This window comes from Pedobacter immunditicola (genome assembly GCF_037482985.1).
Lineage (GTDB): Bacteria > Bacteroidota > Bacteroidia > Sphingobacteriales > Sphingobacteriaceae > Pedobacter > Pedobacter immunditicola.
Map to the genome: position 1 here is coordinate 346,029 of NZ_JBBHKC010000004.1, position 115,102 is coordinate 461,130.

Annotated in this window: 103 protein-coding genes, 3 tRNA genes and 1 pseudogene; 77 read left to right on the forward strand and 30 right to left on the reverse strand. The window is 41.6% G+C overall.

The window, feature by feature from the left end; genetic code table 11:
- Positions 1-104: 104 nt before the first annotated feature.
- On the forward strand, positions 105-665 hold the full coding sequence (locus tag WG905_RS08915; RefSeq protein ID WP_339591367.1) for a DUF2911 domain-containing protein: 561 nt from the start codon (positions 105-107) through the stop codon (positions 663-665).
- Between the two features lie 52 nt (positions 666-717).
- Here the strand turns inward: WG905_RS08915 and WG905_RS08920 are convergent, their stop codons facing one another.
- From WG905_RS08920 to WG905_RS08945, 6 genes are all read right to left on the reverse strand, one after another.
- Entirely contained in the window at positions 718-1,206 is a 489-nt protein-coding gene (locus WG905_RS08920; protein ID WP_339591368.1) for an anti-sigma factor, read from the reverse strand.
- The gene (locus WG905_RS08925) at positions 1,203-1,781 is read right to left on the reverse strand and encodes an RNA polymerase sigma factor (RefSeq protein ID WP_339591369.1); all 579 of its coding nucleotides are present in this window, start codon (positions 1,779-1,781) and stop codon (positions 1,203-1,205) included. The genes WG905_RS08920 and WG905_RS08925 overlap by 4 nt, the downstream gene beginning before the upstream one ends.
- Before the next feature lie 284 nt (positions 1,782-2,065).
- Entirely contained in the window at positions 2,066-2,422 is a 357-nt protein-coding gene (locus WG905_RS08930; RefSeq protein WP_339591370.1) for a DUF6249 domain-containing protein, read from the reverse strand.
- 116 nt (positions 2,423-2,538) lie between these two features.
- A complete protein-coding gene (locus WG905_RS08935; protein WP_339591371.1) occupies positions 2,539-2,964 on the reverse strand; it encodes a hotdog fold thioesterase in 426 nt (141 codons plus the stop codon).
- Positions 2,961-3,467 (reverse strand): DinB family protein, encoded by a 507-nt coding sequence (locus WG905_RS08940; protein WP_339591372.1) that lies wholly within the window; start codon positions 3,465-3,467, stop codon positions 2,961-2,963. Before WG905_RS08940 ends, WG905_RS08935 begins: the two co-directional genes overlap by 4 nt.
- Positions 3,448-4,659, reverse strand: coding sequence for a sensor histidine kinase (locus WG905_RS08945; protein WP_339591373.1), 1,212 nt, complete (start codon positions 4,657-4,659; stop codon positions 3,448-3,450). Before WG905_RS08945 ends, WG905_RS08940 begins: the two co-directional genes overlap by 20 nt.
- 89 nt (positions 4,660-4,748) lie before the next feature.
- Here WG905_RS08945 and gltX point away from each other — a divergent pair, with 89 nt between their 5' ends.
- The 8 genes from gltX to WG905_RS08985 are packed head-to-tail and all read left to right on the forward strand — an operon-like array spanning position 4,749 to position 14,018.
- A complete protein-coding gene (gltX, locus tag WG905_RS08950) occupies positions 4,749-6,257 on the forward strand; it encodes a glutamate--tRNA ligase (RefSeq protein ID WP_339591374.1) in 1,509 nt (502 codons plus the stop codon).
- Between the two features lie 8 nt (positions 6,258-6,265).
- Positions 6,266-7,099, forward strand: a complete 834-nt coding sequence (gene ypfJ / locus WG905_RS08955) for a KPN_02809 family neutral zinc metallopeptidase (RefSeq protein ID WP_339591375.1) — start codon at positions 6,266-6,268, stop codon at positions 7,097-7,099.
- Positions 7,100-7,130: 31 nt separating this feature from the next.
- Positions 7,131-8,258 carry a hybrid sensor histidine kinase/response regulator gene (locus tag WG905_RS08960; protein ID WP_339591376.1) on the forward strand — a complete coding sequence of 376 codons (1,128 nt, stop codon included), beginning with the start codon at positions 7,131-7,133 and terminating at the stop codon, positions 8,256-8,258.
- A 5-nt stretch (positions 8,259-8,263) separates the two neighbouring features.
- Positions 8,264-11,851, forward strand: a complete 3,588-nt coding sequence (locus WG905_RS08965; RefSeq protein ID WP_339591377.1) for a response regulator — start codon at positions 8,264-8,266, stop codon at positions 11,849-11,851.
- A 21-nt stretch (positions 11,852-11,872) separates the two neighbouring features.
- The gene (locus tag WG905_RS08970) at positions 11,873-12,244 is read left to right on the forward strand and encodes a response regulator (RefSeq protein ID WP_339591378.1); all 372 of its coding nucleotides are present in this window, start codon (positions 11,873-11,875) and stop codon (positions 12,242-12,244) included.
- Positions 12,245-12,250: 6 nt separating this feature from the next.
- Positions 12,251-13,072 carry a CheR family methyltransferase gene (locus WG905_RS08975; RefSeq protein ID WP_339591379.1) on the forward strand — a complete coding sequence of 274 codons (822 nt, stop codon included), beginning with the start codon at positions 12,251-12,253 and terminating at the stop codon, positions 13,070-13,072.
- Positions 13,073-13,081: 9 nt separating this feature from the next.
- Positions 13,082-13,651 (forward strand): chemotaxis protein CheB, encoded by a 570-nt coding sequence (locus WG905_RS08980; protein ID WP_339591380.1) that lies wholly within the window; start codon positions 13,082-13,084, stop codon positions 13,649-13,651.
- A gap of 10 nt (positions 13,652-13,661) precedes the next feature.
- Positions 13,662-14,018, forward strand: coding sequence for a response regulator (locus WG905_RS08985; RefSeq protein ID WP_339591381.1), 357 nt, complete (start codon positions 13,662-13,664; stop codon positions 14,016-14,018).
- Between the two features lie 25 nt (positions 14,019-14,043).
- Here WG905_RS08985 and WG905_RS08990 read toward each other — a convergent pair whose 3' ends face one another.
- Complete coding sequence (locus WG905_RS08990; protein ID WP_339591382.1) at positions 14,044-15,726, reverse strand: dipeptidyl-peptidase 3 family protein; 1,683 nt, start codon at positions 15,724-15,726, stop codon at positions 14,044-14,046.
- Between the two features lie 120 nt (positions 15,727-15,846).
- On the opposite strand from WG905_RS08990, the gene WG905_RS08995 reads away from it, so the two are divergent.
- The gene (locus WG905_RS08995) at positions 15,847-16,683 is read left to right on the forward strand and encodes an N-acetylmuramoyl-L-alanine amidase (protein ID WP_339591383.1); all 837 of its coding nucleotides are present in this window, start codon (positions 15,847-15,849) and stop codon (positions 16,681-16,683) included.
- Positions 16,684-16,777: 94 nt separating this feature from the next.
- Here the strand turns inward: WG905_RS08995 and WG905_RS09000 are convergent, their stop codons facing one another.
- The gene (locus tag WG905_RS09000) at positions 16,778-18,439 is read right to left on the reverse strand and encodes a glutamine--tRNA ligase/YqeY domain fusion protein (protein WP_339591384.1); all 1,662 of its coding nucleotides are present in this window, start codon (positions 18,437-18,439) and stop codon (positions 16,778-16,780) included.
- Between the two features lie 78 nt (positions 18,440-18,517).
- Between WG905_RS09000 and WG905_RS09005 the strand changes: the two genes are divergently transcribed.
- Genes WG905_RS09005 through WG905_RS09035 form a run of 7 tightly spaced genes read left to right on the forward strand, consistent with a single transcriptional unit; the run spans position 18,518 to position 23,380 of the window.
- On the forward strand, positions 18,518-18,937 hold the full coding sequence (locus WG905_RS09005; RefSeq protein ID WP_339591385.1) for a cobalamin B12-binding domain-containing protein: 420 nt from the start codon (positions 18,518-18,520) through the stop codon (positions 18,935-18,937).
- Between the two features lie 2 nt (positions 18,938-18,939).
- On the forward strand, positions 18,940-19,722 hold the full coding sequence (locus WG905_RS09010; protein ID WP_339591472.1) for an enoyl-CoA hydratase/isomerase family protein: 783 nt from the start codon (positions 18,940-18,942) through the stop codon (positions 19,720-19,722).
- 60 nt (positions 19,723-19,782) lie between these two features.
- Positions 19,783-21,174, forward strand: a complete 1,392-nt coding sequence (locus WG905_RS09015; RefSeq protein WP_339591386.1) for a sigma-54-dependent transcriptional regulator — start codon at positions 19,783-19,785, stop codon at positions 21,172-21,174.
- 10 nt (positions 21,175-21,184) lie between these two features.
- A complete protein-coding gene (locus tag WG905_RS09020; protein WP_339591387.1) occupies positions 21,185-22,237 on the forward strand; it encodes an AI-2E family transporter in 1,053 nt (350 codons plus the stop codon).
- A 53-nt stretch (positions 22,238-22,290) separates the two neighbouring features.
- The gene (locus tag WG905_RS09025) at positions 22,291-22,554 is read left to right on the forward strand and encodes a YtxH domain-containing protein (RefSeq protein ID WP_339591388.1); all 264 of its coding nucleotides are present in this window, start codon (positions 22,291-22,293) and stop codon (positions 22,552-22,554) included.
- Positions 22,555-22,578: 24 nt separating this feature from the next.
- Complete coding sequence (locus tag WG905_RS09030) at positions 22,579-22,956, forward strand: phage holin family protein (protein WP_339591389.1); 378 nt, start codon at positions 22,579-22,581, stop codon at positions 22,954-22,956.
- Positions 22,940-23,380 (forward strand): hypothetical protein, encoded by a 441-nt coding sequence (locus WG905_RS09035; protein ID WP_339591390.1) that lies wholly within the window; start codon positions 22,940-22,942, stop codon positions 23,378-23,380. The genes WG905_RS09030 and WG905_RS09035 overlap by 17 nt, the downstream gene beginning before the upstream one ends.
- A 77-nt stretch (positions 23,381-23,457) precedes the next feature.
- Here WG905_RS09035 and aspS read toward each other — a convergent pair whose 3' ends face one another.
- The gene (gene aspS / locus WG905_RS09040) at positions 23,458-25,203 is read right to left on the reverse strand and encodes an aspartate--tRNA ligase (protein WP_339591391.1); all 1,746 of its coding nucleotides are present in this window, start codon (positions 25,201-25,203) and stop codon (positions 23,458-23,460) included.
- Positions 25,204-25,312: 109 nt separating this feature from the next.
- Between aspS and WG905_RS09045 the strand changes: the two genes are divergently transcribed.
- The 4 genes from WG905_RS09045 (at position 25,313) to WG905_RS09060 (ending at position 29,108) form a co-directional block, all read left to right on the forward strand.
- On the forward strand, positions 25,313-26,098 hold the full coding sequence (locus tag WG905_RS09045) for a TerC family protein (protein WP_339591392.1): 786 nt from the start codon (positions 25,313-25,315) through the stop codon (positions 26,096-26,098).
- Positions 26,099-26,160: 62 nt separating this feature from the next.
- Entirely contained in the window at positions 26,161-27,216 is a 1,056-nt protein-coding gene (locus tag WG905_RS09050) for a nucleoid-associated protein (RefSeq protein ID WP_339591393.1), read from the forward strand.
- 53 nt (positions 27,217-27,269) lie between these two features.
- Positions 27,270-28,850, forward strand: a complete 1,581-nt coding sequence (locus tag WG905_RS09055; RefSeq protein WP_339591394.1) for an MFS transporter — start codon at positions 27,270-27,272, stop codon at positions 28,848-28,850.
- A gap of 6 nt (positions 28,851-28,856) precedes the next feature.
- Positions 28,857-29,108, forward strand: coding sequence for a DUF6814 family protein (locus WG905_RS09060; protein WP_339591395.1), 252 nt, complete (start codon positions 28,857-28,859; stop codon positions 29,106-29,108).
- An 11-nt stretch (positions 29,109-29,119) separates the two neighbouring features.
- On the opposite strand, the gene WG905_RS09065 is transcribed toward WG905_RS09060, so the two are convergent.
- Positions 29,120-30,307, reverse strand: coding sequence for a class I SAM-dependent rRNA methyltransferase (locus WG905_RS09065; RefSeq protein ID WP_339591396.1), 1,188 nt, complete (start codon positions 30,305-30,307; stop codon positions 29,120-29,122).
- A gap of 37 nt (positions 30,308-30,344) precedes the next feature.
- Here WG905_RS09065 and WG905_RS09070 point away from each other — a divergent pair, with 37 nt between their 5' ends.
- From WG905_RS09070 to WG905_RS09120, 11 genes and pseudogenes are all read left to right on the forward strand, one after another.
- Positions 30,345-30,680, forward strand: coding sequence for a tRNA-binding protein (locus WG905_RS09070; protein ID WP_339591397.1), 336 nt, complete (start codon positions 30,345-30,347; stop codon positions 30,678-30,680).
- Positions 30,681-31,151 carry a nucleoside deaminase gene (locus WG905_RS09075; protein ID WP_339591398.1) on the forward strand — a complete coding sequence of 157 codons (471 nt, stop codon included), beginning with the start codon at positions 30,681-30,683 and terminating at the stop codon, positions 31,149-31,151.
- A gap of 80 nt (positions 31,152-31,231) precedes the next feature.
- Positions 31,232-31,843 (forward strand): superoxide dismutase, encoded by a 612-nt coding sequence (locus WG905_RS09080; protein ID WP_339591399.1) that lies wholly within the window; start codon positions 31,232-31,234, stop codon positions 31,841-31,843.
- 207 nt (positions 31,844-32,050) lie between these two features.
- Positions 32,051-32,923 (forward strand): helix-turn-helix domain-containing protein, encoded by an 873-nt coding sequence (locus WG905_RS09085; protein WP_339591400.1) that lies wholly within the window; start codon positions 32,051-32,053, stop codon positions 32,921-32,923.
- Between the two features lie 144 nt (positions 32,924-33,067).
- Positions 33,068-33,607, forward strand: coding sequence for a YceI family protein (locus WG905_RS09090; RefSeq protein WP_339591401.1), 540 nt, complete (start codon positions 33,068-33,070; stop codon positions 33,605-33,607).
- A gap of 86 nt (positions 33,608-33,693) precedes the next feature.
- Positions 33,694-34,653, forward strand: a complete 960-nt coding sequence (locus WG905_RS09095) for a ring-cleaving dioxygenase (RefSeq protein WP_339591402.1) — start codon at positions 33,694-33,696, stop codon at positions 34,651-34,653.
- Between the two features lie 45 nt (positions 34,654-34,698).
- Complete coding sequence (locus tag WG905_RS09100; RefSeq protein ID WP_339591403.1) at positions 34,699-35,334, forward strand: alpha/beta hydrolase; 636 nt, start codon at positions 34,699-34,701, stop codon at positions 35,332-35,334.
- A 10-nt stretch (positions 35,335-35,344) separates the two neighbouring features.
- Positions 35,345-35,698, forward strand: a complete 354-nt coding sequence (locus WG905_RS09105) for a cupin domain-containing protein (protein WP_339591404.1) — start codon at positions 35,345-35,347, stop codon at positions 35,696-35,698.
- Positions 35,699-35,711: 13 nt separating this feature from the next.
- Complete coding sequence (locus WG905_RS09110) at positions 35,712-36,425, forward strand: pirin family protein (RefSeq protein WP_339591405.1); 714 nt, start codon at positions 35,712-35,714, stop codon at positions 36,423-36,425.
- A gap of 110 nt (positions 36,426-36,535) precedes the next feature.
- Positions 36,536-37,318 (forward strand): glycoside hydrolase family 3 protein, encoded by a 783-nt coding sequence (locus tag WG905_RS09115; RefSeq protein WP_339591406.1) that lies wholly within the window; start codon positions 36,536-36,538, stop codon positions 37,316-37,318.
- A 15-nt stretch (positions 37,319-37,333) separates the two neighbouring features.
- Positions 37,334-38,566, forward strand: a pseudogene (locus tag WG905_RS09120) (glycoside hydrolase family 3 N-terminal domain-containing protein); the annotation flags it as partial.
- Here WG905_RS09120 and WG905_RS09125 read toward each other — a convergent pair.
- The 3 genes from WG905_RS09125 to fcl all read right to left on the reverse strand — a co-directional run bounded on the left by WG905_RS09125 (position 38,563) and on the right by fcl (position 41,855).
- Positions 38,563-39,879 carry a DUF5690 family protein gene (locus WG905_RS09125; protein ID WP_339591407.1) on the reverse strand — a complete coding sequence of 439 codons (1,317 nt, stop codon included), beginning with the start codon at positions 39,877-39,879 and terminating at the stop codon, positions 38,563-38,565. The pseudogene WG905_RS09120 and the gene WG905_RS09125 overlap by 4 nt on opposite strands.
- A gap of 108 nt (positions 39,880-39,987) precedes the next feature.
- Positions 39,988-40,920 (reverse strand): hydrogen peroxide-inducible genes activator, encoded by a 933-nt coding sequence (locus tag WG905_RS09130; RefSeq protein WP_339591408.1) that lies wholly within the window; start codon positions 40,918-40,920, stop codon positions 39,988-39,990.
- Positions 40,921-40,928: 8 nt separating this feature from the next.
- Positions 40,929-41,855: a GDP-L-fucose synthase gene (fcl, locus tag WG905_RS09135; RefSeq protein WP_339591409.1), complete on the reverse strand. Its 927-nt coding sequence runs from the start codon at positions 41,853-41,855 to the stop codon at positions 40,929-40,931.
- 93 nt (positions 41,856-41,948) lie between these two features.
- On the opposite strand from fcl, the gene trmB reads away from it, so the two are divergent.
- The 4 genes from trmB (at position 41,949) to WG905_RS09155 (ending at position 43,749) form a co-directional block, all read left to right on the forward strand.
- The gene (gene trmB / locus WG905_RS09140; RefSeq protein ID WP_339591410.1) at positions 41,949-42,599 is read left to right on the forward strand and encodes a tRNA (guanosine(46)-N7)-methyltransferase TrmB; all 651 of its coding nucleotides are present in this window, start codon (positions 41,949-41,951) and stop codon (positions 42,597-42,599) included.
- Between the two features lie 73 nt (positions 42,600-42,672).
- On the forward strand, positions 42,673-42,999 hold the full coding sequence (locus WG905_RS09145; RefSeq protein WP_339591411.1) for an MGMT family protein: 327 nt from the start codon (positions 42,673-42,675) through the stop codon (positions 42,997-42,999).
- Positions 43,000-43,048: 49 nt separating this feature from the next.
- Positions 43,049-43,186, forward strand: a complete 138-nt coding sequence (locus WG905_RS09150; RefSeq protein WP_339591412.1) for a hypothetical protein — start codon at positions 43,049-43,051, stop codon at positions 43,184-43,186.
- On the forward strand, positions 43,186-43,749 hold the full coding sequence (locus tag WG905_RS09155) for a DNA-3-methyladenine glycosylase I (RefSeq protein WP_339591413.1): 564 nt from the start codon (positions 43,186-43,188) through the stop codon (positions 43,747-43,749). Before WG905_RS09150 ends, WG905_RS09155 begins: the two co-directional genes overlap by 1 nt.
- 25 nt (positions 43,750-43,774) lie before the next feature.
- Here the strand turns inward: WG905_RS09155 and WG905_RS09160 are convergent, their stop codons facing one another.
- A complete protein-coding gene (locus WG905_RS09160) occupies positions 43,775-44,461 on the reverse strand; it encodes a hypothetical protein (RefSeq protein ID WP_339591414.1) in 687 nt (228 codons plus the stop codon).
- 141 nt (positions 44,462-44,602) lie between these two features.
- Here WG905_RS09160 and polA point away from each other — a divergent pair, with 141 nt between their 5' ends.
- The gene (gene polA, locus WG905_RS09165) at positions 44,603-47,416 is read left to right on the forward strand and encodes a DNA polymerase I (RefSeq protein ID WP_339591415.1); all 2,814 of its coding nucleotides are present in this window, start codon (positions 44,603-44,605) and stop codon (positions 47,414-47,416) included.
- 46 nt (positions 47,417-47,462) lie between these two features.
- Here polA and WG905_RS09170 read toward each other — a convergent pair whose 3' ends face one another.
- Together WG905_RS09170 and WG905_RS09175 are read right to left on the reverse strand one after the other, a co-directional pair.
- Positions 47,463-48,140: a metal-dependent hydrolase gene (locus WG905_RS09170; protein ID WP_339591416.1), complete on the reverse strand. Its 678-nt coding sequence runs from the start codon at positions 48,138-48,140 to the stop codon at positions 47,463-47,465.
- 9 nt (positions 48,141-48,149) lie between these two features.
- Positions 48,150-48,455 (reverse strand): YbaB/EbfC family nucleoid-associated protein, encoded by a 306-nt coding sequence (locus WG905_RS09175; RefSeq protein ID WP_339591417.1) that lies wholly within the window; start codon positions 48,453-48,455, stop codon positions 48,150-48,152.
- 202 nt (positions 48,456-48,657) lie between these two features.
- Here WG905_RS09175 and WG905_RS09180 point away from each other — a divergent pair, with 202 nt between their 5' ends.
- Positions 48,658-49,173, forward strand: coding sequence for an RNA polymerase sigma factor (locus tag WG905_RS09180; protein ID WP_339591418.1), 516 nt, complete (start codon positions 48,658-48,660; stop codon positions 49,171-49,173).
- On the forward strand, positions 49,151-49,768 hold the full coding sequence (locus WG905_RS09185) for a hypothetical protein (RefSeq protein ID WP_339591419.1): 618 nt from the start codon (positions 49,151-49,153) through the stop codon (positions 49,766-49,768). The genes WG905_RS09180 and WG905_RS09185 overlap by 23 nt, the downstream gene beginning before the upstream one ends.
- Positions 49,769-50,008: 240 nt before the next feature.
- Here the strand turns inward: WG905_RS09185 and namA are convergent, their stop codons facing one another.
- On the reverse strand, positions 50,009-51,085 hold the full coding sequence (gene namA, locus WG905_RS09190) for an NADPH dehydrogenase NamA (protein ID WP_339591420.1): 1,077 nt from the start codon (positions 51,083-51,085) through the stop codon (positions 50,009-50,011).
- Positions 51,086-51,437: 352 nt separating this feature from the next.
- Here namA and WG905_RS09195 point away from each other — a divergent pair, with 352 nt between their 5' ends.
- The 11 genes from WG905_RS09195 (at position 51,438) to WG905_RS09245 (ending at position 62,411) form a co-directional block, all read left to right on the forward strand.
- Positions 51,438-51,572: a hypothetical protein gene (locus WG905_RS09195; RefSeq protein ID WP_339591421.1), complete on the forward strand. Its 135-nt coding sequence runs from the start codon at positions 51,438-51,440 to the stop codon at positions 51,570-51,572.
- Positions 51,573-51,659: 87 nt separating this feature from the next.
- The gene (locus tag WG905_RS09200; protein WP_339591422.1) at positions 51,660-52,310 is read left to right on the forward strand and encodes a GNAT family N-acetyltransferase; all 651 of its coding nucleotides are present in this window, start codon (positions 51,660-51,662) and stop codon (positions 52,308-52,310) included.
- 183 nt (positions 52,311-52,493) lie between these two features.
- The gene (gene argG / locus WG905_RS09205) at positions 52,494-53,687 is read left to right on the forward strand and encodes an argininosuccinate synthase (protein ID WP_339591423.1); all 1,194 of its coding nucleotides are present in this window, start codon (positions 52,494-52,496) and stop codon (positions 53,685-53,687) included.
- Entirely contained in the window at positions 53,677-54,648 is a 972-nt protein-coding gene (gene argC / locus WG905_RS09210; protein ID WP_339591424.1) for an N-acetyl-gamma-glutamyl-phosphate reductase, read from the forward strand. Before argG ends, argC begins: the two co-directional genes overlap by 11 nt.
- 30 nt (positions 54,649-54,678) lie before the next feature.
- Complete coding sequence (locus tag WG905_RS09215; RefSeq protein ID WP_339591425.1) at positions 54,679-55,812, forward strand: aspartate aminotransferase family protein; 1,134 nt, start codon at positions 54,679-54,681, stop codon at positions 55,810-55,812.
- A complete protein-coding gene (locus WG905_RS09220) occupies positions 55,809-56,783 on the forward strand; it encodes a Rossmann-fold NAD(P)-binding domain-containing protein (RefSeq protein ID WP_339591426.1) in 975 nt (324 codons plus the stop codon). Before WG905_RS09215 ends, WG905_RS09220 begins: the two co-directional genes overlap by 4 nt.
- Before the next feature lie 18 nt (positions 56,784-56,801).
- Positions 56,802-57,590, forward strand: a complete 789-nt coding sequence (gene argB, locus WG905_RS09225; protein ID WP_339591427.1) for an acetylglutamate kinase — start codon at positions 56,802-56,804, stop codon at positions 57,588-57,590.
- 2 nt (positions 57,591-57,592) lie between these two features.
- On the forward strand, positions 57,593-58,411 hold the full coding sequence (gene proC / locus WG905_RS09230) for a pyrroline-5-carboxylate reductase (RefSeq protein WP_339591473.1): 819 nt from the start codon (positions 57,593-57,595) through the stop codon (positions 58,409-58,411).
- 1 nt (position 58,412) lies between these two features.
- On the forward strand, positions 58,413-59,480 hold the full coding sequence (locus tag WG905_RS09235; RefSeq protein WP_339591428.1) for a M20 family metallo-hydrolase: 1,068 nt from the start codon (positions 58,413-58,415) through the stop codon (positions 59,478-59,480).
- A gap of 321 nt (positions 59,481-59,801) precedes the next feature.
- Positions 59,802-61,133 (forward strand): argininosuccinate lyase, encoded by a 1,332-nt coding sequence (gene argH, locus WG905_RS09240; RefSeq protein ID WP_339591429.1) that lies wholly within the window; start codon positions 59,802-59,804, stop codon positions 61,131-61,133.
- Positions 61,134-61,157: 24 nt separating this feature from the next.
- Positions 61,158-62,411: a pyridoxal phosphate-dependent aminotransferase gene (locus WG905_RS09245; RefSeq protein WP_339591430.1), complete on the forward strand. Its 1,254-nt coding sequence runs from the start codon at positions 61,158-61,160 to the stop codon at positions 62,409-62,411.
- Positions 62,412-62,568: 157 nt separating this feature from the next.
- On the opposite strand, the gene WG905_RS09250 is transcribed toward WG905_RS09245, so the two are convergent.
- On the reverse strand, positions 62,569-64,149 hold the full coding sequence (locus tag WG905_RS09250) for a peptide chain release factor 3 (RefSeq protein WP_339591474.1): 1,581 nt from the start codon (positions 64,147-64,149) through the stop codon (positions 62,569-62,571).
- 124 nt (positions 64,150-64,273) lie between these two features.
- Positions 64,274-65,668 carry a DUF6600 domain-containing protein gene (locus WG905_RS09255; RefSeq protein WP_339591431.1) on the reverse strand — a complete coding sequence of 465 codons (1,395 nt, stop codon included), beginning with the start codon at positions 65,666-65,668 and terminating at the stop codon, positions 64,274-64,276.
- Positions 65,669-66,045: 377 nt separating this feature from the next.
- Here WG905_RS09255 and WG905_RS09260 point away from each other — a divergent pair, with 377 nt between their 5' ends.
- Entirely contained in the window at positions 66,046-66,759 is a 714-nt protein-coding gene (locus WG905_RS09260; protein WP_339591432.1) for an SAM-dependent methyltransferase, read from the forward strand.
- 26 nt (positions 66,760-66,785) lie between these two features.
- Here WG905_RS09260 and nadD read toward each other — a convergent pair whose 3' ends face one another.
- The 3 genes from nadD to WG905_RS09275 are packed head-to-tail and all read right to left on the reverse strand — an operon-like array spanning position 66,786 to position 68,814.
- The gene (nadD, locus tag WG905_RS09265; RefSeq protein WP_339591433.1) at positions 66,786-67,358 is read right to left on the reverse strand and encodes a nicotinate (nicotinamide) nucleotide adenylyltransferase; all 573 of its coding nucleotides are present in this window, start codon (positions 67,356-67,358) and stop codon (positions 66,786-66,788) included.
- 5 nt (positions 67,359-67,363) lie between these two features.
- Positions 67,364-67,933, reverse strand: coding sequence for a guanylate kinase (gene gmk, locus WG905_RS09270; protein WP_339591475.1), 570 nt, complete (start codon positions 67,931-67,933; stop codon positions 67,364-67,366).
- A 17-nt stretch (positions 67,934-67,950) separates the two neighbouring features.
- Entirely contained in the window at positions 67,951-68,814 is an 864-nt protein-coding gene (locus tag WG905_RS09275; protein WP_339591476.1) for a YicC/YloC family endoribonuclease, read from the reverse strand.
- A 195-nt stretch (positions 68,815-69,009) separates the two neighbouring features.
- Between WG905_RS09275 and WG905_RS09280 the strand changes: the two genes are divergently transcribed.
- A complete protein-coding gene (locus WG905_RS09280; RefSeq protein ID WP_339591434.1) occupies positions 69,010-69,729 on the forward strand; it encodes a hypothetical protein in 720 nt (239 codons plus the stop codon).
- Between the two features lie 3 nt (positions 69,730-69,732).
- On the opposite strand, the gene rnc is transcribed toward WG905_RS09280, so the two are convergent.
- Genes rnc through WG905_RS09295 form a run of 3 tightly spaced genes read right to left on the reverse strand, consistent with a single transcriptional unit; the run spans position 69,733 to position 72,006 of the window.
- The gene (gene rnc / locus WG905_RS09285; RefSeq protein ID WP_339591435.1) at positions 69,733-70,461 is read right to left on the reverse strand and encodes a ribonuclease III; all 729 of its coding nucleotides are present in this window, start codon (positions 70,459-70,461) and stop codon (positions 69,733-69,735) included.
- Positions 70,462-70,487: 26 nt separating this feature from the next.
- The gene (fabF, locus tag WG905_RS09290) at positions 70,488-71,741 is read right to left on the reverse strand and encodes a beta-ketoacyl-ACP synthase II (RefSeq protein WP_339591436.1); all 1,254 of its coding nucleotides are present in this window, start codon (positions 71,739-71,741) and stop codon (positions 70,488-70,490) included.
- Between the two features lie 28 nt (positions 71,742-71,769).
- The gene (locus WG905_RS09295; protein WP_031266521.1) at positions 71,770-72,006 is read right to left on the reverse strand and encodes an acyl carrier protein; all 237 of its coding nucleotides are present in this window, start codon (positions 72,004-72,006) and stop codon (positions 71,770-71,772) included.
- A 157-nt stretch (positions 72,007-72,163) separates the two neighbouring features.
- Here WG905_RS09295 and WG905_RS09300 point away from each other — a divergent pair, with 157 nt between their 5' ends.
- The 4 genes from WG905_RS09300 to WG905_RS09315 all read left to right on the forward strand — a co-directional run bounded on the left by WG905_RS09300 (position 72,164) and on the right by WG905_RS09315 (position 75,191).
- Positions 72,164-72,583 (forward strand): IPExxxVDY family protein, encoded by a 420-nt coding sequence (locus tag WG905_RS09300; RefSeq protein ID WP_339591437.1) that lies wholly within the window; start codon positions 72,164-72,166, stop codon positions 72,581-72,583.
- Positions 72,584-72,711: 128 nt separating this feature from the next.
- Complete coding sequence (gene pyk, locus WG905_RS09305; RefSeq protein WP_339591438.1) at positions 72,712-74,142, forward strand: pyruvate kinase; 1,431 nt, start codon at positions 72,712-72,714, stop codon at positions 74,140-74,142.
- A 46-nt stretch (positions 74,143-74,188) separates the two neighbouring features.
- Positions 74,189-74,275: transfer RNA gene (locus tag WG905_RS09310), tRNA-Ser, on the forward strand.
- Between the two features lie 442 nt (positions 74,276-74,717).
- On the forward strand, positions 74,718-75,191 hold the full coding sequence (locus WG905_RS09315; protein ID WP_339591439.1) for a GNAT family N-acetyltransferase: 474 nt from the start codon (positions 74,718-74,720) through the stop codon (positions 75,189-75,191).
- A 169-nt stretch (positions 75,192-75,360) separates the two neighbouring features.
- Here the strand turns inward: WG905_RS09315 and WG905_RS09320 are convergent, their stop codons facing one another.
- Positions 75,361-75,867, reverse strand: coding sequence for a nuclear transport factor 2 family protein (locus tag WG905_RS09320; RefSeq protein ID WP_339591440.1), 507 nt, complete (start codon positions 75,865-75,867; stop codon positions 75,361-75,363).
- A gap of 412 nt (positions 75,868-76,279) precedes the next feature.
- Here WG905_RS09320 and WG905_RS09325 point away from each other — a divergent pair, with 412 nt between their 5' ends.
- From WG905_RS09325 to WG905_RS09380, 12 genes are all read left to right on the forward strand, one after another.
- Positions 76,280-79,120: a hypothetical protein gene (locus tag WG905_RS09325; protein WP_339591441.1), complete on the forward strand. Its 2,841-nt coding sequence runs from the start codon at positions 76,280-76,282 to the stop codon at positions 79,118-79,120.
- Positions 79,121-79,267: 147 nt separating this feature from the next.
- A complete protein-coding gene (locus WG905_RS09330) occupies positions 79,268-80,299 on the forward strand; it encodes a GntR family transcriptional regulator (protein WP_339591442.1) in 1,032 nt (343 codons plus the stop codon).
- Positions 80,300-80,404: 105 nt separating this feature from the next.
- Positions 80,405-81,478 (forward strand): L-rhamnose/proton symporter RhaT, encoded by a 1,074-nt coding sequence (rhaT, locus tag WG905_RS09335; protein ID WP_339591443.1) that lies wholly within the window; start codon positions 80,405-80,407, stop codon positions 81,476-81,478.
- A gap of 36 nt (positions 81,479-81,514) precedes the next feature.
- Positions 81,515-83,623, forward strand: a complete 2,109-nt coding sequence (locus WG905_RS09340; protein WP_339591444.1) for a bifunctional aldolase/short-chain dehydrogenase — start codon at positions 81,515-81,517, stop codon at positions 83,621-83,623.
- A 34-nt stretch (positions 83,624-83,657) separates the two neighbouring features.
- The gene (locus tag WG905_RS09345; protein ID WP_339591445.1) at positions 83,658-84,935 is read left to right on the forward strand and encodes a sugar isomerase; all 1,278 of its coding nucleotides are present in this window, start codon (positions 83,658-83,660) and stop codon (positions 84,933-84,935) included.
- Between the two features lie 58 nt (positions 84,936-84,993).
- Positions 84,994-86,352: an FGGY-family carbohydrate kinase gene (locus WG905_RS09350; RefSeq protein WP_339591446.1), complete on the forward strand. Its 1,359-nt coding sequence runs from the start codon at positions 84,994-84,996 to the stop codon at positions 86,350-86,352.
- Between the two features lie 22 nt (positions 86,353-86,374).
- A complete protein-coding gene (locus WG905_RS09355) occupies positions 86,375-88,747 on the forward strand; it encodes a family 78 glycoside hydrolase catalytic domain (RefSeq protein ID WP_339591447.1) in 2,373 nt (790 codons plus the stop codon).
- Positions 88,748-88,778: 31 nt separating this feature from the next.
- Entirely contained in the window at positions 88,779-91,442 is a 2,664-nt protein-coding gene (locus WG905_RS09360; RefSeq protein ID WP_339591448.1) for an alpha-L-rhamnosidase, read from the forward strand.
- A 10-nt stretch (positions 91,443-91,452) separates the two neighbouring features.
- Complete coding sequence (locus tag WG905_RS09365; protein ID WP_339591449.1) at positions 91,453-93,321, forward strand: glycoside hydrolase family 127 protein; 1,869 nt, start codon at positions 91,453-91,455, stop codon at positions 93,319-93,321.
- A 13-nt stretch (positions 93,322-93,334) separates the two neighbouring features.
- Positions 93,335-95,068, forward strand: coding sequence for an alpha-L-rhamnosidase-related protein (locus WG905_RS09370; protein WP_339591450.1), 1,734 nt, complete (start codon positions 93,335-93,337; stop codon positions 95,066-95,068).
- Positions 95,069-95,072: 4 nt separating this feature from the next.
- On the forward strand, positions 95,073-97,934 hold the full coding sequence (locus WG905_RS09375) for a family 78 glycoside hydrolase catalytic domain (RefSeq protein ID WP_339591451.1): 2,862 nt from the start codon (positions 95,073-95,075) through the stop codon (positions 97,932-97,934).
- A gap of 133 nt (positions 97,935-98,067) precedes the next feature.
- Positions 98,068-98,691, forward strand: coding sequence for a response regulator transcription factor (locus WG905_RS09380; protein WP_339591452.1), 624 nt, complete (start codon positions 98,068-98,070; stop codon positions 98,689-98,691).
- A 61-nt stretch (positions 98,692-98,752) separates the two neighbouring features.
- Here WG905_RS09380 and WG905_RS09385 read toward each other — a convergent pair whose 3' ends face one another.
- On the reverse strand, positions 98,753-99,520 hold the full coding sequence (locus WG905_RS09385) for a hypothetical protein (protein WP_339591453.1): 768 nt from the start codon (positions 99,518-99,520) through the stop codon (positions 98,753-98,755).
- 174 nt (positions 99,521-99,694) lie between these two features.
- On the opposite strand from WG905_RS09385, the gene WG905_RS09390 reads away from it, so the two are divergent.
- A complete protein-coding gene (locus WG905_RS09390) occupies positions 99,695-100,156 on the forward strand; it encodes a YciI family protein (RefSeq protein ID WP_339591454.1) in 462 nt (153 codons plus the stop codon).
- A gap of 26 nt (positions 100,157-100,182) precedes the next feature.
- Positions 100,183-100,566, forward strand: coding sequence for a VOC family protein (locus WG905_RS09395; protein WP_339591455.1), 384 nt, complete (start codon positions 100,183-100,185; stop codon positions 100,564-100,566).
- Positions 100,567-100,726: 160 nt separating this feature from the next.
- On the opposite strand, the gene WG905_RS09400 is transcribed toward WG905_RS09395, so the two are convergent.
- Together WG905_RS09400 and WG905_RS09405 are read right to left on the reverse strand one after the other, a co-directional pair.
- On the reverse strand, positions 100,727-100,906 hold the full coding sequence (locus tag WG905_RS09400) for a hypothetical protein (protein ID WP_339591456.1): 180 nt from the start codon (positions 100,904-100,906) through the stop codon (positions 100,727-100,729).
- 52 nt (positions 100,907-100,958) lie between these two features.
- Positions 100,959-101,570 (reverse strand): porin family protein, encoded by a 612-nt coding sequence (locus WG905_RS09405; RefSeq protein ID WP_339591457.1) that lies wholly within the window; start codon positions 101,568-101,570, stop codon positions 100,959-100,961.
- A 297-nt stretch (positions 101,571-101,867) separates the two neighbouring features.
- On the opposite strand from WG905_RS09405, the gene WG905_RS09410 reads away from it, so the two are divergent.
- From WG905_RS09410 to WG905_RS09430, 5 genes are all read left to right on the forward strand, one after another.
- Positions 101,868-103,610 carry a glycoside hydrolase family 3 protein gene (locus tag WG905_RS09410; RefSeq protein ID WP_339591458.1) on the forward strand — a complete coding sequence of 581 codons (1,743 nt, stop codon included), beginning with the start codon at positions 101,868-101,870 and terminating at the stop codon, positions 103,608-103,610.
- A 28-nt stretch (positions 103,611-103,638) separates the two neighbouring features.
- Positions 103,639-106,851, forward strand: a complete 3,213-nt coding sequence (locus WG905_RS09415; protein ID WP_339591459.1) for a UvrD-helicase domain-containing protein — start codon at positions 103,639-103,641, stop codon at positions 106,849-106,851.
- A 26-nt stretch (positions 106,852-106,877) separates the two neighbouring features.
- Positions 106,878-109,781, forward strand: a complete 2,904-nt coding sequence (locus WG905_RS09420; protein ID WP_339591460.1) for a PD-(D/E)XK nuclease family protein — start codon at positions 106,878-106,880, stop codon at positions 109,779-109,781.
- 183 nt (positions 109,782-109,964) lie between these two features.
- Positions 109,965-110,951, forward strand: coding sequence for a pyruvate dehydrogenase complex E1 component subunit beta (locus WG905_RS09425; protein ID WP_339591461.1), 987 nt, complete (start codon positions 109,965-109,967; stop codon positions 110,949-110,951).
- Positions 110,952-111,113: 162 nt separating this feature from the next.
- Complete coding sequence (locus WG905_RS09430) at positions 111,114-113,453, forward strand: Tex family protein (protein WP_339591462.1); 2,340 nt, start codon at positions 111,114-111,116, stop codon at positions 113,451-113,453.
- A 27-nt stretch (positions 113,454-113,480) separates the two neighbouring features.
- On the opposite strand, the gene WG905_RS09435 is transcribed toward WG905_RS09430, so the two are convergent.
- A complete protein-coding gene (locus WG905_RS09435) occupies positions 113,481-113,954 on the reverse strand; it encodes an Lrp/AsnC ligand binding domain-containing protein (RefSeq protein ID WP_339591463.1) in 474 nt (157 codons plus the stop codon).
- A gap of 151 nt (positions 113,955-114,105) precedes the next feature.
- On the opposite strand from WG905_RS09435, the gene WG905_RS09440 reads away from it, so the two are divergent.
- Together WG905_RS09440 and WG905_RS09445 are read left to right on the forward strand one after the other, a co-directional pair.
- A tRNA-Asp gene (locus tag WG905_RS09440) sits at positions 114,106-114,213 on the forward strand.
- A gap of 23 nt (positions 114,214-114,236) precedes the next feature.
- Positions 114,237-114,380: transfer RNA gene (locus tag WG905_RS09445), tRNA-Asp, on the forward strand.
- Positions 114,381-115,102: the final 722 nt, after the last annotated feature.

Here is a 115,102-nt window from a genome sequence, read left to right on the forward strand (position 1 = left end):
GCCGCTCGTCTGCATGCCAGTTGCATGATTTAAAAATGATGAAAGCATAGCCTTAATAAAACCTTTGATCGCTTCAAAAACCATTTAAAAACAAATGTAAGCCCATGAAAAAATTAAGTTTGTTTGTTCTGTTCGCTTTTTTCGGCCTGGCCGTAAACGCTCAGGAAGTTAAATTTGCTAACGTAGATAAGAGCCCTTTAGATGTGGCTTATTTCCCTTTAAGAGCAACGCAGGTTAAGGCTGGCGATAACACCATGCCGGTAATGAAAGTCACCTATTCGAGGCCTTCCAAAAACGGGCGTGAAATTTATGGTGCTTTAATTCCTTATGGCAAAGTTGACCGCCTGGGAGCGAATGAAAGTACAGAAATTAAGTTTTTCAAACCAGTAACTATTGGCAAGAAAACCATTAAACCTGGAAGCTACAGTTTATTTGCTATTCCTAATAAAGATAGCTGGACCCTGATTCTTAACACACAAACCGACAGATGGGGTGCTTATACTTATGACCAGGCTAAAGATGTTGTGCGTGTTGATGTGCCTGTAAAGCCATTGCCAAATGTGGTAGAAGCTTTATCAATGACTTTTGTTCCGCAAAGCAATGGTGCCAACCTTGTGATTGGCTGGGATAAAACAGCTGTAGAATTACCTGTACAATTTAAATAGATAAAACATGATAGTAGAAGCCCGGTGATGTAATCGCCGGGCTTTTACGTTTTTAGGCTTTTTTGCTCCTGTATAAGCGATCCAAATAGAGCAGGGCTAATAAGATATCAACAAAGAAGAATATTTGCAGTGTGAGCGGGCTAACAAACTGTTTCACATCGATGCTGAAATTAAAGGTTGGCAAGGATAAGGATGGCAAGGATAGGGCTGGAAAATTAGTGTGGGCGATGGCAAACCAGCTTACAGAGACAATGGCCACCAGGAATATTGCCGTTAAGCTATAGATGATGCGTTTATCAACCTTAGTTTTTAAAGCCGAGGGGGGCATCTCCAGGTTTACTTTATCCATGGTGTTCCTGGTAAAAGACATGGAAGGCTCCTCCAGTTCAACTGTAGCCATTAAGTGGTGCAATTCCAGCATTTCTACATATACGGTTGCATAGGCATTGTCATCGGCTATTTTTTTGGCTATAGCCTCCCGATCTTTGCCGCTGAGTTCACCGTCAATATATTCCCAGATTTGTTCTTCTATAGTCTTCATAACAACTCCTTTACTTCTTCTTTTAACAAATATTCCAATTTTTCTTTTAACCTGAGCCTCGCCCGGTGTAACTTCACCTTTACTGTATTACTTTCCATGTTCAGTACCTGTGCAATTTCATCAAGGCTTTGTTCTGACTGGTAGAAAAGCGTGATGATGGTGGCATCATCAGGAAGCAACTGTGAAATGGCCAGGTTGAGGTAGGCATATTTAGATTTTTTCTCTACATCATTGGCCTGGTAGCTTGAAATGTGGTTTTCCAATTGCAGCTGGTTCTCCTCCTCATCAATGGAATAGGTGGCTATCCTTTTTCTTCTTAAAAAAGACATGGCCGTGGTATAGGTGATGGTATATAGCCAGGTGCTGAATTTAGAGGTGTTTTTAAAGGTGCCTAATGAGCGGTAGGCCTTCACAAAACAGTCCTGCGCGATTTCCTCTGCATCTTCCCGGTTCTTCGCAAACTTCATGGCCATCGTAAACACAAAGCGTTTATGGCGGTTGACCAGCTCGGCATAAGCGGCGCTGTTCCCGTTAAGGACTGCTGTGATTAAAGCCTGGTCTGTTTGCTGCTGCATTGCTTTAAGACTCCTGTTTCCCAACTTCGGTTACAGTAATTTAGTAATATTTTTAGAGATTTTTAATAACCTAAGCCTGCGAAAAATTATGGGGAAAATAAGTGCGGGCCTTACTGCGCGGCATTTCCAGGAAGCTTAATTCGTTACAAACAAAAAAGCCGGGGCTTCATTTTAAATTAGCCTAATTATTGGAGCGCTTTAAGTATTGGTATACCCAAATCTAAAAGCCCTGCAATAATCAGCGTTTCGCGGTTCTTGTTTTTGTTGACCTATTGAAGCGAGCCTTAAATTTGCGGCTGCTTGTCGAGCCATTTTTTCTCAATTGCATAAGAGATGATCAGGCCAAGGCCACCGAAAATGCTTAAACAGCCAAAATATACGGCTACACTTTGCTCTTCCCTTAAATGCGTGTTAACTGTGGTAAATAAGGCAATAAGGAGGCCTATACCTAATCCGACTAATAAAAGGCCGAACTTTAAGCTTAAAAACGGCTTAGGTGCTGCTACCCTCATTTTTGGAATACCTGGATCGATGCCACGTTCTATCATGGCCATTTTTTCTTTGTTCACCATGTAGCGGATGCCAAATACCATCGCTGTAGCACAGATAATTAAAAAGATAAATACTATTTCCGGTCCCATTTTCTTGTGTTTTAATTGTTAATTAAGCGGTTAATTATTTTTATAACCGGTATGACGACGCTTTTTTAAAACAGGTTACAGGGGATTCAAAAATATTTCTGTCAAAAAATAGGATCTTATAAGGGTTTAGGCAGAACCGCCACCGTTAAACGACTTATGCAGCTCAACTTTCCTTTATCTGTATAAATTTTAATTTCCCATACATGCGTCTTCGATCCGATATGGATGGCTTTGCAAACGCCTGTCACTAAACCATTTTTAACAGGGCGCAAATGATTGGCATTCACTTCTTGTCCCACGGCGATATACTTTTCAGGATCTACACAAAGGTAGGAAGCGATGCTGCCCAGGGTTTCTGCCAGCACCACTGAGGCACCACCATGTAAAATGCCTGCTGGCTGATGGGTCCTTTCGTCGACAGGCATAGTTCCCTCGATGAAATCATCCCCAAAGGCTGTAAATTTGATGTCCAGCAATGCGCCGATATGGTTTTTAGGGCGATTGTTAATTTGATCTAACGTAAATTCCTTGAACCAGATCATGTGTAACGTTCTTTAATAATACGGGTATGGTGTATAATATGCCCGGCAATGATAAACAGCAGTGCACGCACGGTCACGTACCTTGAAGAGGCTAATCCACCGCGGTTGAGGTCGGCTTCGTCCAAAGACTTGAAAAGGTATAAATTTGCTTTGCGCAACAGGGTAAACTCATCCTCAAAACTCAAGAGGCTTCGCTCAGCGAAATGTGCTGTTTTCACATAATCATCCTCTTCAAAACCCGGAAGACCGCTGCTTTCGCCCCTGGCAAAAGAAAGCAGGCGGAAACATAAAATCCGCTCGGTGTCAATGATATGCCCTACCAGTTCTTTGATGGTCCATTTTCCCGGTGCATAGGCATAATCAGCCTTTTCAATAAAATTCTCCAGAAATTGAGGGAACTCCAGTGCTTGTCGTTCCAATACCGCAATAACATCCTCTTCTTCCACGAGATCGATGTATTGCCCGCCCCAGTTAGGGTACTCGTTAGGTTGTGGTCGGTTCATAAGTGATACTGCTTTTTAAAATAATACGGAAGGTTGTACCCCTCCCTAATTCTGAATCCTTAACAAATATCTCGCCGCTATGGTAATTTTCAACAATACGGCGGGTAAGGGATAAACCCAGGCCCCAGCCTCTTTTCCTGGTCGTATAACCCGGCTGGAACACCGCATCAAACTTCGACCGCTGTATTCCTTTTCCGGTATCTGTGACATCTATAAAGACTTCTTCCTTCGCCAGGTTCTCAATGATATTTACGGTGATGCTCCCCTCATTGGAGATGGCATTGGCCGCATTTTTCAAGAGATTCTCAATTACCCAGTCAAACAAGGGCACATTGAGCATGGCTCTTACCTGTTCATCCCCAGTAATATTAAAGATAATTTTATCTGAGGTCCTTACTTTAAAGTAATTTATGAAATTATTGATCACTAAAAAAACCACATGATCTTCCAGTACTGGTTTAGATCCTATTTTTGAAAAGCGATCGGTGATGACCTCCAGTCTTTTGATGTCGTTCTCCATTTCTGCAATCAAGGGATCATCTTCGGCATTAAACCGTGATTTCATGAGTTCTACCCAGGCCATTAAAGAAGAAATAGGGGTGCCGAGCTGGTGGGCCGTTTCTTTGGCCATACCTACCCATACCTGGTCCTGTTCAGATTTACGCGCCGAGCTGAAAGCAACATAGGCAGTAATCAGGAACAGGGCAATCACACCCAGCTGGATATAAGGGAAGTAACGGAGTTGGGTGAGGGTGGATGAATCTTTATAGTAAACCAGCATTTGTGTGCCCATATAGTTAATAGGCAAGGGGTCATGCTGCTTTTTCATCCGCCTGAGTTCCCGTTGAAAGTATGCAGGATCGTAGGTTGCTTTGGAAGTCGCGTTCTCGTAATTGGTTTTTGTGCTGTCCAGACGCAGGTAAGTTTGAATAACAGTACCGGTGGTATCCGTTAAAATTACCGGTACAGTACTACTTACTGTAATCATATTCAGGACATCCTGATACAACGCATCATCAAAGATCTGTGAAGACTTTTCGGTTCCTTTTACCCAAAGTTCAAACTGAATGCGTTCTTCCTTTTCCATCTTTTTAACAAAGAAGTCGGTGTAAAATACAGATGCGGTACCAATGACCATTGCGAAAACAAGTAAGAATAATTTCCAGCGACGTTTTTTTTCGTAAGGGTTCATATATATGTTCCGCCAAATTACTAAATACCATTCAATAACGCATCAATAGAACGGTAACCCTGTAAAAAATATATATTTGTAACAAGATTATGGAAAAGAAAGTAAGAGTAAGGTTTGCTCCAAGTCCCACTGGTGGGCTACATTTAGGGGGTGTGCGCACTGCGCTGTTCAACTATTTATTTGCCAAACAACACAACGGCACTTTTATTTTAAGGGTAGAAGATACAGATCAGACCCGGTTTGTACCGGGTGCTGAAGAATATATTGTCTCCTGTTTGGAATGGTGCGGCCTTTCGCCCGATGAAAGTCCGCAGAAAGGGGGGGATTTCGGTCCTTACCGTCAAAGTGAGCGCAAGGCGACTTACAGGCAATATGCAGATCAGCTTATAGCGGACGGGTATGCTTACTACGCCTTTGATACGCCTGAAGAGCTGGATGCTAAGCGTAAAGAACAACCTAATTTTTTATACGGGCAAGCGAGCAGACTGCAAATGCGCAATTCACTTACTTTGCCTGCTGCAGAAGTTGCATCACTATTAGAAAATAACACTCCTTATGTTGTCCGCATAAAAATTCCTGAAAATGAGCAGGTTTCTTTCATCGACATGATCAGGGGCCATGTTGCTTTTGATACCAACCTGGTGGATGATAAAGTCTTGTTAAAAGCAGATGGAATGCCTACTTATCATTTAGCAGTAGTTGCTGATGACCATGCCATGGAAATCAGTCACATTTTCAGGGGCGAAGAGTGGCTGCCTTCGGCACCGATTCACATCCTGTTGTGGCGTTATTTAGGCTGGGAAGATGAAATGCCGCATTGGGTGCATTTGCCATTGATATTAAAACCGGATGGCAATGGCAAACTGAGTAAACGTGATGGCGACCGTTTGGGTTTCCCAGTTTATGCACAAAACTGGACTGACCCTAAAACCGGCGATTTGACCCATGGTTTCAAGGAGCTGGGTTTCATCCCTGAAGCTTTTGTGAATTTATTGGCTATGCTGGGCTGGAATGATGGTACAGATAAGGAAATTTTTACCATGGAAGAATTGATCAGCAGTTTCTCTGTGGAAAGAATCAGTAAGGCCGGTGCTAAGTTTGATTTCGAGAAAGCAAAATGGTATAACCATGAATGGATCAAGAATTCTACAGCCGCCGCTTTAACGCCCTACGTGAAAGAACTATTCGCAGATAAAGGCATAGAATTTGATCAACATACCAATTTAGAAAAAGTAATAGATTTAGTAAAAGATCGTTGCAATTTAATAACAGATTTTATCACACAAAGTGCTTACTTTTTTGTTTCTCCAAAGGAGTATGACCTGGCAGCAGTAAAGCCAAAGTGGAATGAACAAAAGGCTGCGTTTTTTAAGGCTTTTATTCCGGTTTTGAATGACGGTTTGTCGGCAGCAGAACTGGAAGAGCAATTTAAAGCTTTGGCACAATCTCATCAGCTTAAACCTGGTGAATTGATGTTACCTTTCAGGATCATGCTTGTCGGTGGAAAATTTGGCCCGGGTGTTTTTGATATCACACAATTATTGGGTGCTGAAGAAACTACCAAAAGAATAAATGAAGCGATTTTAACATTTAATTAATAATCATTATGCAATGGTTCGGTAAAGGAAGTGGTAATATAGAAGACAGAAGAGGCATGAGTGGCGGTAAAGCCCTTGGTGGCGGTGTGGGTATTATTGTCGTGATTCTGGGTCTCCTTTTTGGGAAAGACCTCACCGGACTTGTCGGACAAATGCCTGCGGCTAATCAACAGGAAGTGCAGACGGGTAGTCCGACGGATGAAGCTGGCAGATTTGTGGATGGCGTACTGGAATCTTCTAACCAGGTTTGGGAGAAGCAATTTCAGGCCATGAACAGTACCTACGAAAAACCTGTGCTGGTGTTATTCGAAGGTAATGTGCAGTCTGCCTGCGGCAGTGCCAGCGCTGCTGTAGGACCTTTTTACTGCCCCGGTGACAACAAGGTCTACATCGACCTTAGTTTTTATCAGGAGCTAAAGAACAGGTTTGGTGCAGCCGGCGATTTTGCACAGGCTTATGTCATAGCGCATGAGGTGGGGCACCATGTACAGAACCTTTTGGGTATTACTGAAAAAATGGACCGTTACCGAAGTCAGCTGAGCGAGAAAGAATACAATAAACTTTCCGTAAAGCTGGAGCTTCAGGCAGATTTCTTTGCCGGTGTATGGGCACATGATGCACAAAACCTGAAAGATTTCAAATTGGAAGAAGGTGATATTGAGGAAGCCCTGAATGCTGCCAATGCCATAGGCGATGATAAGCTGCAGCAACAAACACAGGGAGAGGTTGTGCCCGATGCATTTACGCACGGTACCTCTGCTCAACGCATGCACTGGTTCAAGAAAGGCTTTGAAACCGGTGATATGAAACAAGGAGATACCTTTAATTCCAGCGAACTATAAGACAATTAATTTTTACCTGCTTAAAAGAATAATGATCCTAATTGTAGATGACACTCCCGAAAACCTGATTTCACTAAAGAAAGTTCTTGAAGCACATAATTTTGAAGTTGATACCGCCTCCTCTGGAGAAGAGGCGCTTAAAAAGGTTCTTAAAAATGAATATGTATTAATCATCCTTGACGTTCAAATGCCTGGCATGGATGGCTTTGAGGTGGCGGAGGCCATCTCTGGTTATAGTAAAGCCAGGGAAACGGCCATCATATTTCTGTCTGCGGTAAATACTGAATTAAGTTTCATCACCAAGGGGTATTCTTCCGGTGGTCTTGATTATATCACCAAGCCCGTGGATATGGGGATTTTACTACTTAAAGTGAAAACTTTTTACCGGATCTATGAGCAAAGCCGTAAACTGATCGATGTACAGAAGGCCCTTTTGCATGAAATAGAAATCCGGAAAAAGGCGGAAAACAAAAAAGATGAGTTTATCAGTATTGCCAGTCATGAGTTAAAAACCCCTTTAACCAGTGTAAAGGGCTATGTGCAATTACTGGAACGAAGTATAGATAAAGGCGATCTGCCTACAGTGAAGCGGCATTTGCAAAAAGCCCAGGTACAACTTGAGAAGTTAAACGACCTGATTGCCGACCTCCTTGATATTTCTAAAGTGGAGAGTGGAAAGCTAGAGTTTAACCAGAAAAACTTTTTCATAGATGAGCTGCTGGACAATGTGATGGAAATCATACAGCAGTCTAATCCTGATTTTAAAATCATTAAAAACGGTTCAATACTCCTTCCTGTTTATGGGGATGAAACGCGCATTGAGCAGGTAATCATCAACTTTTTAACCAACGCCATTAAATATTCTCCAGGCACTCAAGAAATCACGATCAACTTACGCAGGGAAGAGGAGCGGATTTATGTGGGCGTGAGGGATTATGGAATTGGCATAGATGAATGCCAGCAGAAAAATGTGTTCGAGAAGTTCTTTAGGGTAGAAGAAACCGCTATACAATTCCAGGGATTAGGGATAGGGCTATATATTTCAGCGGAGATTATTCAAAGGCATGGTGGTGAAATTGGTGTCAAAAGTAAAATCGGTGAGGGATCTGAGTTCTATTTTTACCTGCCTCTATTGGCCGGTCCCGAAAACAATAATTAAGTCATATGCAGAAAAGTAGAAGCATGAAGAACAACCTTAGAATGGGTTTAGGGCTATCCTTGTTGGTCCTTTTCACGAGTTCTCTGGCGTCATGGGTTAGCATCAACAACCTGATTAAAAGTTCTGATCTCGTTGCCAGGAGCAATGAAATTATTTCCAAATTAGATGATATAATTGCTGCGGTGAAAGATGCAGAAACAGGTCAAAGGGGCTTTTTGCTCACTGGTGAGGATGTTTTTTTGGAACCCTATTCCGGTGCAAGGCAAAGGGCCATTACCAGACTGAATGAAGTTGCTGCCAGAACGCAGGGCAACAGCATCTACCAGACGAATATTAAGCAACTTGACGAAATCATCAAGGGTAGGTTAAATACGCTTGATAATAATTTAATGATCAAGCGTCGGGGTGGTAATGTTACTGTCAATCAGCTTTTGCTCGGTAAAGAATCAATGGACCAGTCCAGGGCATTGATAGAAACCATGAAGAATGAGGAAAAGCGGTTGTTGACTCAACAAACTGATGACTTAAACCGAATGGCAGGTTATACACCTAACCTCATTCTGCTGGCGGCTTTTCTTGCCGTCATGATCACCTTGTTCTTTTACCGCAAAGTATCTTCAGATTTCACAGAACGTATGAAGCTTCAGCTGGAGCTGCAGGAAAAAAATGAGGAGATGGATTCGCGGATCCAGGTGATCCAGGAGCTTGCAAGCCAAATTTCGAAAGGAAATTACCAGATCAGGTTGGATCAGCAGGAAAAGGATAACCTGGGGAGCCTTGCGGCTCATTTAAATGCCATGGCCGAGTCGCTTCAATATTCTTTTTCGTTATTGGCGGATAAAGAATGGCTGCAGGCCAGTATTGCAGGTTTAAACGACAAGATGGTTGGGGAGAAGAGTGTTGATGAACTGGCAACAGAAATACTTGCTTTCAATATTGAACGCACCGGAAGCCATGTTGGAGCCATCTATTTACTGGAGAACAAGGATCTTGTGCTAAGAGCAGGTTATGCGCTCGACAAAGAGCACATTAAAGAAGTGCTGCAAATTGGCGAAGGCATTGTGGGGCAGGCTGCTTTATCGGGTAAACAAATCTTGCTGAATGATATTCCCGATGCTGAACTTACCGTTAGCTATGTATCAGGCCAAACGAGGCCAAAAAATATCGTTGTGGTTCCTATCATCAGGGATACCATGTTGGTTGGTGTGATGGAGTTGGGCATGCTGAACATTTACACGCCCTTACATCTGGAGTATTTCAAGAATATAGGGCAAAATATTGGCATAGCTATTCATGTTGCTCAAAACAGGAAAAGATTACAGGACTTTTTAGAAGAAACGCAGGCACAGACCGAAGAGCTGCAAGCACAGCAAAGCGAACTGGAAGGGCTGAATGCTGAACTCGAAGTTCAGGCGCAAAAAATACAAACTTCTGAAGAGGAATTGCGGGTGCAGCAGGAAGAATTGCTGCAAAGTAACCAGGAACTGGAAGAAAGAACGAGCTTGCTGGAAGAAAGAAATCAGCTGATCCAGGAACGTAATATACAAATACAGGAAAAAGCCCACCAGCTGGAACAAAGTACCAGGTACAAATCCGAATTCCTGGCCAATATGTCGCATGAATTGCGTACCCCTTTGAATTCCATCTTGTTGCTGTCTAAACTCATGTCTGAAAATAAAGACCTTGACCATGAATATATTGAATATGCAGAGGTGATACAAAGCTCCGGACAAGGGTTATTGGGCTTAATTGACGAGATTCTTGATCTTTCGAAAATTGAGGCCGGCAAGATGAAACTGGAGTTCGAAGATGTCAGCCTTCCGGAAATTGCTACGGATCTGCGATCATTATTTATGCCTTTGGCAAAGAATAAAAACCTGGAATTGGTGGTCGATATGGAGCCGGGCATAAATAAAGTGCATACAGATAAAATGAGGTTGGAACAGATTCTTAAAAACCTGCTTTCCAACGCGATAAAATTTACATCCCAGGGTAAGGTGGCACTGACCATTACCAAAGACGACGAAAAGGAAGTCGTGTTTTTTAAAGTTACCGATACGGGGATCGGGATTCCTAAAGACAAGCAAAGCCTTGTTTTTGAGGCCTTTCAACAGGCAGATGGCTCCACTAAACGTCGTTTTGGAGGCACCGGACTGGGGCTTTCCATCAGCAGGGAACTCGCTAAGCTTCTTGGGGGGGAAATTGCATTGACCAGTAAAGAGGATGTGGGCAGTGAGTTTACTTTTGCCTTATCGTTATCAGGCAATAACCATGAAACAAATAAGGCGGTAGTTCCCTATATCACCAAACCTTCCTATATAGAAACCATTCCGGAAATTCTTCCTGAGCGGTTTACAGTAGATAAAATCCCTCAGGAACTGGAAGACGACAGGCACGAGATCTTGCCTAGTGACAGGGTGATTTTGATTATTGAAGACGATACCGCTTTTGCTAAAACGCTGCTCAATTTCACCCGTAAACGTAACTATAAGGGGATTGTGGCTGTAAGGGGTGATGTAGGTATTGAAATGGCTAATTATTTCCGGCCACTGGCTATTTTACTGGATATTCAGCTTCCGGTTAAAGATGGCTGGCAGGTGATGGAAGAACTTAAGGCAAACCCTTTAACAAGGTCTATTCCTGTGCATATCATGTCATCACTGGAAGTCAAAAGAGAAAGCCTGCTCAAAGGGGCCGTAGATTTTATTAATAAGCCGGTGGCCCTGGAGCACATGAAGCAGATCTTCCAGAAATTGGAACATGCCTTAAGCAAACATCCCAAAAAGGTGCTGATTGTGGAAGAGAACAGGCAGCATGCCGAGGCTTTAAGTTATTTCCTGAGTAATTATAACATACAGACCCAGGTGGTCAATAATGTGCTGCAAAGTATTGACGCCTTGAAGCAGCGCGAGGTGGACTGTGTGATCCTTGATATGGGTATCCCGGATAAAAACGCATATGAGACGCTGGAAACCATTAAAAAAAGCGAGGGACTGGAGAACATTCCGATCATTATATTTACCGGCAAGAACCTCTCTAAAGGGGAAGAAACAAGGATCAAACAATACGCTGATTCCATTGTTGTAAAAACCGCGCATTCCTACCAGCGGATATTAGATGAAGCGGGACTTTTTCTGCACCTGGTGGAAGCAAAGGAAGATGTCAACACCCGGAAGCCTTTAACTGAAAAGCTTGGGGGCTTATATGAGGTGCTGAACAATAAAACGGTTTTGATTGCTGATGATGATGTTCGTAACATCTTCTCACTAACCAAAGCTTTGGAGATGCACCAAATGAAGGTGCTGGCTGCCACTGATGGGAAGGAGGCTTTACAGATCCTGAAAGAAAATCCATTGGTGGATATTGTTTTAATGGATATGATGATGCCGGAGATGGACGGCTATGAAAGCACAAAAGAGATCAGAAGAATTCCTGCCTATAAGAATTTACCGGTGCTGGCTGTTACAGCCAAGGCCATGATGGGCGACAGAGAAAAATGCATCGCTGCGGGAGCTTCGGACTATATCTCCAAACCTGTAGATATTGACCAGCTCATTTCGTTGCTGCGTGTATGGTTATATGATAAAGTATAAAAATAAGACCTTGTTTAATTTATGGGTGATACGAAGAAGATATTAATTGTAGATGATGATAACCGTAATATCTTTGCTTTAAGGGCAGTGCTAAAGGCTAAGGGGTATCAGTGTTTATCGGCTCCTTTCGCCGAAGAAGGTTTTCAGCTATTGAAACAGCACCCCGAAATTGCGGTGGTGTTGATGGATATGATGATGCCGGGTATGGATGGTTATGAGGCTATTGCTAAAATGAAAGAAACCCCGGCTTTTAAGGATATACCCGTGATTGCTGTAACTGCACAGGCTATGGTTGGTGACCGCGAACGCTGTCTTGAGGCAGGGGCTCAGGGCTATGTTTCTAAGCCTATAAATGTAGATAAGCTCATGGAATTACTAACGCAATACATTTAATCAAGGTTGGAGACGCAGGTAATCAGCAATGAACAGATTGAGGTCTTATTAGCAGACCTGCTGGAGAATTATGGCTATGATTTTACCGGTTATTCAAGGGCATCTCTTAAAAGAAGGGTCACCCGCTTGTACGGCCTGGACAAAATTCCAGGATTTACGGAGTTCAGGTATAAAATTCTGAACGATGGTTTTTATTTTAAACGGTTTGTGGAACAAATTACCGTTAATGTGACAGAGATGTTCAGAGATCCTGGCTTCTTTAAAACACTAAGGGAGGAAGTTCTACCGCGGCTGGGGACTTATCCTTTTATCAGGATATGGATAGCTGGCTGCTCTACCGGTGAAGAGGCTTATTCTATTAGCATTTTATTGAAAGAGCTTAATTTGCTGGGCAAGTCTTTGATATATGCTACTGATTTAAATCCTGCGGTTTTAGAGAAGGCAAGTTTGGGTATGTTTCCCTTAAGTTATATGAAACAATACTCTGAAAACTACATCGCCTCAGGAGGGACCCAGGATTTTTCCACGTATTATACAGCGAAGTACTCCCTTGCCAAGTTTGACGATGAACTGAGAAGTAAAATGATCTTTTCTACACATAACCTGGTTTCAGATAATTCTTTCAATGAGTTTCAACTTATTTTATGCAGAAATGTGTTAATTTATTTTGACCGGGATTTACAGTATAAGGTGTTGGAATTGTTTGATGACAGCCTGGAAGAACTTGGATATATGGCATTGGGTACAAAGGAAACCATAGATTTTTCGCAGATAGTAAAAAAATATAAAAGATTGCCGGGAGATAAAATCTGGCGCAAAATTGTTTAATATGTTAATATGTCGAAATGTGAAGCTTTAATAATTGGTGGTTCTGCCGGTAGTTTAGATGTACTGCTAAAGATGCTGCCTGCTATTGATACGCAGCTCAGCTTCCCCATCATTATTGTCATTCACCGTAAAACGGGCTCAGATTCGCTGCTGCCGGAGTTATTATCGGGGCGTACACGCTTGAGGGTGAAGGAAGCTGAAGAAAAGGAAAAAGTTGTGCCGGGAACTATTTATATTGCGCCCTCTGATTATCACCTGCTAGTGGAACTTGATCATACCATATCATTGGATTACTCGGAGAAAATTAACTTTTCCCGGCCGGCGATAGATGCTACCTTTCAAACTGGTGCAGAAGTTTACAAAGATCGGCTCGCTTGCCTGTTGCTTTCAGGCTCCAATGCAGATGGCGTGAATGGCTTAAAAACCGTAAAACGATATGGAGGCAAGGTGCTTATTCAAAACCCGGAGAATGCCCAGGTCGCCTTTATGCCAGCGCAGGCTATATTGCATGTTGAACCTGATTTTATTTTAAATGCTGAAGATATGGCAGAATTTATAAATTTGTTGTCAAAACCCTAATTAATACCCTATGAAGAAAGTGTTTATTTTCGATGATAATACCGATATACTTGAATTATGCACCATAATTTTAGAGGATGCGGGGTATGAAATTAAAACGTCTTCAACTTCCAATGATATCATAAGCCAGGTTAATGCTTATACACCTGATATTATTTTCATGGATAACTGGCTTCCGGATGTAGGTGGTATCGATGCGACCAAAGCACTTAAAAATAACGAAGATTTAAAACATATCCCTGTGATCTATTTCTCTGCCAATAATGACGTGAAGTCCCTGGCTGAACAGGCAGGAGCAGATGGTTACCTCTCCAAGCCATTTGATATCCTTGAACTGGAGGCTATGGTAAGTAAACACCTGCTTTAATACTATTGTTAAACGCTATTTAACCTTATTTGACGCCTAAAACGTCAGCACCCTGTTCAAAAACAATATCAACAGGGATGCCTTTGCTGCTTAACCTGTCGAGGTCTTTTTGAAGCGCTGCAGGAATAACAGCGTTCTCTTGTTGTACTTTCACCACCGCGTTATAATCTCCATTACCCTGTAAGGTGATAATGAGGTTGCTTAGTTCGTTCATGGCTACAGCAAACTTATCATAATCTACTTTGTAGGTTCCCGCATCCGTTCTAATGAAAGCGCCTTTTTCTTTAAAGAAGTTAAAACATTGCATATTGGCCTTACCGTGTGCACTGGCTGCCCCAAAGCGAACCGAGCGTAGGATACCTGCCATGAAGGTGGTGTAATATTCCTTGATATCGCCGGTTAACTCCCCTTTCTTCAGGAGGTCGGTAACCATATAAAGGCCTAATACATCTGCTTTTCCTTCTTCAAGCCAGGAATATTGTTCTTTAAGTGCTTCTTTAACAAAGCCTTTCCCGGTGATGGTTTTCTTGATCCCTAATCCATGGGCCACTTCATGAAACATGACATTGGCGAAAAAGGCATCAAATTTAATGTATTGTTGTTGCTCCTTTTCAATAAGCTCTTGTGAAATAGGTACAAGTATTTTATCAAACTTGGCTTTCATGGCATTTTTAAGCTGCGAGCGACGGGTGCCCTTCTTTTGCTGGATCACCTCATCATTCGGCAGGTTAACTGCGATGGTTTTAGAACCGGCATTACAGTCGCCGGCATAGTAGACCACATCATAAGCATTGAGCTCGCTGTCTGTGCCCGGCATTTCGCTTTTATATTTAGCAGGTACAGGAAGTCCTTTTTGCAGCGAAGGAAGCATACTTACATACTTTTCCAGGCGTTTACTCCAGGCTTTGTCCTTAACTAGTACATAACCTTCATATGAAGTCCTTGCATTAAACAGCTTGTCCTCATAATTCTCAATCGGACCGATAATAATATCAAGAACATTGTTCTTCATGTCCAGCCATGCGTTATCACTGGCCGTGTATTTATCGGTAACCAATGCATCAGACCTTAAGTTTAAATACTTTTTAAAGGCAGGGTCCTCGGCAAGCAAGGCTGCTTGTTTCAGTAAGCTGGAAGCCTTTTGTAGTTCTGTAGCATAAAGAACATGGTAAGGAATAAGGATTAAATTGCCTGTAGAGTCCCTCCTTACAATAGAATAAGGATTGAATTTGTCTTTTAAATTTGATTTTTCAAACTCTTCTTTGGACATATCTTCCGGATAAAAAGCAGCGCCGGCAGGTTTTGGACCAATCCCTGTGATAAAGGGCTTATCCCCGTTTAGCCTGTCCCAAGGGCCATAATTTATTCTTACAAATGCCCGGGCATTTTCATCCTTCAGTCCACCTAAAAGACTGTCCCGCTGCGGATAAGCCTGTTTCCAGAACAAATCATCCATTATTTTTGCCGCCTGGATCAACAAAGGGAGAATTTTACGTTCATTGACGGTAAGTTCATTTAAATTAGTGGTGAGCTTAACAGTTTCGTAAATATTGATCCTGCTGTCCACATAATCTTTTAAGCTGTCCCTTTGCATGCTTGTGCTTGCTGTTTCTGCTGTGTCTTCTCCATTGTTACTGCCGCAGGAAGCTAGGCCTGCAATTAATGCACAACCAAAAAACAGGCGTGTTACGGTATATGTGTATTTCATTAGTATATATTGTTTTTAGCGACTATGAAGCCATCGTAAGTACAAACTTATGACCTTCAAACCGGAAGAATGCTACAAAATAGTAAAAAATAGCTAATTTCACGGTTTGATTAAAAGTTTATGATACGAGTTAAAAAATTACCCTTAAAGGCTTTTCTGTTTGGAATTGCTGCAATAGCTTTCAGCGCATGCTCCACCGGAAAATATGCTGCGAGTAATAAAGTCTATAAAGAGAAAGTCAAAACTTTTGCCACTACGATCCGGACAATGCCTCCAGAAAACCAAAAGATAGATTCTCTTGTGGAGGACCAGCAATCTTTTATTGGGACGGTTAACTTCGGTATCCGCAAGCCGAATTACGTGATCATACACCATACTGCACAGAACTCCCTGGACCAAACGGTTAAGACTTTCATCTTGACAAGGACACAGGTTAGTGCGCATTATGTGGTGAGTCGTGATGGAAGGGTAGTACAAATGCTGAATGATTATTTAAGAGCTAACCATGCTGGTATAGGTCGTTGGGGCAACGATACGGATTTGAATTCGTCATCGATTGGTATTGAAATGGATAACAACGGGAGTGAGCCTTATTCTGATGCACAGATCAACAGCTTATGTGCCTTGCTTGGCACACTAAAGAAAAGATACAACATCCCGACGCATAATTTCATCGGTCATGCAGATATAGCGCCTACCCGTAAGCCCGATCCAAGCAATTTCCCATGGAAAGTGCTTGCCAAAAAAGGCTATGGACTATGGTATGATGATATATTGAAAATGCCGCCGGTTGATTTCAATGCAGAGTTGGCCCTACGCGTAATTGGTTATGACATCCGGAATGTGGGTGCAGCAATTACCGCTTTTAAAAGGCATTTTGTGCAAACAGATATCACACCTAAACTTACCCCGGCTGATAAGTTGATCTTGTATAATTTATACTTTAAATATTTATAAGGTTGTATCATACCTTATGTTGAAAAATGTCGTCCTTTAGCTTTGCATAAGCAAACTAAAGGACGACATTTTTACATATCATACTATCCCGTTGCTATTTCTTGGCTTTTGCCCAAGCGTCTTTAAGTCCCACTGTACGGTTGAAGATCAATTGTTCTGGTGTTGAATCTTTGTCCAGGCAATAATAACCTTTACGGATAAACTGGTATCTTTCTGCTGCCGTTGCATTGGCAAGATAAGGCTCTATATAGGCAGTTTTGATCACTTCCATGCTGTTGGGATTCAGGTAATCCTTAAAATCACCTTCTTCGCTGTCAGGAGCTTCGACGCTGAACAAGCGATCGTAGACCCTTATTTCCGCGGTTTTAGCCTGTGCTTTACTCACCCAGTGAATCGTACCTTTTACGTTGACCCCACTGGTATCCTCGCCACTTTTTGACTCCGGCAGGTAGGTACAATGAATTTCTGTCACGTTACCATTTTCATCTTTCACAAAATCTTCACATTTAACTATGTAAGCGAATTTTAAGCGAACCATGGCACCAGGCGCCAGTCTAAACCATTTCTTTGCAGGCTCTTCCATGAAATCTTCACGTTCAATCCAAAGCTCGTTGCTGAAAGGGATTTCCCTGTGGCCGCCTTTATCTTCCGCCTCAGGGTTGTTTTCGCCGATCAGGATCTCGGTCTGGTCTGCGGGATAATTGGTGATCACCATTTTTATAGGGTCCATCACGGCCATCACCCGGTTGGCTGTTTTATTCAGGTGTTCCCTGATGCAAAATTCCAAAAGGCTCAGCTCAATAAGGTTTTCTCTTTTTGCTATGCCAATCCTATCGCAAAATTCACGGATGCTTTCAGGCGTATAACCCCTTCTTTTTAATCCACTGATCGTTGGCATGCGGGGGTCATCCCATGACTGCACAATTCCTTCATTAACCAATTGCAGTAACTTACGTTTGCTCATTACCGTATAGGTGATATTTAAACGAGCAAACTCATATTGTTTGGATGGATATATCTCTAGTTTTTCAATAAGCCAATCATACAGTTCACGGTGGGAAACATATTCAAGGGTACATATGGAATGGGTAATTTCTTCAATGCTGTCACTCTGACCATGAGCAAAATCATACATCGGGTAGATGCACCATTTATTTCCGGTACGGTGGTGTTCGGCATGTTTGATTCTGTAAATAATAGGGTCACGCATCAGCATATTAGGGCTGTTCATGTCTATCTTTGCACGAAGCGTGCATGCACCATCTTCAAACTCGCCATTTTTCATGCGGCTAAAAAGGTCAAGGTTTTCTTCAATGCTGCGGGAACGGAAAGCGCTGTCTTTGCCTGGTTCTGTTGGTGTACCTTTTAATTGTGCGATTTCTTCTGCCGTGCTGTGGTCCACGTAAGCCAATCCCTTGTTGATCAGCTTTACAGCAAAATCATAAAGCGTGTCGAAATAATCAGAGGTATACAACTCATTTTTCCATTGAAAGCCAAGCCATTTAATGTCTTCCTGCTGACTGTCAACATATTCTGTTTTTTCCGTAACCGGATTGGTATCGTCAAATCTCAGGTTGGTGTAGCCACCATACTTTTGAGTCAGCCCAAAGTTCAGGCATATCGCCTTGGCATGACCAATGTGCAGGTATCCGTTTGGCTCAGGGGGAAAACGCGTCACTAAAGTTGTATATTTTCCGCTTTTTAAATCGTTTTCAATGATCTCTTCAATAAAGTTCAATGATCTTTCCTCACTCATAAAAACTGTAAATTAGTCGTCAAAGTTAACATAAAACCGCTAATTTACTTACTTTTACTCATTACAATTACCATATATATGAGCAACACATTTAACAGACCAATACGTGTTTTAGTGGCCAAGGTTGGGCTGGACGGGCATGACCGGGGGGCTAAGGTTATTGCTACGTCTCTGAGGGATGCAGGCATGGAAGTGATCTACACCGGCTTAAGGCAAACGCCCGAAATGGTGGTGAACACGGCCCTGCAGGAGGATGTTGATGCCATTGGGATCTCCATCCTCTCGGGGGCCCATATGACGGTGTTTCCTAAGATCATTGATATGATGAAACAAAAGGGCCTTGATAATGTCTTGTTGACAGGCGGTGGCATCATTCCTGATGGAGATATGGTAAAATTAAAGGAGATGGGTGTTGGTGAATTGTTTGCGCCTGGTACCACTATGGCGTCCGTTGTGGAATACATTAGAAACTGGACAGTTAACAATAGAAAATTTTAATGATGACATATAAAAATATTTTAGCAGAAGTTAAAGACCAGATTTTGTTCCTGACCATTAACCGTGAGCATAAATTAAATGCCCTGAATAAGGAAACCCTTGCTGAATTGGCTGAAGCTATTGCTGATGCAGGCACAAATGATCATGTCAGGGGTGTTTTGCTTACCGGTGCGGGAGAAAAGGCCTTTGTAGCGGGGGCAGACATTTCCGAGTTTTCGAGCTTTAATTCCATTCAGGGTGAAGAGCTAGCCCTAAACGGGCAGTCAACGGTTTTTGATGCTATTGAAAATTGCCCTAAACCTGTTGTTGCCGCCATTAACGGCTTTGCCCTTGGCGGAGGGTTGGAACTTGCCATGGCCTGTCATATCAGGATAGCCGCCGTACAGGCCAGGTTAGGCTTACCGGAAGTATCCTTGGGTCTTATTCCGGGCTATGGAGGTACCCAAAGACTGACACGTCTGGTAGGGAAGGGACATGCAATTGAAATGATTGCGACTGCCGACATGATTACTGCAGAAAGAGCGAAGGAAATTGGCCTGGTCAACCACGTCGTAGAAGCATCAGCATTAACGGCTAAGGCAATTGAAATTCTGGAAAAAATTAAATTAAGGGCACCCTTGGCTGTTGCCAGTGCGATTAACGCTGTCAATGCAGCCGTAAACTCGGAAGTAGATGGATTCCAACTGGAGATCGTGGAATTCGGTAAGTGTTTTAATACGGAAGATTTCAAAGAAGGTGTTGCTGCATTTCTGGAAAAGAGAAAGCCTTTGTTTATCGGGAAATAAATTGAAATTTTTATTCTATATTTAACTCGTTGTAAAAAAAGATTCTGTTTGAGTGCTAGTATGAGAAATATACTTATTGTTGATGATGAGCTGAATATAGGCATTATGCTGTCCAGGTTCTTAACTAAGAACGGTTTTTTGGTCAAAACGGCAACTACCGGAATGAAAGCAATGGAAGCTTTGTCGCAGGAATTCTTTGACCTTGTATTATGTGATTACCGTTTAGATGATACAGACGGCAGGGAGATCCTGATCAAGATCAAAGAAAACTATCCCAAAACGGGGGTGATCATTATCACGGGATATTCGGATATCAAGCTTGCGGTAGAGCTGATCAAATTAGGTGCTTTTGATTATATCACCAAGCCACTTTATCCAGATGAAATTTTAAACACCATCAGAAAGGCCATTGAGATTCAAGCCGCCCTGTATGAAGCTGATATGGATGGACTTGAGGCCAAAGATAAGGCCAGTCGGCAGATTTATCTTTCTGCCGATAACTTTATCATCGGACAAAGCGCAGCATCGAAAGATTTGCTGAAGCAGATTAAACTGGTTTCTCCTACCAATTACAGTGTGATACTAACGGGTGAAAGTGGTACAGGAAAGGAATCTGTAGCAAAAGCCATCCACCTGAACAGCTTGAGGAAGGACAAGCCTTTCGTGGCCATGGACTGTGGGTCGCTGACCAAGGAACTTGCCGGCTCTGAATTTTTTGGTCATGAGAAAGGAGCCTTTACGGGTGCTTTAAGCACTAAAATTGGTCACTTTGAGATGGCCAATGGTGGCACCTTATTCCTAGACGAAGTAGGTAACCTCTCTTATGAAATCCAGGCGACACTTTTGCGGACCGTACAAGAGCGGAAAGTGAAAAGACTTGGTAGCACGAAAGAGATTGACCTTGATGTAAGAATTATTGTCGCAACTAACGAAAACCTGATCAATGCCATGCAGAACGGCCGTTTCAGGGAAGATCTGTACCATCGTTTCAACGAGTTCTCCATCAGTTTACCTTCCTTAAAGCACCGTGGAAATGATATCCTCGTATTTGCGACGACTTTTCTGGAACTAGCAAACAAGGAGCTGAATAAAAATGTCTTAGGTTTTTCTAAAGAAGTAGAAAATTGTTTCTTTACTTATAGCTGGCCGGGAAACGTCCGGGAATTAAAAAATGTGGTCAGACGGGCAACTTTGCTCACTGAACATCAGGTGATCCAGCTAAATTCGCTGCCTCTCGAGATTTCAGCCTACGCAAAAATCCCCGGCATGGAGTTTTCCAATATTCTGCAAAGGCCCAAGGATTTAAAGAATGCTGCTTTAGAGGCTGAATACAAGGCGATTATCAAGGTTTTGCAGGAAGTGCATTTTAATAAAACCAAAGCAGCTAAAATATTAAACATTGACAGAAAAACGCTTTATAACAAAATGAAAGCAGTTAATCTGGACAATTAAAACTACAACAATGTCTCTATTTTCTTATAAGCAACGAAATAACATCAACCTGGTGATTATTATCGCCATGGGTTGTTTAATCGCCTACTCTATACAAGGTGTATTTGGATCGATATTAAGTACGCTTGTCCTTTATACGCTTCTTCGGCCCAGCTATCTTTATTTGTCAGAAGTGAAGCAATGGAACCGCCCTTTTGCTGCAATTTTTTTGTTATTCACCTCTGTGCTCGTGCTGGTGATACCTTTTTATTTCCTTAGCAGTATGGTCATCGCCAAGATCAATGAATTACAAAGTGACGAGGGTTATTACACAGACTTAATATACAAAATAAAACACCTGCTCCCGGTAAGTGGTGACGTGCAAAAACTCATTGAAGAAGGTTTGGATAAAATGGGGACATGGGCAACAGAATTATTCCCTTCATTAATATCAGGAGCCTTTAATGTTGTTTTCGGGCTGCTTTTAATGTATTTTTTATTATACTTCATGTTGGTGGAGAATAAGGCTTTTGAACAGGCGCTTGTCAAATATGCCCCTTTCAGGGAACAAAATGCAAATCGATTTGCAGAAGAAATGCGCAACACCACTTATGCAAATGTGGTTGGACAAGGTTTTATTGCCTTAGTTCAAGGTTCATTGCTGGGCTTGTCGTTTTATTTTTTAGGTTACAACGACCCTCTTTTTTGGGGCGTAATCACCGCTTTTATTAGTTTCGTGCCTGTTTTAGGGCCTCCTATTATATTTGTGCCCGCTGCACTGCTGCAAATTGCCAATGGAAATAGTTTTGCAGGCTGGGCAATGTTGCTCATCGGTTTCGTTGTGCTTATTAACATTGACAACGTTCTTCGCCTCATCATTGCCAAAAAAGTTGGAAACATTCATCCAATTATTACTGTAATTGGCGTAGTTATTGGTATACCCTTGTTCGGGATCTTAGGGCTGGTTTTTGGGCCATTACTGTTGTCTTATTTCATTTTATTGATCAGAATATATGAAACAAGCTCAATGGCTTCAGAAAGATTAGAAAGAATTAAAACAATTTCCAGCGAGGAAGAGTTTTAAGTAGGCAAACGGATTCAATTTTATTTATCTAATATTTTATAAATTTTAAAGTTATGAATGATAATTCAAAAGTGTTAATTGGGCTTTTAGCCGGTTTAGCTGCAGGCGCAGCATTGGGGTTGTTGTTTGCACCAGAAAAAGGAACCGATACACGTGACAGGTTAAGTCAGTCTATCAAAGATTTAAGTGATTCCATTAAAGACAGAGCAGCAGATGAGATTAACAACCTTGCTAATCTTAAAGATAAAGTAGTGAGTTCGGTTAAAAATAAAGTAAACCAGGAACCTGAATTTATTGACGATACCGAGCATGCTTAATCAACTTGCCTAATTTAAATTACAATGCAGGAAAATAAAGAAAAGAACATTGAAGATATCCTAACGGACACTAAGGAGTATTTAGAAACCCGGGTAGAGTATTTGCGCCTATCCATGGTAGAGAAGATGTCGAAAGCTTTCGCAGATATAGTGACCATGGCCACTGTGACCGTCTGTTTTGTGTTGGCTTTTTTATTCGGATCAGTGACCCTTGCATTGTTTTTATCTGATATTTTCGGCAGTTTCACCGCGGGGTTTGGTTGTGTTGCTTTAATTTATCTGTTAATTGCCCTCGTCGTCTTTTTTACTAAAGAAAAATATATCGAGAAGGCTATTATCAATATCGCCATAAGGAAATATTTTACTAAACTAGCCGACAAGGAAGATGAAGAAAAGGTATAATATCAACACCCTGGAAGAACTTCAGGCGCAAATCTTCACCTTGAAAACCGGATACACGGTACAAGGGGAACTCTTGAAAGAGAACACGAAGATGTATTTTAAGCAATATGCGCCTTCGGCGCTGATCAGAAAATACATCACGCCGAATAATATATTAAAGGCGGATGAAAAAACGAATTTCAGCAGTAAACTGATGGCGTTTGTTTTACCTGTTATCATGAATACCACCCTTTTTAGAGGCTCTGGTTTTATGACTAAGGCTTTGGTCGGTTTAGCAACCAGCAAGATTGGTAAAAGTCTTGATGCAGAGCATATCGCTACTTTCGTTAGTTCTGTTAAAAATTGGATTAACAAACCGAAAAAAACCACCAAGTCAGGAATGCAGGTTGATTATGGCATTCCGCCTGATAGTGAAACTTATTAAGTTCAGGAATTAACAACCAAAAGCGGCCGGTCATTGAATATGACCGGCCGCTTTTGGTTCTGCCCTATAACAAATTGTTATAGGATGGTTTTTATTTTCAGTTCGTTTAATTGCTTTTGATCAATGGTTGATGGACTGTCAATCATGACATCTCTTCCAGAATTATTCTTAGGGAAGGCAATCACATCCCTGATGCTGTCCAGTCCTGCAAAAATAGAGCACAGGCGGTCAAAACCAAAGGCAATACCACCATGTGGAGGGGCACCAAATTCGAAGGCATCCATCAAGAAGCCAAATTGTTTCTGTGCTTCTTCCGGCGAAAATCCTAAATGCTTAAACATGAGTGCCTGTAAAGTCCGCTCGTGGATACGGATAGAACCACCGCCAATTTCAGTCCCGTTTATCACCATATCATAAGCATTTGCCCTTACTTCACCCGGATTGGTGTCCAGTAAAGCGATATCCTCCGGTTTAGGAGATGTAAATGGATGGTGCATGGCGTGGTAACGCGCTGATTCTTCATCCCACTCTAGAAGAGGAAAATCAAGTACCCACAGTGCACTGAAAGTGTTTTTGTCACGTAAGCCCAACCTGTTGCCCATTTCAAGGCGAAGTTCGCTTAGTTGCTTGCGCACTTTGTCAGTATTACCTGCCATGATCAGCATTAAATCTCCAGGTTGAGAATTTAAGGCCATGGACCATTTCTTTAGTACCTCTTCAGTATAAAACTTATCAACGGATGATTTCAATGAGCCATCCTCGTTATGTCTGCAATAAATAAGTCCTGTTGCACCTATCTGCGGTCTTTTGATGAAATCAGTTAGTTCATCTACCTGTTTACGCGTGTAGCTGGCACAAGCTTTAGCATTGATGCCGATCACCAGTTCCGCATTTTCAAACACCGGGAAATTATAACCCTTAACAAGGTCGTTCATTTCCACAAACTGCATGTCGAAACGTGTATCAGGCTTGTCCGAGCCATATAAACGCATGGCGTCCGCATATTGCATCCTTGGTACTTCCGGTAAATCAAAGCCTTTAATCTCCTTGAATAAGGTGCGTATCAGGCCCTCAAAAGTATTCAGGATATCTTCCTGTTCAATAAAAGACATTTCGCAGTCTATTTGCGTAAATTCCGGCTGTCGGTCGGCACGTAAATCCTCATCCCTGAAACATTTAACGATTTGAAAGTAACGGTCAAAACCAGAAACCATCAATAACTGCTTAAAAGTCTGTGGAGATTGAGGCAGCGCGTAGAATTCACCGGCATTCATTCTGCTTGGAACCACGAAATCCCTGGCGCCTTCTGGTGTAGATTTTATTAATACCGGCGTTTCCACTTCAATAAAGTCTAACCCATCAAGGTAACGGCGTACTGCCTGAGCCATGCGGTGGCGCAGGATCATGTTATTTCTAACAGGGGTACGACGCAGGTCAAGGTAACGATATTTCATGCGCAGGTCATCACCACCATCAGTTTCATCCTCAATTAAAAAGGGAGGAAGCTTGGCAGGGTTCAGCACTTCCAGCGCGGTAATTTTTATTTCTACATCACCGGTAAGCATTTTTGGATTCTTATTGGTACGCTCTACTACAATTCCTGAGGCCTTAATGACAAATTCACGGCCCAGTTTCCTTGCAGCTTCACACAACTCCCGGTTATCATCCATATTAAAAACCAATTGAGTAATTCCATAACGGTCACGGATGTCGATAAAAGTCATTCCGCCCAGGTCCCTGGATTTTTGCACCCAGCCACAGAGTATTACATTTTCTCCAAGATTTTTAATCGTTAAAGCGCCGCAAGTAGTTGTTCTTAGCATTTTTGTATTAATTAAGTGGCAAAAATATTGATTTTATTCCCATATCCATGCAAGGCATTAAAAGTTTGGTTCGCTTTTTTATATCTTTAACGCCAAGAAAAAATTACATATGGAAATATTCACCACCCCTGAAGCCTGGATCTCCCTGCTTACCTTAACGCTACTGGAAATCGTATTAGGGATAGATAACATTATCTTTATTTCAATACTTTCTTCCAAACTGCCACAAGATCAACAAAAGAAAGCCCGTAAACTTGGTTTGGCGCTTGCCATGATCACCAGAGTATTGCTATTACTTTCATTAAGCTGGGTAATGCAATTAACCTCAGAACTGTTTAATATCGGCAGCTGGTTTAATATCAGTGACTCGGATTGGTTAAGCAAGTTAGGAATTTCCGGAAGAGATTTGATTCTTCTCCTTGGAGGTTTATTCCTGATTTATAAAGCGACCCATGAAATTCACCTTAAGTTAGAAGGTGAAGAAGATGCATCAGGAAACCCTAAAGTGCATACTTTTGGTGGTGTCATTTTTCAAATCTTGTTGTTAGACATTGTCTTCTCGTTAGACTCTGTAATCACAGCTGTAGGAATGGCCGACCATGTTGAAATCATGATTGCAGCCGTAATTATTTCCGTAGTGATTATGATGTTGTCTGCGAATGCCATTAGTAATTTTGTAAACCAGCACCCAACTGTTAAAATGCTGGCCTTGTCATTCTTACTATTAATCGGTGTTTCTTTATTAGCAGAAGGCTTTGATCAGCATATTCCAAAAGGATATATCTATTTCGCAATGGCATTCTCTATTTTAGTAGAAATGCTGAACCTGAAAATGAAAAAGAATACCCGGAAGCCGGTTGAATTGAGAGATACGCCGAGAGAAAATATCGATTAATAAATTGGTGCTATTCAATTAGTAAAAGTACTTTTGCCTTCAATTTAAGGCAAAAGTACTTTATGATTTCATTTTTTGAAGCCTCACTGGCTGAACTCTCCATACACAGAATCGGTAATAAAGCTGAAGATGAGCTTTATGTCTTATCCGATGAATCTCTTGTTATCCAGGACGAACAACTGAAAGAACTCCTGTTGCAGTATTTCCTCGGACCTTATGCAAAAGTTAACGAGATTTACCGTTTCTTTCATCCTAACGACGACCTGAACCTCAATGTAGTTTATCATTTCGCAGAAGCGATCTTTGAAAAAGGAGAAAGCTTTCATGAAAATTCCCAGCAGCTGGCTAAATACCTATACGAAGTATCAAATCACCCGAAAATAAAATCAGGGGAGTTATATGTTGCCTATTTCGAAAACATTCAGATCGAGGGAGAAGTACATGATGCAATCGGCATCTTTAAATCTGAAACTAAGGAAACCTACCTGAAAGTATATCCTGAAAACAGCGGGTTTAACCTGAGCTACGAGCAGCAGGCCATCAATATCAGTAAATTGGACAAAGGTTGTCTGATTATCAACACCGACAAAGAAGAAGGGTACAAAGTGGCTGTGATCGACCAAACGAACCGCAGTACCGAGGCGGTTTACTGGAAGGATGAGTTCCTGAAACTTAAGATCAGGAATGACAATTATAACCAAACCAATAACGTTCTGGGCGTTTACAAAAGTTTCGTCACGGAGAAACTGGAGGAAGACTTTGAGATTTCAAAAGCAGATAAAATAGACCTGCTGAATAAGTCGATGAAGTATTTCAAGGAAAAAGACAGCTTTGATATAGATGAATTCGCTAACGAAGTGATTGCTAATGCCGAAGGGATCGAATCATTCAAGAGCTACAAGAAAAGCTATGAAGAAGAATTTGATACCAGCATTGCAGATAGCTTTGATATTTCAGATGCTGCGGTTAAGAAACAAGCAAAAGCATTTAAAAGCATTATTAAGCTGGACAAAAACTTCCATATTTATATCCATGGAAATAAAGAACTGATAGAAAAGGGCTACGATGACGACCGTGTGATGAATTTTTACAAAGTTTATTTCAAAGAAGAGTTGTAAAGTCGTAATTAATTGTAAATTTATTTTTGTAACCAAATATCTATTTACAATACATGAGTACTGAACCTAAACCGAACAGCATCTTTAAAGTTATTGGCGCGTCCTCCCTGGGGACATTAATTGAATGGTATGATTTCTATATCTTCGGCAGTCTGGCAACCATCATTGGATCACAATTGTTTCCGGCAGATGCAGGAGCCTCCGCATTGATCAATACCCTGGCCATTTTTGCAGCCGGCTTTATCGTGCGGCCTTTTGGAGCCTTGGTTTTTGGCCGCCTGGGTGATTTAATCGGCCGGAAGCATACTTTTTTACTGACGCTGATGTTAATGGGCGGTTCTACCTTTTTAATTGGCTTAATTCCATCATATTCAAGTATCGGCTATGCAGCGCCCATTTTGGTGTTAATCCTGCGTTTAGTACAGGGATTAGCCCTTGGAGGCGAATATGGCGGGGCTGCTACTTATGTTGCAGAGCATGCGCCGGTCAACAAACGTGGGTTCTTTACCAGTTGGATCCAGACCACGGCAACCGGTGGACTATTTCTTTCATTAGGGGTTATAGTGGTGACTAAAAACCTGCTGGGTGCAGAGGATTTCGCATCATGGGGCTGGAGAATCCCTTTTCTGCTTTCTATTCTGTTGGTAGGTGTTTCTATCTACATCAGGTTAAAGATGCACGAATCGCCAATGTTCACTAAACTTAAAGCTGAAGGGAATGTCTCTAAAAACCCGTTGAAAGAAAGTTTCAGCAAAAAAGGGAACTTCAAAATGGTGCTCCTTGCTTTATTTGGCGCCACCATGGGGCAGGGCGTCATCTGGTATACAGGGCAATTCTACGCACAGTCGTTTCTCGAGAACACCTGCAAGGTCGATTTCAATGATTCACGTTATATCCTTTTATGGGGCATTGCTTTTGCCACTCCTTTCTTTGTGATATTTGGTTCCTGGAGCGACCGCATTGGCCGAAAATGGATCATGCTCACCGGGATGCTGCTTGGCGTGATCTTTTACAGGCCCATTTACCAGGTTTTTTTAGACGATACGAATGTTACTACGGTGACCCAGCAAGATATTAGTGAGGAGAGCAGCCCAGTTATTGTTCGCAGTGCCATCAGCAACAGTGCCGACAGTCTGGTGACCACCACCTCGAGGGTAACTTTGTTAAGCGGGATGTCGTTTACCAAAGTAGCCTCTTACACTAAATTCGCTGACCCCGCAAAGGCGATTGTTGAAGCGCCTGAGGTCTATAAAGATAAAATACTAAGCGCAGGTGTCTTTTGGAAATTTGTGGCGCTGATCTTCTTCCAGATCCTCCTGGTAACAATGGTTTATGGACCCATTGCAGCGTTTTTGGTAGAATTATTTCCAACAAAAATCAGGTATACCTCCATGTCACTGCCTTACCATGTGGGTAACGGGGTGTTTGGCGGATTGGTGCCCTTTATTGCGACGCTCATTGCCAGTTTCGCTGGTGCTGATCCCTTGTCGGGTTTATGGTATCCAATTGGCATCGCAGCCGTAGGATTCGTTATCGGAGCAGTTTACTTATCCAACAAAAAGCCTGACCATGGCGAGGATCAAGAGGATCATCATCAGGGAGCAGGACAAATAAAATATCAGGAACAAAACTAAAGCATCATGAACAAATTAAAAAAGGCATTGGGCCTATTTTGGATCCTGCTCGGCCCGGCATCAGTCATCTTCCTGTTTATGCAGGCTTACGAAAAAACCGGCCTTGCTGCGGCAGGCGCAGATAAGACAAATACAGCCCTGCAATGGGGCATTATCCTGTTTATCTTTATTCCGATTAGCGCAGGACTGGTTATTTTCGGGTATTATGCATTGAAAGGAGAGTATGATCAGCTCCCTTCAGAGGACAGTAACCTTTAGGGGCGCTCTCGCTAAAGGACCCGCAGTAATAAGCCCTTTAAATATTCACCTTCAGTAAAGGAAACACGGATAGGGTGGTCTTCAGGCTGGTTGAACTGCTTAATGATCTGCACCTCCCTACCGGCGTCTAAAGCAGCCCAGGCAATGATTTGCTTAAAAGTATCTATGTCTACCGCTCCAGAGCAGGAAAACGTTGCCAGTAAGCCTCCACTTTCCAGCAGGTACATGGCGTGGCGGTTCAGGTCTTTGTAAGCACGTGCAGCACGGTCTAACGCAGATCTTGAAGGTGCATATTTAGGGGGATCCAAAACAATGACGTCGAACTTTTTACCCTCTTCTTTAAACTGACGCAGTTGTTTGTTGACGTCAGACTGTATGCTGGTCTGCTGACTTTCATCATAACCGTTTAAAACTACGTTATGTTGCAGTGTTTGCAGGGCAAGGGCCGAGCTGTCTACACTCGTTACATGACTGGCACCTTTACTTAAGCTGTTAAGCGAAAAACCTCCGCTATAGCTAAAGCAGTCCAATACATGTTTATCCTTCACATATTCTGCTAAAATTCGGCGGTTATCCCGCTGGTCGCAATAGAATCCCGACTTTTGACCTTCAGCGATATTGATATGGTAAAGGATACCATTCTCTTTAACTTCAATAAACTCCGGCGGCATCTCTCCCCAAAGCAGGCCCTGGGCTATTTCCAGGTTCTCATGCGTACGGGCATTGGCGTCACTTTTATCAAAAATACCTGCAGGCTTTAATTCTTCTTTTAAAATATCAATGATATCCTGCTTAACGGTTTCCATGCCTGCACTTAAAATTTGCAGGGATAAGAAATTAGCATATTGGTCTACAATGAGTCCCGGCAAGAAATCAGCCTCACTGAACACCAATCGGCAGGTATTCGTCTGCTGGTCCTGTAAAACAGGCTGGCGGGCGGCGATGGCATGCTGCAGTTTTTGCTGATACCAGGCTTTATCAATAGTGATGCTTTCATCCCATTCCAATAACCTTACAGCCACCCTAGATTGAGCATTGTAATAGCCATAAGCCAGAAATTCTTTGTCGGCTGCCCTGACCACTACCACTTCCCCGTTTAAAGGACTTCCCTTAACCTTGTCTATTGCGCCTGAAAAGATCCAGGGGTGGCGTTGCAAGGCCGCTTTTTCCTTACCTTTTTTGAGGATTACTTCAATCATGGGGCAAAGTTAAAAAAAGAGCAGTATTTTTACCAAGATGGAAGAAATTAACTGGAACGACTTTGAGAAGGTAGAGCTTCGTGCAGGGACCGTTCTGGAAGTATTGGATTTTCCAGAAGCCAGAAAACCAGCTTATCAACTGAAAGTTGATTTTGGAGAGTTTGGAATAAAGTGGAGTTCTGCACAAATCACGAAGCATTACTGTGCCGAAACGCTGGTGGGAAAACAAATAGTAGGCGTGTTGAACTTTCCGAAGAAGCAAATCGGTAAATTTATGTCGGAGTTTCTGGTGACTGGATTCGCGGATGAGAATGGTGATATTGTATTAACAACGCTGGAACGGCAGGTGCCCAACGGCAGTAAATTAGCTTAAATGTATTTTAATTTTACGGGGGAGAAAGATCCACAGCAAGAGGATGAGCATTATATGCGCCTGGCTTTGCAGGAAGCGCAGAAAGCTTTTGATGCAGATGAAATACCAATTGGGGCCATTGTGGTCTGTAAAGGCAAGATCGTTGGCAGGGGTTACAATTTGACCGAACAGTTAAATGATGTAACTGCCCACGCGGAGATGCAGGCATTTACAGCTGCCAGTCAGACGCTCGGTGGTAAATACCTTAAAGATTGTACCTTATATGTAACCATTGAGCCATGTGTGATGTGTGCTGGTGCCAGCTACTGGATGCAGATTAGCAGGATCGTTTTCGGCGCAAGGGAAGAAAAAAGGGGGTTTATCAGTAAGGGAGTACATTTGCTGCATCCGAAAACTATTTTAAAGCAAGGTGTTCTGGCACAGGAATGTGGGGCCTTGATGACGCGGTTTTTCGCCGCCAAACGCCGGTAAACTTACATAGATTTGAACAAAAGTTAACTTGTGAATGTTATATTTGTCTAATAATTATTTAAAACTTAAATCATAACATTATGGCTTTTGAATTACCTGCGTTACCTTACGCAACAGATGCACTTGAACCGCATATTGATAAACAAACCATGGAAATCCACCACGGTAAACATCACCAGGCCTATGTAACCAACCTCAACAAAGCCTTAGAAGGCAAGCCAGAGGCTACACAAGGTTTGGAAGAGATTATCAAAAATATAGATCAATTTCCTGCTGCGGTTAGAAATAATGGTGGCGGTCATTTCAACCACTCTCTATTCTGGGAAGTAATTGGTCCAAACAAAGGTGGTGAGCCTACAGGTGAATTAGCAGAAGCAATCAATGCTGCTTTCGGTTCTTTCGCAGATTTCAAAACTAAGTTTGCTGAAGCTGGTGCAACCCGCTTTGGTTCAGGCTGGGCTTGGTTAAGTGTTGGTGCTGACAACAAGTTAGTCGTTTCATCTACGCCAAATCAGGATAACCCTTTAATGAACGTTGCAGAAGTGCAAGGAACACCGGTTTTAGGAATGGATGTTTGGGAACATGCTTACTATTTAAAATATCAAAACAGACGCCCTGATTATATTGCTGCATTCTGGAATGTAGTTAATTGGGATGCTGTTGCTGAACGTTTCAAAAAAGCGACTGCTTAGTATATCGCTTTTTAATTAGTTCAATTCTTGAACTTTCTAGTGTAGTCCCAACCCAAAAGTTGGGACTACTTAGTTGATACCCTTCTATACACCGTTCTTAAGCGCTCACACCTAAGATTAGCGGTAGCGAAAATTTAAACATCTTGTACCGTTATGGTATGATTTGTATATTTAAAAAAAAGGGTTTTATGAATATCATCATATCATATGTCTATTAGCTACCCAGTTCTAAATATTAATCAGTCTGAAATAGATGTTCCATTTGAGATTCATACGATGAAATGGATCGATCAAAACAGACATCAGCAAAATTCAACTCCGCACAAGCATAATTATTTTGTGATCGTTTGGGTTCAGAATGGCTCAGGGCTTCATTACATTGATTTCGACAAATATGAAATAACGAACCATACCGCTTACTGCATATCTCCGGGGCAAGTACATCTTCTAAAAGCAAATGAACAGACGGAAGGATATGTGATATCCTTTACCGCTGATTTTTTATGCCTTAATGAAGCGAATTTTGATCTGATTTTTAACACCGGTCTTTTTTATAATTTCACACACTCACCAATCATTTCAGTAACACCAGAAATGGCAGAAGAAATGGAAGCTGTAGTTCAGAAGATAGAGAAGGAGTTTAAAAACTATTACCTATTGCGGTCAGAGATCATCCGCGAATACTTAAAAATATTCATGATTTACCTTACGCGGCAGTTTAAAAAGACAGATGATAATGAACACCATAGCCGGAACGTGGAATTGGTAAAGAATTTTATCACCTCATTAGAAAACAATTTTGTGTCTAAAAAGATGGTGTCAGATTATGCTGCCGAACTTTCAGTAACCCCAAACTACCTGAATGAGATCGTAAAAAAGGTATCTGGATTTTCTGTCAGTGATCATATCAAAAGACGGGTCATCTTAGAAGCTAAACGTCATATTTTATACCTGGACCTCAGCATGAAGGAAATTGCCTATAGCCTCGGCTTTGATGACTTAGCCCATTTTAGTAAATACTTCAAAAGCGCAACAGGAATGAGCTTTTCTGATTTTAAGAAAACCGCCGCGCTATTGTAATCCAAATTACTGAACCCTTTCCCTTTTTGCTTCTTATACATTATCTTCCTGTTTCTCAACCGATGATATGTACAATAATTGAATGGATCTGTCCATCGGTTGCCTTTCCTGTAACACCTACTTTTGTATTGTTAATTAAAGGTTATGGTAAAACAACAAAAAGAAACAATTTGGTACATCGATCCAGTGCACACCAAGATCGGTTTTAGAACAAAATACCTTATGCTTACCTCAATTTCAGGATGGTTCCAGGAATTTGAAGGTATAGTGATGACGGATGATCAATTCAACCCCACTCGGATACAATTAACGATATATACAAATTCCCTTATTACAGGTAACGAAGAAAGAGACAGTCATTTACGCTCTGCCGATTTTTTCGATGCAAAGAAATTCCCGATCATATCTTTTAATTCAAGCGCTATCCATAAAAAGGATGCTACAGTGGAGGTGACCGGGCAACTGGGCATTAAAGCAATCAGGACAACAATCAGCTTCAATGCGGCTTATTTAGGTTTCACCAATGATCCCATGGGTAATGTTAAAGCGGGTTTTGAAATGGATATAGGGTTAAACCGGAAAGACTTTGACCTATCCTGGAATCAATATTTTGACAAATCCGGGGTGTTATTGTCTGATGAGGTCACTGTTCTTTGTGATGTCCAGCTCCTTAAAATAGCATAAAATTTAGCCATTTCGCTAACGACAACAACTCGCTAAAATCTAACAATTAGCGACAAATTTTTATCAAACAAGTACAATCATATATTATGGAAAATAAAATATTAGGCCTGCATCACATTACGGCCATTGCAAATAATGCGAAGCGCAATTATGAGTTTTACACAAAGGTTCTAGGCTTAAGGATGGTCAAAAAAACCGTCAACTTTGATGATCCGGGCACCTATCACTTTTATTTTGGTGATGAAATTGGCACTCCCGGAACCATTCTTACTTTTTTTCCCTGGGAGGGAATTGGGCAGGGCCGTACGGGTGTAGGCATGGCAACGGATATAGGTTATTCAGTACCAACGGGCAGTCTTCAATTCTGGGCAGACAGGCTGAAGCAATACAAGGTGAGACATGATGAAATTAAAGAGAAATTTGGCGAACAATACCTTTCTTTCCAGGATCCTGATGGGTTGAACATTGACCTGATTGTTTCAAATACGGCAGATCATAGAAATGCTTGGGAAACCGATGAAGTAAAAGCAGATGTTGCTACAAAAGGTTTTCATAACATTACCCTTACCTTAAGGAATAGTGAAGCGACCGCCGAGATATTAACTGATGTTTTGGGTTATCAACTGCTGAAACAAGATGGTAACAGCTATCGTTTCAAAACCGACGCGATAGAAACCAGTGCTATCGTAGATATTCTGGAAAAACCTACTGCAGCACCAGGTTACAATGCCGCGGGGACTAATCATCACGTAGCATTCAGGGTTAAAGATGATAAGATATTAATGGAATACCGGGAGAAGATTTTGAGCAGAGGTTTAAACATTACGCCAAAAATTGACCGTGATTACTTTTATTCCTTATACTTCCGTGAACCAGGTGGTGTATTGTTTGAACTTGCGACTGATAATCCGGGATTTACCAAAGACGAGGCGGTAAGTGAATTGGGCACACGCCTTCAATTGCCGAAACAATATGAATCGGATCGTGTTGAAATTGAAAGAATTTTGCCTTCAATCGATAACATAGTCATCGGTGAAAAGCCGTAACTAAGCATGAAAGGACATGCCCACAAATAATTTTAAAAGATGAACATGGAAAATAAACACAGTAAGAAAATAGTAACAGCAGGAAAGAATTTAAAACAGGCGAACAAGGTTTTAATCATGATCCATGGCCGTGGTGGCAGTGCGGAAGACATACTTTCTATTTCACCGCATTTCGAGGTAAAAGACTTTGCCTTGCTGGCCCCACAGGCTACAAACAGCTCCTGGTATCCCTATTCTTTTATGGCGCCCCCTACAGAAAATGAGCCATGGCTTTCTTCTGCATTGGCCGTAATAAAAGAAATTGTAGATGATGTGACTGCCGAAGGTATTGCTAAAGAAAACATTTACTTTCTGGGTTTTTCACAAGGTGCTTGTTTAACCTTGGAATTTGTTACCAGGAACGCAGCAAGATATGGCGGCGTTACAGCTTTTACCGGCGGTTTAATTGGAGATCAAATTTATACGGAGAATTATACCGGGGACTTCGCCGGAACACCAGTCTTTATAGGTACAAGTAACCCGGATATGCATGTGCCAGTTGAAAGGGTGTATGCTTCCACGAAATTCCTTAAAGGGATGAATGCTGACGTCACTGAAAAAGTTTATGACAATATGGGCCATACCATTAGTCAGGATGAAATTGACATCGCTAATCAATTGATATTTAACCCACAACTTTAATCATTAAATTATGTTCCCACTTACAAGAATTTATACCGACAGTAATGGCGATTCAAGGTTTGAAGATCTTTCCATTCCCATGAACGATGCAGGGGAGATTGGTAAATTATCAGAAGGTCTGCCGGTTGCGTCCCTTATTTTTCGTGAAAACAGTCCGTCGTATGACTATGATTTCCATAATGCACCGCAAAATCAATACCTTGTACTTATTGACGGTGGCATAGAAATTGAAACTTCCCTGGGTGAGAAAAGACAATTCCAGACAGGCGAAGTTCTTTTGTTAGAGGATACCACCGGAAAAGGGCACAAGACACGAAATCTTGAGCCGGAAAAGAGAAAATCTATTTTTATAACGATACCCTAGTTACCCTAATATTATGCAAGTACAGCATTTCCCGGCATCAGAAAGAGGACTAAAAGATATAGGCTGGCTCAAAAGCAATTTTGTTTTCAGTTTTGGCGATTACTATCAACCCAACCTGAGTAGTTTCGGAACATTGGTTGCTTTTAATGACGATTATGTGGAGCCTGGGAAAGGCTTTGGCATACACCCTCATGCCAATATGGAAATAATCTCCATCATGCTGCAGGGTAAAATGAATCATATAGACACCTTGGGTTACAGCACAACCGTTCAAGAAGGTGGGGTACAAATCATGAGTGCCGGTTCGGGATTGCGCCATGAAGAATATAATATCGGGGAGGGGGAGGTCAACTTTTTGCAAGTTTGGATACAACCCAAATTACAAAATATAACGCCCCGTTACCAGCAACGAAGTTTTCCCCGTGCATCCAGAAAGAATAAGCTCCAAACGATAGTTTCTGGTGAAGAAGGCCCGGCGCATTGCTGGATCAATCAAAACACGAAACTAACGCTAGGTTACTTTGATGCAAGAGCAGAGGTTCCCTACGAACTTAATTCCATTAATAAATGCCTTTTTATTTTTGTCATCGATGGTGCCATTGAAATTAATGATGCCCTGTTACAAAAAAGGGATGCGATCGGCATCTGGGAAGCAGACCGGATTTCCATTACGTGTATGAAGGAAACCGAGTTTTTAATCATAGAAACACCCATCAATCAAAAGTAATACGAGCACTGTTCTTCTGGTTTATGGATACTTGCATAAAATACGTGAAATAGCCAAAGGCTAAACAATTCCTGGTATAAACCGGTATACTTTATTAAGTACCATAACCCATGAACAAACTTTACTTCCTTGGCATCAGCTGTGTTGCCTTAATTTCCTGCAACATGGAAAAAAAGCCAGAAAATTCCCAACCCGATTTAGGTAGCCGTTCTGTCAAAATTATCGAGGCAGAAGGCCTTAAATTCAAAGACCTTAACAAAAATGGTAACCTGGATCGTTATGAGGACTGGCGTTTAACGCCTACGGAAAGAAGTAAGGATTTGCTGGGTAAAATGTCTTTGGAAGAGAAGGTGGGTATGATGCTTATTGCAGATATGCGGATGTTCAACGAAGCGTTTATGCTGGAAGCATCCGGACAAACTGAACCGATTAACAGTGCATTCAATGAGAAAGATGTTTTGGCAGATAAAAACCAGTTTACCGGCGAAAAGCTTCCTTACCCCGTTTTGAGCGCCGTAGGAACGACCAAAGGGGTATTGAAAAATAAATTGCGTCATTTTATCTGGCGTACGACTACAGCACCTGCCGATACCATGGCTGCCTGGGCAAACAAGGTTCAGGCCCTTGCAGAGAGCGATAGCCTTGGTATCCCGGTCATATTTGCTTCTAATCCTCGTAATCATCTCTCTGGCGGTGGCATGGGTGCAACAGCTTCTGCTTCTGTAGGCTTTGCGAAATGGCCTTCTGAGATCGGTTTAGCAGCCATGCGTGATTCTGCCATGGTTCATAAGTTTGCTGATATGGCCCGACAAGAATGGCTGGCTACAGGAATCAGAAAAGGCTATATGTGTATGGCCGATCTGCTTACCGAACCGCGGTGGCAGCGGGGTTAAGGTACTTTTGGAGAAGATCCTGCTTTAGCTGCGCAGACTATAGCGGCCATTACATGGGGTTTCCAGGGTGATACCTTGAACAACCGGTCTGTTGCGCTGACAACCAAACATTTCCCCGGTGGAGGTGCTACCTATAAAGGTTTTGATCCTCACTATACTTATGGACGTAATGCGGTGTTCCCTGGGGGCCAATTTGAAGCTAATTTATTGCCATTTAAAGCAGCCATTAAAGCCGGAACTTCTTCCATCATGCCTTACTATTCCTTACCTAAGGATACCAAGTATGAAGAAGTAGCCTATGCTTACAACAAGGGCATCTTAAGGGATTTGTTACGTAAGGAACTAGGCTTTAAAGGGATCATCAACTCTGATACCGGGCCGATCGAATCCATGCCGTGGGGTGTAGATCAGCTTACTATTGAACAGCGTTATGTGAAGGCTTTAGAAGCAGGCTCAAACATGTTTGCAGGTAATGCAGATCCAACCCAGCTGATCGCCGCGATAAAGGCGCATCCTAAAGTGATGACTTATGTAGATGAATCGGTGCTGTTGCTGTTGCAGGAGCTTTTTAGACTTGGCCTATTTGAGAATCCCTATGTTGATGAAGCAAAAGCAATAGAAACCGTGGGCAAAGCGGAGTTTGTAGATGCCGGTAAGGAGGCGCAGCGGAAGTCAATCGTTCTCTTGCGCAACGAACAGAAGAGATTGCCTTTAGCTGCTAAAACCAAGGTATATTTCGAAGATTATCAAAAACCCTATAAAAACGCTAAACCAGGAGCAGGAAGCGTATATTCCAAAACTTACGAGAACCTGACCTTTGTTGCTACACCTGAGGAAGCAGATGTCATCCTGTTATGGTTAAAACCTGCCATGCGTCCTTTATTCCCTGCAGATGATTCTCCATTGCGGGTAGACCTTTCTCATTGTGCGGTGGATGTTAACTATGTCAACTCACTCACGGCTAAAAAACCTACTGTCCTGGTGGTTAATTACTCCAACCCTTTCGTTATTGATGAAATCTACAATGATCAAACAAAGGGGCGTTTCCTTGGGGTGTTGGCTACTTTTGGTGTTGACCCGGAGGCCTTGCTGGATGTAGTGACAGGCAAGTTCAAGCCTGGTGGTAAAATGCCTATTACAACGCCTGTGAATGCGAAAGTGGTTGAAACCAATAAAGAAGACCTTCCAGGACATATGGAACCGGAGGGTTATGCCTTATTCCGTTTCGGCGAAGGCCTGACTTATTAATTTCTATGTGTAACCACAGCATCAAAAGGTGTTGCCAGCTTGACATCTTGCTGTTTGTGTTTCAGTCTGAAATAGAGTGCAGAAAACACCGTTAACAGCAGGCCAATAACCGACAGCGCGATTACACTATTGGAGAAGAAAGTCACCCAGTTCAGTTGTACCTTAAATATTTCTTTAGAAAGCAGTACACCCACGCTGCCGATGTAACCGAAAGAATCTGCAAGGTAGATCAGGAAGCCCACGTTACCTGCATATTTGAAGGTCGCAATTAGCCTTTCGAAAAATACGGCGTTGAAAGGGATATAAACCATGTATAAGCCCAGGCCAACGGTAGTCATCCACCATAAAGGTGATAAATTGCCGGTTACATAACCCAAAGTAGAAAATCCTGCCAGTAAGAACCCAAGGCCAATGAAAACATGTGCGAGCATCAATGCCTTAAAGCTATTGCGGATCATCACCATGCTGCCGATCAGTACAAGGATGATGAGCGTAATAGGTGTTTCTGTTTTTGTGAATATCGCAGGCTGATCAAAGTAGCCCATTTCCTTCCACATCTCTGCGCCGAAATTATCCCGGATGTCCCGGAAAATTGTGGCAAAAACATAAATCAAGATACAGGCGGCAAGGCCAGGCAGGAACCTTTTAATGAAAGCGTTGCGCTGTTCAGCATTCATTGGCGTACGTTCCATCCGTTCAGCAATATCCTGTGCAGAAGGCATCGGTATTTTCTCCATCAGGTATACAAACAGCAGCAGTGGAACAGCGAATAGAAGTCCGGTATAAAAGGGCACCCAAAACTCCGATAGCTGGAACTCCAGCATCAACCATCCGCCTGCAGAACGAACGAAGCCTGAGGCAAAAATAAAGCTTACAGCCAGGGCAGCGCCAATAAAATCAGTGCCCCGGCGGCCTTCAATATAAGAGAACACCACGCCCCATAACATCCCAAGAGGGAAGCCATTGACAAAAAGGAAGATAATATTGTAGGGAGCAGGAACCAGCGCAAAAAACAGCCAGCTTAGCCAGGAAATACCCGTTAAAACGAGGATGATAGCACCTCTGCCTGTTCGTTTGAGTTCAGAAATATACTTTACGCCGTAGAATTTCGCCAGCATATAACCCAACACCTGAGCTATTACCAGGATGGTCTTATAGCTGTAACCGGCGACCATTATCCCGTCGAACGTCGCCACCGTGAAAGATTTACGAAAGCCGAAGATCATGGTATAAGCAAGAAATACCACGATAGCAGCGTAAATGTTAATTTTTAAGCTGCTTCCGGTAATGGGCTTGGTGTTAAAAATGCGCATGATCTAAATAAATTTAGAAGCAAGATAATAATTTAACTCAAAGCCTAAAGTAAAAAATCAGGTATTAATGCAGTAAATCTATATCCCTATGCAGCAAACCCGGTTACCTTAGATTCCGATAACGTCTTTTTTCTTTTTGTGTTTCATGGTTTTGGGAACGACCTCCATTATTTCTTCCTTAAAAGCGTTCAGCATTCTTTTCTTGATGAAATTCTTATGTGTCACCAGGCTGATTTCACGAACGGGTTCGGGGGTTTTAAATGGCCTGATTTTGCTGAGCTGCTTGTTGCTCAGCTCTGCCAGTGCCAGTTCCGGAATAATGGTAGCCCCATTGTTGATGTCAACCATTTTAATCAGCGTCTCTACGCTTCCGGTATTATAAGTAAGTCCCTGAAGCCTGTTTTCTTGTGTAGTCCTGCAAATATTGAGCACCTGCGAACGCATACAATGCCGCTCGTTTAACAGCCAGATGTTTTCTGATTCCAGGTCTTCTGGATCTATGGCTTTCTTTTTGTAAAGTTTGCTGTTTTTGCTGATATAGGTTACAAAGTTCTCATAAAACAGCGGGTCCTCGATAATCGATTCCTCCACGAGGGGTGTGGCCAGTAAGCCGCAATCCAACACGCCGGTTTTAAGGTGGTGAATGATATCCTCAGTGGTATATTCCCAGATCAGGAGCTTCAATCCGGGGTACTTTTCCATCATCGTGGCAATGACTTGCGGTAAAAGGTAGGGGGCCAGGGTAGGGATAATTCCGACCTTAAGTTCGCCGGAAATATCCTGCTGCTGACTATTGATAATTTCTTTTACTTTATGACTTTCCTGGAGTACAATTCTGGCCTGCTCAATAATTTGCGAACCAATTTCTGTAGGGGTTACAGGTTGCCTGCTGCGGTCAAAAATCTTAACATTCAGCATTTCTTCGAGTTTTTGCACCTGCATACTCAAAGTAGGTTGGGTAACGAAACATTTTTCTGCCGCCCCAACAAAGCTCCGGTAAGTGTCTACAGCTACAATGTATTCCAGTTGAACCAGCGTCATAATTGTATTTAATTTTTAGCTAAAAAATCCTGATAAGCAAGGTTGATTCCAGTTTCCAGGTCTACCTTGTGCTTCCAGCCAAGGCTGTGCAGTTTTGAAACGTCCATTAACTTACGGGGCGTTCCATCCGGCTTACTGCTGTCGAACGTTAATTCCCCTTCAAATCCAATCACCTTTTTGATCAGTAAGGCCAGGTCTTTGATGGTTAAATCTTCACCGGTACCAATATTGATCAGGTTATCTTCATCGTAATTCTCCATCAGGTAATAACAGGCATCCGCCAGGTCATCTGCAAATAAAAACTCGCGCATGGGTGACCCTGATCCCCAGATGGTCACTTCCTTATCGCCATTAACTTTCGCCTCATGAAATTTACGGATCAGTGCAGGCAGTACATGGGAGTTTTGAGGGTGGTAGTTATCATTGTAACCGTATAAATTGGTCGGCATCACCGAAACAAAATTACAGTTATATTGTGCACGGTAAGCATCGCACATTTTGATGCCGGCAATTTTGGCGATGGCGTAAGGCTCATTTGTTTCTTCCAGTAGGCCAGTCAACAGGTATTCTTCTTTCAAAGGCTGCGGCGCTAACTTCGGATAAATGCAGCTGGAGCCCAGAAACATCAGTTTTTTAACACCATGGACATAAGCCTGGTGGATCACATTATTTTGTATACAAAGGTTTTCATACAAGAAATCGGCACGGTAAGTATTGTTTGCAATGATGCCCCCAACTTTAGCTGCTGCCAGAAATACATATTCCGGTTTTTCGGCTTCAAAAAAGGAAGTAACTGCATATTGATCACGTAAATCCAGTTCCGAAGATGTTTTGGTAACCAGGTTGGTATAACCTTGCTGTTGTAACTTGCGATAGATTGCCGAGCCCACCATACCCCGGTGACCAGCCACGTAAATTTTTGAATGTTTTTCCAATGTATATATTTTTTGTAAACAAAAGTACGAATTAGAAACGAACCTATCTATCAACATATTTAATTGTATTTTTGCCAAAAAAAATAACAAATAGTGGGTAAGGACAAATTAAGAAAGTTTGCGGAAATAGATACTTTTTCTAACGTCTATCAATTGGAAGAAGGAAAGCCACTCCGCGGAAAATGGGCACAGCAGCATTTTAAGAATGATCATCCGGTAGTATTGGAGCTTGCTTGTGGTAAAGGAGAGTATTCTGTTGGCTTAGCCAGGATGTTTCCGGAAAAAAACTTTATCGGCATCGACCTTAAGGGAAACCGTATCTGGCGTGGGGCGCGCACAGGGGTTGATGAGGGCATTACTAACCTTGCTTTTTTAAGGATACAGATTGAAGATATAGTAGACTACTTTGGCGAAAACGAAGTGGATGAAATCTGGATTACTTTTCCCGACCCGCAGCCACAAGACAGCAGGGAAAAGAAACGCTTAACCTTCCCCGGATTTTTGGATAGATACAAAGGCTTTTTAAAACCTGGCGCCAGGATCAATTTAAAAACCGATAATGATGGCCTTTATAATTATACGGTTGAAATAGTAGAAGAATTAGGCTTAACTTGTCATAAGAAAACAGCTCATCTTTACCTTTCTGAATATTATGATGAGGTGCTGAAGATCAAAACCCATTATGAAAGGATTTACCTGAAGCATGATAAAAACATCAATTATATCCAGTTTTCATTGGTATAATAATTGTTTTTCATCAGTATATAATTTGTTTTTAGAGGTGATAAAGCTATCTTAAGTTCAAGCAAGCCAAATTATGGAACAGACCTTTTACGAGCAAGTGTATGAAGTGGTTAAACTGATCCCAAAGGGTAGGGTTACTTCGTATGGCGCTATTGCAAAAAGCCTGGGTGCGGGAGGTTCCTCCCGGATGGTCGGTTATGCTATGCGTTATGCGGGTACGGTTCATCCGCCTTTGCCGGCACACCGGGTGGTGAACAGCAGTGGGTTGCTGACAGGCAAATTTCATTTCAATCCGCCTGAACTCATGGTGGAGCTTTTGGAAAAAGAGGGAATAAAGGTGAAAAATGATAAAGTACAGAACTTTAAAACTCATTTCTGGGATCCTTTAACCGAACTTTAGCAAACGGATGTTTCCATACTCGTAAATTATAAATATATCAACTTATAAAATGGGAAAACTAGTAGAAGAATTTAATGACTATCGCACGAAGATGAACGATAGGATCATGGAGACTGTAGGTGGTTCTATCTTGATCCCTCACTATCGCCGCGCTGTTGAATATTGGGATGAATTAAACCTGGCCTAATGGATACAGAAATTAAACGTTGTTCCTGGTGTGGAACCGATCCTTTATACGTTAAATACCATGATGAAGAATGGGGTAAGCCGGTTTATGATGATAAGGTATTGTTTGAGTTTTTAATTCTTGAAGGTGCCCAGGCGGGCTTAAGCTGGATCACTATCCTGCGGCGGCGCGAAGGTTACCGCAAAGCTTTTGCTGATTTTGATGTGCAAAAGGTTGCCGCTTTCACAGCAGCGGATGAAGAGCGTTTAATGAATGACCCGGGGATCATCAGGAACAAGTTAAAAGTGAAGGCTGCCATCAGCAACGCCAAACTTTTTATTGACCTGCAACAGGAGTTTGGATCTTTTGCAAATTATATGTGGGGGTTTCTGCCGGGTAAAAAGCCGATTTTAAACCAGGTCACTGGCCCTTCTGATATTCCTGCGCGCACAGAATTGTCTGATGCCATCGCCAAGGAGATGAAGAAAAGAGGCTTCAAGTTTTTTGGAACCACCATTTGCTATGCACACATGCAGGCAACGGGAATGGTAAACGATCATTTCATCGATTGCAGCTGCAGGTAAGCCTGCCGTTTCAGCTGCAGAAAAATTACTCGCGCATGGCGTTATAGGCGCTCACAAAGGCCTGAACACTTTTTGCATCGAAGCTTTCTGTCGCTTTAATCCTTTCGGCAAGATCTTCATCGTTGGTTAACTTCTGCAGTAAGATTGTCTTTACCTGCTCGGTTTTACCTTCCGAGTTCCCATCCAGTGGGATAGCCTGCAGCGGGCCGGCACCTAATTTTTCGATGTAATACACCGCACGACGGTTCTTTCCGGTCTTGCCGCCATCACGTCGGCCACCGCCTCCACCAATAGAAATGCCACCGCCAAAGCCAACACCGCCATAACCACCAGATCCTAATCCGACACCAATGGATGGCCTCACCCTTACCCGTTTTTCAGGAGCTTCTTCCACAGAAGTGTTGCCCATGGAGTAAAGGTTAACAGCACCCAGCTCTTCGACTTTGAAAAAACGATGCTCCATTTTTTTCTTTACCACCACAGGTTTGCTCACATAGGTATCCCCGTTCCAAAGAAATTCCTTGATATCTTTCGCTTTATAGTCGGCAACAGTTTTGTCATCCTTCACCAGTCGAACGGTCTCAAAATCGGTGCCCTGAACAGTTCCTCTTACAAAATTTCCATCCGCTATAATGACGGCATCTTGTGCGAAAACTGTGATAACCGGTAACAACAGAAAAACAAACAACAGGACTTTTAAGTATAACTTCATGGTAATTAGGCTAACGTAGTTTTTACTAAATTTGTTATCTGAACAAAAATAAAGATAATAAGGTCAGTTTTAATCGCTATTACTAACTTTGATGAACAACCTGTGCTTTGAACAGGTTTTTGTGGATTGATAATCAATAAAATGAATAAGAAACTTTTCCTCCTTGATGGCATGGCGCTCATCTATAGGGCACATTTTGCGTTAAGTAAGAGCCCAAGGTTTACCTCTACGGGTATAAACACTTCTGCCGTCATGGGTTTTGCAAATACTTTAATGGAGGTGCTGCGCAAAGAAAACCCCACACATATTGCGGTGGTTTTTGATACGGACGCACCTACCGAACGACATACAGATTTCGAAGCTTACAAGGCACATCGCCAGGCGATGCCAGAGGACCTGGTTGCAGCTTTGCCTTATGTTTTTAAGTTGATTGAAGGGTTTAATATCCCGGTGATTACCAAAGATGGTTTCGAGGCCGATGACATCATCGGTACGATGGCCAAGGAGGCCGAGCGACAAGGTTTTACCGTGTTTTGCATGACGCCTGATAAGGATTTTGCGCAACTGGTTTCTGAGAACATTTATGTTTACAAGCCTGCCAGGATGGGTAACGGGATGGAAATTATTGGTGTTCAGGAAGTATTGACCAAATGGGAGATCGAAGATGTTAAACAAGTGATTGATATTTTAGGTCTCTGGGGTGATGCGGTCGACAATATTCCAGGCATACCTGGTATTGGAGAGAAAACCGCTAAGCTCCTGATTAAACAATATGGTTCTGTAGAAAATATAATTGCCAATTCACATGAGTTGAAGGGCAAGCAGCGCGAGAATGTTGAAATGTATGCCGAACAAGGGATAGTTTCTAAAAAGCTGGCGACCATCATCCTTGATGTCCCTGTGGAGTTTGATGAAAATTCCTTGGTCCTGGAACAGCCAAACCGTGAATTATTGGAGCCTTTATTTGCTGAACTGGAATTCAGGACCCTGGGCAAGCGTGTATTTGGGGAAGACTTTACTGTTGGCAGTGCAGATGTCAATGGCTCACGTCAAACTGATCTTTTTGGCCAGGTGGTTGAAGAGGTGGAAAGCAAAACAAAGGTATTTGTGGCGCCACCTTCCATGTTTGAACAGCCGGCCCCAAAAACGATCCTTGATGTGGAGCATGACTACCAATTGGTAGATACTGCTGAGAAAAGACAGGAACTTTTGGCTTTGTTACTGAAACAGGAAAGCGTTTCTTTTGATACAGAAACAACGGGCACTGATGCCAACCTGGCTGAACTGGTTGGTTTATCTTTTTGCCTGGAGCCGGGCTCCGGCTATTATATTCCATTGCCTGCAGACCAGGAGGAAACACAGCGGGTTGTTGATGAATTCAGGCCTGTGCTGGAGAATGAACACATCGCTAAAACCGGTCAGAACCTAAAATATGATATCCTGGTCATGAAATGGTACGGCGTACACATGAAGGGCAGGTTGTTTGACACCATGCTGGCACATTACCTGATCGATCCGGATACCCGTCATAACATGGATTTGCTATCAGAAAACTATTTAAACTACCGTCCTATTTCCATCACCACCTTAATTGGTGCCAAAGGTAAAAACCAAGGCACGATGCGGGATGTGGAAATTGAAAAAGTGGTTGACTATGCCGCGGAGGATGCAGACGTAACTTTGCAGCTGGCCAATATATTTGAGCCGATGCTGAAAGAACTGAATGCACACCAGCTTGCTGTTGATGTAGAAAACCCATTGGTCTATGTTTTAGCAGATATTGAAAAAGAAGGGGTGAAGATTGATGTAGAAACGCTGATGAACTATTCCAAAGAGCTGGAAACGGACATCAGGAGGTTTGAACAGACTGTATTTGATAAATGTGGGGTTACTTTCAACCTATCGTCACCAAAACAATTGGGCGAAGTGCTTTTCGATAAGCTGCAGCTGGATCCTAAAGCCAAGAAAACCAAAACCGGTCAGTATCAAACTGGTGAGGACGTGCTGTTGGCACTGGCTTCAAAAAGCGATGTGGTAAAGGATATCCTCGATTTCCGTCAGCTGCAGAAACTGAAGTCAACTTATGTTGATGCGCTGCCTTTGCTGGTTAACCCTAAGACTGGAAGGGTGCATACCAGCTTTAACCAGGCTGTGGCTGCAACCGGGAGGCTGAGTTCTAACAATCCTAACCTTCAGAATATCCCTATCCGCACAGAAAGGGGCAGGGAGGTGCGTAAAGCATTTATTCCAAGGGATGAAAATCATGTATTGCTGTCGGCAGATTATTCGCAGATAGAACTGCGCATCATCGCGGAGATCAGTAAAGAGGAAAATATGCTGGAAGCCTTCAGTAAAGGGATCGATATCCATACGGCCACAGCGGCAAAAGTGTATGGGCTATCCATTGAAGAGGTAAGTTCAGACCAGCGCCGAAATGCCAAAGCGGTAAACTTCGGTATCATTTACGGACAATCGGCATTTGGTTTATCTCAAAATTTGGGGATTCCACGTAAGGAGGCTGCGGCTATTATTGAGCAGTATTTTACACAGTATCCGGGTATTAAAAGATACATGACAGATACGATGAACTTTGCCCGTGAAAATGGCTTTGTCGAAACCATTATGGGTCGTAGAAGATATCTGCGCGATATTAATTCGGCTAACCAGACGGTAAGAGGTTTTGCAGAGCGAAACGCTATTAATGCACCGATACAAGGCTCTGCTGCAGATTTAATCAAGGTGGCGATGATCAATATTCATCGTGACATACAAAGCAGGGGCTTAAAGTCTAAAATGACGATGCAGGTACATGATGAGCTGGTGTTTGATGTATTGCGGACAGAGGTTGCAGAAATGAAGGAGATCATTGCGCACCGGATGAAAACAGCCATCAAAACTACGGTGCCTATAGAAATTGAAATTGGCGAAGGCGAGAACTGGCTGGAAGCACATTAATTGAATTTAACGATCCCGGAACAGTGTTCCGGGATTAACGTCACTTTTACAATTCAATGGTTTCGCCAATCGCAGGTAAAAACAACTGTTTCTGATCTCTTTTAAATTTGGCTATAGCCTCCTCCTTGTCGATTTTAATCACCGGGAAGGTGTCGTAATGTACACCAATAACCTGGCTGCAATTGATATACTTGGTGGCAATGATGGCATCATCTACATCCATAGTAAAATTACCACCAATCGGCAGAATAGCATAATCCAGCTTATACAAATCGGACAGGATTTTCATGTCTGCATTTAAAGAGGTATCCCCGGCAAAATAAATGGTCTTGCCTGCTGTTTCCAATACAAAACCAGCCGGATTGCCTCCATAGCTGCCATCAGGCATAGAGCTTGAGTGTGTAGCAGTAACCAATCTGAGCGTTCCGAAATCAAACTTATGCTTGCCGAAATTCATGGCATGGATGTTTTCGACGCCCTGTTTTTCTGCCCATTCCATTACTTCTACCATACCAATCACCGTAGCGCCGGTTAAAGACGCCAGCTGCACCAGGTCTGCGATATGATCAGCGTGACCATGACTCACCAGAATATAATCAGCCTTTATGGTATTGATGTCAATATGTGCGGCCAAAGGATTTGGCGTAATGAAAGGATCAAACAAAAATCTGATCCCCCCTGCCTCCAGCAGGAAGCAGGATTGTCCATAATACGTATATCTCATTTTCGTCTATTAAGCGCCAAACATTCCACCCAAGCCACCCAGCATGTCTTTTGTTGCCGATTGCATCTCCGTCGCACTCACCTGATCTGCCTGTACAAGGGCCTTGTTAACTGCGGTAAGCAGCAGTTCTTCAACCTCCTCCTTATCTGCTTGTTTATAAAACGCTTCCTCAATTTCAATGGCGGTAATTACTTTATTAGCTGTAGCTGTAACTTTGATGGCACCACCTTCCACTTCACCGAAAACTGAAATGGTATCTAATCTCTTTTTTATTTCTTCCGCTTTTTGTTGTGCGGCCATTAATTTATCGAACATAGCTTTAGTTTTTATTTTAAAACGAAATTAAGAGAAATTAGTTTAATTTTTTTAAGGATTAGTAAGCATCACCCCAATTACCTGTCCGTTGATGCGATTAGTCTTTACAGATATATTATCTTACAAGGCTGTAATAAAATCAAAATTGTCTTTACTAATACCGTAAAACCAATGCAACCATGAAAAAGACATATTTTAGGCTATGGTAAAGGAAGAAGAGCAATTATTTAATGAGCTCATCAAAGAAAACCATGCAAGCATTTACCGGATTTGCAGGGCTTATCTTTACGATATCTCCCATGCTGATGATCTCTATCAGGAGATTATATTCCAGATCTGGAAGAGCATGAAGAATTTTAAGGGAAAGTCGAAAGCAAGCACCTGGATTTACCGCATTGCCATCAACACTGCAATCAGCTTTAACCTGAAGAACAAGAAACACCAGCACCTTTCCTTACCAGATTCCATGCAGCTGCCCTATGAAGATACCTTGCAAAAAAAAGAGGATGAGGAACAGCAGCTTGGACGGTTAAGGTATTGCATCAGTAAACTGGAGGCGGGCGACCGGCTCATCATTTCTCTGGTGCTGGAGGACAAAAGTTATAAAGAGATTGCGGAAATAACCGGAAATAATATGAACCATGTGGGTGTTAAGATCAATCGCATTAAATCGCGCTTACTTAAACTCATGTCAAATGAATTTAAACATGAATTTTGAAGATATCAAGAAGGACTGGCAAACACAACCTGTGGCTGCCACAGCAGAATCGGTAAAAATAAGGCCTGAATTAAAAAGCAAATGGGAAAAGCATCAACAGCGGGTGCTGAGGACAAATATTTGTATGAGTCTGGGGTTTTTAGCCGCAATGATCGGTATTGCCTGGGTCTATTTCTCTTTTGAGGATGAATACCAGTGGCCATTTAAAGTAAGTGTAGCTGCTTTCTATGTGTTAATGCTGGTATATGCCGCCGTTAGCTGGCGAAGCTATGCCTTTAAAAAAGAGAATTATGAAGACTCCAGTAAGGACTATGTCAACTACCAGATCAGAAAACTAAGCTGGCAACGTAAATTGATCACCACGTATAGTTGGATATACATGGTTTTGTTGTGGGTGGCCCTAACGATGTATATCATTGAAATTACCACTGGTGGGAGCGCTCTTTTCAGGTATTCAGCCCTCGGTATAAGTACCTTGTATATAGTGTCTTTAAACATTTGGAGCAGGAAGAAAAAACAAAGCAAGCAATTAACAGCTATTGATCACCTGACGGCTGATTTTGAAGCGATTAAAAAGAAAATCATTATTGAGTAGGGGTCGTTACCATTTTTAATTGCGCCCAAGAACTCGCAAGCTCAATTTACTGATGTTGGATAAGCTGCTGATTAAAGCGCTCTTGCTGATCAATTGAGGAACATCAAGTGTTAGCTAAACAAGAGCTGTCCACGGCGGCATAACTGTCTATAAGGCTGTATTTGTTATTGTTCCTTTAGTTATTTTCAATGTTATGGTAATGATAGGGTAACACTGCTGTATCGATAAAATTGATGTTGCTTAAACTTTTTGTCGTGGTTTAGCCCTGTCGTACTGCAAAGGCCATTTAACTTTATCACCCAGCTGCACTGCTGCATGCAATGGGAAATAAGGATCACGCAGAAGTTCGCGCGCCAGGAAGATAAGGTCCGCCTGGCCCTTGCTCAGAATTTCTTCTGCCTGCATGGCTTCAGTAATTAAACCAACAGCACCTGTAGGCAGGCCTGTTTCCTGCCTGATCCGTTCGGAAAATTGCACCTGGTAACCTGGAAACAGCGGGATTTGCTGTTGCTCAGCTAAACCTCCGGATGAACAGTCGATCAGGTCTATGCCTTTATCTTTTAGCAAAGCGACAAGCCGTACCGAATCATCAGCTGTCCAGCCACCTTCAACCCAGTCGGTCGCAGAAATACGTACAAACAAAGGGTTTTCTGCCGGCCAAACTTCTTGTACGCTCGCTAAGATTTCCAACAGGAAACGGATGCGGTTTTCAAAGTTCCCTCCGTACTCGTCGCTGCGGTGGTTGCTCAATGGCGATAAGAACTGGTGGATGAGATAACCATGCGCGGCATGTATTTCTATCACTTTAAAGCCTGCAGTTAAAGAACGGAGGGCGGCCGCTTTAAAATCATCCTTTACTTTTTGTATGCCCTCCAGGTCTAAAGCAACAGGCGCAGCATCACCTTCATGGAAAGGGATAGCGCTGGCGGAAACCGTTTGCCACCCACCCTGCGCCGGGGTTACCTGTCGCCCGCCTTCCCATGGCGGCGTACTGCTGGCTTTCCGCCCTGCATGTGCAAGCTGTATGCCGGCAATGGCACCATGTTGATGAATAAAATCGTTAATCTTTCGGTACATGTCTACATGTTCATCCTTCCAGATGCCCAGATCACTGGCAGAAATCCGTCCTTCGGGCGACACCGCACTGGCTTCCTGGATGATCAATGCGGCACCGCCAATAGCACGGCTACCCAGGTGCACCAGGTGCCAGTCGTTAGCAAACCCATCTTCCGCAGTATACTGGCACATTGGAGAAACGACTATTCTATTTTTCAGGGTAACATTCTTGATTGGATAAGGAGAGAAGAGTAATGACATAAACACGTTTTCAGCTGTATATTATTTGTTTTTCAAGACAATGAAGCTATCATCAGCTTATCATAATTGCTTTTTGAAAGCCGCAAGCTTCTAATGGTTTGAGCAAATTAACAATATATGAGTTTATTTGTTCAAATATTGTGTAACTTCAAGTATATTTATTGAAAGAACAGACATAAGGTGACTCGGGGAAACAGGCTAAAAAGCAACCATTTAACCCAAACTAAGAAAGGCTATTTTTCGAGATCAACGATATATGAAGAAAATGTAAAATAATAAAAAAATATTGCACAACTCAATATTTATTTAAACCTTTGCGTTTCATTAATTTAAAGAGGGAAACACACAGAAAATGAGCAACCAACGCAGACATAAACTATCCATCGTGGAAGCAAAAAATATTGCCTCCAGAAGCTTGTTTATTGAGCGTTTGCAACCCGTGTTTTTTGTGACGACCCACCGGCAAAATTATACACCCCGTATTTGAGTAAAATCTACGCTCAAATCCTTAGAGGTAGTGTTCCTCTTCAAAACCAATTAATCCGATTTTTTATCTTTTTTTCGTTATCTATTAATGAATATAAACGATTTTGTAGTGCAGGTTGCACTTCCTGAACATCGTGTTTTTGCAGAAGAAATCTGTGAAGAAATGGCTGAGTCTGCTAAAGCCCGTGGGACGGGTATAGCCAAGCGCTCTCCTGATTATGTTGCCGGTAAAATTCTTGATGGTAAAGCTGTGATAGCCTTTCATAAGGATGGCAGCTGGGCAGGTTTCTGTTATATTGAAACCTGGAGTCACGGTATGTTTGTGGCCAATTCTGGGCTGATTGTTAGTCCGCATTATAGAAAAGTGGGCCTTGCAAACGCCATTAAGCACAAAATATTCGAATTATCGCGTATCAAATACCCTAAAGCCAAGATCTTTGGTTTGACAACGGGCCTTGCGGTGATGAAAATTAACTCTGACCTGGGCTATGAGCCTGTTACTTATTCGGAACTTACACAAGATGAAGAATTTTGGAAAGGTTGTCAGAGCTGTGTTAACTTCGAGATCCTGAAGAGTAAGGAACGTAAGAACTGCATGTGCACAGCCATGTTGTACGATCCGGCAACACAGAAACATGAAGTGGCTAAAAAGTTCGCCGAGGAGCTGGAAAGAAAACCTAAGCTTTACGAACGTTTTATGCGCATCAAGCAGAGACTGGTGATCAGGAATAAAACTTGAACGCAACGGCTGATTAAATTGTCGTCATTTTGAAAATTATCGTCGTCGATGACACCGTTCATTGATCTATTTATAAGAAATCTTGTAATTTAGACCCTGAAATAAGTTCAGGGTGACGAAATCAACAAGCAATAAATAAGCTCATGATAGCTTCGTTACCTTTAAAAACAAATACACATAAGAATGAAAAAGAAAGTTGTTTTAGCTTTTAGCGGAGGTTTAGATACCTCATTTTGCTGCATTTATCTTGCACAGGACCGCGGTCTGGAAGTCCATTCTGTTATTGTTAACACAGGCGGTTTCTCAGAAAAGGAATTACAGGAAATTGAAACACGGGCTTATGCTTTAGGTGTAACCTCTCATGCTGTAGTTGATGAAACAACTAATTATTACGATAGCTGCATTAAATACCTTGTTTTTGGTAATGTGTTAAAAAATGCGACTTACCCGCTGTCGGTAAGTGCAGAGCGTGTGAGCCAGGCTACGGCTATCGCTAATTATGTAAAAAAAATAGGTGCAGATTATGTTGCTCATGGTAGTACCGGTGCTGGAAACGACCAGGTGCGTTTTGACATGATCTTTAATATCATCATTCCCAATGTGGAAATTATTACGCCGATCAGGGACCTTAAGTTATCCCGTGAGGCAGAAATTGAATACCTGGCCAACCATGGTGTAGAATATAGCGCCGAAAAAGCAAGATATTCTATCAATAAAGGCCTTTGGGGAACTTCTGTTGGTGGCAAGGAAACTTTAACCTCCAATGAAACTTTACCAGAAGAAGCATGGCCAACACAGGTTACAGCAACTGAAGCCCGTAAACTGGAGCTTACTTTCGAAAAAGGTGAACTTGTGGCGCTTGATGGGGAAAGCATGGATCCCGTAACAGCGATACAGCAATTGCAGGCCATTGCACAACCTTATGGTATTGGGCGCGACATCCATGTTGGTGATACCATTATTGGCATCAAAGGCCGTGTAGGTTTTGAAGCTGCGGCTCCAATGGTAATCATTAAAGCACACCATACTTTAGAAAAACATACCTTAACCAAATGGCAACTATCCTGGAAAGAACAACTGTCTTCTTTTTACGGTAACTGGCTACATGAAGGACAATTCCATGATCCCATCATGCGCAATATTGAAGCTTTTTTAGCAGATACCCAAAAAACAGTAAGTGGTAAGGTATTTGTAGAATTGTTGCCTTATCGTTTCCAGATCATTGGAATTGAATCAGCACATGACTTAATGAGCAATAAATTCGGTAGCTACGGCGAGATGAACAATTCATGGAGTGGCGAAGATGTAAAAGGCTTCTCTAAAATTTTTGGCAACCAGGTGATGATCTGGCATAAAGTGAATAGCGATGAAGATTAGGGCCGGAATTGTAGGCGGTGCAGGTTATACTGGCGGCGAAATGCTCCGCCTGTTGATCAACCACTCCGCTGTAGAAATTGCTTTTGTGTTGAGCAGCAGCAATGAAGGTAACCCTGTTGCTGCCGTACATACCGATCTTATCGGGGATACAGATTTGCGTTTCTCAGGTGAGCTGTTGCAGGATATTGATGTTTTATTCTTATGTGTGGGCCATGGGGATGCTAAAAAATACCTTGATGCCAACCCCATCAACCCATCCGTAAAAATTATCGACCTGAGCCAGGATTTCAGGCTGAAAGCTCATGCCGCTTCAAAATGGGTTTACGGCTTGCCGGAATTAAACCGTGATGCCATCAAATCGGCTACACATATTGCTAACCCCGGTTGTTTTGCGACTTGTATCCAGCTTGGCCTTCTGCCACTGGCTGCTGCAGGACTACTGAAAGGGGAGGTGCATATCAATGCCACCACAGGATCAACTGGCGCCGGACAAAGTCTGTCTACCACTTCGCACTTTAGCTGGAGAACGAACAACCTGTCGGTTTATAAAGCTTTTGATCATCAGCATTTAAATGAAATCGGCGAAAGCCTGTTGCAGCTGGATGCTGCGTTTGACAGCAGTCTAAGCTTCATCCCGCAGCGTGGTGCTTTTCCTCGTGGTATTCTTGCTTCCATGTATACCGAATCTTCCCTTTCTGCTGAGGAACTGGAAAAACTGTATGAGGATTTTTATGCTGATCAGGAATTTACACATTACAGCAAGAAGAACGTAGACTTGAAACAAGTGGTGAATACCAATAAAGCATTGGTACATGTAGAAAAACAGGGTTCGAAAGTTTTCATTGTTTGTGTAATTGATAATTTATTGAAGGGGGCAAGCGGACAAGCGGTTCAGAACATGAACCTGATGTTTGGTTTACCAGAACGGCAGGGCTTGTCACTTAAAGCGACTGCATTCTAACTTAATTTAACCCCTTATAAGCCTTTTAAAATGAACCTATTTGATGTATACCCACTAAATAATATAGAAATTGTTAAAGCTGAAGGCAGCACCGTTTGGGATGCCGAAGGACAAGAATATTTAGATTTATACGGCGGTCATGCCGTAATCTCCATCGGGCATACCCACCCGCATTACGTTAAAAGAATTACCGACCAGCTTCAAAAGGTAGGTTTTTACTCCAATTCGGTTAAAATACCGATCCAAAATGCCCTGGCAGAGAAATTAGGCCAGGTATCCGGCAAAGCCGATTACCAGCTCTTTTTGTGTAACTCCGGTGCCGAAGCCAATGAAAATGCTTTAAAATTAGCATCTTTCTATAATGGCAGGAAAAAAATCATTGCCTTTTCAGGCGCCTTTCACGGAAGGACTTCCCTTGCTGTTTCAGCAACAGATAATCCAAAAATTATTGCGGCGGTAAATGAAACTGACAATATTGTTTTTCTGCCGCACAATGATGTGGCCGCATTGGAAAATGCATTCCAGCAATCTGGTGATGAAATTGCAGCAGTGATTATTGAGGGTGTACAAGGGGTTGGGGGCATAAAAGAAGCCTCCATTTCTTTTTTACAAGCTATTCGCCGTTTATGTGATGCGCATAATGCCGTTTACATTGCCGATAGCGTTCAATGTGGCTATGGCAGGACCGGCGATTTTTATTCGCATGATTATGCAGGTGTGGAAGCTGATATTTATACCATGGCAAAAGGCATGGGCAATGGTTTTCCGATTGGCGGAATCAGCATTGCACCAAAGTTTAAACCATGGCATGGGATGTTGGGGACTACTTTTGGTGGTAACCACCTGGCTTGTGCCGCAGCGCTTGCTGTTTTGGAAGTGATGGAACAGGACCAACTGATGGAAAATGCCAAGGCTGTAGGAAGCTTCCTGATTGAAGAATTAAAGAAAATTGAAGGGATCATCGAAGTACGTGGAAGGGGATTGATGATTGGTATTGAACTGCCGGCAGATAAACCTGACGTGAAAAAGAACCTTTTGTTTAAACATCATATTTTTACGGGTGAAGCAAAACCCAATGTGATCAGGTTATTACCTGCGTTAAATTTAACCATGGAACAGGCTGGTCAATTTTTAGAAAACTTTAAAATTGCTTTAAAAGGATGAAACAATTCACTTCAGTAAATGATGTCGAGGATATCAACCAATTGGTACAGGCGGCCCTGGCCTTAAAAAATAATCCCTATGCTGATCAGCAGCTGGGAAAAAATAAAACCCTCGGACTGGTTTTCTTGAACCCTAGTCTGCGTACCCGTTTAAGCACCCAGAAAGCGGCCATCAATTTAGGGATGTCTGTTATGGTGATGAACATGGATAAAGAAGGTTGGGCACTGGAAACGCAGGATGGTGTGGTGATGAACGGAAGCACTGTAGAGCATATCCGTGAAGCAGCAGCAGTGATGGGTCAATATTGCGATATCCTCGGCTTGCGTTCTTTCCCTAAATTGCAGAACAGGGATGAAGATTACAGTGAAGATTTCTTTAATAAATTTATAGAATATTGTGGAGTACCTGTGGTAAGTCTGGAAAGTGCAACCAGGCATCCTTTACAAAGTCTGGCAGATTTAGTAACCATCACGGAAACGTGGAAAGGGGAGGGCAAACCGAAAGTTGTTTTGGCATGGGCACCTCATATCAAGCCTTTGCCACAGGCAGTACCAAATTCTTTTGCTGAATGGATGTGTAAGGCACAGGAGGAAGGGCTTGTCGATTTCACGATTGCATATCCCCCAGGTTTTGAGCTGAATGAAGACTTTACGCCGGGTGCTAAACTAACGCAGGACCTGGACGAAGCGTTAACTGGAGCGGATTATGTATACGTTAAAAATTGGTCGAGTTACCAGGACTATGGTAAAGTGTTGCCCTTTCCAGATGGCTGGATGCTGACCAATGATAAATTGAAAATTACCAATGATGCTAAAGTGATGCATTGTTTACCGGTAAGGCGGGACCTTGAATTGTCGGCTGAAGTACTGGACGGGCCGCATTCATTGGTTATTCATGAAGCGGGAAACCGTTTATGGGCTGCGCAGGCCGTTTTGAAAGACCTCTTACAAACTTTATCTTCGACTCCTTAATGACTTTAACTTAAATAAATGGAGCAACTCACGGTCATAAAAATAGGTGGAAATGTAATTGACAACTCCGCAAACCTGCATCGCTTTCTCTTGGATTTCACGGCATTGCCGGGTAAAAAGATCCTTGTGCATGGTGGTGGAAAGGTTGCCACAGACCTGGGTATTTCCCTTGGTGTGGAAGCTAAAATGGTGGAGGGCAGGCGTATTACGGATATCGAAACTTTAAGGATCGTTACTATGGTATACGCCGGACTGATCAATAAAAATATGGTCGCCCAGTTGCAGGCTAAAGGCTGTAATGCGATTGGCTTAAGTGGCGCAGATGGTAATATCATCAAGGCCGTAAAACGCCCTGTAGTTACCATAGACTACGGTTTTGTGGGCGACTTGCAGGATGCCTCGGTTGATACGCATACTTTAAGCAGCCTGTTGCAGGCTAATTTGATACCGGTTCTTTGTGCCATTACCCATGATGGTGATGGACAATTACTGAATACCAATGCAGATACCATTGCTTCGGCAGTGGCGGTTGCTATGTCGGCTTCTTATGAAACCAGCCTGGTTTATTGCTTTGAGAAAAAAGGCGTATTGAAGGATGTGGAGGATGAAAACTCCCTGGTGAAGGAAATCAGAAGCATTGAATTTGAAGGGCTGAAGGATGAAGGCGTCGTTTCGGGCGGCATGATCCCGAAGTTACACAATGCCTTTGAAGCCATTAAATCTGGCGTCAAAGCCGTTTATATCGGCAAAGCAGATGAGCTTACGCTCATTAATGAACAAAATTTTGGAACGCGCTTAATCTCCTGATGATGGAACAGTATCAAGGTAAAATCGCTATTTTAGGTAGTGGAAATATAGGCCTCTCTCTAGCGAAAGGCCTGATAAAGGCTAATTATGTACAAGCAACGCAAATATGCCTTACACGGCGTAATACCGAGGCGCTTTCGAACTCTGCGGCCATGGGTTTTGCAGTTTCTGCTGATAATGCTTTGGCGGTAGCCAATGCTGACATTGTGGTGCTGGCTGTTTTACCTCAGCAACTTAACCAGTTGTTAGAGCAGATCAGTAGCGCTGTTGATCCCAAAAAACATTTGCTGATCTCCGTGGCATCTGGCGTAAGTTGCCAGGACATCCGTTCAAAGCTAACTGAAGAGGTTCAGGTGGTGAGGGCAATGCCTAATACGGCTATTGCCATTGGTCAGTCGATGACATGTGTGGCTACCGACAATGGCAGTGATGCCAATGTGAAGGAAGTGACAAGGATGTTTGAAACCGTGGGTGCGGTGGTTAAAATTAATGAAGACCTGATGACTGCAGCGACTGCGCTATGTGCCTGTGGTATTGCTTTCTTTTTAAGGGGTATCCGGGCAGCTTCCCAAGGCGGCGTAGAAATCGGTTTTCATGCGGATGAAGCTTTGAAAATGGCGGTGCAAACGGCTAAGGGTGCTGCAGATTTACTTTTACAAATGCATTCTCATCCTGAACAGGAAATCGATAAAGTGACCTCCCCGAAAGGGTGTACCATTGCTGGATTAAACGAAATGGAGCATAATGGTTTCAGTTCATCCTTAATCAAAGGCATTAAATTATCTGCTTTAAAAGCAGGGAACTTATATACTAAAGAATAATATGACCGCACAACTGCAGGAAGATAGTTTAGCGTTGTTAAAGCAGCTCATCAGCATCCAGTCGTTTAGTAGGGAAGAAAACCAGACCGCTGATGCCATTGTGAAGTTCCTCGAGGACAGAAACATCAAAACCCATCGTAAACTGAACAATGTCTGGGCTTATAATTTATATTTCGATGCCGCTAAACCAACTATACTGCTCAATTCTCATCACGATACCGTAAAGCCAAATGCTGGGTATAACCGTGACCCTTATGCGCCGGAAATCGAGGCGGGTAAATTGTACGGACTTGGCAGTAATGATGCAGGTGGTTGCCTGGTTTCGCTGATCGCTACTTTTTTGTACTTCCATGACCAGAAGGACCTCAGCTATAATCTTTGTCTGGCTGCTACCGCAGAAGAAGAAATTTCTGGCATTAACGGCATTGAGTGTGTATTGCCTGAACTTGGGGAAATGGAATTTGCCATCGTGGGCGAGCCTACGCTGATGAACCTTGCGATAGCAGAACGTGGTTTGCTGGTATTAGATTGTACGGTTCATGGCACTGCCGGACATGCGGCCCGTGAAGAAGGTGATAATGCCATTTATAAAGCTTTAAAGGATATGGAATGGTTCCGCAACTACCGCTTTTCGAAAGTATCAAGCGTGTTCGGGCCACTTAAAATGTCAATCACCATTATCAACGCCGGCAGTCAGCACAATGTAGTGCCTGCACTTTGTACTTTTACCGTTGATGTAAGGGTAACCGATGCCTACACGAATGAAGAGGTGTTAAAAATTATCAGGAACAATGTAGACTGTGAAGTTAAACCGCGGTCGACCAGGTTAAAGCCTTCGTCGATTGATATAGCGCATCCCTTTGTGCAGTCGGGCATCAAACTTGGCAGAAGCACTTACGGATCACCGACAACCTCAGACCAGGCATTGCTCAGCATTCCTTCCGTTAAAATAGGGCCAGGTGATTCTGCACGTTCTCATATGGCAAATGAGTATATTTTTGTGAATGAAATTGCCGAAGGCATACAGCTATATATTGAAATGTTGAAGCCTGTGATTAAAGGCAAATAATCCTGTTTTAAAGCTTCAGGTATTTATTGTTAATTTTACAATAAATACGATGATTGACTGGATACGACGATTGATTGGAACGTCATCCCGAACTCCGTTCCGGGATCTGATTTATTACTGACTTTAACTTGGGATAGCGACATTTTTTGTACGACGTGATTGAAATAAATTTATACTGATATAAACGATGGAGCATTCTTTAGGAGAGCATCGTCACCAATAAAAACATAAGTAACTGATGAAACCTGCTGATCATGCAGTTAATTATACAATTAAAATGATCAGTCAAGCTTCATTACCAATAAAAACATAAGCAAACCAATGAAAATCTGGCAAAAGAATATAGACGTAAATAAAGATATTGAAACCTTTACTGTTGGTAAAGACAGGGAACTGGATTTGGAGATGGCTGCTTTTGACGTGCTGGGTTCCCTGGCACATGTGGAGATGCTGGAGAGTATTGGCTTGCTGACTGCAGAAGAGTTGGTGAGCATTCAAAAGGAGCTTAAAAACATCTATGCGGAGATAGAAGCCGGAAACTTTGTGATCGAAAATACGGTGGAAGATGTCCATTCGCAGGTCGAATGGCTGTTAACACAGCGAATTGGCGAAGCCGGGAAAAAGATCCATAGTGGACGTTCACGCAACGACCAGGTGCTGGTAGATTTGAAGCTGTTTTTCAGGCACCGCATCGAGGAAATGGTGAGCAATACGAATACATTGTTCCAGGAGCTGATTTCCCTTAGTGAAACACATCGTGATAAGCTGTTGCCTGGTTATACTCATTTGCAGATTGCTATGCCTTCTTCATTTGGCTTATGGTTTGGTGCCTATGCAGAAAGCCTGGTTGACGACCTGGAACTGATGCTGGCTGCCTGGAAAGTGACCAATAAAAATCCTTTAGGCTCGGCTGCGGGTTATGGTTCTTCTTTTCCGCTTAACAGAACAATGACCACCAACTTACTGGGTTTTGAATCTTTAAACTACAATGTGGTTTATGCGCAGATGGGCAGGGGCAAAACTGAACGTATTTTAGCACAGGCCATGTCGTCTATTGCGGCTTCCCTGGCTAAAATGTCTATGGATATTTGCCTGTTCATTAACCAGAACTTCGCCTTTATCAGCTTTCCAGATGAATTGACCACCGGATCGAGCATCATGCCACATAAAAAGAATCCGGATGTCTTTGAACTTATCCGTTCACGATGCAATAAAATTCAGGCCCTGCCGAATGAAATTGCGATGATGACGACTAATCTGCCTTCGGGATATCACCGCGATTTGCAGTTATTGAAGGAAAACCTGTTCCCGGCCATTACCTCTCTGAACGAATGCTTAACCATGGCTACGTATATGCTGCAAAACATCCGTATCAAGAACGATATTTTGAGCGATAAAAAGTATGCTTATTTGTTTAGCGTGGAAGTGGTGAATGATTTAGCACTTAAAGGTGTACCTTTCCGTGAAGCGTATAAGATAGTAGGAGAGACCATTGAAAATGGCACCTTCGAGCCAAATACACAGGTTAACCATACCCATGAAGGCAGTATTGGTAATTTATGCAATGCCGAAGTTTCCGGCATGATGGAGGAAGTGCTTGCCCAGTTTAAATTTGAAAAAACTCATCAGGCCATAGAAAAGTTATTGGCTTAATTTTTTACTATATATAATAATAGCATGAATGTATCCGTATTAGCAAGCTCGCTTATTGGCTCAGAAATCATTAAAATAGGTAATGAGGTAAATGAGTTAAAAAGTAAGGGTGCCCAAATTGCAAATCTGACGATTGGTGATTTTGATCCTTCCATTTTCCCTATACCCGAAGAACTGAAAGACGAAATTATTGAGGCTTATAACGATCATCAGACTAATTACCCTCCTGCAGATGGTATTTTGCCATTGCGCGAAGTAGTGGCTGATTTGTTGAAGGATAAGTATGACCTCACTTATTCTCCAAAGGAAATCTTAATTTCCGCAGGCTCCCGTCCTTTAATTTATTCCACTTTTCTGGCTTTGATTGATCCGGGAGATAAGGTGATTTATCCGGCACCATCATGGAACAATAACCACTACTGCCATTTAACTTCGGCAGAAGGGGTTGCTATTGAAAGTCTGGAAGAAAACAACTTTATGCCAGTGGCTTCGCAGATTAAACCACATTTAAAAGGTGCAACCTTATTGGCACTATGTTCACCTTTAAATCCTACAGGAACCATGTTCTCAGCAGAACAGCTGGCAGAAATCTGTGATTTGGTGATTGAAGAAAATAAATCAAGGCCAGCCGGTGAAAAGCCTTTATACATCATGTATGATCAGATTTATGCCTTGTTAACTTTTGGCAAGGAACACATCAACCCGGTGAGCTTAAGACCTGAGTTGAAAGATTATGTGATCTTTATTGATGGCATTTCAAAATGCCTTGCTGCAACAGGCGTAAGGGTAGGCTGGGGATTCGGACCAGATGCTGTAATCAGCAGGATGAAAGCTATTTTAGGTCATATGGGTGCCTGGGCTCCAAAGGCAGAACAGGTAGCTGTTGCTAAATATTTAAAAAATCCGACCCAGGTGAAGAGCTTCCTGGCTCACTTTAAAACGCAGATCCAGGCTAGTCTGAATGAGATTTACGAGGGTTTCCAGGAACTGAAAAAGGAAGGTTTTGCAGTGGATGCCATTGAACCAATGGGTGCCATATACTTAACTTTAAAAATCAACTATATCGGCAAAACCACACCTGATGGTGATTTGCTGAAAGATAGTACTGATGTAAATTTTTACCTGATTAAAGCGGCCGGGACAGCCCTGGTGCCTTTCTCTGCTTTTGGAAATGATGAAAACATGGCCTGGTTCAGGGCATCGGTTGGTGGTTGTTCCATCGCTGACATCAAAGCCATGATGCCAAGAATTAAAGCAGCTTTAAGTCAGTTAGTTTAATTAAGACATCCGTTTTTTTAAACCTTGGCATTTTATAAAAAAAAACAAAAATCCATGATTGCAATGATCTATACTTCAGGAAGTTGATCAATAATCAGCCACAAAAAAAGAGGTACTTGTTTTTAACAGTACCTCTTTTGCTATTTATACAAAACCCTTATTTAAATTCCGATGTCTTATGGAACTCAATATCCGGATAATCACGTTGAGTCATGTTGATCATAAAGTCGTTATCTGCTAAAAATACAGGGTTACCATCTTTATCCTCGCCAATATGATGTTGTTTACGTTTCACAAACTCTTCCAGTTTTTTCTTGTCTTTTGAAGTAACCCAGTTTGACTTACCGTAGCTTAACGTTCTGAAAAAAGCTTTTGCGCCATATTCATGCTCTAACCTGAATGCAATTACTTCAAACTGAAGCTCACCAACGGCGCCAATGATCTTTCTGTTTCCTGGTTGCTGGGTAAACAATTGAGCCACGCCTTCTTCTGTAAGCTGTTGTATGCCTTTCTCCAGTTGCTTGGTCTTTAAAGGATCTCTATTCTCAACTTCCTTAAATATCTCAGGAGAGAAGCTCGGAATGCCTTTAAATTTCAACATCTCCCCCTCAGTTAAGGTGTCGCCGATTTTAAAGTTCCCGCTGTCGTATAAACCTACAACATCTCCCGGCCAGGCTTCCTCGACAATACTTTTCTCGTTAGCCATGAAATCCATAGGATTGGAGAATTTAAATTTCTTATTCTGGCGGGTGTGGAAATAAAACTTGTTACGTTCAAACTTACCCGAGCAGATCCTTAAGAAGGCAATACGGTCACGATGTTTAGGATCCAGGTTAGCATGTATCTTAAAGACAAAGCCACTGAAATTTTTCTCGCTCACCAATACTTCTCTTTCTTCGGCCTCACGGCTTCTAGGACTCGGTGCAATGTTAATGAAGGTGTCCAGCAATTCTTTAATCCCAAAATTGTTAATGGCACTTCCAAAAAATACCGGAGCCAGTAGACCTTCAGTATACATACTCTTATCAATATCCCCATAAACCCCATGTACCAGTTCCAGGTCACCTTTAAGGTTCTCAAGTTCCTGAGGTTTCAGGTATTTCTCCAGGTTCTTGTCGTTCAGGTCACTCACGCCAATAACACTGGTGCTGATTTTAGTTTTATCAGGCTCAAAAAGGTTTAAATGCTTGTTGTAAATACTGTAAACACCTTTGAAAGTATGTCCTTGTCCGATAGGCCATGATAACGGGCAGAGGCTGATGCTTAATTTCTGTTCAATTTCATCCAGCAGATCGAAAGCATCCTTACCTTCCCTGTCCATTTTATTGATAAAAATGATCACTGGTGTGTTACGCATGCGGCAAACTGCCATCAGTTTTTCGGTTTGTTCCTCCACACCTTTAACACAGTCGACAACCAAAATCACACTATCCACTGCAGATAGAGTTCTGTAGGTATCTTCAGCGAAATCCTTGTGACCAGGGGTATCCAATATGTTAATGCGCTTGCCACTATATTCAAAGCCCATTACGGAAGTAGCCACGGATATACCACGCTGCTTTTCAATCTCCATAAAATCTGAAGTATTGCTTTGATTAGCTTTATTTCTTTTTACCGCACCTGCGGTGTTGATAGCCCCACCAAAAAGTAAGAACTTTTCGGTTAATGTTGTTTTACCAGCATCGGGGTGACTTATAATGGCAAATGTTTTTCTTTTTTCTATTTCCGGGTGAATCATAAAGGAGTTAAGCCTGTGTGCTTGAATGAGCTGCAAAGATAAAGATAAAATATAAAAGAAAAACCGGTCATTAACGACCGGTTTTTCATTTGAATATAATTTCTTTTTAATGGTGATGAAGCAATTAGCCTCTGTCGCCCCTGGAGGCCCTTCCGCTGCTTTGAGATTGCGCACGACCACGGTTCTCATTACTTCTTGATGGTGCACTTTGCTGAACACGTTCCTGTCTAGGTTGTTGTACCTGCTGACGAGGTGCACTTTGTTGCCGCTGTTGTTGTTCTTGCTGACGAGGCGCACTCTGCTGTTCACGTTGTCTCTGCTGTGGCTGTGCACGTTCTTGCTGCTCACGACCGGACTGTTCCCTTGCTTGTTGCTGACGATTTGACTCCTGGCGCTGCATACCTTCCTGCTGGTCCCGTGACTGTTGCTGTGCACGTTCCCTTTGCTGACTTTGGGCCCTTTGCTGAGTTTGAACCCGTTCACGGCTAGCCTCATCTTGTCCTTGTCGCTGAACCCTTTCCGTACGTTCCGCTGCATCGCTTCTTTGCTGTGTAGCATTAGCCTCACGGTTAGTACGACTATTGTTTCTATCTACATTAGCACCTGGCGTGTTGTTGCGCTCATTAGTCCTGTTTCTGCCGGCCTCATTAGACCTTGTAGCAGCATCATTTCTGTTGGTACTGGTCCTGTTGTTACCATTATTATTGTTTCTGTCACTACGACTGCCGGTATAAGCATTATCAGAACTTACCCTTCTTGGCGCAGCATTTCTGTTATCAGCATTACGGTTTGTTTTTGGATTGTAAATATTAACCGTATTGTTGGAGATGGAAGACCTGCGTGACCGGTCTGTACGATTCACGTTATAAACCCTTACGTCTCTGTTGGTTGCCCGTCTGATGTCATCACGTCTCGGACCAGTATAATAAGTATGCCTGTTTCTTTGGCCGGTATAGTTGATGATGGTCGTGTGGTTAAAAATATTCACATTTCTGTGGCCACCATATCTTGGGAACCTGTCATAGTATATATTTCTTTGTGGAACAAATACCCACCAGGAATTAGGAATGTGGTAACCGCCACCAAAGTTAATATTGATGTTAATGCCCGGGGCTAATGGTGCCCAGCCATAATAACCTCCACCACTTCTCCAGCTTACCCATGCAGGTCCCCAGGTAGTGTCAGGGATCCAGATCCAATCGCTGTAGCGGTTAAGGATCCATCTTCCATAATGGAAAGGCGCCCAACCCCAGTCGTAATCAGATACCCAGGTATTACCATATTCTGTCATTACCCAACGCCCATTGGTATAATAAGGTCTGAACTCTTCCTGATCCACATCTGGCCTCCAAACGTATCCATATTCAGGATCCTGAATCCAGACGCCATAAGGCGACAATTCATCGTAAAACGTCTGCAGCGAAATGTCATCATCCTGCGCAACTGCTTTTTGTGTCGATCCGGCCAGGAGGAATATGAGTCCTAACACAAGTACCGGGAATTTGAACAAGTTTTTCATGTGTGTGTAGTTGTTTTAAAGGTTACGAAGCTTGCATCATCCTCATCTTATGATTTTTTTATCAGAAAGATCATGCAGGTTTCATTGTGTGTGTTTAGCTAACCTAACATTTATACTCAATATGAGTTCCAAAGAATATAAAGGTTTAATATGTATGTGAAATATTACAATAGAGAACAATAGAAGTGCCTAATTTAATTGGCTGACTACTTAAAACTGCGGTCTTAAATTTGCATCCACTATTTTACAAGATACGGAAATTACAATTAATACCCGATAAGCTTCTCTTTACCCGTATTATTTCTTTTCTTTTGCAACATGAAACCATCAAGAGCAAATGATAGCTTCATCACCGTTAAAAAACAAATTATATTCCAATGAAAAAAGGTACCTTATATTTAGTTCCAGTTCCTTTAGCAGAAAATGCGGCCGCAAAAACTTTTACACCCTTTTTGGTGGAAACCATTAATGCTATTGACACCTATATCGTAGAAAACGAGAAAACAGCACGTAAATTTTTAAAGGAAGCAGGTTTAAGATTGCCACAAAGTGAGCTGGTGATACATGATTATGGGAAACATAAACGCGCTTCATCATTAGTTCCATACTTTAAAGAACTAATGACTGGTAAAGACGTTGGCTTAATGAGTGAAGCTGGTTGTCCTGGTATTGCAGATCCCGGAGCTGATATTGTTGCAGAAGCACACCGCCGTGGCATTACTGTGGTACCCTTGGTAGGACCAAATTCCATATTGCTGGCATTAATGGCATCTGGTTTTAACGGACAAAGTTTTACTTTTCACGGTTACCTGCCCATCAATAAAGAGGAGCGGGCCAAGCGCATCAAGGAATTAGAGAACATAGCAGAAAAGCAGAAGCAAACACAAATGTTTATGGAAACACCTTTCAGAAATAATGCACTTTTAGAAGATGTACTGAAAAGTGCAGCGCCACAAACGCTGTTATGCATTGCCAGTAACCTTACTTCTGAAACGGAATTTGTTAAAACCCTTTCGGTTGGCCAATGGCGCCAGGAAAAAATAGACTTGCATAAAAAGCCGACTATTTTTCTTTTATACCGACTATTTTAAGGCTGAAGCCGTTTTTTTGATCTTTCCTACCGGTACATGTTTTTTCCTTCGATGAAGGTAATCACTTTATCAGGTACAAAATATTGAATGTTTTTTTTCTCCTTAACTGCATTACGGATAAAAGTAGAGGAAATGTCCATTTGGGGGGTATCCGTCAATACGACAGCAGGATGATTTTTCCATTCCTCTACATTTACACCCGGCCTTGGATAAACATAGAGCTTGTAATTTTTTAGAATTACCTCATAATTTTTCCATTTTTTAAACGAGGCCAGGTTGTCTGCGCCCATAATCAGCGCAAACGCTCTAGTGGGATATTTTTCTTCCAGATGAATCAGGGTATCAATGGTATAAGAGGGCTGTGACAAGGTAAATTCAATGTCGCTTACTTTCAGTTGCAGGGAGTTCTCCGTAGCGAGCCTCACCATTTCCAACCGGTCGTAACTATTGGATAAGCCTTTTTTGTTTTTCAGCGGATTGTGGGGTGAAACCACCATCCAAACCTCATCCAGCTCCGTATAATTAGCCATATAATTGGCTATAACCAGATGGCCGATGTGTACCGGGTTGAAAGAACCAAAAAACAGCCCTGTTTTCATGCTTGTTATTCTTTAATGAAGTCGCTGATCAACTGTTCTGCTTCCTTACATGCGACCTCAAGGTCATAATTTTTCAGGATAACATCAAATCGATCTGCGTATTTCAGCTCTTTTTCAGCCTTAACGAAGCGTTCCTGCAGTTTTGATTCACTATCTGTGCCACGACCTGTTAAACGTTCTTTGAGCACTTCTAAGGATGGTGGTTGCACAAATATAGCCAGTGCATTCTCTTCAAACTTTCTTTTTAAACGAAGTCCGCCTTCCACATCAATATCAAAAATAACGTGTTTGCCTTCATCCCAGATTCTTTGAATTTCTGAGCGCAGGGTGCCATAAAAGGTCCCATTGTAGACTTCCTCGAATTCCACGAATTCCTGATGGGCTACTTTGTGCAGAAAAGACTCTTTAGAAATGAAATAATAATCTTTTTCATGCTGTTCATCGCCTCTGGCTTCGCGGGTGGTAGCCGAAACTGAAAAACTTAAAGAAGGATACTTTTGCAGTAAATGTTTTACTATTGTTGTTTTTCCAGCACCGGATGGAGCTGAAAATATAATGAGTTTGCCTTGTTTCATTGTTGTATCCATCCTGCTTACAATACGTTAAGCAGTTGTTCTTTAATCTTTTCTAATTCTTCTTTCATGCCAACTACCAATTGTTGTATCTGCGCATCATTTGCTTTTGCGCCCATGGTATTGATTTCCCTGCCTATTTCCTGCGATATAAAACCTAGCTTTTTGCCATTGGCATCTTTACCTTTCAAGGTTTCTATAAAGTAATCGCAGTGACTTTTCAGGCGGATGCGCTCCTCGGTGATGTCTAATTTGTCGATGTAGTATATCAATTCCTGTTCAAGGCGATTTTGGTCGATGGTGATTTTAACCAGGTTTTCTTCAAGGAACTGGGTCAAGCGAGCTTTTACCTGTGGAACCCTTAAAGGCGCTAACTCTTCAACCTTTGCAAATAATTCAAGAATGTTTTTTATACGTAGTTCCAGATCTTCATTCAACACTTTTCCCTCAGTGATCCTGAACTCGTTAAAGTTTTGAAGTGCTTTTAAGAAAGTCTGGTGTAGCACAACCCAGTCGTTTTCATTGCCTTCTTCTTCTGTATAGCTAATGACGTCGGGAAAATTTAAAGCAGCTTGCAGCAGATTGCTGGAGTCAGCACCTAGTTCTTCATTAATGGAAGCCAGCTGTTTGTAGTATTTCTTTAAAAGTTCAGCATTGATTTGAGCTCCTTTTTGCTGCTCATCAGTACGCTCCACATTAATGGAAACCGTTACTTTTCCGCGTTCAATATCCTTGCTGCAAAGATTACGTAAAAATAATTCCTTCTCTGTATAGGCTCTGGGCAGCTTTAAATTGAGTTCTAAAAACTTACTGTTTAAAGATTTGATCTCTACTGAAAACTTAACATTTTCATGATCTGTAGAGGCCAGGCCGTAACCTGTCATTGATTTTATCATGTGCAAAGATATAATTTATTGTTTAATCGTTGAAAACTATGGCTATTATAGTTACACGGCACGTGGTGTTATTAACTATTTTTAACACCTTCCCCTCGATAACTATGACTAAATTTGTACAAATTAGGATGATGCTGGCATGGTTTTGCAAGCTATCACCCTATTATAAACAGATTTATACCAATGAATAGAATCCCTGATAAAATATATTTGCTCTTACTGCTGTGCCTGATGACCTCTTTTTTCAATGCTTCTGCACAGGAGAAAGGAATAATCAGAGGTGTAGTGATGGAAAAAGGGACGTCAAACCGGATTGCCGCTGCGCAGGTCGTAAATAAGCGAACCAGTGCCCAGGTAAGAAGCGACGACTTTGGTTTTTTTCAAGTCGGTGCACTTGTTGGTGATACTTTAATAATTTACAAACTAGATTATACGGATGTCAATATGGCCATTACAACGGAGAAAGACTTGCTGGTACATTTAAGCCGGGCAAGCCACACGCTGGAGCAGGTAAATATCTACGGACAGACGAAAAAGCAGGAAATGGAAGATGTGAAGCAGGAGTTTAGAAATAAGGGCTCCTTTTACGGAGGGAAGCCACCTGTGTTATCCTACGTTTTTACGCCGTTAACAGCGATCTATGAGTTGTTTGGCCGTACGCCTAAAAATGCCAGAAGGTTTGGTAAATATTACACTACAGAATTACAACAAACAGAAGTAGACGCTTATTTTAATGAGTCCATGATCCGGAAGCATACTGATCTGAAAGATAAAGAGCTCGAAACCTTCATGCTGAACTACCGTCCTGACTATGAGTTGGTGAAAAAGTGGACCGACTATGATGCCATTAAATATATCCAGGATTCATCAAAAAAATTCAAAGAGAGCCTGAATAAAAAGTAATTATTAAATAGCTAGGCTCTCGCAGGTCTTTTCTGCAGCCATCTTTTCTGCATTCTTTTTATTGTAATCCTTTCCTATTCCAAAGATTTCACCGTCGATAACGGTCTGAACCGTAAACAATTTCGGACTGTCTCCTTCACTGTTGGCGATCAAATCAAAGCTAATATCCTTACCTTGTCGCTGGCACCATTCAATCAGTTTACTTTTGAAATTGCTTTCCGTTACTTCCAAAGTATGAACATCCACGTAAGGCTTAATGATCCTTTTTAAAAGATATTCCTTGGTAAACTCGTAACCTTTATCAAGATAAATAGCACCAATTAATGCTTCAAAAGCATCACCCAGCATAGAGTGGTGTTTCGTTTGTGCGTTAACCATTTTCTGGTCAAACACGATCAGCTGGTCAAAGCCCATTTTTCGGGCCAGTTGGTTTAAATTAGCCCTGTTAACAATTTTAGAACGCATTTCTGTAAGGAAACCCTCGTCCTTATAAGGGTAACTTTTAAACAACAGTTCGGCAATGACGGAGCCAAGAATAGCATCGCCAAGAAACTCAAGGCGTTCATTACTGCTTTTACTACCATTTTTAAGGATCTTTGCGACAGACCGATGCCTGAATGCCATTTTATATAAAACGGCATTACCAGGCACAAAGCCTAAAAGATTCTTTAGCTTTTTAATAAACTCTCTATCAGGAGATAGGTGGAGCTTATAGAATTTAAATAATGGCATTAATTTTCAAACATCCTTTTCTTTTTCTATTCCTCGTATTTTTTGAAAATCACAGAGGCATTATGCCCGCCAAAACCAAAAGTATTACTTAAAGCAGCACGAACCGGACGTTTTTGAGCTTCATTAAATGTGAAATTTAAATTAGCGTCAAACTGAGGGTCGTCTGTGAAATGGTTAATCGTTGGAGGAATAATATCATTTTTTATGGCCAGAATAGCTGCAATCGCTTCCACAGCACCAGCAGCACCCAATAAATGGCCTGTCATGGATTTTGTAGAGCTGATATTCAGCTTGTATGCATCTTCACCAAAAAGATCTACAATTGCCTGTGTTTCAGAAACATCGCCAAGTGGCGTTGAAGTTCCGTGAACATTGATATAATCAATATCTGACGTAGATAATCCTGCATCATTCAGTGCATTTGTCATTACCATTCTAGCACCTAATCCCTGCGGATGTGGAGCTGTAATGTGATTTGCATCGGCACTCATACCTCCACCAACTATTTCTGCATAGATCTTGGCACCACGCTTTTTAGCATGTTCCAATTCTTCAAAGATGATCGTTCCGGATCCTTCACCAGCAACAAAACCATCGCGGTCTTTATCAAAAGGTCGGGAGGCCGTAGCCGGGTCATCATTGCGCGTAGAAAGGGCATGCATAGCGTTGAAACCACCAATACCAGCCTCATTGATAATAGCTTCAGATCCACCACTGATAATCACATCAGCCATATTCAGGCGAATGTAGTTATAAGCATCAATCATTGCATTAGTTGAGGAAGCACAGGCAGAGACAGTGGCAAAGTTTGGACCTCGTAATCCATATTTTATTGAAATATGTCCTGGAACTATGTCAATAATTAATTTAGGAATGAAAAAAGGATTGAATCTTGGCGTACCATCGCCAGAGAAAAAGTTCCTCATTTCTTCCATAAAGGTCTTTATGCCACCAATACCCGAGCCCCAGATCACACCAATGCGATTGGTATCCAGCTGAGTGAAATCAAAATTACCATCTTTTACAGCTTCTTCAGTAGACGCTATAGCGTATTGCACAAATTGATCTAATTTGCGGGCTTCTTTCCGATCCATGAAATCTTCAGGATTGAAATTTTTAAGCTCACATGCAAACTTGGTTTTGAACTTTGTGACGTCAAAACTTTTAATAGGCGCAGCGCCACTCACACCATTTAACAATCCATCCCAGAATTCTGGGACGGTATTGCCAATAGGAGTGAGTGCACCTAAACCTGTAACTACTACTCTTTTTAATTCCATTTATACGGATTATACGGAGACCGTATGTTTACTTTACGTTTTTCTCTAGATAAGCAACTGCTTGACCAACTGTACCAATGGTTTCAGCTTGATCATCTGGAATTGCAACATTGAATTCTTTTTCGAATTCCATGATAAGTTCCACAGTATCCAAAGAATCCGCACCTAAGTCGTTTGTGAAAGAAGCTTCCGGGGTAACCTCGCTCTCGTCCACACCTAATTTTTCAACGATAATAGCCTTAACTCTTGAAGCAATATCAGACATAATGATTATAATTTAATGGTTAAATAATTCAGTGCAAAGAAAAATAAATTCTAACACATTTCAAATGTTTATTTTAGTATCAATTTTAATGTTTTTATTTCGAACTGTAAAGTAAAATTACTTTTATAATTTCGCATCTTAAAATAAAGAAACTGTTTTGAATAAAACTTACCTCAAACTTTCCCTTGATTTTGATTTTATTTTAATTGCAATCACCGCATCCTTAAAGGATTACGTGCTTTGCCACCACATCAACACCCGACTACATTTTAATTTTGAAAAAGTTGATGATCACGAGGTTTATTTCGATATTGACAAGCCGCCACTGTCTTTTTCTAAATATTATTTTTATGTTGAACAGGGTGACAATGAATTTTTTCTGCTAAACAATAAAAGTTCTGATGGATTTTTAATTCCGGAGATGAATAAGGTCGATTATTTCCTGATTATTAGGCAATATCTGGATAAAGAAGACCTGAATTCTATCCTTACCGGGTTGAATAAACTACCTGATATTCAGGTGGCTGCGAAGATAGATCCGGCAAAATTGAAGTCGCGTGAAAACTTGATCGTATAATTTTTACAAGATAGGTGTACAAAATACACTATATTTGATCTAATAAAGAAGTTTAAAACCAAAATTAGCCGGTTATTCCTGGAATAACACTACCCTCAATCATCGGTTAATTATAAATTATAGAATTAATGAAACCTTTTCATTCAAGAACGAAGATTGTTGCCACATTAGGCCCGGCCTCATCAAAACCAGAAGTTTTATTTAGTATGTTTAATGCAGGATTAGATGTCTGCAGGCTTAATTTTTCTCATGGTTCACAAGCCGATCACCAGGAAGTTTTAGATACTATCCGTGATATTAACAAGAAACACCAGTACAATGTAGGTATCCTTGCCGATTTGCAGGGACCGAAAATACGTATTGGAATGGTTAAAGATGGCGGTATTCATTTAGTTAACGGTGCCAGAACGGTTATCACTACTAAAGAATGTATCGGCAATGAAGAACGCATTTACATCACCTACACTAATTTCCCTAAAGATGTGAAAGCAGGTGAAGTTATCCTTTTGGATGATGGAAAATTGCAAATGCGCGTTGTAGAAACCAATTACAATGACGAGGTGATCTGTGAAATTGTACACGGAGGGATCCTTACTTCAAGAAAAGGAGTAAATTTACCTAATACCAAAGTTTCAATTCCATCATTAACGCCAGAAGATCGCGATAACCTGGAGTTTGTATTGAAAAATGATGTGGAGTGGATCGGACTTTCTTTTGTTCGTAATGCTGCCGATATCATTGAATTAAAAGAAATCATCAAACAAAGAGGTAAAACAGCCAGGGTTATTGCTAAGATTGAAAAACCTGAAGCTATTGAAAACATCGATGAAATTATTGCAGTTTCAGATGGTATTATGGTTGCCCGTGGTGACCTGGGTGTTGAAATGCCGATGGAAGAAGTTCCATTGTTGCAGAAAATGATCGTTAACAAATGTAGGGCTGCTTCAAAACCAGTAATTATTGCTACCCAGATGCTGGAAAGCATGATCACTACACCAAGACCTACACGTGCAGAGGTAAATGACGTGGCTAACTCGGTACTTGATGGTGCTGATGCGGTGATGTTAAGTGGAGAGACTTCAGTTGGTGAGTTTCCGCTGATCGTTATTGAAACCATGCAGAAGATCATCAAAAACATCGAGACCAATGATTATCCTTTCCACCCGGAAAAGAATTTGATTGAGAACAATGAAAGCTTTTTAAGCGATGCCATTTGTGATACTGCTGCTTTTCTTTCTAAACAAACCAATGCCGTAGGTATTGTTTCCATGACTTTAAGTGGTTATACCGCATTCGAAATTTCAAGTCACAGGCCTAAAGCGCTTACTTTCATCTTCACCAGCAATATCAATCTTTTAAATACTTTAAGCTTGGTATGGGGTGTTCAGGGATTTTATTATGATAAGTTTGAAAGCACTGACGAAACGATTCAGGATGTAAACAGCTTGTTAAAAGAAATGAAACTGATCAAAAAAGGTGATATCGTGATCAACACCGCTGCCATTCCAATGGAGCGTAAAGGAAAAACCAACATGTTAAAAATAACTGTTGTTGAATAACATTGCTCAGGATTCAAAAATTTTTATACTTTTGCAATCCTGAATTGGAGAGGTGTCCGAGTGGCTGAAGGAGCACGCTTGGAAAGCGTGTGTATTCGAAAGGGTACCGAGGGTTCGAATCCCTCTCTCTCCGCAGTTTAAAATAAAGAAAGCCTTTAGCATATTGCTAGAGGCTTTTTTTTCGACTTTTAAAAATACAATGCAAATTTAGGTGCAATTTTAACTTGATATTTTAATTTCTTCTTTTGCCGTGTCACCGGGCTGCTTATACATATTTGTATCTACACGCGTAGTTATGTATAAATAGTGCCACCTAAATAACCACTTCTTTGTAGCAATAGATTTTTTTCATGAGACCAAAAAATATTTAACCATTTACAGGCGTTTTAACGCTGTTTATTTGTAAGTGTAGTCATGGTCGGTGACATCCAGTTTAACCATTCTCAAGCCTTGTAAATTAGGTAAAACAAAAAAACTCTCTTACTTTCTAATGGCCATATCTAATCTTTTAGTAAACCTTATCGCTTACCCCCTTCATTAAGATGTCAACCACTAAACCTTACAAGCCTATTGAAATGAAAACCAAAGATAATTGTATCATCAGGCAACTCCGTAAAGACGAAAAAATACCGTATAATTTACTACTCCTTGCCGATGAGACAATTGAAGCCATTGAAAAGTATATTTTTAATAGTGAGCTATTTGTCATTGAGGAAGAAGATGAAGTCATTGCTGCCTATGCGCTTTATGTATTCAATCAGGAAGAAATCGAGATAAAAAATATTGCCGTGAGTCAGGCTCACCAGGGACAGGGAATAGGCAAACTATTATTGCATGATGCCACCAACAGGGCGCGAAAACAGGGTTTTAAGACTTTATTAATTGGAACTCCAGATAGTGCTGTTAAGCAGCTTAAAATATATCAGAATGCTGGTTTTGAAATGTTTGATGTTAAAAAAGGCTTTTTTATAGAAAACTATCCGGAGCCTATCTTTGAAAATGGAGTGCAACTGGAAGATATGGTGATGTTGCGGAAATTTTTAAAATAAATATTTCCTTCCATTACACAAGGAAAGGCTATTGAATTAGCCCCCTCTCAAAAAAACACACTCATTTCGGTTGAAAACGAATTAACATGTTTCGAGACGTTGCTGTTCGATACCCCAATCAAGCCTTTCAAGAACCTTGCTAGTGCGCGAAAAAATATTATAGGATAGCTTATTTTAAATATTCCTGATGCGCATAACTAATAATCCTGGTCACTTTCCATTTTCCGTCTTTCAGTCGCCAAAGCGTAATGAATTTCGCTTCACTGCTTAATTTCTCCTGCTTCCCCTTTTCTGTTGCGTAAAAACGATGAGTACCTGTTTGTACAGCACCATAATCTTTGATAGGACTTACTTCAACGCTGTTGGGCACCAGTTCCCGTCTTACTTTTCTTTCACTTTTAAAGGCCTCTTTAAAAGATTCTATATTTTGTTTATAATCTGTTAATCCACCCATATCATGATAAAATTCGATATCCTCTGAGAAAATTGCCCTTAAAGTATCCAAATGATGAGTATTGAACGCATCAAACATCACACTGTCCAAATGAAGAATTGTGTTATATAATTTCTTATCTGTCGATATGGATTCCTTTTCCTGAGCCTTGGTGCTTATAAAAGAGCAGCAAATCGAAATCAAAAAAGCTGTTTTAAAGAAGGCGAAGAACGTTAATTTCATCTTAATGGTTATAATTTAGGTTAAATTGGAAAAAAGCGGAATCTATCAAAAAACAGGTATGGCTTCGAAATTAATGCGATGTAAGTCGAATGTAGGTAAATACTTATTTTTTAAGGCATCTTACCCTGTATATAAGTATAAGATAAGTGATAATGGATCTAGGGTGGATCTACCTTGGATCTACGTTGTATCTACCTTTTGCTCAAAAAAGGTACATCAGGGGTGGGGCTATCCTTGATGCAATTCACAATAGCTATAGTCCTTTCCAAATATGGCCATTTGAAATGAACGGTGCTCCATATCCTTTCGGGAATTTGGCTTACCGGAAACGAATTAATATGTTTTCTGACAGAGCCAACCTTTTTCCTTATCTTCATAACACCCATTGTATTTCCACCTTATTTAGCAGATAATGAAGGATATCATAAAATACAGGTCTACTATGGTTTCTCTAACGTTGGCAATGGCCCTGTTTTTAACCGGGGGAGTTTCTGCGCAACAATTCACCAGGAACAACAACAGGAATATCAGCTTAAAAATTTCCTTCGGACACACTCATCCCAATCGCAGCACCAAATGGGTGAAGTTGATCGATGGATCTGCAGGATTGCTGATAAACCAGGTTAACGGACAACAGTTTGAAGGGGGAGACCAGGTTGGATCTGAATTTCTTTTTGATTGTGGAGCTGGTGATGTAGATGAATTAATTGCAAACATTAGCTGGCCCGCACCAGCCGCAAGCCTGAGGAAGAGGGCTCAACATCAGGATGATTATTCAACTCATGGCGGTGGCATGTGGGGCTATCTCTTAGAGAAGGGCGCGCCAGGGCAGGTCAAAAGGTTGAGTGCGGATATTTGGAACAAGCCTGACGCCCCCATATTCACCATACAATTAAACAAAGAAGGGACCGAAGGTTTCTCCGTAGGCCTTGAACAATTGTTAAAACATGGCGCTATGTGGCTTCCTGAACAGGATGTCTTCCTTTCTCTTGCTGATCAGCCAATAGATTTCAAAAAACATATCGCAGGATTAAAAGGCGAACGAATATTAGACCTTGTTTCTAAATCCACTGATGCATCACTTGAGCAATTTAAAAAAAAGTGGATAGATTTTGGCAATCCATTACAATGGAATGCCTCATGGCAGACTAAACATATGGGTACAACAGGCCATTTGACGGTAACTGCTGCTGCCCATGGTTCAATTTATAAATACGCGATAGATCGCTGGGGTAATGTCCGGCCAGACTTTGCCTCTCCGCATAAATTCCGTTTGGATTTTCAGTGGGCAGGAAGCCGATGGAAGCAACAGAAAATATTAAATGGCTTGCCTGTCATCCTCACTCAATTGAAAAGAAATGAACAATCCTGTCAGATGGAACAATTTGCTGCACCGCTTGCAGGTTTGTCTGGCCATCATACTGGAAATATTAAGACGGTATTGTTATCGAAGCTCAAATTTTCTGGAAAAGAAGGTCCTATCCAGTTTTCCATAAGTCTGAATAATGAAGCTAAAAATAGTCAGTTGGAGCTGATTAAAATTAGAAATCACTGGGCGGTGGTTGATAAACAAACCAGGCATATTTGGTTAATGCTGGATACGGGAAGAGAAATCTCAGTAAAACTTGAAGAAGTGGTTGCGCATGCTGATGGGCAACGGCTCCTGATCTCCTTAACAGGTTCTTTAAGGAAAGGAGCGGTTAATGAATTGGTCGTAAAGCTGCCTTCACCCGCGGTTGCTCCGGCAAATGCATCAAAAATTGTTGACCTCAATTATTTAGCTGCCAGAAAAAGTGTCATCAACTATTGGCAAAACTGGATAAATCGAGGTGCTTATTTTGAAGTCCCCGAGAAAGAAGTCAATGCACTTTTTAAGGCAAGTTTATGGCATGCGCTTATTTTACCTCGTCATCAAGTTGATGAAAATGGCAGCCCGCGTATGGATCTTCCGTATGCAAATACAGCTTACGGACAGAAAAATGCAGATTGGCCGGTTAACCAGGCTGTATATGTAGATTATATGATCTATGGATTGAGGGGCTATGAAAAAGTTGCCGCGGACGAACTGGCTAGTATGTTTAATACCCAGCAGCAGAAAGATGGCCGTATTGCAGGTTATGCCAATTGGGGCGTTTATTCACCTGCCCATTTATATACAGTTGCCCAAAATTACCTGTTATCTCAAAATGCAGTTGAATTTAAAAAACTGCTGCCAAATGCAATGAAAACACTTGACTGGTGCCTTGATCAAGTAAGAAAAGCCAATTTGGGAGACAGAAAAACCGGCTTAATATTGGCACCGCTAAATGATCTTACCAAAGAGGAGAGAGAATGGGCATTTACACAAGCTTATTTTGTGGCTGGTCTGGAATTATTTGGCCGGGCATTGTCAAAATACGGTGACCCTCGTGCGGAAGAAGTCCAGGTAATGGCTTCACATATGAAAAATAATGTAGCCAGGGAATTTGCGCGCAGCAGTGTTAAATCGCCTATAGTTCAATTAGAAGATGGTACCTGGATTAATTACGTACCTACAGATGCGATGACACCAAGAAGAATGATGGAACAATGGTATCCTACTGATGTAGATTGTGGTCCCCTACACTTGTCACGGTTAGGGGTTCTAGACCCTCACAGTTGGCTTACCACGGCTATGCTACATGATCATGAGGATAATTTGTTTTTAAAAAATCTGGGGGCGGCTAATGAGCCTGTTTATGTTCAACAAGGAAATGCTTATTTATTACGTGATGATCCTAAATCGGCAATCAGATCATTCTACAGTTTAATGGCCTGTGGTTTTTCTCACGGACAGTTGACTTCGCTTGAACACCGATGGGCATGGGGTCAATATTATGGACCGCCGAGTACCGATGGTGCATGGTTTGAATTGTACAGGAAAATGCTTGTGAATGAAATTGAAAATGACACTTTAATCATCGGACAAGCTATTCCAAGGAAATGGCTGGAAAACGGCAAGCAGATTATTGTTAAAAAAGCCCCAACTTATTTTGGCCCTCTTTCGTTTACAATCGAAAGTCAGGCAGCCAAGAATGAAATTAGCGCAGTAGTAAATTTATCTGATCACAATGTGCCGCAAAAGTTACTTGTTCGGTTCAGGCATCCTGATGGAAAGCCGATCCAGTCTGTTAGCATCAATGGAGTAAGCTGGAGTGATTTTAATAAAGAAAAGGAACACATCATTATCAATAAGCCAGCTGGCTTAAACTATCAAATAACAGCAAGATATTGAAATTAATTCCTATCTTCATCATGCTGATAAAGCAACGAAACTAACCAAGTATCACCTTTCTAAATCATCATTGCACATGGACGCGCATTATTTATGGACCCATCCTACGATAGCTTCATTATCAATTAGAACAAATTACATATGCTAATGAAACCAATGCCTTTTTTTGATCATGTAAATATTGATGAATATTCGGTAACCCCGAAATATATCCAGTTAACCAACTCTGTATTGAAAGCAATATCCAATGGAATGCTGAAAAAAAATGACATGCTTCCATCCATCAATGAATTGAGTTATATGCTGGAGATTTCGAGAGATACTGCGGAAAAAGGATATAAATATCTAAAAAAATTAGGTGCCCTGGGCTCAGTGCCGGGAAAGGGATATTATATTTTGAATTCAGATGTAAAGAGGAAGCTGCATGTAGTCTTGTTTTTTAATAAACTAAGCGCCCACAAAAAAATTATCTACGATGCTTTTATTACCGCCATTGGTGAGAATGTGTCCGTTGATTTTTATATCTATAATAATGATTTCACGGTATTCAAAAAGCTGCTATTGAATCCAAAACATGAATACACCCACTATGTAATTATTCCTCATTTTATAGAAGGAAGGGAAGGCGCTGCAGAAATTATTAATTCCTTACCAAAGGAAAAATTGGTCTTGTTAGACAAGAAAATTGCAGGTGTTGATGGTGAATATGCAGCAGTTTACGAAAACTTTTCTGATAACATTTATAACGCACTATCGCAGGCAAGGACTCAATTGAGTAAATATCATACCCTGAAACTCATCTTCCCGGATAAAAGTTATTTTCCGCAGGAGATTATTAAAGGCTTTAATAAATTCTGTCAGCAATATGGATTTACTCACTTATTGGTAAGTGATATCATCAGTGAGCCAATCAAAGCGGGAGAGGTTTATATCAACCTCATGGAAGATGATCTGGTGACGCTTTTAGATAGGATCTTAGCTTTAAAACTGGAGGTCGGAGTTGATGTTGGTGTAATTTCTTACAATGAAACGCCATTAAAGAAATTTATTTTGAATGGCATTACCACGATCTCCACAGATTTTCGCAGGATGGGAACCGCCGCTGCTCAATTAATCCTTGATAAATCTACAAGGCATGAGGAGGTCCCTTTTTACCTGAACCTTCGTTCTTCCATTTAAATAAACTGAAAATTATGGCGTGTTTCATAACAGCTCAGGACAGTTGGCTATAAGAGTATTTTTATAATTGTATACAACGATTGTTCCTATTAACCAAAGTTTGTTATGCAGTTACTTGCCGGTATTTTCTTTCATTTTACAGGAGGCATCGCTTCCGGTAGTTTTTATGTTCCCTACAAAAAAGTTCGTGGTTGGGCCTGGGAAAGCCTTTGGATCATTGGCGGCCTCTTTTCCTGGCTTATTGTTCCTCCTATTGCCGCCTGGCTAACCATCCCCGGCTTTGCAGACATCATCAGACAGGCAGATGCCGCAACCCTTGGCTATACGTTTTTGTTCGGTGTACTGTGGGGAATAGGTGGCTTAACCTATGGTTTAGGGGTAAGGTATTTGGGGGTAGGACTCGGGAGCAGTGTCATGTTAGGTTTAACGATGGTATTTGGCTCTTTAATTCCTTCATTTTATTACCAGATCTATCCTACACTGGGCAAAGAATCATTTGAGGTTTACCTGAACTCACGTTGGGGACTGATCATGCTCGGCGGACTCGCTATTTGTGTACTGGGCATATTCTTTTGCGGAAAAGCAGCTGTGCTGAAAGAAAGGGAATTGTCAAAAGCTGAAAAAGAGCTGGACGGCTCCGAATATAATTTTACACTTGGTTTAACTGTAGCTATTGTTGCCGGTATATTAAGCGCTTGCTTTAATTTCGGAATTGAAGCTGGTAAACCGATGGCCAGTGTTGCCAATGAAATCTGGAAAGCCGAAAACCTTAACAGCGGTGAGTTCTTGTTCCAGAATAATGTTACCTATATCGTTCTTTTATGGGGAGGGCTTGCTACGAACTTCATCTGGTGTTTGATCCTCAACTTAAAAAATAAAACCTATAAAGATTACAGCAATAAATCGGTTCCGCTGAGAACCAATTACCTGCTCTGCGCAATAGCCGGAACAACCTGGTACCTGCAATTTTTCTTTTATGGGATGGGCGAAAGCAAAATGGGTAATGGCGCCAGTTCCTGGATATTGCATATGGCCTTTATCATTCTTATCGCCAACCTCTGGGGCGTTATCTTAAATGAATGGAAGGGGGTAAGTAAAAAAACTTACTTCACCATTATCTCCGGCATAACCCTCATCATAGCAGCGGTGGTGATCGTGGGTTTTGCTAAAAGTCTATAAATACTAATATTTAGTTATATGATAAATTTGAAATTAATGACTGCCTATAAACATGTAAACTATCTCTGGGAAGATGAAATAGCAGAGAAGATGCAGGGCGATGAAGTTGCATTGCTTCTTTACCGGTCAAACCTGCTTGGATCTGATTTAAGGCTTACAAATTATGGTGGAGGGAATACTTCCTGCAAAACTATCGAAACGGATCCCCTTTCACCTCAGGATGTTGAGGTGATGTGGATCAAAGGTTCCGGTGGTGATATTGGTTCATTGAAAAGAAATGGCTTGGCAGCACTATATCTTGACAGGTTAAAGAATTTAATTAATGTCTACAAAGGCTTGGAGCAGGAAGATGAAATGGTCGGCTTGTTTAATCATTGTATCTACGACCTGGATTCAAAAGCGCCTTCTATTGATACACCGCTGCACGGCTTTTTGCCTTTTAAACATATCGACCATCTGCATCCTGACGCCGCTATTGCCATTGCGGCCGCCAAAGATGGTAAAAAGATTACCGAAGAACTTTTTGATGGTGAAATTGGCTGGGTGGAATGGCAAAGGCCTGGTTTTGACCTCGGATTGAAACTTAAGCAATGCCTGGACAATAATCCAAATATCAAGGGAATTATGTTGGGTTCTCATGGCTTATTTACCTGGGGTGATACGGCTTATGAATGCTATTGCAACACCCTGGATGTTGTCGAAAAATGTGCTGCGTTTATTGAACTTAAAGTACAACAACAGGCCAGTGTTTTTGGTGGTGAAAAAATGCAGAGCTTAACTGAAATAGAACGACAAGCGCAAGCAGTCAATATTGCACCTGTATTGCGTGGTTTATGTTCTTCTGAAAGGCCTATGATAGGGCATTTTACAGATGACCACCGCGTATTGGAATTTATTAATTCTAATGATCTCGACCGATTAGCAGTAATGGGGACCAGCTGCCCGGATCATTTTCTGCGCACAAAAATTAGTCCGCTGGTATTGGATCTATTGCCCAATGAAGATTTAACGGATCTGGAAGGGCTTTTAGCAAGATTGCAGCCTTTGTTCGAAGATTACAGGGAAATGTATGCGGCTTATTATGAAGCTTGTAAACATGCGGATTCTCCCGCAATGCGGGATCCTAATCCGGTAATTATCTTATATCCTGGCGTGGGCTTGTTTTCTTTCGCTAAGGATAAACAGACCGCAAGGGTAGCGGCAGAATTTTATACCAATGCCATCAATGTGATGCGTGGTGCCGAAGCAATTTCTGAATATACTTCTTTAAGCAGGCAGGAGGCTTTCAATATTGAATATTGGTTATTGGAAGAAGCAAAACTTTCACGCATGCCAAAACCTATGCCGCTTTCTGGAAAAATTGCACTCGTTACGGGCAGCGCTGGTGGTATCGGAAAAGCGATATCCAAAAAGTTCATCGAAGAAGGTGCTGTAGTGGTTTTGAACGATATGGATCAAGAACGCTTGGCGGGTACTTCTAAAGCTTTCCTTGATGCTTATGGGAAAGATGCCCTCATATCGGTTCCTTTAAATGTAACAAATGTAGGAGAAATAGAAAATGCTTTTCAAAAAGCTGCAATTAATTTCGGGGGAATAGATATCGTTGTAAATTGTGCTGGCTTATCTATCTCAAAATCTATTGAAGACCACACTGAAAAGGACTGGGACCTGCTTTATGATGTGCTTGTAAAAGGACAGTTTAAAATTACCCAGGCTGCGGTCAAAGTATTGAGGAAACAAAAGCTTGGCGGTGATATATTGAATATCGGGAGTAAAAATGCATTGGTTTCAGGACCTAATAATGCTGGATATGGCTCTGCAAAGGCAGCACAGCTGCATTTGAGCAGGTTAAATGCAGCAGAACTTGGAAATGACAGGATCCGTGTGAATGTGGTAAACCCCGATGCGGTGATTGTGGATAGTAAAATCTGGGAAGGTGCCTGGGCAGCGGGTAGGGCAAAAGCTTATGGCATTACACCTGAAGAATTGCCTGCATATTATGCAAAACGTACTTTATTAAATGAAACCATATTACCGGAGGACATCGCTAATGCCTGTTTTGTTTTTGTAGGAGGCCTGATGAGTAAATCTACCGGCAATGTCCTCAATGTGGACGGCGGGGTGGCTATGGCCTTTGTAAGATAGTACGGTTGAAATTTTGATAACCAAATATAAACTGATGAAGACATTAAACGAGAATGCGATCAATGAGCATAACAGCCAATCGAAAGAAGCACATGATCATAAATATAATTTTTTAACTGAACAGGTTCCTGATGGTGAAAACATCATCAGGAAGTTAACTGATTTCCAGATTGCGATACCAAGCTGGGCATTGGGTAACGGAGGAACACGTTTTGGTCGCTTTGCCGGTAAAGGTGAACCGCGCAATTTGTTGGAAAAGATCCAAGACGTAGGCTTGCTCCATCAGCTGAACCAATCAAGCGGTGCGATTTCACTTCATTTTCCCTGGGACGTAGTGGAAGATATGGAAGCTGTAAAGGCATTGGCAAGCGAATACGGCCTGCGCTTTGATGCGGTGAACTCTAATACCTTTCAGGATCAGAAAGACCAGCATGAAAGTTATAAATTCGGTTCTCTGCAACATGTTGACCCTGCAGTAAGAAAACAAGCCATTAAACATAATATTGAGGTCATTAAACAGGGCATAGAACTGGGTTCAAAATCGTTAACGGTATGGCTGGCCGATGGCTCCTGCTTCCCCGGACAATTGAACTTTAAAAATGCATTTCAAAATACACTGGAGAGCTTAAAACAGATTTACGCTGCTTTGCCGGCCGACTGGAAAATGTTCGTAGAATATAAAGCCTTTGAGCCTAATTTCTACTCCAGCACTGTTGGAGATTGGGGGCAGTCCTTATTGTATGCCACTAAGCTGGGCCCACAAGCGTACACCCTGGTTGATTTGGGCCATCATTTGCCTAATGCCAATATAGAACAAATTGTCTCCTTGTTATTGATGGAAGAGAAATTAGGTGGCTTCCATTTTAATGACTCCAAATATGGTGATGATGACCTGACTGCTGGAAGCATCAAGCCTTACCAGTTGTTCCTTATATTTAATGAACTGATCCAGGGAATGGATGAGCGCAATATGAACCATGCTTCAGATTTGGGCTGGATGATTGACGCCTCTCACAATGTTAAAGATCCGCTTGAAGATTTATTGCAATCTGTTGAAGCCATCATGATTGCTTATGCTCAAGCCTTGCTGGTGGATAAGAAAGCTTTGAAAGAAGCACAGGATAAGAATGATGTCACACAGGCACAAGAAATTCTGCAACATGCTTTCCGTACGGATGTGCGACCGTTGGTGGCTGAGGCGAGATTAAGGGCTGGTGGCGCCTTAAATCCTATAGGGCTCTATCGGGACATGGAGCTTCGAAAAGAACTGGTTAATGCCAGAGGTTTTGAAACCATTGCAACGGGATTATAAATGAAGACCATCATAAGCTTATGATAGCTTCATCACCATTGAAAAACAAATTATATTGATGAAAAAACCTGTTGTAGCTGTGTTTGATGTCGGAAAGACTAATAAAAAGCTCTTTTTGTTCGATGAGCAATATAAAATAGTTTTTGAGCGTTCAGCAAGGTTTCTGGAAACCCTGGATGAAGACGGTTTTCCTTGTGAAAATCTGGAGAGTTTAAGGCTATCGGTCTTTGATTCACTCCATGAAGTATTCCGTAAAGCTGAATTCGATATTAAAGCGATTAATTTTTCCAGTTACGGGGCAAGTTTCGTTTACATTGGTGAAGATGGCCGGCCATTAACTCCTTTGTATAATTACTTAAAGCCTTATCCCGAAGAACTTAAAAAGGAGTTTTATTCCAAATTTGGTGGTGAGGAGTACTTCTCCCACCAGACATCTTCGCCTGTTTTAGGGAGTTTAAATTCCGGCATGCAGCTTTACCGGATTAAAAAAGAACAGCCAGCGTTATTTGAAAGAATTAAATATGCACTTCATCTTCCGCAATACCTCAGCTTTCTCATCTCAGGGAAAGTGTATTCGGATATCACAAGTATTGGCTGCCACACTAACTTATGGGATTTTGAAAACAATAAATACCATCCATGGCTGGAGGAAGAGGGTATATTAGAGAAATTAGCGCCGATAGTTGCTGCTGATACCATTTTCCCAGCTGCCTTTCCAGGTAACAATTATGGGGTCGGAATAGGCTTGCATGATAGTTCCGCCGCCTTAATTCCTTACCTGGTGAGCTTTACTGAACCCTTTATCCTCATTTCAACAGGTACATGGTGCATTAGTTTCAATCCCTTCAATGCGAGTCCGCTTACAAAAGAAGAATTAGAAGCCGATTGCTTATGCTATATGCAATACCAGGGAACGCCAGTTAAGGCGTCTCGTTTGTTTGCAGGCTACGAACATGAGAAGGAAGTAAAGCGGATTTCTGAATATTTCAACCAGCCCGCGGCAAAATACAAGTACCTCCAATTCAATAGGAGTGTATTGGATCGTTTGGATAAAAATGACCTCAGTGTGCCATTTTCAAAAAGAACACTCGACTCTTTTTCGGATGACATTGAAGCCTACTATGTTTTAATGCTTCATCTGGTGACGGAGCAAAAAAATGCGACACAATTAGTTTTGAATAATTCTACTGTTAATAGAATTTTTGTAGACGGTGGATTTAGTAAAAATGCCATCTATATGAACCTCCTGTCGCAGGTGTTTCCTGAAATGGAAGTGTTTGCGGCCTCCATGGCTCAGGCGACAGCTATGGGTACAGCCTTAGCAATACATGACTCATGGAACAATCATGCGGTGCCAAATGATCTGATAGAATTAAAGTTTTATGCTGCTCCAAACCATAAAAGAATGACGAAGTAGAATGATATAAATTTAATTGATTATGAAAAGATACCTAATAGTTATGGTCTATTTTCTTGGGTGCCTATCCGTAAAAGGGCAGGACCTACAAGTAAATTCAGCGCTTTTAAGTAAATCATGGCCTTCCCGCTGGATCAGCTGTCCGGATGTTCCGCAAAAAGATTATGGGGTTTTTCATTTTCGCAAGTCAATTAAGATCAATGCAGTACCACAAAAGTTTGTCATTCACGTATCGGCCGACAATCGTTACCGTTTTTTCGTTAACGGGCAGCCGGTGTTGTTAGGGCCTGCAAGAGGTGATTTATACAATTGGTATTTCGAAACCGTTGATATTGCGCCTTATTTAAAAGCCGGTGAAAATATATTGGCGGCAATGGTTTGGAATATGGGCACGCACGCCCCGGTTGCTCAGGTTTCTAACCAGACGGCTTTCCTGGTTCAGGGCGATACGCAAGCAGAACAGATCGTTAATACGGACCATTCCTGGAAAGTGTATAAAAATCCTGCTTATTCACCTTGTTCTACAGACAACGGACCAAGATTGAAAGCTTATATGGTGATCGGTCCCGGTGACCAGGTAGACGCGGGTTCTTTCCCATGGGGTTGGGAGCTATTGGCATTTGATGATAAAAATTGGGTGAAGGCGGCAAGCGTCACCACACCTGTTCCATTTGGTAAGGGTACGGATAATTTATGGACCCTGGTGCCAAGGAATATACCTCATATGGAGGAAACAAAACAACGCATTTTATCAGTTCGCCGGGCTGAAGGTATCAAAGCTGATGATGGCTTTTTAAAAGGTAAACATCAATTAGTTATTCCTCCTAATCAAAAGATAAGTATACTGCTGGATCAAACTTTTAATACGGTTGCCTATCCGGAATTGCTGGTCAGCAAAGGAAAGGGGGCAGCTGTTAAAATGACCTACGCCGAAGCTTTAGTAGATATAAATGGCAACAAGAAAAACCGGAATGAAATTGAGAACATGCATATCCAAGGTAATTATGATGTTTTCATTGCCGATGGCGGAGAGAAAAGAACATTCCGGCCTTTATGGTTGCGCACGTATCGTTATCTGCAATTGGACATCACAACTTCAGCTGAACCTTTAATCGTCGAGGATTTATATGGAATGTATACAGGGTATCCCTTTGAGGAAAAAGCGAGTTTCAGCAGCAGTGATCCTTCACTGAATAAAATTTGGGATGTCGGCTGGAGAACTGCACGTTTATGTGCAGGAGAAACCTATTATGATTGCCCTTATTATGAACAATTACAATATGAAGCGGATACAAGAATCCAGGCTTTAATTTCCTTATATGTTTCTGGTGATGATCGTTTAGCACGTAAAGCTATACTTGACTTTTATCATTCAATGGTGCCTGAAGGACTGACACAAGGGCGTTATCCAAGTAACCGCCTGCAGGTTATCCCTCCGTTCTCGCTCTGGTGGGTTTCCATGATTTATGATTATTCGATGCACAGGGATGATAAGCTGTTTACTGCTAAATTCTTAACGGGTATAAACAGTGTTTTGGATTGGTATGACCGGCATATGGATAAAGATAAAGGGATGTTAGGTCCAATGCCCTGGTGGAATTTTGTTGATTATACAGATGTATTTCCAAATGGAGTGCCTGATGGTGCTGATGATGGTAATTCAGCTGTTATCACTTTACAGTATGTTTACACACTCCAGCAGGCAGCCAAAATATTTGAATATCATGGTCAGGCAGAGCGGGCAAAACATTACCAGGAGCTGGCGACAAAAATTGGTAACCGCACTTACAACTTGTGTTTCGACAAAAACAGAGGGCTAATGGCCAATACGCCCGAAATGGCAGCTTTTAGTCAGCACGCCAGTATCATGGGGGTATTAACCAATGCCATCCCGAAAGACCAATACCAAGAGGTGATGCGTCGTGTGCTGGAAGATAAAACCATTGGTCCTGCAACCTTTTATTACCGGTTTTATTTAAATCAAGCCTTGAAGGAAGCCGATATGGCTAATTTATACTACGGTCAGTTGACACCATGGCGTGATATGCTGGCCAATGGATTAACCACTTTTGCTGAAAAGCCAGAGCCGGCACGTTCAGATTGTCATGCATGGAGCGCTAGTCCCAATTATGATTTTCTGGCCACCATCTGTGGAATTATGCCCGCCAATCATGGGTTTTCTGCTGTGAACATAAAACCTGCCCTGGGGGAGTTAAAAAACGCAACGGGCACCATGCCTCATCCACTCGGACTAATTACAGTGGTATTAAAAAGGAAAGGAAAAATGGGCTTAAGCGCTAAGATCACCTTACCTTCAAAACTCTCTGGTAAATTCATGTGGAACAAAAAGATAATAGAACTGTCTGAAGGGTCACAAGAATTCAACGTGGAATAGTTATTTTCAGCTGTTATTAAAAGCTACATCTATGAAATCGGTATTTAAAAGAATATTACAAGCATCAATTTTCTTGACGATTGCTATGGCATCGGCTACAATGTCTTCAAACGGGCATTCGAATCGGGTAATTTATGACCTTCAATGTGAATATTTAATAAATCCAATTGGATTAGATGCCGGATCACCACGTTTTACGTGGAAAATCGCAGACAAAAGCAACGGGGCTAAACAAAGTGCTTATCGAATTTTAGTGGGAAAAGATTCATTAGCAGTCGCGAAAGGTTCGGGTGAAATATGGGACAGTGGTAAATTAGTGAAGGATGTAAATCTGGAAAGCTATGGCGGAAAAGCCCTGGAGCCTTTTACAAAATATTTCTGGAAAGTTTTAGTGTGGGATAAGGATGGCAAGGAATACCGAACTAAAAAAGCAGCATCTTTTGAGATGGGTATGATGGATATCAACAATTGGAAAGGCTCATGGATTGCGGATACAAAGGATATAAATTTAAAGCCCGCACCCTATTTCCGAAAATTAGTGAGCGTACCCAAAAAGATCGCCAGTGCAAGAGCCTATATCGCTGTCGGGGGTTTATATGAGTTATATATTAATGGTAAAAAAATAGGTAACCACAGGCTTGACCCCGTTTATACCCGTTTCGATAAGCGAAATGTTTATGTGACTTACGACGTGACGGCGCAATTGAAAAAGGGAAGTAACGCCATTGGGGTTTTATTAGGGAATGGCTGGTACAACCACCAGTCCCTGGCTGTCTGGAATTTCGATAAAGCACCCTGGCGGAACAGGCCGGCATTCTGTCTAAACTTAAGGATTACTTATGAAGACGGGTCGACCGCAATTATTGCTTCTGACCAGGATTGGAAAACCAGCTTAAGTCCGGTTATCCTCAATAGTATTTATACAGCTGAGCATTATGATGCCCGATTGGAACAACCGGGATGGAATACCGTTGATTTTGATGACCGTCAATGGAAGGACGTCATCATCCGTAAAGCGCCTTCGGCAAACATTGTTGCCCAGGCTATGCATCCCATCAGGAACGTGAGGGAGATACCCGCAAAAAGCATCAACAAAATAAATGATACCACATGGGTATTCGATATCGGACAGAATATCGCCGGCGTGAGTGAAATTGAAGTCAATGGTGAAAATGGTACGGTCATCCGGTTGAAACATGGCGAGCGATTGCATAAGGATGGAAGGGTTGACCTGTCTAATATAGATGTTTATTACAAACCTGTTGACAATCAGGATCCCTTCCAGACAGATATCTTTATTCTAAAAGGGAGGGGCAAAGAACAGTTTATGCCAAGGTTTAACTATAAGGGTTTTCAATACGTTGAAGTAACCAGCAACAAACCCATTAGCCTGGATAAAAACAGCCTTAAGGCACATTTTATGCACAGCGATGTGCCTGTAAAAGGGACACTTAACTCATCAAGCCCATTGATCAACAAGGTGTGGAAAGCCACCAATAATTCTTATCTCTCCAACCTCTTTGGTTACCCGACAGACTGCCCTCAGCGGGAGAAAAACGGCTGGACAGGCGATGGTCATTTTGCCATTGAAACGGCCTTGTTTAACTTCGATGGCATCACGGTTTATGAAAAGTGGATTGCCGACCATCGTGATGAGCAGCAGCAAAACGGTGTACTTCCGGACATTATTCCAACTGGAGGCTGGGGCTATGGAACGGCAAATGGAACGGATTGGACCAGTACCATTGCCATTATTCCATGGAATATTTATATGTTTTACGGAGATAACAGTTTATTGAAAAAGACATATCCGAATATTAAAAAGTACGTTGATTATGTCGAAAGTATCAGTCCGGCGGGGCTCACCACTTTTGGGCGTGGCGACTGGGTTCCCGTGAAATCTAAATCATCACTCGAGCTTACTTCCTCTATATATTTTTATGTAGATGCCTTGATTTTAGCTAAAACAGCTCAAATGTTAAATAAGTCGGCTGATTTTGAGTACTACACTGCTTTAGCAGAAAAGATTAAAACTGCGATCAACAAAAAGTATCTAAACGTTGAAACAGGAATCTATGCAACAGGTACGCAGACTGAATTAAGTGTGCCTCTGCAGTGGGGAATTGTACCTGAACAGCTAATCAGCAAGGTTGCTGCCCGCCTTGCAGAAAGAGTAGAAGCCGACGGGATGCATATTGATGTAGGCGTGTTAGGAGCCAAGGCCATCCTGAATGCTTTAAGTGAAAATGGTCATCCCGAGATTGCCTACAAATTAGCCGCTCAGGACACTTACCCATCCTGGGGGTGGTGGATTGCAAATGGTGCCACTACCTTATACGAGAATTGGGATATCAATGCCGAACGGGATATCTCCTTCAATCACATGATGTTTGGTGAAATAGGGGCCTGGCTTTACAAAGCCCTGGGTGGCATAAGGCCTGATGAGCGCCAGCCTGGATTTAAACATTTCTTTGTGGAGCCTCATGTCGTGGCAGCCCTTGATCATTTCGAAACCAGCTTTCAAAGTCCGTATGGAGAAATCTACTCCGCCTGGAAGAAAAAGGGTGACCAGGTGCATTTCTCTATTGTCGTTCCTCCAAATGCGACGGCAACATTTAAACACAATAAGCTGCGTAAAGAGCTTGGTGCCGGCGGGCATAAGTTGGTGGTCAGCATAAAAAACACAAGTATATAAATAAACTGATATGAAGATATTATATGTATTGTTGTTCGTTGTTTTACAGTCGGTTATGGTTAATGCACAGGCGTTAAACCAAAAAGTAAATGACAGCTTTGTGATGGCGCATCATAGCAAGGTGCAAGGCCATATTGGTAAAAAATTAGATCAGTCTTACCAAAACCGCATCCTGGCCCAGGATATAGCTCATTTAATTGCACCATTTCGCCAAAGACACGAAACTCGTTTATGGCAAAGTGAGTTTTGGGGTAAATGGTTTACATCAGCAGTTTTAGCCTACAAATACCGCCCTGAACCGGCTTTAATGAAGCTCCTTGAGGAAGCTAAAAATGGGATTATAGCCACACAAAGCCCTGATGGCTATATCGGGAATTACAGTAAAGAACACCACCTGGAGCAATGGGATATTTGGGGCAGAAAATATACCATGCTTGGTCTATTAGATTTTTACGAATTAACAAAAGATAAAGCCAGTCTGGCAGCTGCGGTAAAAGTTGCTGATCATCTCATGAAGGAAATTAAAGATGAAGATGGCCTCATTGTCAATAAAGGCAATTACAGGGGGATGGCTGCTTCTTCTGTTCTTGAGCCCGTTATTAAATTATATCGCTTCACTAAAAACGAAAAGTATTTAGCTTTCGCGAAGGAGATTGTCCGGCAATGGGAAACTCCCCAAGGGCCTAACTTAATCAGCAAAGCCAATGTGGCAGTAAGTAAACGTTTCCCGGAACCTGAATCGTGGTATAGCCCTGAACAGGGACAGAAGGCCTACGAAATGATGTCTTGTTATGAAGGTTTACTGGAGCTTTACAGGCTAACGGGGAATGAGCTTTATAAAGATGCAGTGGAAAAAACCTGGGAAAGTATTAAAAATACAGAAATCAATATTACAGGTTCTGGTGCTTCAGAAGAAATGTGGTTTGGAGGAAAGGAATTGCAGACCATACCAATTTCACATTTCCAGGAAACCTGTGTAACCGTAACCTGGATAAAGTTAAATCAACAGTTGCTGAAGCTTACCGGGGATTCAAAATATGCAGATGAGATCGAGCGGTCTTACTATAACGCCTTATTGGGATCCCTGAACTTTGATTCGTCAGACTGGGCAAAATATACACCTTTAAATGGGGAACGGCTTCCAGGCAGCGGACAATGTGGAATGGACTTAAATTGCTGTAATGCCAGTGGTCCCCGTGGGCAGTTTACGCTACCCTTAACCACCGTCATGTCAACGGCTAAAGGTTTGGCTGTGAATTTTTATGTCGAGGGGTCTTATGTACTAAAAACTCCCCGTGGAAAGAAAGTTACCCTAATGCAGCAGACAGACTTCCCGCAATCAGGAAAGATCAATTTATCGATGGACTTAACCGGCAAGGAGCAAATGACGCTTCAGCTTAGGATCCCTGCCTGGAGTAAAAAAAACAAGGTGATTGTTAATGGTAAAGAAATCTCTGGCGTTCAGGCGGGTGAGTTTCTGGAAATAAGCAGGGGCTGGACAGCAAACGATGCGATTAGCTTGGAACTGGACATGCGTGGCAGGTTGGATTTGCATGGTGCCGAGAGGAAGTTTGCCGCAATTTCAAGGGGCCCAATTGTTCTGGCCAGGGACGCTCGTTTTGATGGGACCCAATTGGTCACCGTTAACCGACCGGTCCTGGATAAAGAAGGTTATATAAAGTTAACGGCCGTTTCGTCGGACAAAAACGATAACCTATGGATGCAGTATACGGCTTTATTTATTCCTGAATCTTATGCCGAAACGGCAGGAAAGCCTTTTGAAATCAACTTGATCGATTATGCTTCTGCGGGTAACGGAAAAGAAAAGTCCGCATTCAAAGTGTGGCTAGCGCAATTGTTCAGTCCCAGGGTAAATTAATGTCATTAGCTAAATGAAATTATCGATAACACTTAAAAAAGCATTGCTGCTTTGTGCTTTCAGTTTGTTAATGATTGGAGCAAAAGCACAGCAATCAGCAGCCAGTGAATTTATCAGCAAATACATCTCTCCTGTTCATATACTTTGGCAGGCTGGAAACGTCACGAACAGTAAGCATTTACTTCAACCCGGAGTAGGGCAGGCGGATCTGATGAGTCAGCATATAAGCGTACTAGAGAATGGAAGCTCCGGAAACAAAGCCAGTATCTTACTTGATTTCGGCAAGGAATTACATGGGGGACTTGAGATAGTGACCGGCATGAGTGGCCCAACCCAGCAGCCGGTCAACCTCCGAATTCGCTTTGGTGAATCTGCAAGTGAGGCGATGGCAGACATAGGTGAAAAAGGAGCGACCAATGATCATGCGGTCAGGGATTTCAAAATGGCAGTGCCATGGTTAGGGAAGATTAAAATTGGTGAGAGTGGGTTCAGGTTTGTTCGGATCGATCTGTTGGATGATAGTGTGAGGTTGCCACTTAAAGAAGTACGGGCTATTTTCACTTATCGCGACATCCCGTACCTGGGGTCATTTAAAAGCAGCGATGAAAGGTTAAATAAGATCTGGGAAACTGGTGCTTACACCGTACATCTCAATATGCAGGATTATCTTTGGGATGGTATAAAACGTGATCGTTTGGTGTGGGTAGGGGATTTACATCCGGAAGTAGCTACCGTTAACACTGTATTTGGATACAACGAAGTAGTGCCTAAGAGTCTTGATTTTTCAAGAGATATAACCCCTTTGCCCGGTTGGATGAATGGAATAAGTACTTACTCCATGTGGTGGATCATTCTACACTACGACTGGTATATGCAGCATGGTAATAAAGAATATTTAAGGGAGCAAAAGAAATACCTGGATGGTTTGGTGCGGCAGATTATCTCCAAAATCGATGAACAGAACAGGGAAAAGATGGACGGCACCCGGTTTCTCGATTGGCCATCCAGTGAAAACCCCAAAGCTATTCATGCTGGTTTACAGGCAATGACGGTTTGGTCTTTGGCGACTGCAGCTAAGCTTAACCAGATATTAGGCGATAAAGAAAACGAAAAGCTTTGTAATGAAACGGTGAATCGTTTAAAACAGTATATCCCTGAGGCAAATGGATCAAAACAAGCAGCCGCATTAATGGCCATTGCAGGAATAATACCTGCGAAGCAGGCTAATGATAACGTACTGTCTGTCGGTGGAGCAGCCAATTTCTCTACTTTTTATGGCTATTACATGTTAGAGGCAAAGGCCATGGCTGGTGACTACCAGGGATCTCTTGATGTTATCCGCAATTATTGGGGGGCAATGCTTGATTTGGGCGCCACTACTTTCTGGGAGGACTTTAATCTTGACTGGGTGCCTAATGCTTCCCGAATTGATGAGTTGGTGCCAGAAGGTAAAAAAGATATTCACGGCGATTACGGCGCCTATTGTTACCTGGGCTTTCGTCACAGCCTTTGTCATGGCTGGGCTTCCGGACCAACTTCCTGGTTAACCAGGCATGTCTTAGGCATTAAGGTTGTTGCTCCCGGAAGTGATGTTATTGAAATTAAACCTAACCTCGGTGATTTGAAATTTGTGGAAGGAACATTTCCTACTCCACATGGTTTGCTTTATGTTAAACATACCCGGCAAGAAAACGGGAAAATCAAGTCTGAAGTCAAAGCGCCAAAAGGGGTAAAAATAATACGGTAGTGTCATGAATATAAGAACTTATTTTTCTGGGGTGGTAACCCTGGTACTTATGATGGTGATTGCACAGGCATATGCAAAAACGGATCTTCTTCCGGTTTATTTAAGAACTGAATATAAAGAAAATCCTTTCATTGATGTGCTGCAACCCCGATTAAGCTGGGAACTGGGATCTAAAGTACCTAACCAATTTCAAAGTGCTTACCAGATTTTAGTAGCCTCATCTCCCCAACTGCTCGAAAGCAATAAAGGGGATTTTTGGGATTCTGGGAAAATAATGAATAATGCCACCAATCAAATCGTTTATAGCGGAAAGCCACTTTCTTCAAAAACTAAATTGTGGTGGAAAGTAAGAAGCTGGGATAAAAATAATGAAATAGGGAAATGGAGTAATGTCGCTTCCTGGGAAATGGGCTTGAATGTTAAAAATGACTGGAAGGGCAACTGGATAGGTTATGATTTAAATCATTTAGGAAAGGGAAAAAATTACCATTTACCACCTGCCCCCTATCTAAGAAAGGATAAAACGTTAAAAAAGGCTATCAAATCTGCACGGCTTTATGTGACGGCTTTGGGTTTATATGAATTTTACATCAACGGGGAACGTATAGGTGAAGATTACTTTGCTCCGGGCTGGACTGACTATGATAAACGTGTTTACTACCAGACTTATGACATTAGTAACGAACTTAGATCAGGTAACAATGCTTTTGCTGCGGTATTATCCGCTGGCTGGTATGCTGGTTATTTAGGATATGCACTACTGGTTGGCTCTCCGCAGGTAAATATGTTTTATGGGGATGTTCCTTTATTAAAAGCGCAGGTGGAAGTGGAATATATAGACGGAAGTAAGGAAGTCATTGTCACAGATAAAACTTGGAAGGCTGCTGAAGGTCCCTTACGTGAATCGGATATCTTACAAGGCGAAACTTATGATGCAAGGCTTGAACTTAAAGGCTGGAACAATTATGGATTTAATGACTCATCGTGGAAATCGGTAAGTGTTTATGCTGATAAAGCCGATAGGTTGATCCAAATGTACCCTGGTGATCCGGTGAGGGTTGTTTCAAAAATATTCGCCAAACAAATAACTGAACGACAGGATGGGAAGTACATTGTTAACTTCGGACAGAATTTTTCTGGTTTTGTGCGCATCAGCTTAAAGGGAAAGAAAGGGGATTCTGTCATATTAAGATATGGCGAAATGCTGCATCCGGACGGATCGCTCATGGTGGAGAATTTAAGGAAAGCCCGCGTAACAGATACCTATGTTTTAAAAGGGGATGAGCATGGAGAATCATGGAGCCCTCAGTTTACTTACCATGGTTTTCAATATGTTGAGGTAACCGGTATAAAGAAAAAACCAGCTGCTGATTTTATGACTGGACTAGTGTTAAGCGCTGCCAGTCCTGAAGCCGGAAGTTTTGAAACTGATAATCCCATGTTAAATCAGCTATACAGTAATATTGTATGGACACAAAGGGCAAACTATTTTGATATCCCAACCGATTGCCCACAGCGTGATGAAAGATTAGGCTGGACTGGTGATGCACAGGTATACATCCGGTCCGCAACCTTTAACAATGATATTGCCGCCTTTCATACCAAATGGATAACTGATTTAAATGATTCCCAATGGCCAACGGGAGCTTATCCGATTTATGCTCCAATGCCTGTGAACAAAAAAGGCGAATCTGCCATCCGTTCCACTGATACCTATTCACCTGGTTGGTCTGAAGCAGGCATCATTTGTCCTTATGAGATTTATAAAGCCTATGGTGATACCCGCATTCTTCGGCAATCGCTACCCTACATGCTGAAATTTATGAGCTTTTTAGCGGAAAAGAGCAAAAATACTTTTCTTTTCAAAGAAGCTTCTTTTAATGAAATTAATCCAAAGGGCGGCTTCGGGGATTGGCTTTCCATTGGTAGAAAAACCCCTCCAGATTTATTGGCTACATTATATTACGGCTATTGCGCTAAGCTATTAACAGAGATGTGTGAAGCATTGGGCGAAAATGAATTGAAGTTGCGCTTTCAAAGCGACCTCGATAGCATTAAAAAAGCTTTCGTTGAGCATTATTCACAACAAAACGGCAAATTTAAAACAAATGCAGTGGCTTATGGAAATGGCGCTGGTTACGTAGACGGTGATTTAGGTTTCGACGGCCATACTCAAACAGCTTATGCCAATGCCATATATATGCAGTTATTAAGCCATGAGGACCAGAAAATGGCTGGGTATTGGTTAAAGGAGTTGGTCCAAACAAATAACCATCAACTCACGACTGGCTTTTTAGGATTCAAATCGCTTTTACCTGCACTTTCAGCAACTGGAAACCAAGATATTGCCTATCAATTATTGTTGAGCACGGAGTATCCGTCGTTAGGCTTCGAAGTGGTAAATGGTGCCACAACCATTTGGGAACGTTGGAATAGCTATATAAAAGAGAAAGGCTTCGAACACAATGCCAGTATGAATTCTTTCAGCCACTATTCTTTTGGTGCTGTCAACGAATGGATGTTTCAAAATATGGCGGGGATAAAGACGAACGATGCCGGTTATCGTACCTTCACCATTAAACCGGAAATAGCAAAGAATGGCGTAAACAGGGTTATGGCTTCTTACCGCTCAATTAACGGTTTAATAAAATCGTCCTGGGAAAAAAAAGGAAGTCAATTGCACCAGGAAGTGACCATCCCGGTTAATACCAAAGCAACTTTATACATTCCTTCCATGGATGTTAAAAATGTTACCATTAATGGGTATTTATTAGAAAGTCATCCATATTATAAAGTTAAAGGTTTTGAGGAAGGTCATATAATCATTGAAATTGGTTCGGGAACGTATGAAGTTTTATCATTCTGACACGCAAGCCTCCAAGTCATCCTGCTTACATTAGAATGAAATTTAAATAAAAAGGTGTGTAATTTAAATGTATACTGAATAATATTATTAATTACTTAATATTTTGTACTTTAGGTATTTAAGTGATATTAAAATGAATGAGCGCACGCAACAGAATTTTAACCAGCGATTAGGAAAGATCATGCTTATTGCAGATGAACTTCCTGCTGCACTGATCATCCATAGAACTGAAGATCTAGATGTAATTTACATGAACCAGAATGGTTTGAACCGGATAGGGATAGGCCACGAGGAACTCCATAATGAATACTTATCTAAGATTGCTTATTTGATGAATACTAATTCTAACGAGTCAGTTTGTTATTTTCAACAGGTGCTTAACCAACAGAATAAGGAATGGGTCATATTTGCCAGTAACACCAAGGTTTTTTTCAGGGATGAAGGTGGTAAACCTACTCATATTATCACTATAGCAAATAAAATTGATCCTGTACATCATATTTCTACGAAGGTGAACCGCATGATGGAAGAACTTAACTTCTACAGAGAAAAATCGCCCTTATTTCATAAATTAACCAAGCGTGAAAAGGAGGTATTGGGTTGCATTGCTCTAGGGATGAATTCAGGTGAAATATCGAACCGGCTTTTTATTTCTCCAGCAACGGTAGACACACATCGTAGAAATCTGCGCAGTAAACTCAACCTGAGAAATAATTATGATACAGTTAAGTTTGCACAAGCCTATAACCTGGTCTAATGTGCTGTCTTAAAAGCCTAACCCATTGCTATATTGGGTCAGGCTTTTGCTATGAAATCGATTAAAACGTAAGGTTCAACGTCATTTGCAATGTGTGGAATGGAATTTTATCCTTACCATTTGCTTCGCCGAAATTCGGGTTAATTGCCTCGTAATGGTTCTTTACCTCTCCAGAAATATAATCAGCGGATACACCTAGGGCCTTGCGGCGAAGTGTTAATCCGAAGCTTCTGGCTAGACCGAATGAAACTCGATTTTTAATACTTTCTGCATCAAAGCCATCCTCTTCAGCTTCACGGCTGTAATTAGTGAAGCTGAAGTAGCGTTCAGATGGCATGCCTTGGTTTTCGCTGTAATTGAAATCAAAAAAGCGAAGGGTAGGTGCGAGTTGGACACGTGCATCGATAACTATATGTTCAACAAGATTAATGGAGAGCACCGGACCTAATCTGGTGGATGCCGATAATGCCAGTTTTTTCCCTCCGATAGCTATCGTTTCAGCACCTGAATTTTCACCATATTCCTGCCACTTATCCAGTTTATTATAATTCAGGGAGAGCATTGTCCAGTCCAGGCCAAGATTAAGAAAACCTTTATGGTCTTTACCACCAAAATAATAGATACGGCCAAATTCAAAGGCAAATCCTTCTGAAGCACCAAATCTGCTATCAAAAATATTCCTTATCGGCGACATGGTTTGGTCAAGCGGGTCACCCAATTCATTTATCCCCAGTCGCAGATATCCTGCGCGGAATGCTGATCTTTCTTGCGCATTGAGCTGAACGGTTACGGATAGTAAAATAACAGCTAAGAGTAGTTTAATTTTCATAATCTGATGGGTTAAAGGTGAGGTGGATATCCGCAGCTTTTGAGGACGTTAATACAAAGATATTGCGTCGGGTTAATGCCATCAATACTCACTTTTGGGTATTTTATCAGCTGTAGAAATGGAACTTATTTTTAAATGAAATTATTAAATCACGCGAAATAATTATATTTATACATGAATAAGATAATAGGTTTTTTTGTAGTCCTTTTTTTTATCGGGCTTGGTGCTGTTGCACAAAATAAGAATCCCAAATACGATAAGGCTTATGCTGATTCCTTGGGCGCCGATGAAAACGGAATGAAAATGTATGTCCTGGTTATTTTGAAAACCGGTACAGCAAAGGTTTCAGACAAGGCTACCTTAGATAGTATTTTTAAAGGTCATATGCAAAATATAAACCGCCTGGCTGCCAATGGTAAATTGATCGTTGCGGGGCCTTTGGAGAAAAACGAACAAGCCTATCGAGGAATCTTTATTTTTAATGTTAAAACATTAGAAGAGGCCAAAGTACTTGTGGATACTGATCCCGCTATAAAGGCAAAAGTTTTAGCTGCCGACTTGTTTAACTGGTATGGATCTGCGGCATTGCCCGAGTATTTAAAGTTTCAGGATAAAATTGAAAAAGTAAAGTTTTAATCACCGATACCTAAATAAGTTACAATATGGAGCAAATAAAAAATTCTGTTAATTGGGTAGAGATCCCTGTTAACGATTTCCAGCGCGCAAAAAAGTTTTATAGCGAAATCTATGATTTTGAAATGCCGGAAATGCAGATGGGGCCAGCTTTGATGGGCTTTTTATTAATGGAACAAGATCCCGATGCCGTTGGCGGGGCCATTGTTAAATGCGATGGTTTGGTGCCATCCACCCAGGGAACCAGGGTTTATTTAAATGGGGGAAATGATCTGAATATTGTATTAAGCAAAGTAGAAGCGGCTGGCGGAAAAGTCATTGAGGCTAAAACAGAGATCACGCCCGAAATCGGTTATTTTGCAACCTTTGAAGATACAGAAGGCAATTATATCTCACTTCATTCACGTCATTGAAGCCAATCATCAACGAGTAAGCTTAATTAATCCTTACTTCCTTACCCTTCCATTAAAACATATAAAATTGGGGCAAATAAAAAGAGGTTGTATTTACAACCTCTTTTTGAAACCTTCATAAGCTTACAGCTAACAAGTAGCAATAAACAGATGAAAACTTTTAGCTTTTATTTTCTCTTTTGCGGGCGTTATCTTTATTTGATGTTTGATCTGAGCGCTGACCACCGCTATTCGAAATTCCCTGCATCTTTTTGTCTTCTTTTACATCGTGATGTGCACGGTCAGAGGTAGGATTACCTTGTTGTTGTTCGCTGTGCTTTGGATTCTTTTCTTTACTCATGATCTTTTCCTTTTTAGTTAACAATTAATAAACACCTGTTAGGAGATTAAGTTTAGAATTTGTAACCAAATCCTACGGAGAACACCTGGTTTTTAAATTCAGGAGTTGAATTGGTACCATTCTCGTTGTTCTTCTGGAAGTCAAGTGCATAACGTCCGTGGAAATCAACATTACTATTGATGTCATATCTGAAACCAATTACACCACCAAGCAGGCTCTTTTTAAATTTGTCTGAATCTTCATTCACTTGCTGCTCTACCTGACCAAAATCAGTTTCAAATTTGTTCTTTGTAGACAACAGGAAGGAAACTTGCGGACCAGCAACCAAGTTTAATCCACTACCACCTAATCTTATACTAGCTAAAATAGGCACATCAATGAAACTAGTGGTTTGGGTGCGGTCGCCAACAGATGTCTCTACTTTGTAACCTTTTGTCGCATACAATAGCTCCGGTGTAAAAGCAAGACCTTCAATTAAGGGGATATCCAAGGTAACACCGGCATTGAAACCAGGATTGATTTTCGTGTTGAAATCATTATCACCATCATCTTTAATAATGTTAGATAAATTTACTCCTGCTTTAACACCAACTCTAATGGGACTTTGAGCATGAACAGCTCCTGCGAATAATAGGCCTGCGGCCAGTACAAATATTTTTTTCATATCAATTTCAATTTAATTGTATCAACCCCTTTGAAATAAATATGCCATGAAAGCAAATTACGGTTCGTTTTTTAATCAAAACAACAATTTAGTTGTTGATTAGCAGTGCGTTACTGTTGTTTTTGCTTTACATTTTATAAAAGCAATTTATTTTAAGGCAATACACAAAATTGTATCAGATTTGATACAACTACTGAGAAAAGCCTCAAATGAAGGGCAGGAAAATATAATTCGGGAAAAGGGACTTTTGATTAACTTTGATGCCGGAACTGAATTTAATCAACCAAAAATTTACGAATGAATATTAAACGTTTTTCTTTATTTACCTTTTTTGCATTAGCGACATCAGCTTCTGTTTATGCCCAAACCTCTGCTCAGCACACATCAACTTTTCCTGCGCCTAGGAAGTCCTATATAGAAACTTTATCAGAGCCTAATCGTTGGGTAGATTCAGTTTTTAATAAATTAAGCAAGCGTCAAAGAGCTGCACAGATGTTTTTTGTTAGAGCCCTCACCAATTCCACTAAAGCATACGAAGACTCCATTGCAAACGTGATTAAAAAAGAGAAGATAGGCGGACTTGTGTTCTTTCAGGGCGGTCCGGGCCGTCAGGCAATTCTGACCAATAAATACCAGGCTGTATCGAAAGTGCCTTTGTTGATCACGGCTGATGGGGAGTGGGGGCTAGGCATGCGTTTGGATAGCACCATTTCTTATCCTTATCAAATGGCCCTGGGGGCTGTTCAGGATAATAACCTGATTTATAAAATGGGACTGGAGGTCGCCAAAGACTTCAAGCGTATCGGGATGCACATGAACCTGGCGCCTGATGTGGATGTAAATAATAATCCAAATAACCCGGTGATCAATTACCGTTCTTTCGGTGAAAATAAATATAATGTAGCCACTAAAGCTGGGGCCTACATGAAAGGAATGCAGGATGGCGGGTTGCTGGTAAGCATCAAACACTTTCCTGGCCATGGTGACACCGATGTTGATTCACACTACGATTTACCTCTTTTAACCTTTACAAAGGAGCGTCTGGATAGCCTCGAGATCTATCCTTTCAGGGAATTGATCACTCAGGGAGCGTCGGGCGTGATGATTGCCCATATGAACATCCCATCATTAGACAATAGTCCGAATATGCCCTCTACATTGTCAAAACCTATTGTTACCGGCTTGTTAAAAGAAGAACTTGCCTTTAAAGGGTTGATCATCTCTGATGCAATGGAAATGAAGGGTGTAGTCAAATATTTTAAAGATGGCGAAGCAGATGTAATGGGTATTATTGCGGGTAATGATATTTTAGAGCTATCAGAGAATAGTGCCCGTGCGGTTAAATTACTTCGGAAAGCAGTTCGTTCGGGAAGAATCAGTATGGACAGAATTGACTCCAGTGTTAAAAAGATTCTCCTGGCCAAATATTGGGCCGGCCTAAATGTAAGAGATACCTTAGATGAAAGTAATGTTGCTGCCGAAGTAAACAGACCAGAAAGTAAAGCCCTTGTTCAGCAGTTGGCCGATGCTTCCATGACTTTAGTTCATGGCCGTGGCTTTATCAAAACATTGAACAAAGATAAAAGGACCGTGATCATTAGTATCGGAACGCCGAAGGTGACCACCTTCCAAAAAGAACTGGGCAGCCATTACAAAAATTCTGTTTTTTATACACTTGATAAAAATGCCAATGCCAATGCTATTGCAAAGGTAATAAGGGAATTAGGGTTGTTCGATCAGGTGATTATCGGGATTCATGATTCACGCACCAGGCCAGGTAATGGAATGGCGTTAAGTGCCGATCTAAAAATGTTCATCAAAGATATGTCTCAGAAAAATGCAGTTTTTGCTTTATTCGGAAATCCTTATAATTTATCGCAGTGGGCAGGACTTGAACAAAGTAAAGCTTTACTAGTGGCCTATCAAAAAGAAGATTTTATGCAAAAATCTGCTGCTTCGGTTTTAAAAAACCAACTCATTGCCACAGGCAGACTGCCGGTTACTGTGAATAAATTTTTTAAATACGGTAACGGACTATAAAATTTAACTTTAAGCAAATGTTTTAAGCATGCCCAAACCGTTAAAAATACTTCAGGCCTCCGCAGGCTCAGGAAAGACCTTCAGTTTAACAGTACACTACCTGGTCCTGTTATTTAGCGGAGAGAAAAAATACCGGGAAATTCTGGCGGTTACCTTTACCAATAAGGCCACCGAAGAAATGAAATCCCGGATCCTGGAAGTATTGCGCGGTTTGGCACAGGGGGATACATCTTCTAAAATCAATGATTACAGAATCCTGGTTTTAAAAGCACATCCACACCTTAACCTCCAAAGCTTGCAGCTGCAGGCAGATGTTATTTATCGCAAAATCCTTCATGACTACAGTCGCTTTTCTGTAAGCACCATCGATGGTTTTGTGCAAAAGGTAATTCGGGGTTTTACCTTCGAATTAGGCCTCGAGGCAGGTTATGGTTTAGAAATGAATTATGACAAGGTTAAAAATGAACTGGCCGACCGCCTTGATAAAGCGCTGGATGAGCAACCTCAGCTGTTGCAATGGATCATTAACCTGGCTAAAGACCGCATCAATAATAATGTAGGCTGGAACTACCGAAGGGAACTTTTGGAGCTCACCAGTGAAATTTTTAAGGAGCGTTACCAACCTTTTGAACAGGCTATGGCATCCTTAAGTACGGTGGCAGACATGGATCAGTTGTTTTATGATTATAAACTGCTGACCCGTCAAAGTATTGATTTATTTGAAACCTCCATCAAGGATTGTGCTAAAGATGCCCTTGATATATTCGAGGTGCTCGACATCGATGCCGTCATGTTAAAAGGGAAATCGCGGTCGCCATTGCTTAATTTAAAGAAAATTCTTGATGGTGATTTCAATAAAATACAGAGCCTGCATAAGCTGATTGATGAGCCGGATGAATGGCTTCAGAAAGGCAGCAGCAGCACCCTCTATGAAGAGCTTAATCCTTGTTTAAAGAACATGATCGAAACCTATCAACAAGGTTATGCGGAGTATGTTCTAGCTCAGGGATTTAATAAAAACCTTTATTACCTGCGTTTAATGCAGGAAATGGCAGCTTTATTAAAAAATTACCGCGATGAGAGTCCGAATCTACTGATCAGTGATGCGCAAAATATCCTGAAAGGAATTACAGATGATGCGGGGGATAATCCCTCCTTTATTTGGGAAAAGATGGGCAACTTTTACCGTAATTTTTTATTTGATGAATTTCAGGACACTTCTGCCAATCAATGGGGAAGCTTTAAATCGTTGCTGAGTAATGCAATGGCTGCGCCCAGTGAAAAGTTTATTGACCATTTAATTGTTGGTGATACCAAACAGAGTATTTACCGGTGGAGAAATGGCGACTGGAACATCCTGCACCAGCAGGCGAAGTCGGATTTAGGTGCCCACCACATTATGGATGACAGTCTCGAAGAAAATTATCGCAGTACAGAGAATATCATCAATTTTAATAACGAATTATATAAGGACCTGCCGCAGTTGTTGCAACTGCAGCTTAACCATACCATTGCCGCGCATGAAACCAATAGCGATGTTCCGGAATGGTGGAAAAGCAATGGTTTTGATCATATCGTGAGCGATGTTTACGCGGGCGCTACGCAAAAGCTAACCGCGAGAACCCCAAAAGGGGGCACCATCAAATGTCTGGTTTTAAAAAGCGAGGACGGACTGGCTAAACTCAGCTTTCCGGAATTAGCCATTGTTAAAATGCTGGAAGAGGTCGACTGGTTACTCAACGTAAAGAAATATCCGAAGAAAGATATCTGCATTTTAGTCCGTAAGAATAGTGAGGCTATAGCTGCGGTTAAAGCATTGTTGGAAAATGGGATCAGTGTAGTTTCCGGTGAGGCGCTCCTCATTGCGAATAACAGTGCGGTTAAATTGCTGTTGAATACCTTTCAAATCCTGGCAGGGTTATCTGAAAATACGGCCTTATATAAGGCAAATGCCATTAGTTTGTATAATCGCCTGCAGGGCAGGGTAGTAGAAACACATCATTATTTTGCTTTAAAGTTCAAAAAGCTGACACAGTTAACGGCAGTGCTGCCACATGATTTATGCCTTAACTGGCAAAGCTGGATGCAGTTGCCTTTACCGGAATTGCTGGAGAAAATGATGGAAGCCTATGGGCTTAACGAGAAAAAAGAACATTTGCCCTATCTTTTCGCCATCCGTGATTTCGCAGGCAATTTTTCTCGTCAGGGTGAAAAGGGAATCACCGCTTTCTTGCGTTACTGGGAGGAAGAAGGGGTCAGAAAGACCTTGCCTTCATCAGAAAGTGCAGATGCTGTACAGGTGGTTACCATCCATAAGTCAAAAGGCCTTGCCTTCAGGGCGGTGCTGGTGCCTTTTTGTAACTGGGATATCAACGGAAAAACAAATAGCATATTCTGGGTGCCTTCAGCAGAAACCCCATATCACCATCTGCAAAGCATTCCTTTAAAATATAATAAGGAACTTGCCAGTTCAACAGTGGCAAAGTATTATTTTGAGGAGCTCCTTTTTAATAATATGGATGCCCTTAATATGCTTTATGTAGCCACTACACGCGCAAAAGAATACTTGTACCTGAGTGCTGCATGGAAAAAGGCCGACTCTATTACAAACATTGGAGACCTGCTTATTAAATCGCTCGGACCTAAAATTGCACATGAAGAAGAATACATTCTTGATGAGCCGGTAGCAGATAAAGCAGCCGCTGTGGAGCAGGAAACTTTTATTGAACTGAAGAACTATCCGGTATCCAACCGCCTGGGTAAAATATTTGATGCAGGTGTGAGAAATACAAATCTTGATTTACTCATTGGCAATGAAGCTGGTCGTAAGGGTAGTATCTTACATGAAGTAATGGCGCTTGCCTCACAAACTGAAGAAATAGAGGGCGTGTTGAACAAGATGCTTAATGAAGGGCTCTTTCAAGCCGAAGAATTGCCAGACTTAAAAGCCCGTGCTTTTGCCGTACTGGAAAATAAAGACCTCCAGCAGGTGCTGCGCAAAAGCAAATATAGTTTAACCGAACAAACCATCATTGATGCAAAAGGCAAGAGTTACCGACCAGATAAAGTGCTGATCAATGATGAAGGGGTAACTATTATTGATTACAAGTTTACCCTTGAAGAAAGCGATAAGCATATTGAACAAGTAGATCATTATAAAAGCTTGTTACTGGCTATGGGTTATGCCAAGATAAAAACCTATTTGTTTTATGCCGTAACCGGAAAACTTAAATTAGTTTAAAGTTCAGGCTTCCTAGATACCGCAACATGAAACCATTTTTAAAAGAAGTTGCCGAAAGTTTAATCCAGCAATCGGGGGGTAATTTGCAACATTCGGCCATTATATTTAACAATAAACGCCCGGCTGCTTATTTACAAAGTCATTTGGCAAGCATTATACAAAAGCCATTCTGGAGCCCTTCCTTTTTTACTATTCATGAGTTTTTTGCACTTTCCACCAATTTAAAAATTGCCGATTCTTTTACACAGTTTTTTACCCTGTATCAGCAATACAATAAGCTATTACGGCTAGCTGGTGGTGATGGAATGGAGCTCCATAAATTTTACCCTATTGCACGGATCATTTTAAGTGACTTCTCACAAATAGATAATGACCTTGTAGATGCCGGAAAGTTATTCAGGGAACTGGAGGATATCGCCGAAATTGATTACCAGTTTGATTATTTATCAGATGAACAGCAATCTTTTTTAAAAGACTTCTGGCAGTCTTATTCAGAAGGAAAACAGAAAAAGCAACAGGAACAATTTATTAAGATGTGGCGTAGAATGCCTGATCTTTATCATGCTTTCCATCACGCATTAAAAGAAAAAGGGCTGATCACCATGGGGCAGGTTTACTGCCAGCTGGCGAGGGGTGAGGAAACAGTTCCTGATTTTACCAGCCCTTTTAACGAAGGTAAGCTCGTTTTTGTAGGTTTTAATGCGTTGACACAAGCCGAAGCGCTGGTTTTTAAGCGTTGGCAGAAGGAAGACAAGGCCCTATTTTATTTTGATACGGACAGCTATTACATGAATGACCACATTCAGGAAGCTGGTTTATTCTTACGTAAGAATCGCGACAAAACGGGTTTGAATAATGCTTTGGGAGAAAGTACAGGCTTTATTCAGTCGGCAGCTAAATCAATAGATGTTTACCAGACGCAGGGACAAACCGCGCAGGCTAAAATATTGGATGAGGCCTTACAAAAAGATTATCCTTTAATTGATGACCATGATGGCCCGGGTAAAATGGCCATTATTCTTGCTGATGAAAGCCTGCTCCTGCCGGTGTTGCAGACTATTCCAACACATTATAATGTCGGAGGGGAAAGTCGTGCCCTGAATTTGAATGTCACCATGGGCTATCCATTACTGGCTTCATCGATTTTTGGCCTGGCGGATTTGTGGTTAACGATACAGGCACAAATGGTGGAACCTGATAAAGAATCGGTTAATTTTAAAGAAGTGGAAGCTTTTTTGTCGCATCCGCTAACAGGGATATCCGAACGAACAAGAGATAAAATTCAGTTCAAATTAATCGAGGAGCAATTAGTGGAAGTGCCCGCTGCAAGATTAACGGGTCAAAAAGGTCTTTTTGCGCTCTTTTTCACTAAGATAAGCAGTGCAGCTATGGCGACTAATGCTTTGCAGCACATCCTTAAATATGTGTTGGAGCAGCAGCTCGCCAATAAAACTTTAAAACAAACAGAAACAGATTTATTTGTTGCGGTTATTAAAGAGCTTAACCGTTTGCATGATGCTTTAATTGAACATTTAAAGGAAGGGGATGACAAAAAAGAATTAACTTTTGTACTTTCCTTAATTCAAAAAGCACTGCAGGGTATCGCCGTACCTTTAAGCGGCGAGCCTTTGGAGGGCATACAGGTCATGGGCTTACTGGAAAGCAGGAACCTGGATTTTGAACAGATCTACATATTAGGGGTGAATGAAGGAATTTTGCCGCAGGTCAGCATCTCACCGAGTTTTATTCCCGATAGTATCCGCAGGGCACATGGCTTACCAGTGATTGAAAATCAGGATGCCATCTCCGCTTACATGTTCTATCGCCTGCTGCAACGGTCAGAAAAAATCAGTCTGGTATACAATGCCCAAACCGACGATACCAATACCGGTGAACCAAGTCGCTTTTTAAGACAGCTGGAATATGAAAGTGGTTATCATTTCAATTACCTGCAGCAACAGCAAAACATTTCCACGGAAAGTAAAACCATGGTGCAGATTGAAAAAGATCCGCAGGTAATGGCCATTCTAAACAAATACCTCAGTGGGGAAACCCGCTTATCGGCAACAGCCCTTACTACTTATATCAATTGTCCGCTACAGTTTTTTTATAGATATGTGGCTAGAATTGACGAACCGAAGGAAGTGGCGGAAAATGTGGAGGCCAACATCATCGGTTTAATGCTGCATTGGATGCTGGAAACCTTCTACAGGGAACTCATGAAAGCGGATCCGGAAATTACAAAGGCCCGGATTATGGAAAAGCGCAAAACTATAGCTGACTTGTCGGAGCGTGCCTATGCGAAAATCGTTTTTAACAATGAGCGTCACCAGGTGGCTCATAATGGCATGCAGAAAGTGGTACTGGCAATAGTCCAGGAGTACGCGAACATCATTTTAGATTATGATGAAAACCATGCGCCATTTGAGATCCTCGCCCTGGAAAAGAAAGACCAGATTTCTTTTAACTTTGAAGTTAATGGTATGCCAAAGTCAATCTCCTTGTATGGCATCATCGACAGGATAGATCAGAAAAATGGCGTTGTGCGGATTGTAGATTATAAAACGGGGAATGACGACCTGAAGTTCAGTTCATTAGACGATGTTTTTGATACCCATGGTAAGAAGCAAAACAAAGCTTTGTTGCAAACGTTGTTTTATACGCATGTTTTTGAACAGGCGAATGCAAAAGAGTGGGTAGAACCTAATATTTACAGCGTCCGGAATATGCGAAAAGAAGGGGCTTTATTTATGGAGGGCAAAGAAAAAGCCAAGTTAAATGGCGCAAGACTGGAAAGTGTTAAAGGTGAATTTATCAATCTTTTAAGCTTAAAGCTTGGTCAGTTGTTTGATGAGAATATCCCTTTTACACCGACTACTGTGGAAGCAAGTTTTACTTATTCCCCATACATCACCTTGTGCGGAATGTAACATTTCACCCAAACGGCCCTCTTAGCACCATGCCCTGGGGGATGAGACAATTTTCAGTATTAGATAATAACGGAAATATTTTGCATTTTGGAGAAAACACTACTATAGAAATGTAATTAAAACACTACTTTAGAATTAGATTACAATAGTTATATTTGCCTCCAGTTAATATTTGAATATACAATGAGAGAGATTCAATTTAGAGAAGCCTTGCGTGAAGCTTTGAGCGAAGAAATGCGGAAAAACGAAAACGTATTTCTGATGGGCGAAGAAGTGGCGCAATATAATGGTGCATACAAGGTGAGCCAAGGTATGCTGGATGAGTTTGGCGACAAACGCATTATTGATACCCCGATTGCTGAGCTTGGTTTCACCGGTATTGGTATTGGTGCTGCAATGAACGGATTAGTTCCAATCATAGAGTTTATGACTTTTAATTTCTCTTTGGTTGCCATAGATCAGATTATTAACGGTGCTGCCAAAATGTTATCCATGAGTGGCGGTCAGTTTTCGGTTCCAATCGTTTTCCGTGGACCAACAGGAAATGCCGGCCAGTTAGGCGCACAACACAGTCAAAACTTTGAAAATTGGTACGCTAACTGTCCCGGTTTAAAAGTTGTAGTTCCTTCTACTCCTTATGAAGCTAAAGGATTGTTGAAACAATCTATCCTTGATCCGGATCCAGTAATTTTTATGGAATCTGAAGTGATGTATGGTGATAAAGGTGAGGTTCCTGAAGATGAATACTACATTCCACTGGGTAAAGCAAAAGTAACCAAAGAAGGTTCTGATGTTACCATCGTAACTTTTGGTAAAATGTTAACCCGTGTGGTAAACCCTGCGGTTGAAGAATTGACCAAAGAAGGTATCAATGTAGAAGTTATCGACTTACGTACTGTTCGTCCTATTGATTATGCAACGATCATAGAATCGGTTAAAAAAACCAACCGTTTAGTGATTGTTGAAGAAGCATGGCCGTTGGCATCTATTTCTTCGGAAATAGCTTTCCATGTGCAGAAAAATGCTTTTGATCATTTAGATGCACCAGTATTGCGTATTACTTGTGCTGATGTTCCGCTTCCTTACGCACCTACTTTAATTGCGGCTAGTTTGCCAAATGCAGAGCGTGTTATTAAAGCGGTAAAAGAAGTAATGTACGTAGCAAAATAGTTATTTTAAATAACCATGATCCATCATAAGCTTATAGCTTACAAATAGCAATGACAAGCTTATGATCGCTTCATCACCTTTAAAAAACGAATTATAAACAGATGAAAATATAATCCCGGAGGCCTTGGTCGCTCGGGATTTTTTATTTAAAATTTTAGTAAAATGAGCCACCACTCAAAAATTATTGCTGTTGAATCTCGCATTACAGAAAAACAGATTCTGGCTACCATCGAATTATTGGATGAAGGTGCTACGGTTCCTTTTATTTCCCGTTACCGAAAAGAAGTAACCGGAAGCCTGGATGAGGTGCAGGTTGCGGCTATCCGCGATCGTTTCCAGCAGTTACGTGATTTGGACAAAAGAAGAGAGGCTATTTTAAAAGCATTAACAGCCCTGGGTAAATTGACGCCTGAGTTGGAGCAACAAATCAATGCGGCACTTACCATTACAGCCATTGAAGATATTTACCTTCCTTATAAACCAAAACGCAAGACGCGCGCTTCAGAAGCAAGGAAAAAAGGTCTGGAGCCTTTGGCTTTAACGATTTTAGAACAGGGAAATACTGTGCCTGTGGATGAAGCGACAAAATTCATCAACACTGAATTGGGTGTTACTTCAGTAGAAGAGGCGCTTGCCGGTGCCAGGGATATCATTGCGGAACTCGTAAATGAAAATGCTGATACCCGGACAACCATGCGGAAATATTTCCAGCAGCAGAGCGTCTTTAAGTCAACAGTAATTAATGGTAAGGAAGAGGAGGGCAATAAGTATAAAGACTACTTTAACTGGGAAGAGCCGGTTAAGTCTACACCATCCCACCGGGTGCTCGCTATGCGCCGTGCCGAAAATGAATCTATTTTAAAGCTGGAGGTTGCACCGCCGGAAGATGGTGCCATTGAATTGTTAGAAAAACAATTCCTTAAAGGTCGCAATGAAAATGCACAGCAGGTAAAGCTTGCTATCCAGGATGGGTATAAGCGCTTGCTCGCGCCTTCCATGTCGACCGAACTGCGTACTTTCGCTAAAGAAAAGGCAGATGAGGAAGCCATTAAGGTATTTGCAGAAAATGCACGTCAGTTGTTGCTTGCAGCACCAATGGGACAAAAAAAGGTGATGGCTATAGATCCGGGGTTTCGTACCGGCTGTAAAGTGGTTTGCCTTGATCAACAAGGGAAATTATTAGAGAATAATACCATTTATCCGCATACCGGCCAGGGCAATGTTAAAAATGCAGCAGAGATCATTACCAAAATGTGTGATAAATATGGCATAGAGGCAATTGCGATTGGCAATGGAACCGCCGGACGGGAGACAGAACTTTTTATCCGCGGATTAGCTATTCCGGAGGTTACCGTAGTGATGGTTAGTGAAAATGGGGCTTCCATCTATTCAGCTTCTGAAGTTGCACGGGAGGAGTTTCCTGATAAAGATATCACCGTTAGAGGGGCAGTTTCTATTGGCCGCCGTTTAATGGACCCGCTTGCAGAGCTGGTAAAAATTGATCCTAAATCTATTGGTGTAGGGCAATACCAGCACGATGTGGACCAGAATAAATTACAAAAATCTTTAGATGATACGGTGATGAGCTGCGTCAACGCAGTGGGCGTGGAGTTAAATACTGCTTCAAAACAAGTGCTGGCCTATGTTTCCGGCTTAGGTCCGCAACTGGCGCAGAATATTGTTTCTTATAGAAATGAGCATGGTGCATTTAAAAACAGGGAAAGTCTAAAAAAGGTTCCCCGTTTGGGAGATAAAGCTTTTGAACAGGCTGCGGGTTTCTTGCGTATCAGAAATGCTGTACATGTGCTGGATGCCAGTGGTGTGCATCCTGAGCGCTATCCGCTGATCAACAAAATGGCTGCAGATATGGGTTGTTCAATAGAAGAGCTGCTGAAGGATACGGAAAAGCAAAAACAGATCAAATTGCAGCAATATGTAAGTGAGCAGGTAGGTCTACCTACCCTGACAGATATCATGCAGGAACTTGCTAAACCGGGTAGGGATCCGCGGGAACAGTTTGAGGTATTTAGCTTTGCCGAAGGTGTGAATGAAATTACTGATCTGAAATTGGGTATGAAACTGCCGGGCATTGTAACTAATATCACCGCTTTTGGTGCCTTTGTAGATGTTGGCGTTCATCAGGATGGATTGGTGCATACCAGTCAGTTATCTGATCAGTTTGTGGCTAACCCTAATGATGTGGTTAAAGTGCACCAGAGAGTGGAAGTAACGGTTCTTGAAGTAGATGTGGCAAGGAAGCGTATTTCTTTGTCGATGAAAACCGGGCATACAGAGCGTAAGCCTCGTGTTAAGCCGGCAGAAAGACAGGAAAGTAAGAATAAAGCTTTCAATAAGCCAGCAAATAATGCCGGCAAAGCTGACCCGTCGAAACAGCGCTTCCCTAAAGCTGCGGCTAAGCCTCGTAAAGAAGGCAATTTGAAACCACAGCCTGAAGGCGATCTGCAAATGAAACTGGAAGCTTTGAAAAATAAATTCAAATAGGGTAGCAACTAGAAAAGACAAATTGAATTAGAGTTCAATTTGTCTTTTAATACTTTCCTCCAGAGAAATCAGCGTTTCGGTACGTTGGATACCTGTTACAGCCTGGATCTCCTCATTTAATACATGCCGGAGATGGTTGGTATCCCTGCAGATAATTTTGGCAAACATGCTGTAAGCTCCTGTGGTATAATGCAACTCTACGACCTCCTTGATTTTGCTCAACTGTGCAACGGCATCCTTGTATTGTATTCCCTTTTCCAGAAAGATACCTAAGAAGGCACAGATATCGTATCCAGCTTTTTGCGGATCTATGATCAGGTGCGAACCTTTGATGATGCCCATTTCCTGCAGTTTTTTCATTCTCACATGAATGGTTCCCCCCGAAACGATCAAATCTTTGGCAATTTCAGTATAAGGCTTCGTGGCGTCCTCCATTAATTGCTTGAGGATGTCAATATCGAGGTTATCAATTTCAAAATTTTGGCTTTCTTTTTTTGACATGGTTTAAGTACTTTGTAATGATTTGTAAATTTCATTATAAATATTGTAATAATAAAATTAAATGTTTAAAATATTTGCAAGGTATTGGGGATGTTGTTACATTTGTATCAAGCAAACGGAAAAAAAATAGTTCTTTAACGTAGCTTAACAATGTAGGGTGGTGGAACTGGCAGACGCACCTCCTTGTCTCGGTGGTGGAGATTATGGAAAACCCGTAAGGGCTAACTACTCCTTGAAGGTTCGACTCCTTCCCCTACAGCAAAGATTGAGTTCTTTATTTAATGTTGGGTGGTGAAATTGGCAGACACACCTTCTTGTCTCGGTGGTGGGGATCATGGGATAAACACAGTTTATGGGTTGACCACAAATTAATTTTGAACTGCGGCTAACTTCCCCTTGAAGGTTCGACTCCTTCCCCAACAGCCAGTTTTTTTATGAATAATAAGTTAGTTAGAAAACGAGCGGTCCAGGATTGGCCGCTCTTTTTTTGTCTTAAATTTTTTATTCAGCTTACTGATCGCGGATATATTCATCTTATATCAAACTTCATTCTAGTGATAGCCTCCTTAAAGTAAAGTGATAGTGGATCTAGGGTGGATCTACCTTGAGTCCACAGTGTATCTACCTTTTTCCCCTAAATAGGTAGATCGAAGTTAGATTCATGGCTGAGAAAGTATAGTAGTATATATAGGTGTCATTAAGCTGGGTTCTTATTTTGATTGTTCTTTGTGAAATGACGCTTGTTCTTTTGTGAATAGGCGGACTTTGGATTTTGCTGCTGAGCTTGTTTGGTTGTGTGGCTGATGCGCCTTCCTGTATATATTTTGTAAAGGCATTTGGCTTTTTTTAAATGCCTTTATAAATAGAGACTCTTGTATATGAATTTCCTTTGGTTTTAGATTTTTGAACTTGTTTAATCCTTCTTTCAAGCGCTTTCCTATTTCTTTTCGCAGTAAATGAGCAGGTTAGCCATTCTGCTTAGATTTGTTTCAAAATATTTTTCCAGTTACCAATATTTTTCCTACTTTTGCATCCCGCTTCGGAGGAAGGGAAACAGTGAAAGCGATACAGAAGAGGTTGATTTGAAGAGTTAATTGTAGTAATGTTGTCCTTTGTGGAACCAGGCGAAAGCCAGATAAAACAAAAGA

Coding starts and splice junctions, on each gene's coding strand:
- WG905_RS08915 (WP_339591367.1), top strand. CDS start 105: ATGAAAAAATTAAGTTTGTTTGTTCTGTTCGCTTTTTTCGGCCTGGCC.
- WG905_RS08920 (WP_339591368.1), bottom strand. CDS start 1,206: ATGAAGACTATAGAAGAACAAATCTGGGAATATATTGACGGTGAACTC.
- WG905_RS08925 (WP_339591369.1), bottom strand. CDS start 1,781: ATGCAGCAGCAAACAGACCAGGCTTTAATCACAGCAGTCCTTAACGGG.
- WG905_RS08930 (WP_339591370.1), bottom strand. CDS start 2,422: ATGGGACCGGAAATAGTATTTATCTTTTTAATTATCTGTGCTACAGCG.
- WG905_RS08935 (WP_339591371.1), bottom strand. CDS start 2,964: ATGATCTGGTTCAAGGAATTTACGTTAGATCAAATTAACAATCGCCCT.
- WG905_RS08940 (WP_339591372.1), bottom strand. CDS start 3,467: ATGAACCGACCACAACCTAACGAGTACCCTAACTGGGGCGGGCAATAC.
- WG905_RS08945 (WP_339591373.1), bottom strand. CDS start 4,659: ATGAACCCTTACGAAAAAAAACGTCGCTGGAAATTATTCTTACTTGTT.
- gltX (WP_339591374.1), top strand. CDS start 4,749: ATGGAAAAGAAAGTAAGAGTAAGGTTTGCTCCAAGTCCCACTGGTGGG.
- ypfJ (WP_339591375.1), top strand. CDS start 6,266: ATGCAATGGTTCGGTAAAGGAAGTGGTAATATAGAAGACAGAAGAGGC.
- WG905_RS08960 (WP_339591376.1), top strand. CDS start 7,131: ATGATCCTAATTGTAGATGACACTCCCGAAAACCTGATTTCACTAAAG.
- WG905_RS08965 (WP_339591377.1), top strand. CDS start 8,264: ATGCAGAAAAGTAGAAGCATGAAGAACAACCTTAGAATGGGTTTAGGG.
- WG905_RS08970 (WP_339591378.1), top strand. CDS start 11,873: ATGGGTGATACGAAGAAGATATTAATTGTAGATGATGATAACCGTAAT.
- WG905_RS08980 (WP_339591380.1), top strand. CDS start 13,082: ATGTCGAAATGTGAAGCTTTAATAATTGGTGGTTCTGCCGGTAGTTTA.
- WG905_RS08985 (WP_339591381.1), top strand. CDS start 13,662: ATGAAGAAAGTGTTTATTTTCGATGATAATACCGATATACTTGAATTA.
- WG905_RS08990 (WP_339591382.1), bottom strand. CDS start 15,726: ATGAAATACACATATACCGTAACACGCCTGTTTTTTGGTTGTGCATTA.
- WG905_RS08995 (WP_339591383.1), top strand. CDS start 15,847: ATGATACGAGTTAAAAAATTACCCTTAAAGGCTTTTCTGTTTGGAATT.
- WG905_RS09000 (WP_339591384.1), bottom strand. CDS start 18,439: ATGAGTGAGGAAAGATCATTGAACTTTATTGAAGAGATCATTGAAAAC.
- WG905_RS09005 (WP_339591385.1), top strand. CDS start 18,518: ATGAGCAACACATTTAACAGACCAATACGTGTTTTAGTGGCCAAGGTT.
- WG905_RS09010 (WP_339591472.1), top strand. CDS start 18,940: ATGACATATAAAAATATTTTAGCAGAAGTTAAAGACCAGATTTTGTTC.
- WG905_RS09015 (WP_339591386.1), top strand. CDS start 19,783: ATGAGAAATATACTTATTGTTGATGATGAGCTGAATATAGGCATTATG.
- WG905_RS09020 (WP_339591387.1), top strand. CDS start 21,185: ATGTCTCTATTTTCTTATAAGCAACGAAATAACATCAACCTGGTGATT.
- WG905_RS09025 (WP_339591388.1), top strand. CDS start 22,291: ATGAATGATAATTCAAAAGTGTTAATTGGGCTTTTAGCCGGTTTAGCT.
- WG905_RS09030 (WP_339591389.1), top strand. CDS start 22,579: ATGCAGGAAAATAAAGAAAAGAACATTGAAGATATCCTAACGGACACT.
- WG905_RS09035 (WP_339591390.1), top strand. CDS start 22,940: ATGAAGAAAAGGTATAATATCAACACCCTGGAAGAACTTCAGGCGCAA.
- aspS (WP_339591391.1), bottom strand. CDS start 25,203: ATGCTAAGAACAACTACTTGCGGCGCTTTAACGATTAAAAATCTTGGA.
- WG905_RS09045 (WP_339591392.1), top strand. CDS start 25,313: ATGGAAATATTCACCACCCCTGAAGCCTGGATCTCCCTGCTTACCTTA.
- WG905_RS09050 (WP_339591393.1), top strand. CDS start 26,161: ATGATTTCATTTTTTGAAGCCTCACTGGCTGAACTCTCCATACACAGA.
- WG905_RS09055 (WP_339591394.1), top strand. CDS start 27,270: ATGAGTACTGAACCTAAACCGAACAGCATCTTTAAAGTTATTGGCGCG.
- WG905_RS09060 (WP_339591395.1), top strand. CDS start 28,857: ATGAACAAATTAAAAAAGGCATTGGGCCTATTTTGGATCCTGCTCGGC.
- WG905_RS09065 (WP_339591396.1), bottom strand. CDS start 30,307: ATGATTGAAGTAATCCTCAAAAAAGGTAAGGAAAAAGCGGCCTTGCAA.
- WG905_RS09070 (WP_339591397.1), top strand. CDS start 30,345: ATGGAAGAAATTAACTGGAACGACTTTGAGAAGGTAGAGCTTCGTGCA.
- WG905_RS09075 (WP_339591398.1), top strand. CDS start 30,681: ATGTATTTTAATTTTACGGGGGAGAAAGATCCACAGCAAGAGGATGAG.
- WG905_RS09080 (WP_339591399.1), top strand. CDS start 31,232: ATGGCTTTTGAATTACCTGCGTTACCTTACGCAACAGATGCACTTGAA.
- WG905_RS09085 (WP_339591400.1), top strand. CDS start 32,051: ATGTCTATTAGCTACCCAGTTCTAAATATTAATCAGTCTGAAATAGAT.
- WG905_RS09090 (WP_339591401.1), top strand. CDS start 33,068: ATGGTAAAACAACAAAAAGAAACAATTTGGTACATCGATCCAGTGCAC.
- WG905_RS09095 (WP_339591402.1), top strand. CDS start 33,694: ATGGAAAATAAAATATTAGGCCTGCATCACATTACGGCCATTGCAAAT.
- WG905_RS09100 (WP_339591403.1), top strand. CDS start 34,699: ATGGAAAATAAACACAGTAAGAAAATAGTAACAGCAGGAAAGAATTTA.
- WG905_RS09105 (WP_339591404.1), top strand. CDS start 35,345: ATGTTCCCACTTACAAGAATTTATACCGACAGTAATGGCGATTCAAGG.
- WG905_RS09110 (WP_339591405.1), top strand. CDS start 35,712: ATGCAAGTACAGCATTTCCCGGCATCAGAAAGAGGACTAAAAGATATA.
- WG905_RS09115 (WP_339591406.1), top strand. CDS start 36,536: ATGAACAAACTTTACTTCCTTGGCATCAGCTGTGTTGCCTTAATTTCC.
- WG905_RS09125 (WP_339591407.1), bottom strand. CDS start 39,879: ATGCGCATTTTTAACACCAAGCCCATTACCGGAAGCAGCTTAAAAATT.
- WG905_RS09130 (WP_339591408.1), bottom strand. CDS start 40,920: ATGACGCTGGTTCAACTGGAATACATTGTAGCTGTAGACACTTACCGG.
- WG905_RS09145 (WP_339591411.1), top strand. CDS start 42,673: ATGGAACAGACCTTTTACGAGCAAGTGTATGAAGTGGTTAAACTGATC.
- WG905_RS09150 (WP_339591412.1), top strand. CDS start 43,049: ATGGGAAAACTAGTAGAAGAATTTAATGACTATCGCACGAAGATGAAC.
- WG905_RS09155 (WP_339591413.1), top strand. CDS start 43,186: ATGGATACAGAAATTAAACGTTGTTCCTGGTGTGGAACCGATCCTTTA.
- WG905_RS09160 (WP_339591414.1), bottom strand. CDS start 44,461: ATGAAGTTATACTTAAAAGTCCTGTTGTTTGTTTTTCTGTTGTTACCG.
- polA (WP_339591415.1), top strand. CDS start 44,603: ATGAATAAGAAACTTTTCCTCCTTGATGGCATGGCGCTCATCTATAGG.
- WG905_RS09170 (WP_339591416.1), bottom strand. CDS start 48,140: ATGAGATATACGTATTATGGACAATCCTGCTTCCTGCTGGAGGCAGGG.
- WG905_RS09175 (WP_339591417.1), bottom strand. CDS start 48,455: ATGTTCGATAAATTAATGGCCGCACAACAAAAAGCGGAAGAAATAAAA.
- WG905_RS09180 (WP_339591418.1), top strand. CDS start 48,658: ATGGTAAAGGAAGAAGAGCAATTATTTAATGAGCTCATCAAAGAAAAC.
- WG905_RS09185 (WP_339591419.1), top strand. CDS start 49,151: ATGAATTTAAACATGAATTTTGAAGATATCAAGAAGGACTGGCAAACA.
- namA (WP_339591420.1), bottom strand. CDS start 51,085: ATGTCATTACTCTTCTCTCCTTATCCAATCAAGAATGTTACCCTGAAA.
- WG905_RS09195 (WP_339591421.1), top strand. CDS start 51,438: ATGAGCAACCAACGCAGACATAAACTATCCATCGTGGAAGCAAAAAAT.
- WG905_RS09200 (WP_339591422.1), top strand. CDS start 51,660: ATGAATATAAACGATTTTGTAGTGCAGGTTGCACTTCCTGAACATCGT.
- argG (WP_339591423.1), top strand. CDS start 52,494: ATGAAAAAGAAAGTTGTTTTAGCTTTTAGCGGAGGTTTAGATACCTCA.
- argC (WP_339591424.1), top strand. CDS start 53,677: ATGAAGATTAGGGCCGGAATTGTAGGCGGTGCAGGTTATACTGGCGGC.
- WG905_RS09215 (WP_339591425.1), top strand. CDS start 54,679: ATGAACCTATTTGATGTATACCCACTAAATAATATAGAAATTGTTAAA.
- WG905_RS09220 (WP_339591426.1), top strand. CDS start 55,809: ATGAAACAATTCACTTCAGTAAATGATGTCGAGGATATCAACCAATTG.
- argB (WP_339591427.1), top strand. CDS start 56,802: ATGGAGCAACTCACGGTCATAAAAATAGGTGGAAATGTAATTGACAAC.
- proC (WP_339591473.1), top strand. CDS start 57,593: ATGGAACAGTATCAAGGTAAAATCGCTATTTTAGGTAGTGGAAATATA.
- WG905_RS09235 (WP_339591428.1), top strand. CDS start 58,413: ATGACCGCACAACTGCAGGAAGATAGTTTAGCGTTGTTAAAGCAGCTC.
- argH (WP_339591429.1), top strand. CDS start 59,802: ATGAAAATCTGGCAAAAGAATATAGACGTAAATAAAGATATTGAAACC.
- WG905_RS09245 (WP_339591430.1), top strand. CDS start 61,158: ATGAATGTATCCGTATTAGCAAGCTCGCTTATTGGCTCAGAAATCATT.
- WG905_RS09250 (WP_339591474.1), bottom strand. CDS start 64,149: ATGATTCACCCGGAAATAGAAAAAAGAAAAACATTTGCCATTATAAGT.
- WG905_RS09255 (WP_339591431.1), bottom strand. CDS start 65,668: ATGAAAAACTTGTTCAAATTCCCGGTACTTGTGTTAGGACTCATATTC.
- WG905_RS09260 (WP_339591432.1), top strand. CDS start 66,046: ATGAAAAAAGGTACCTTATATTTAGTTCCAGTTCCTTTAGCAGAAAAT.
- nadD (WP_339591433.1), bottom strand. CDS start 67,358: ATGAAAACAGGGCTGTTTTTTGGTTCTTTCAACCCGGTACACATCGGC.
- gmk (WP_339591475.1), bottom strand. CDS start 67,933: ATGAAACAAGGCAAACTCATTATATTTTCAGCTCCATCCGGTGCTGGA.
- WG905_RS09275 (WP_339591476.1), bottom strand. CDS start 68,814: ATGACAGGTTACGGCCTGGCCTCTACAGATCATGAAAATGTTAAGTTT.
- WG905_RS09280 (WP_339591434.1), top strand. CDS start 69,010: ATGAATAGAATCCCTGATAAAATATATTTGCTCTTACTGCTGTGCCTG.
- rnc (WP_339591435.1), bottom strand. CDS start 70,461: ATGCCATTATTTAAATTCTATAAGCTCCACCTATCTCCTGATAGAGAG.
- fabF (WP_339591436.1), bottom strand. CDS start 71,741: ATGGAATTAAAAAGAGTAGTAGTTACAGGTTTAGGTGCACTCACTCCT.
- WG905_RS09295 (WP_031266521.1), bottom strand. CDS start 72,006: ATGTCTGATATTGCTTCAAGAGTTAAGGCTATTATCGTTGAAAAATTA.
- pyk (WP_339591438.1), top strand. CDS start 72,712: ATGAAACCTTTTCATTCAAGAACGAAGATTGTTGCCACATTAGGCCCG.
- WG905_RS09315 (WP_339591439.1), top strand. CDS start 74,718: ATGAAAACCAAAGATAATTGTATCATCAGGCAACTCCGTAAAGACGAA.
- WG905_RS09320 (WP_339591440.1), bottom strand. CDS start 75,867: ATGAAATTAACGTTCTTCGCCTTCTTTAAAACAGCTTTTTTGATTTCG.
- WG905_RS09325 (WP_339591441.1), top strand. CDS start 76,280: ATGAAGGATATCATAAAATACAGGTCTACTATGGTTTCTCTAACGTTG.
- WG905_RS09330 (WP_339591442.1), top strand. CDS start 79,268: ATGAAACCAATGCCTTTTTTTGATCATGTAAATATTGATGAATATTCG.
- rhaT (WP_339591443.1), top strand. CDS start 80,405: ATGCAGTTACTTGCCGGTATTTTCTTTCATTTTACAGGAGGCATCGCT.
- WG905_RS09340 (WP_339591444.1), top strand. CDS start 81,515: ATGACTGCCTATAAACATGTAAACTATCTCTGGGAAGATGAAATAGCA.
- WG905_RS09345 (WP_339591445.1), top strand. CDS start 83,658: ATGAAGACATTAAACGAGAATGCGATCAATGAGCATAACAGCCAATCG.
- WG905_RS09350 (WP_339591446.1), top strand. CDS start 84,994: ATGAAAAAACCTGTTGTAGCTGTGTTTGATGTCGGAAAGACTAATAAA.
- WG905_RS09355 (WP_339591447.1), top strand. CDS start 86,375: ATGAAAAGATACCTAATAGTTATGGTCTATTTTCTTGGGTGCCTATCC.
- WG905_RS09360 (WP_339591448.1), top strand. CDS start 88,779: ATGAAATCGGTATTTAAAAGAATATTACAAGCATCAATTTTCTTGACG.
- WG905_RS09365 (WP_339591449.1), top strand. CDS start 91,453: ATGAAGATATTATATGTATTGTTGTTCGTTGTTTTACAGTCGGTTATG.
- WG905_RS09370 (WP_339591450.1), top strand. CDS start 93,335: ATGAAATTATCGATAACACTTAAAAAAGCATTGCTGCTTTGTGCTTTC.
- WG905_RS09375 (WP_339591451.1), top strand. CDS start 95,073: ATGAATATAAGAACTTATTTTTCTGGGGTGGTAACCCTGGTACTTATG.
- WG905_RS09380 (WP_339591452.1), top strand. CDS start 98,068: ATGAATGAGCGCACGCAACAGAATTTTAACCAGCGATTAGGAAAGATC.
- WG905_RS09385 (WP_339591453.1), bottom strand. CDS start 99,520: ATGAAAATTAAACTACTCTTAGCTGTTATTTTACTATCCGTAACCGTT.
- WG905_RS09390 (WP_339591454.1), top strand. CDS start 99,695: ATGAATAAGATAATAGGTTTTTTTGTAGTCCTTTTTTTTATCGGGCTT.
- WG905_RS09395 (WP_339591455.1), top strand. CDS start 100,183: ATGGAGCAAATAAAAAATTCTGTTAATTGGGTAGAGATCCCTGTTAAC.
- WG905_RS09400 (WP_339591456.1), bottom strand. CDS start 100,906: ATGAGTAAAGAAAAGAATCCAAAGCACAGCGAACAACAACAAGGTAAT.
- WG905_RS09405 (WP_339591457.1), bottom strand. CDS start 101,570: ATGAAAAAAATATTTGTACTGGCCGCAGGCCTATTATTCGCAGGAGCT.
- WG905_RS09410 (WP_339591458.1), top strand. CDS start 101,868: ATGAATATTAAACGTTTTTCTTTATTTACCTTTTTTGCATTAGCGACA.
- WG905_RS09415 (WP_339591459.1), top strand. CDS start 103,639: ATGCCCAAACCGTTAAAAATACTTCAGGCCTCCGCAGGCTCAGGAAAG.
- WG905_RS09420 (WP_339591460.1), top strand. CDS start 106,878: ATGAAACCATTTTTAAAAGAAGTTGCCGAAAGTTTAATCCAGCAATCG.
- WG905_RS09425 (WP_339591461.1), top strand. CDS start 109,965: ATGAGAGAGATTCAATTTAGAGAAGCCTTGCGTGAAGCTTTGAGCGAA.
- WG905_RS09430 (WP_339591462.1), top strand. CDS start 111,114: ATGAGCCACCACTCAAAAATTATTGCTGTTGAATCTCGCATTACAGAA.
- WG905_RS09435 (WP_339591463.1), bottom strand. CDS start 113,954: ATGTCAAAAAAAGAAAGCCAAAATTTTGAAATTGATAACCTCGATATT.